Raw genomic sequence first — 115,343 nt, 5'->3', positions numbered from 1 at the left:
AATTGCATGTTCCGCATCTGCTGTTTGCTGCGTCTATCTTCTACTTGTTCTTTCATATCGCTTGCACTTTTTATGCGTTTGATTTTTTGCAAAATTAAAGGCGGGTGGAACGAAACCAACTATCATAATCAGACAAAAACCTATTCATATCGGACATTCTGTATTTTTCAGACGTATCATTATTGGACATTTTATTGCTATAATCTATTGGTGTACAATAATTTATTAGTGATATTTTTGCAGATTTTAACAAATAAATATTTTGAGCCATTGGGAAAAGGTCGTGTCAACCATTCTCGGAGAAAATCAGGAGGGGCAGTGAATCGATCGTAGGAGGAGCATTCAATGTTTATGAAAATTTTATTCGGATTCTATTGGCGGTTATAGAACTTTTTACGATCTTTTCAATTTTCAAAAGGAACAATGAACCCCATTTCGATGAACTATCCTAAATCATCAATTATGCAACACGATTCCCATGACGAAAAAGTCGGTTTATATCCCATGCCTATGTGCAAGCATTGGAATATCTGTGGCGGTGGATTGACTTTAAGCGTGATATGGGCGCTTATTTCGATCTTTTCCATGCTTGTTTCGTGCGGCGACGGCCGCACGAAACGTCCGTCCGACCGCATCGCCCACAGCAGCCATGCCGGACATGCGGATTCCGCCGCGCGGGTTGACACTTCGGAACCCGGACACGAGATGAACCGGCTGTTGGATGATTTCGATCACCAACACGGCAAGCGTCGCATGGCCGCCGCCCAACCCATCTTCGACCTGCTCTATCGCGAAGAGATGACCGACAGCCTGCTCCACGCCACGCCCGGCATGCCCGCAGATAGCCTCGAGATGCTCGTATGGTACTGGGCCGGTGAATATTTCTATGAAGTACAGGATTATAACGAGGGACTGCGCTGTGCCACACGTGCCTTGCCACTTACTTATCGAGCCGGTGACCTGATGCTGCAAAGCGACTGCGAACGGTTAGTGGGGTTGTTTCACTTCCGCATGTCGGATTATGCGCAGGCCATCAAGTACGCGCAAAAGAGCCTTGAAAGCAGTCGCAGGCATGGCGATTTGAGCCGCACCAGCAGCTCGCTCAATACGCTGGCGGGCATCTGCCTCGTGGCCAAACAGCTCGACGACGGTGAACGGTACATCTTAGAGGCCATCCGATACAGCACCGCAGCGGGCGACTCAAACCGCATGGCCATCCAATACGGCATGGCCTCGGAAATTTATCATGTCATGGGGAAGGCGCAGCAGGCGTTAGACTATGCTCGTCGGGCCTGCGAGATCGACGAGGCGCGGGGCAACACGGCCAAGGTGGGCATACGCCTCTCGCAGATGGCCACGGCACAGATGGATCTCGGGCTGGACGCCGAAGCGGAGCGCTCCCTCCTACACGCCATCCCCATCTTAGACGAGGTCGGCAACGAGTTGTCGCTCTCCATCTGCCGCAACCAGATGGGTGAGCTGCTCAACCGCCGCGGGGCACACGACGAAGCCGCTCACTACTTCAGACAGGCAGTCGACAAGTTTGCCGCACGCAAAGACATGTACAACGAAAGCCGCTCGCGCATAGGACTCTACGAGGCCTTAAAAGGCAATAACCCCACCGAGGCCAGCCGTCACCTCCTGCGCTATGCCGAGCTGAAAGACTCTATCTATCGCCACGACATGGAGCAGAACGTGAGCCACTACAACGTGAGGTATAAGACGGAAGAGCTGGCTCTGCAACAGGCTCGCGAGCGCACGGAAAAACGCGTCATCCTGATCGCTGGCATCGCCCTCGTCGCCGTGCTACTGCTCGTCATGGCCGTCATCATCTACATGGGTCGGGTACGCCGCCGAAATCACCGACTCCTCAAACAGGTCAGCCAGCTGCGCGAAGATTTTTTTACGAACATCACCCACGAATTCCGCACACCGCTCACGGTCATCCTCGGGCTCAGCCACGAGTTGCAAACACCGATTGACGATCCGGAGGAGACCGCAGACAAGGCCCGTACCATCGAGCGGCAAGGCAATAATCTGCTGACCCTCATCAACCAGCTCTTAGACATCTCCAAGATCAAGTCGGCCGTGGGCAACACCGACTGGCGCACGGGCGACATCACAGCTTATCTCTCTATGATCATAGAGAGCTATCGCGACTATGCCCTCAGCCGCAACATCAACCTGCAATTCTTCTCGAAAGGCGAGGTGGAGATGGACTTTGTGCCTGATTATGTGATCAAGATGATGAACAACCTGCTTTCTAACGCCTTCAAGTTCACGCCGGCCTATGGCAAGGTGAACGTGCTCACGTGGCGCGAGGGTGACCTGCTGTTTATCGATGTCTCGGATACAGGCCGGGGTATCGGGCGAGAGGAGTTCTCGAACATCTTCAAACCCTTCTATCAGGCCGGGAGTGAGGCGTGCAACATCGGCACGGGAGTGGGTCTGGCACTCGTTAAGCAAATCGTGGATGCCGTGGAAGGACGGATCACGGTGGAGAGCACGCTCGGCCGGGGCACCACCTTCCATATCAGCATGCCTATCCGCCATCGTGGCCTACAGCCGATCACTACCGCTACGGAACCGAACTGGCCGTTGCTTCCCGAAGTCACGCCCGATCCTCAAGACAGCGACAGCGAAGACAATGCCTGCCACCTGCTTATCATCGAAGATAATGCCGACGTGGCCGCCTACATCGGCTCACAATTTGCCGACCGCTACACCCTCTCTTACGCCACCGACGGCGGCGCAGGGTTGGAGAAAGCCCTCACACTTGTCCCCGACCTGATCATCACCGACCTGATGATGCCGGGCATGGACGGCTTGGAAGTATGCCGACAGATTCGCGGCAATGAGATTGTAAACCATATCCCCATTATCGTAGTCACGGCCAAGATTACGGAAAAGGAGCGGATCGAGGGCATAGAAGCCGGAGCGGATGCCTATCTTGCCAAGCCGTTCAACAGCGACGAACTGCGCACGAGGGTGGAGAAGTTGTTAGAAGGACGCCGACTCCTGCAGGAAAAGTTCGCAAAAATATCGATGGAAATCAAAGAGAATGAGAAGCAGGACCTCGATATGCCTCAAGAAGCGGATTTACGCTTCCTCGCCAAAGTGTCGGATTTCATTTACAGGCAACTCAGCCGGAACCAAGCCACCGATGTATTAACCGTCGCCTCAACCATGTGCATGAGTCCCCGGCAGTTCTACCGCAAGATCAACGCCTTGACAGGCTATGCGCCATCAGTCTATATCCAGCGACTCAAAATCAGAAAAGCTCGCAACCTGTTAGACAAGGATCCTACGATCCGTTTTATGGAAGTGGCAGACTTATGCGGCTTTGATGCCTATCCCAATTTCGTGCGGGCATTTAAGAATGTGTGTGGCGTAACCCCCACAGAGTACAGACGACGGGAGGACTGATCGCCCGAAATGTGGAGCTGGAGAGATTCGAACTCTCGTCCAAACGAGGAACTAATTTGCTTTCTACATGCTTATCTTCGCCTTCATTTTCGTGCTGCGGCAAGACCGAAGCCACCCACCGCAACCTTATTCCCTGAATTTTCACTTGCCGTACGGGACATCCGTCAAGCTATCTCCGACATTTCTGCACCACCGGTTCGGATTGCCTCGAAGCCACGGCTTCCGGGTGATGTCTCGTCCAAACACCTTGTGTAAGGATTAAGCTTCAATCTACTGTGCTTCGATTAAGCAGCGAGAGCGTAGTTATTTTCGCCAGTTAAAATTGGATCAACCGAGATTAAAGTGCCGGCCAACGACGCACTGCATGCTTACAAACCACTTCTGCCCGCTGTCAAAACCGGTCAGCCCCTTCTATAAAAAGTAAATGATTTGAAAATCACCTCTATGATTTAACCATATCCGACACTTCGGATCGTTTAGCAAATGCAAAGGTACATCATTTTCTCCGAAAAAGAAAAACCGCGTCCGAGATTTATCTTCTTTTCCATATTTAATCTCAGCTTTTTTATCTATGTTTGCACATAAAAACAAACTTATTCAAAAATACAATTGCAGATGAAGAATTTTTTCATGTTTCCACTTACTTTGACCATGACAGTGACCTCTTACGCTCAAGTAGCGTTTCGCCCCCCGGTGACTCTTCAAAAACCCGTAAAAGATACGTTGCATAACGTGGTGATCACCGATCCGTTCCGCTGGCTCGAAGATAAGGAAGATCCTAAAGTCGTTGCATGGACTAAAGCGCAGCACGATTACGGTATCGAATACCTCAAACAGACCCAGCAGGAGCATCCCGGACTGCGCGAAGCCATCGCCTCGTATATCGACATGGATTATGAAGGGCCCTTGAACAAGATTGGCAACCGCGTCTTCCAAAACGTTAAGAGAAAGGGAGACATGCAATCCAAAATCTATACCCTGATCAACGGGAAGAAAGTATTGATCTGGGACCCGGTCAAATTAGACCCGTCGGGAAAGACCTCGACCTCGGGTACGAGTTACACGTATGACGGCAACCGTGCGGCCATCAGTGTACAGAAGAGCGGCGCGGAGATTTCGACGACTTACATTATTGATACGCGAACGGGTAAGATACTGCACAAACCGATCGAAAACATCTTCGGATTTCAGTGGACAAAAGATCAGCAACATGCTTATTTCACGCTTCGTTCGAAAGAAGATATCGATGCGCAGCGTCCGCTTAAAACGTACCGATGGAAAGCAGGCGACCCGATAACAAAAGCACAGTTTATCGGCACAACCTCCGATGCACAGAACAATTATTTTATCTACGACAACCGTTACGGCGATGTAACATTCTTCGGCGAAGGCGATTTCTACTCCAACAAAGTGTATATGCGCAAGACGGGGACGAACGAGCCCGGACAGCTGATCTACGAAAGCAAAGAGTTCAACGCATATCCCGAAGCAATTGGCGATAAGCTCTATATCCTGACGAACGACAAAGCGCCGAATTTCCGTCTGATGACGGCCGATGTTTCAAATCCCGAATACAAAGACTGGAAAGTGCTGGTTCCCGAATCGGAAACGGTGATGCAAAGCTATGCCGTTATGAAAAACAACATCATCATACAGGATAAAAAAGACATTATGAGTCGTCTTACGCTCTACGATCTCGACGGAAAACGGTTGCGCGAAATCGAACTCCCCGAAGTGGGAAACGTCGGCGGGATGAGTTATAACCGGGAAGAAGACTCTCTTTACATCAGCTTGAATACGTTTACATCGACTCCGAAGACCTTCGTGGCTTCACCCTCCGACTTCAAATGGAGACTCTACTATCAGCGTGAACTGCCGATCGATATGAGCGGCATCGAAGGGAAAATCGTATTCTATCCCTCGAAAGACGGTACGAAGATTCCGGCATTTGTGATCCACAAAAAGGGTCTCGAACTGAATGGTAACAATCCGGTGCTGATTAACGGATACGGCGGCTTCAATTCGGGTATTGAGCCGGGATATCAAGGCTTCTATGCTCCGTTGCTGGAAAAAGGCATTGTGGTGGTACGTGCCGGTATCCGCGGAGGCGACGAATACGGCGAAGCGTGGCATCGGAACGGGATGCTGGGCAAAAAGCAAAATACATTCGACGATTTCAACAGTTGCGTAGAGTGGCTGATCAAGGAGAAATATACCAATCCGCAGAAAGTGGTTGCTATGGGCGGCAGTAACGGCGGGCTGTTGATGGGTGCCATCGCCACGCAGCGCCCCGATCTCTACAAGGCGATTGTTTGCCAAGTGCCGTTATTGGATATGCTTCGTTATCATAAGTTCCTGATCGCACGATACTGGATTCCGGAGTACGGATCGTCTGACGATCCCGAACAATTCGGATGGATTCTCCCCTACTCTCCTTATCATAACATCAAAGCGGGGGTAAGCCTCCCGACAATGCTTGTTACCACCGGTGCGAACGACAGTCGCGTTGATCCGCTGCATGCCAAAAAGTTCGTTGCGGCTGTGCAAAACAATCCCGGACAAGTCAACCCGGTTATCCTCCACATCGACTACGAAAGCGGACACGGAAGCGGTCAAAGTACGGAACAGAGTATTAAGAACTGGACCTTTACATTCGAGTTTATCATGAATCAGTTGGGACTCTAAACCAACAAAATCGATTCATGGTCTGTAAGGGCCGCAGGCAAAACGGATCAAGAACGATTTTGCTTGCGGCTTTTCTTTTTCTTGTGCAAAGAGCGCGTTCGCCTGCCGAAACCCGAGAAAGCAGTACAAAAATCGTATCTTTGCCGGCGGTTTATCCGTAACGTATGAATATTGCGATCGTATTTGTGGTCACCTTGGCGGTCAATCTTCTTTTGGGCCGGTATCGCATCAGATACCGCAAGATGAGTTTGATGTGGTGGATCATCATACACGCCTCTCTTCCGTTAGTCATACCTTTGCGTATCTGGCTCGATACGCCGGACATTACGATTCCGCTCTTCATCGCTCTGGCCGTTATCGGTCAAATTATCGGCTCGCGAATCCGGTGGGAAACGGATAAGAGGTAGTTGATTTCACTGCTTGGCTTTGAATTTCCTGAGCTGTACGTAAATCATCGCTATCGATACGAGAGCGGAGACCGTATCCGAGACAGGCATACTCATCCATATTCCCGCTATGCCGAAAAGTTTCGGCATGATCAGCAGGCAGGGAATTAAAACGATCACTTGTCGTATCAAGGATAAGAAGATGGCTTTCTTTGCCATACCGATACTCTGGAAAAAATGGGTTATCACCATCTGCGCCCCGATCAGCGGAAAAACCATGACGGAGATACGCATCCCGTAGACCGACAAGCGGATCAATTCTTCATCGGTCGTAAAGACGCGGGCAATCCATTCGGGTTTGAGTTGCGCCAGCAAAAACGCAAACGTTGTGACGAGGGTTGCAAAAAAGACCGTCAACCGAAAAGCTTTCTGCACACGGTTAATTTGACGCGCTCCGTAATTATATCCCACAATAGGCTGCATCCCCTGATTCAGCCCCATCACAATCATGAGAAACATAAATGCAAAACGATTGACGATGCCGTAGGCTCCGATAGCCAAATCGCCGCCGTATCGCTTCAGGCCGTTATTGATCAGAATCACAATCATACACGAAGCCAGATGCATCAGGAAAGGAGCCATACCGATAGCCAGTATGTCTTTGATGATGCCGATGCGTGGCTTGAGCATGCCTTTCCGAAAATGTAACAGACGTTTTTTGTCACTGAAAAGAATCAACAGCCACATCAGTGTTACACATTGTGAAAGTACGGTTGCGACGGCTGCTCCCTGAATGCCCCATCCGAAAACAAAGATAAAAAGCGGATCCAATGCCGTATTCAGCACCACAGTCGTTACCGTCATCATCATAGCCTGTATCGGGTGTCCTGACGAGCGCAGTACGCTGTTCAATCCCAGATAAAGATGCGTAATGATATTTCCGGAGAGAATAATCACGATGTAATCGCGAGCATATCCGATCGTCTGCTCGCCGGCGCCGAAAAAATACAGAATCGGATCGATAAAAATGAGCGATACAAGGGTAAACACTCCCCCGATGACGATATTCATGCACACTACATTCCCCAGCACCTGTTGTGCCGCACCGTAATTTTTTTGTCCCAGCCTGACGGAAACGATCGTGCTGGCGCCCACCCCCACCAAGGCTCCAAAAGCCGCAGCAATGTTCATGAACGGAAATGTGATGGCCAGTCCCGAAATGGCCATGGCTCCTACCCCCCGGCCGATAAAAATGCTGTCGACCATATTATATAGCGACACAGCCGTCATGGCAATAATCGCCGGAAGGGCATATTTTGTCAGTAACGAACCGACGGGTTCTGTTTCTAATGCAGAAAGAGGTTTTTGCACAGACATCTATTTTATTATTTTCACGTCAGGTCGCAAAAGTAATGAATTCGGTGTGCAAAACCTTGTCATCTCCGGTAAACATTTCTTTATAATTTATTTTTCAATCATTTGCAGATCATGATCCACAATCATAAATCGGGGCTTCGGTAAAATTTTCGTCTTGTAATATTTTGTCCGTAAAATCCGGAAAAATCTGGAAGAAGACGGTCGAAAGATAAATAAGTTGTGTATATTTGTCGGCAATTTGAAATAAAAAAAGAAAAAGATGAAACAATTTTTCAAAATGATGTTTGCTTCCACATTGGGCTTCTTCGTGGGGCTGATGTTGGCAGGAATGATCGCCATTGTTTTTATGATCGGCATGGTGGCCGGTCTGGGTTCAAATTCTCAGGCGGTTTATACACCCAAAGCGGAAAACAGTGTCTTTAAAATTGCATTTGAAGGAGATATTCGCGAGTCGGCGGAAGAAAATCCGTTTACTAATTTGTTAACGGGCAGGGAACCGGATTTGTCGTTGAGAGATTTATTGAAATCGATTCATCACGCCAAGGAACAGGAATCGGTCAGAGGGATTTATCTGGACATGGGAGTATTTTCCGGAGGGACAGCCAGCCTCGATGCCGTTCGCCGCGCGCTGATGGATTTTAAGGAAAGCGGGAAATTTATCGTCGCCTATGCCGATAACTACACTCAAGGAGGGTATTATCTGGCTTCGGTGGCTGATAAAATCTATCTTAACCCACAGGGAATTTTGGGACTGACCGGTCTATCTTCCCGGACGATGTTCTATAAAGGCCTGTTACAAAAGATCGGGGTAGAGATGATGGTTTTTAAGGTGGGCACGTACAAAGGAGCCGTCGAACCTTTTATCGCAGATAAATTGAGCGATGCGAATCGCGAACAGATTACCTCGTATCAAAACTCCATTTGGGGTAACATCACCAAAGGGATTGCAAAGTGCCGGAATATCACGGTAGAGGATGTAAACCGTTTTGCAGATGAAGGGGCGTTTTTTGCTTCTCCGGAGAAAGCGGTCGAGTATAAATTAATCGATGAGCTGAAGTACCGCAGCGAAGTGGAGAAATATTTGATCGAACAATCCGGTCAAACGGGCGACAAGCTGAAAACCGTCGGATTATCGAACATGAAGAATGTAAAGAAAACCGAGCGGGAATATCGTAACAAGATTGCGATCGTATATGCCGAAGGGGAGATCATGCAGCAGATTATTTCATCGCCTTACAGCGGTAATTTTCCCTGTATTTCGGAAAAGATCAATGACGACCTGAGGAAACTGGCCGATAACAAGGATGTGAAAGCGGTGGTGCTGCGCATCAATTCGCCGGGTGGCAGTGCTTATACGTCCGAACAGATCTGGAAGCAGGTGTATGAATTGAAAAAGAAAAAACCGGTGGTCGTTTCTATGGGAAGCGTGGCTGCTTCGGGAGGATATTATATTGCGAGCGGTGCGAGCAAGATCATTGCCGAGCCGAATACGCTGACAGGCTCGATCGGAATTTTCGGGATGTTTCCCAATACAGCCGGACTGTTTAATAAGCTGGCGTTAACGACCGATATAGTCAAGACCAACAGATACGCAGACTTTGGCGACCCCGCCCGCCCGATGACGGACGATGAAAAAGCGTTGATACAAGGTTATATCGAGCGTGGATATGATACGTTTCTGACGCGATGTGCCGAAGGGCGGGGCGTGAGCAAAGCCGATATCGACAGCATCGGGCAAGGGCGTGTGTGGACCGGAGAGCAGGCGCTTAAAATCGGCTTGGTCGACGAGTTGGGCGGTATTGAACGCGCTGTCGAGCTGGCGGGTGAATTAGCCGAGATATACAATTATAATATAATGGAAGTATCGACCGATCACGACTTTTTGAAGGAGCTTTTGGAGAAACAGATCGAAATTGTGAAGCAATCCGTCGTGAAAGACATGCTGGGCGACGAATACGAGCATTTCAGAACATTACGGAAAGTCAAAGCAACATACGGTATTCAGGCACGTATACCTTATGATCTGAAACCGTTGTAGGAAAAGAGCGAAGCGAAAATGGCAAAATCAAATCGCCTGCATTATATCGGGTTTCCTGTTGCACTGGTCTATGGGATAGTGGTATGGATACGTAACCTCTTCTTCCATATCAATTTGTTGCCTTCGCAGCAATATGCGATTCCGGTCATTTGTATCGGTAACTTATCGATGGGAGGAGCGGGAAAGACACCGATGGTCGAGTACCTGATACGTCTGTTGTCGAAAAAATACCGGGTGGCTGTGCTCAGTCGCGGGTATAAGCGCCGGACATCGGGGTATGTCTTGGCCGGCAACCATTGTACCGGTCAGGAGGTAGGCGATGAAGCCTGCCAGATAAAACGTAAATATCCTTCGATTATCGTGGCCGTCGACAAAAGTCGTCGCCGGGGGATGAAGCATTTGTTGGCCATGACCGAAAGCGAACGACCACAGGTCGTCCTGCTCGATGACGCCTTTCAGCATCGATATGTGCAACCGTCGTTATCGATTTTGGTCACGGATTATAATCACTTGTTTTACAAAGACAAATTATTTCCGGTGGGCATGCTGCGCGAACCGGCAAGCAGTGTCTACCGGGCTGATTTTGTTGTGGTCAGTAAATGTGATCCGACATTAAAACCTATCGATTGCCGGATCGTGGAAGACGATATGCACCTGCAATCCCATCAACAGGTGTTTTTTTCCGGCATCTCGTATTTGCGAATGGAAGGGGTCTGGCCGGAAGAATGTGGCCCGCGAGCCTTAAGCAGTCTTCGAAAAGACGATGAAGTGCTTCTGCTCACAGGCGTTGCCAATCCGTCGCCACTCATCGAAGAAATGAAGAAACACTCGCAGAACGTAAATGTAATGTCATTCGGCGATCATCATGACTTCAAGAAAAAGGATGTCAAAAAAATAAGCGCCTCATTCGTAAAAATGAATTCCGAAGCACTTATCGTATGTACGGAGAAAGACGCCGTGCGCATTCGGAACAATCCGTATTTCCCGCTCGAATGGCATTCGCACATGTATTATGTACCGATTGAGGTCTCTTTCCTGTTCGACAAGGGGAATTTATTCGACGAACCGATCTTGAAGCATATCTCCACGATGGAAAGCAGTCGTGTTTTAAGACAATAAAAAAGCGCATAATCATGCAACGAACGGAAATCGCCACATTGGGAGAATTCGGTCTGATCCGCCATCTGACAAACGCTGTCACGCTAAGGAACAAGAGCACACTGAAAGGTGTGGGCGACGATGCGGCCGTACTTGACTACCGAGACAAGCAGACGCTCATCACGACCGATTTGTTGCTGGAAGGTGTACATTTCGACCTTACTTATACTCCTTTGAAGCATTTAGGTTATAAAGCGGCCGTGGTGAATTTTTCCGATATTTATGCGATGAACGGACAGCCGAAACAAATGACCGTGTCGGTCGGCATATCCAAGCGCTTTGCGGTAGAAGACCTGGAAGAGTTATATGCCGGTATCATGCTTGCCTGCGACGTGTATGGCGTCGATCTGGTAGGAGGAGACACCTCCTCGTCATTGACCGGACTGGCATTAAGTCTTACTTGTATCGGCGAAGGAGAAGTGGGAAAAATCGTTTATCGCGACGGAGCAAAAGAGACCGATCTGATATGTGTCTCGGGCGATTTGGGGGCTGCCTATATGGGGTTGCAGTTGCTCGAACGCGAAAAAAACGTGTTCCAAGGTGAAAAAGATTTTCAACCCGATTTCAGTGGAAAGGAATATATCCTTGAGCGGCAACTCAAGCCGGAAGCGCGCAAAGACGTGATCGCGATATTGGCCGAAGCAGGCATCGTCCCCACTGCCATGATGGATATTTCCGACGGGCTATCGTCCGAGCTGCTTCACATCGCATCGCAAAGCGGAGTGGGATGCCGCATTTACGAAGACCGTATTCCAATCGATTATCAAACGGCAGTCATGGCTGAAGAATTTAATATGAATCTTGTTACGGCGGCATTGAACGGTGGCGAAGATTACGAATTGGTCTTCACCGTGCCGTTGTCTTACCATGATCAGGTGCAGGCTTTGAAAGGAATTAAAATCATCGGACATATTACGAAGGCCGCATTCGGAAATTGTCTTGTCGGGCGCGACGGCGGTGAGGTTGCGTTAAAAGCTCAGGGATGGCAGTCGTTTACCGAAGAGCGTCCGTGATTTTTTTTTTTTGCATGCCTTAAAGACGACTTCCTGCAACTTGTTTCCGACACCGGAACCTCAACACTCCATGATTGTTTGACTTCATGAAAGCAGATAAAAGGTTTTTCATCTGCAATAAACATGTTTCTCTGTTGATAACTTCATTCCAAAGACCATTGTACATTAGGCGCTAATCTTTATCTTTGCAGCGTAAAAGATATCAAAAATCAACAGCAATGGCAGAAAATACACCTTTGGAAGAAAATAAAAAAAGCCTGAATTTCATCGAACAAATCATCGAAAAAGACTTGTCCGAAAGAAAAAACAATGGACGGGTTCAAACGCGTTTTCCGCCCGAACCGAACGGTTACCTGCATATCGGACATGCCAAAGCCATCTGCCTTGATTTTGGCATCGCCGAAAAATATCGGGGCGTGTGCAACCTGCGCTTTGACGATACGAACCCCACGAAAGAAGATGTAGAGTACGTCGATTCGATTCAGGAAGATATCCGCTGGCTGGGCTTTCGGTGGGAAAACATCTTTTATGCTTCGGATTACTTTCAACAACTCTTCGACTTTGCTGTTTCACTGATTCAAAAAGGGAAAGCATACGTCGACGAGCAAAGTGCGGAGGCCATTGCCGCACAAAAAGGAACACCGACGCAGGCCGGTACGGACAGTCCTTATCGTAATCGTCCGACAGAAGAAAGTTTAGATATTTTTCTCCGCATGAATCGCGGAGATTTTGAGGAAGGTGCTATGACCTTACGGGCCAAGATCGATATGGCTTCGCCCAATATGCACTTCCGCGATCCCATCATCTATCGAATCATTAAGACGCCCCATCACCGGACAGGAAGAACATGGAATGTCTATCCGATGTACGACTTCGCCCACGGACAAAGCGACTATTTTGAAGGGGTAACCCATTCGCTCTGTACGCTCGAATTTGAAGTACACCGGCCGCTATACGATTATTTTATCGACTTGCTGATCGACAGTGAATGCGGAAAAGACGGCGATTACCGTCCGCGACAAACGGAGTTCAATCGTCTGAACCTGACTTATACCGTGATGAGCAAGCGCAAACTGCTTCAGTTGGTAAAAGAAAAGTTAGTAAACGGCTGGGATGACCCGCGCATGCCGACGATCTGCGGCTACCGTCGCCGAGGTTTCACTCCCTCCTCCATTCGCCGTTTCATCCATCTGATCGGTTATACGAAATACGACGGCATCATTGACGTAGCGTTGCTCGAACATGCTGTACGCGAAGACCTGAACGCTACGGCACGGCGTGTTGCCGCAGTACTCCGCCCCGTCAAGCTGATCATCACCAACTATCCCGAAGGACAGGTGGAGATGATGACTTCGGTCAACAATCCGGAGAACCCCGCAGACGGAACTCATGAGATTGCTTTCTCGCGCGAACTGTATATCGAGCGGGATGATTTTATGGAAGAAGCGCACAGAAAATACTATCGTCTGACCCCGGGGCAGGAAGTACGTCTGCGGTGTGCATACATCGTGAAATGTACGGGATGTAAGAAGAATGCGGACGGCGAAGTGGAAGAAGTTTACGCCGAATACGATCCGAAGACGAAAACCGGAATGCCCGACAGCAACAGAAAAGTAAAAGGTACGATACACTGGGTATCTGCCGCCCGTGCGTTACCTGCCGAGGTGCGTCTTTACGACCGTCTGTTTAACGTAGAAAATCCGGCCGAAGAAAAAGAAAAAGATTTTCATGAACTGCTCAATCCCGATTCGTTGCAAGTGTTGACCCACTGTTTCGTAGAGGAAGAGTTGGCACAGGCCAAACCTTATGATCACTTTCAGTTTCAGCGCATCGGATACTTCAATCTCGATCCGGACAGTCGTGATGGCAAACTGATCTTCAATCGCACGGTGTCGTTGAAAGATACATGGAGCAAAAAAGTAAACAGCTGATAAAAAAGACAATCTATCCATACTCATTTTTGGGGACGCATGACCTTATTGGAACGATATAAAGAGATGCACGAAAAAGGCACGGAAGCTTATTTCGATGCAGACGAAATCATTCAACTACTTGAATATTTCGAGGATGAGAATGATTTTGACGAATTTATTCGGGCGCTTGAGCTGGGATTAAAGCTGCATCCTGAAAATATTGGCATCAAAATCAAAGAATGTAAGGCTTATATTTATCGGGAAAAATATGCCGAAGCGTTGGAACGCATAAAAAGTATCGGTGATGATGACGATCCTGAACTTTTGCTGCTCAAAATGCAGTGTCTGTACGTCATGGATCTCCATCACGAGGCAGATGCACTCCTTGAGCAACATCCCGTAGATGAAGAGTTAAGAATGATCTACGAAGACCTTACTCCTCTCCTGAGTGAGGTCGGTAAAAATGAGGAGGCCTCCCGACTTGTCAAACATGCGATTCAGCTCTTCCCTGACAGTATCGTCCTTAAAGAGGAGCTTTGTTATCATGAAGAAATGACGGGGAATTTGCAACAAGCCCTGCAAATATGCAGGGAGTTGATCGATATAAACCCCTACAATGCAGATTATTGGTATATACAGGGACGCTTACTCTCCAATCTCGGACAATATGAAGAAGCCATCCATTCTTTCGATTTTGCACTTACTTGCAACGAAGATGATGTAGAAGTCAGATTATTACGCGCTTATTGCCTCTTCATGAATGAAAATTACGAGAAAGCAATCGAAGCCTACTTGGATTTGCTCTCGGACAAAAAAGATATCACCGACCATATCGAACCGATCCTGGCGGAATGCTACCTGAAAGCAGACGATTTCAAACGCGCCTATACTTTATTTAATAAGTTGCTTGGAAAGTCGGAAATACTCTCGCAAGTAGCACGGTATAAAACCAATCACCACATTTCCTCGCAAATGGATCAAAGGAGCGATAAGGTGGCTGAGTATATCTATAAAATGTTTTTTGCCGCCCAAAAAATGCAGGAAAACGAACAGCCTCCGGACACTTATTTTCTGCATGCACAAGATATACGTCTGCAAAAGCCTTTCCTTTTGCCTCCCGACGAATTGTCGGCGGAATTCGTAAAGAACAAACATCATCTGAATTAAAGATATGAATCGCACATTTAAAGATTATGCCCTGCTGACGCTCAAAGGCATCGGTATGGGGGCAGCCGATGTGGTACCGGGTGTTTCAGGAGGGACAATCGCCTTTATCGTCGGGATATACGAAGAACTTATTGATTCGATTAAGAGCATCAATTTAACTTCGTTGAAAATGCTTTGCTCCCTGAAATTCAGTCGCTTTTGGAAAGCCGTCAACGGAAACTTTCTGCTGGCCATCCTCTCCGGTATCGGACTCAGCGTTTTCTCTCTGGCTAAACTGATTACTTATTTGCTGGTACAGGAGCCGGTTCTGGTTTGGTCTTTCTTTTTCGGATTGGTGCTGGCGTCGATCTGGTTTGTTTCGCGGGAGGTCACTCAATGGAATGCAAAAACGGTGATCGCATTTGCAGCGGGCGCCGTAGCAGCATATGCAATAACCATCACTACACCTGCCGAAACTTCAAATGATCTATGGTTCATCTTTCTCTGTGGCGCCATCGCCATTTGTGCGATGATTCTTCCCGGCATATCGGGTAGCTTTATTTTGGTTTTGCTGGGAAAATATTTCTTTATCATGGATGCTGTCAAATCACTTAGGATAAGTGTTTTATTGGTTTTTGCCGGAGGATCCGTGATCGGAATTTCGTTGTTCTCACGTGCACTTTCTTATGCGTTGCATCGTTTTCACGATATCACCATCGCTATTCTGAGCGGCTTTATGTTAGGTTCATTGAATAAAGTGTGGCCGTGGAAAGAGACGATCGAGACGTACATCGATCGTCACGGGGTAGCCAAGCCATTAATCGAAACGAATATTTTACCCGACCGTCAGCTATGGGAAGCCATCGGACTCGCTTTCGCGGGATTTGCCATCGTATATCTGCTGGAACGACTTTCGCAAAAAAACAAAAAGGAAAAAACGGAGACACCGAAAACCTGATGTGTGTTTTTCCGAATTTCTTCAACGCATGTATAAAAAAAAGCTTTTTCTTTTTTTTTCGGAATAATTTTACAGGATTCTTGAACGATGCATGGGTAGTACGGTAAATTTCTGTATTTTTGTACGCTCAAAATCATCGTTGATTTTGGGAAACATATTACTTAACTATAAAAACAAAATTAAAAATGGACAAAGAGTACTACTATTTGAATGGGGACACCAAAACAGGTCCTTTCTCATTGGACGCTTTGAAAAGCGCTCCGATTAATCCGGACACCTTGGTTTGGAACAGTTCGTTACCGGATTGGGTGGCGGCACGTACATTGCCGGAATTACAAGACATGTTTGCCGTAGCAGAAGAGAGGTCGACTTCTTCGAATTATGATCAGAAAGAGCCGAAATATAACACGAACATTTCACAGAACGCAAATTATTCGACCACCAGCGGCACTTTCGGCAATTCGAACACGACTGCCCCTCCGATGCCGGAGAATTATTTGGTGTGGGCAATTCTCTCTACCGTTCTTTGCTGTATGCCGTTAGGTATTGTATCGATCATCTATTCCACGAAAGTAAACTCTGCTTATACGGCCGGAGACTATGCCGGTGCGGAAAAGGCCTCGAAAGATGCAAAAAAATGGGCGATCTGGAGTGCTATCGTTGCGGGAGTACTATGGGTCCTTTATCTTATATTCATTATTATCATCGGAGTAGGTGCTGCGATGAGTGGTGATCTGTAAATTATGGATGTGCGGAGTTCTTCAAAACGAAGGCTTCGCATCCATTGGCTTTATCATACATACACCATGTATCGTGTTCCTCGATATAAAATGATCTTCCGGATTTTCTTCTTTCTGGTTTTCCTGATCGCAATCTATGTCTATTCACACATTCATCCAAGCAGCTCCCCTCTTTTTCCCAAATGCCCGTTTTTGATGCTCACCGGAATGAAATGTCCGGGGTGCGGCTCGCAACGGGCTCTTCACGCTTTGCTTCATGCCGACATAAAAACCGCCTTTTCTTATAATCCCCTGCTTCTACTTTCAATACCGTATGTGATCCTGTTGGTGGGTGTTCGCATCTATCAACTCTTTAATCCGTATAGTACGCTGATTTTAAAAGTGCAGAAAAACCTTTATATCTGGATGTTTTTTGCCATCGCGATGATTTTTTTCGTCGCTCGCAATATTTTCAACTTCTAACTTGCTTTTTATTCTTTTTTTCGTAGTTTTGCATTCCAGTAGATAAAAATAAAGGATTTATGGCAAAAGTAAAAGGAATGGTAGTGGTCAACACAGAACGGTGTAAGGGCTGCAACTTATGTGTCGTAGCCTGTCCTTGCAATGTGCTGGAGTTGCATCCGCGGGAGGTCAATAACAAAGGCTATCACTATGTTTACATGAAAGAGTCGGACGCCTGCATCGGTTGTGCAAATTGCGGATGGGTTTGTCCGGACGGATGTTTAACTGTCTATCGAAAAAAACTGGATTAACACGATGGAAGAAGTAAGACTTATGAAAGGGAACGAAGCGTTGGCCCATGCAGCGATTCGTTATGGAACAGACGGATATTTTGGTTATCCAATTACTCCTCAGTCGGAAGTCATGGAAACACTGATGGAAGAAAGACCGTGGGAAACGACGGGTATGGTGGTACTCCAAGCCGAAAGTGAAGTTGCCTCAATTAATATGGTTTACGGAGGAGCCGCAACAGGTAAACGAGTCATGACCTCATCGTCCAGCCCGGGTATGAGCTTGATGCAGGAAGGTGTTTCCTACATTGCCGGATCGGATCTCCCTTGCCTGATTGTAAATGTAATGCGTGGAGGCCCCGGACTGGGAACGATCCAGCCGAGTCAGGCCGACTATTTTCAGACAGTGAAAGGTGGAGGCCACGGCGACTACCGGTTGATTGCTCTTGCCCCTTCGTCGGTACAGGAAACGGCCGATTTTGTCGGACTCGGTTTCGATCTTGCATTCAAATATCAAACGCCGGCGATTATCATTACCGACGGTATGATTGGCCAGTTGATGGAAAAAGTGGTGCTTCCCCCGTTCCGTCCGCGAAAAACGGAGGCAGAGATTGCGAAAGAATCACCTTGGGCAGCTACCGGAAAAACAGGCGGTCGCAAACCCAATATCATTACTTCTTTGGAGTTGGATCCGGTCATCATGGAAAAAAAGAACTTACACTTTCAGGAAAAATACAGCCGGATAGAGAAAAACGAAGTACGCTATGAAGAATATAAATGCGAAGATGCGGAGTATCTGTTGATAGCATTCGGCTCATCGGCACGAATCTGCCAGAAAGCGATTGAAATAGCACGTGGTCAAGGATTGAAACTCGGTCTGATCCGTCCGATTACTTTGTGGCCGTTCCCTACTCAGGTGATTGCCCGTTATGCCGATAAAGTGAAAGGGATGCTTTCCGTAGAGCTGAATGCCGGACAGATGGTCGAAGATGTACGTTTAGCGGTGAACGGACGTGTCAAAGTCGAGCATTTCGGCCGGTTGGGTGGCATCGTTTTCACTCCGGACGAAATTCTGAGAGCCGTTGAAGAGAAACTGATGTAATTTAGCAAGTAATGAAACGAGGAGACCGATTAGACGAACTGTTTACCCTGCTGTTTATGGTGTTGACGATTGTAGCCGGCTTCCTCTATTTTACCGTGAAAGATAGTCATTTGCCGTTCCTGATATGTGGAGGAATCGCTATTCTTTTACGCATAGTACAATATCTTATGAGATTTTTGGGTTAAAAAACTTACGGAATATTCAAAAATGGAAACAATAGAAATAATTAAACCTGAAAATTTGGTCTACAAAAAGCCCAAATTGATGAATGATAACTCCATGCATTATTGCCCGGGATGCAGTCATGGCGTTATCCATAAACTGATCGCCGAAGTATCCGAGGAGATGGGAATGGAAGAAAAGACGATCGGCATCTCACCTGTCGGATGTGCAGTATTTGCTTACAACTATATCGATATCGACTGGATTGAAGCAGCCCACGGACGTGCACCGGCGGTTGCTACGGCCGTAAAGCGAGTGAACCCCGATAAGATGGTCTTTACGTATCAAGGTGACGGCGACTTGGCAGCCATCGGAACAGCTGAGACAATTCATGCCGCTAATCGCGGGGAAAATATCGTGATTATTTTTGTAAATAATGCCATTTATGGTATGACGGGCGGACAGATGGCTCCGACAACTTTGGTTGGAATGCCTACGGCTACCTGTCCTCATGGCCGTGACGTGGAACTGAACGGATATCCTCTACGAATCGGCAATATACTGGCGCAATTGGATGGGACGTGTTTAGTTACCCGTCAAAGTGTACAGACCCCGGCAGCTGCCAAGAAAGCAAAAAAGATGCTGCGGTTAGCTTTTGAAAACTCCATGGCTCGCAAAGGTACATCGGTGGTAGAGTTTGTTTCCACCTGTTCTTCCGGATGGAAAAAGACACCGGTTGAGTCGAACAAATGGATGGAAGAACACATGCTCCCCTTCTATCCCTTGGGAGACTTGAAAAATGTATAACAATTAGTAGCAGACAAGATATGCAATACGAAATAATTATAGCAGGTTTTGGCGGACAAGGTGTGTTATCGATGGGAAAAATTCTCGCTTATTCGGGACTCATGGAAAATAAAGAAGTAACTTGGATGCCTTCCTATGGTCCGGAACAACGTGGCGGAACAGCCAATGTGACCGTGATCCTGAACGACGAACGAATCAGTTCCCCCATATTGAACGAATACGATATTGCCGTGATTCTGAACCAACCTTCGATGGATAAATTCCAATCGAAAGTGAAGAAAGGCGGCATTCTTATTTATGACGGATATGGAATTCATAAGCCGGTCACACGCACGGATATCAATGTGTACCGTATTGATGCGATGGATACGGCTACGGAACTAAATATGCAAAAGACGTTCAACATGATCGTGTTGGGCGGGCTCCTCAAAGTCGTTCCGATGGTAAAACTGGAAAGCGTGCTTCTCGGTCTGAAAAAGACGCTTCCCGAACGACATCATACTTTGATTCCGGCCAATGAAGCCGCCATCAAAAAAGGTATGGAACTCATCCAAAAGGTGTGAATCGAAGGCATTGTGTCTATTCCATCCTGTACCTGTGCCTCGATTTGAGACACGGGCTATATGGTTTATTGTTATGCCTGCTGTGTGTAACGACCATATTCGCACAAGAGCGATCGCGCAGCAGCGGCCGCAGGGGGGGATTCTCTCTTACGGCACGTAACGCGGCACAACTTCCGGACAGTTTACTCGTTCCCGATAGCGCCCATATCGGCATCAGACGCATCAATGGCTATCACTTGACCGAGAAACTGGGAGATCGGATTCTTGCTCCGATGGATACGAATCGTCTGAATACGGCAAACAGCACGTTAATGGAAGGGAGAGGAATAGCCGGCGCCTATACCGGAAATATCGGATCACCCTGGCAGAGTCGCATCTTCAGCGAGCGAAAAGAAGAACGCGATTTTATCTTTGCAGATGTTTTCGACGGAGATATAATTACTCCTTCCAACGGATATTTCTATGATGTTAAGGTACCATATACACATATCCTATATACACGTGCCGGTGGTTCTACCAAACGTGAAGAACAGCTGAAAGGCGTGTTAACAAGCAATTTCGGAAAAAAAATCAATGCCGGTGTAGATTTTAATTATATCTACAGTCGGGGACAATATACGTCGAATAATAACAAACTGCTCAGTTATAGATTGTTCGGAAACTACTTATCGGACCGTTATGAGGCACACATACATCTCCGTAATTTTAATTTCATCCAAAATGAAAATGGCGGATTGACAGATGACCGGTATATTACATCGCCGGATGATTTTGAAGACGGGCGTCGCGGGGTCGACAGCAAATCGTATCCGACACGGTTTACAAATACATGGAATCGTATCCGTGGTAAAAACGTTTTCCTTACGCACCGTTATAATTTGGGATTTTACCGTGAGATGACTGAGAGCGAAGCCAAACGAAAACAAGAGAAAGACGCTCAACGTGAAGCGTTGAAGAAACAGGAAGAGGAAGAGAAAAACTCAACCGGTCGTCCTGAAGAGCAGGAGGAAGCAGAAGATATTCATGCCAACGAAGTCTTCGTGCCTGTGGCCAGCGTTATTCATACCGTCGAATATGAAGATTTCCGCAGACGATTTATTTCCAAAGATATGGGGATTGATACGTGCTACGTGAACCACTACGATACGGTCGGACGTGTCCCCAATGATGTTTCGTCGGCATGGAATTTGAAAAATACGGTCGCTCTTTCGTTGCGTGAGGGATTTCAGGATTGGGCTAAATTTGGTCTGACGGCTTTTGTCAGTTTTGAGAAAAGAAACTTCAAAATGCCCGGAGACTCAGCTAAAGGAGCTATCCGCAACATGCAAAAGTACGATGAATATGCTACTTTTTTAGGTGCCGAACTCTCTAAACGACGTGGAAGTCTTCTCACCTATCAAGGACGCGGTGAACTCTGCGTGTTAGGTGATGATATCGGAGAGTTTCGCTTGACGGGACTTGTCAAAACACGGTTTCGACTCTTTAAAAAAGAGGCTTCTATTCAGGCAGACGGATACATCAAAAATTTGCGTCCTGCGTTTTTCCAACGTCATTACAGCAGTCGTTATTTCTTTTGGGACAAGGATCTGAAGAATACACAGCGTGTCTATGTAGGGGGAACTGTGGGTTGGGAACAAACACGCACACGTTTGTCGGCTGGAGTTGAAAGCATTCAGAATCATATTTTCTTCAACAAACAAGGTCTTCCTGAACAATTCGGGAGCAATCTGCAGGTGATTACTGCGCGTCTACGACAAGACTTTCGATTCAAGGCTTTTGGATGGGATAACGAACTCGTCTATCAGACCAGTAGTAATAAGCAGGTCTTGGCTTTGCCTCAACTTTCGCTTTATTCGAATATGTATGTAACGGTTCGGCTTGCGAAGGTTCTGATGGTACAGATGGGAGCCGATGTGCATTATTTTACCGAATATTACGCTCCATATTATGAGCCGGCTACGCAACAGTTCATCAATCAGGATAACATTAAAATCGGTAATTATCCGTTAGTGAATGCTTATGTTAATTTTCATCTCAAACAGGCAAGATTCTTTGTAACAGGATATAACATAAGCAAATTATTTGCGTCTCCGAATTATTTTTCAATGCCTCATTATCCGATCAATCCTATGGTTGTTAAGTTGGGGGTAGCCGTAAAGTTTAATAATTGACGTATGTTCTCACGCAAATTACTCATTATCTATATAATCCTGTTGCTTATCGTATTAGCGATTATGGGGAGTTTGATACTTCGCATGAAGTTCAATATTTCACCTCGCGATTACTATGAAATCAAACAGGACGGTGTGCTGCGTATTGTTACGGAATACAACCAATCCGGCTATTTCATGTCGGGCGATACCTTGCAGGGATTTCAGTATGAATTATGCAGGAAACTGGCCGAATATTCGGGATTGGAAGTCGAGATACATCTTGAAATGAGTCTTGATAAGAGCTTTGAAGGTTTGGAAAACAATCGGTATGATGTCATCGCCCGTAATATTCCTACGACAACCGAACTGAAGAAACATTATTTGTTTGTCGAACCGATCGTATTGAATAAACAGGTGTTGGTGCAACGTGAAGCCGGAAGCAATCAGGGAATAAAGCCGCTTCGCAACCAGTTGGAGCTGGCCAAAAAGATATTGTACGTACCCCAAAACTCACCCGCCATTTTGCGTCTGCAAAATCTTCAATACGAGATTGCCGATACGATTCATATCGTCGAAGAACCGCTTTATTCTTCCGAACAGTTGATCATTATGGTAGCCAAAGGAGATATCGATTATGCGGTTTGCGATCAACAGATTGCCCGTCTGTCGAAGAAACAATATCCCGAAATCGATATCGATACCGACATCAGTTTTACTCAGTTGCAATCATGGGCTGTTCGTAAGTATTCACCGGACTTATTGGACAGTCTGAACTACTGGTTTGCGCGGATGAAAAAAGACGGAACATTTGATAAGATCTATCGGAAGTATTATCATGTCATCTCGCCGGCGACAACGAAAATGCGCACTCCAGTACCCATTTCAACGACAGACAGCAGTCATGCGAAAGAATCTGTTGGAACAGTAGAAGGCATGCCTCATGAAACGCTCAAGCCGGTATCGGAAGAAGAGAGCACAACGTATCCCGCGACTCCGGTGTCTCCGGCAGAAGAAGAACAACCGAACAAACAATTATTTGATCAAACATATTCATATTGATTAACAGAACAAGATGAGATTTGACGAACTGAACCTTGGTGATGCCGTATTGGATGGTCTGGAGGCTATGAACTTCCAGGAAATGACTCCCATACAAGAACTTTCCATCCCTCCGATATTGGAAGGAAAAGACATTATCGGATGTGCCCAGACAGGTACCGGAAAAACAGCCGCTTATGTGCTGCCCATCATCAGTAAGCTGAATGATGGAAACTATCCGCAGGATGCCGTCAATGCGGTTATAATGGTACCTACCCGTGAGCTGGTACAGCAGATCGATCAGCAAATCGATGGTTTTACCTACTTTGTTCCTGTATCGGCTGTGGCCGTTTATGGGGGAACCGACGGTATTGTCTATGCCCAACAGGAGCGCGGTCTACAGATGGGAAGCGATATTGTGATTGCAACCCCCGGACGTCTTATCAGCCATTTGAATATGGGGAGTGTCGACTTGTCGCAGACGTCATTCTTTGTTCTCGATGAAGCAGACCGGATGCTCGATATGGGATTTTACGATGACATTATGCAGATTTATAAGAAACTTCCGCATGATTGTCAAATTATTATGTTTTCGGCTACGATGCCTCCTAAAATCCGGACCTTAGCTCAGAACATCCTCAAAGAACCGGAAGAGATCAAAATTGCCATTTCCAAGCCGCCCGCCTCCATCATGCAGACGGCATACATCTGCTACGAAGCACATAAGATGCCGATTATTAAGCAATTGTTCTCAAAAAAACAGCCTGAACGCGTCATTATCTTTTCATCGTCCAAGATGAAAGTCAAGGAGTTGACCACGGCGCTCAAACGGCTTCAATTCAACGTTGCGGCAATGCATTCCGACCTGGAGCAAAGCGAGCGTGAGCAGGTGATGAAAGAATTCAGGAACGGTCGTATCGGAGTACTTGTAGCTACGGATGTTGTTGCACGCGGTATCGATATCAATGACATTACACTTGTCATCAATTATGATATACCCAATGACCCTGAAGATTACGTACACCGTATCGGGCGTACGGCTCGGGGAACAGACGGTAAAGGGTTGGCGATCACGTTTGTATCACAGCAGGAGCAAGCGAAATTCAAAGAGATCGAGACATTTTTGGAGAAAGAAATTTATAAGATCCCACTTGATGCCGATTTAGGAGAAGCGCCTGCATACGAGCCTGAGAAATACAGCCGTTCACGTTCCCGTTCGCGTAGTCGAGGCGGACAGTCATCACAAGGCAATCGCCATCGGAAAAGCGGAGGGCAACAGCAAGGCAACTTGTCATCACGTCCGAAAGGTAATCGACGACGAAACAAACCTTCACAAAACCGACCGAACGGATAACACCATGATCTGCTTTCCAAATGCTAAGATAAACTTAGGATTGTCCATTGTCGGGAAAAGACCGGACGGATATCATGACCTCGAAACGATTTTTTATCCGGTTCCGCTTTGCGATGCCTTGGAGATTGTTGAGGCTGAAACCGATTCTCTCCGATGTTCCGGGATGACGTTGGATTCGGACTCGGAGAATAATTTAGTACTCAAAGCGCTCCGATCATTACGGAAAAAATATACGATTCCACCGTTAGCCGTTTATCTCAGAAAAGCGATTCCTTTCGGTGCAGGATTGGGTGGAGGATCGGCTGATGCTGCATTCATGCTGAAGCTGGTCAGCGAATATTACCGGCTGTCGGTCTCGGACGATGAATTGGAAGAAATAGCGTCCGGCATTGGAGCAGATTGCGCATTTTTCATCCGTAACCGTCCCGTGAAAGCATCGGGAATCGGAAATATTTTCGAACCCATCGATTTGTCTCTCGGCTCATACACATTATACATCGTTAAGCCGGATGTATTCGTATCGACCAAAGACGCATATTCTATGGTAAAACCGTCGCAACCGATGCATTCATTGGACGAAATTATTCGACTCCCCGTATCGGAGTGGAAAGATGTCTTAAAGAATGATTTTGAAACGAGTGTCTTTTCGCACTTCCCGATGATCGGAGAAATTAAAGATGAACTCTATGCTCAGGGAGCTGTTTATGCTTCTATGTCAGGTTCAGGATCAGCCGTTTTCGGATTGTTTGAACATGATATTTCGCTTTCCTTCCCCGGTTGTTTCGTATGGAAAGGAAAAACCAAATGAAGGCCTATCGACTCACCGACTGGCTGCCGACAACTAAAAAAGAAATGGAAATACGTGGCTGGGACTGTCTGGACGTGATTCTTTTCAGCGGCGATGCGTACGTTGATCATCCTTCGTTTGGAGCTGCGGTGATTGGGCGTATACTCGAAGCCGAAGAGCTGCGTGTGGGGATTGTTCCGCAACCCGATTGGCGAGGAGATTATCGGGATTTCAAGAAATTAGGTACCCCCCGGTTGTTCTTTGGAGTCTCTCCGGGGGCGATGGATTCGATGGTCAATCATTATACGGCGAACAAACGTTTGCGCAGTGATGATGCTTATTCTCCCAATCATCAGCCGGGATTACGTCCTGATTATCCAAGCATTGTTTATGCAAAAATCTTGAAAGAATTATTCCCGGAAGTACCTGTCGTCCTCGGTGGAATCGAGGCATCACTGCGCCGATTGGCTCATTATGACTATTGGCAAGACCGACTGAGACCGGGTATTCTGGCAGACAGTCCGGCCGATCTGCTTATCTACGGAATGGGAGAAAAACCTATCTGCGAACTGGCACGACGCCTTAAGCAAGGCATTCCGTTTCAAACGATCAGGGACATCCCACAGACAGCGTATATCACCCCTCATCATGAACCTGTAGGAACGGAAGATATCCGTCTGTTTTCATTCGAAGAATGTTTGAAGGATAAACGTAAGCAGGCACAGAATTTTCGCATCATTGAAGAAGAATCGAATAAACACGAAGCATCGCGGATGATTCAGCAGACGGGGAAACGGGCTATTATTGTCAATCCGCCGTATCCTCCAATGACGACTGCCGAAATCGATGCCTCGTTCGATCTGCCTTACACTCGTCTTCCGCACCCTAAATATAAAGATAAGATCATTCCCGCTTACGAAATGATCAAATTCTCCGTTAATATCCATCGCGGATGTTTCGGTGGATGCGCGTTCTGTACCATCTCTGCGCATCAGGGGAAATTTATTGCTTCGCGCAGTAAAGAATCTGTTTTGCGAGAGGTGAAGGCTGTCACAGAGATGCCCGGTTTCAAGGGGTATATCAGTGATCTAGGCGGGCCTTCGGCCAATATGTACCGGATGAAAGGCAAGGACGAACATATCTGCCGGAAATGCAAAAAGCCATCCTGTATTCATCCCGTCGTATGCAAAAATCTAAATGCCGATCATGCTCCTTTGCTCGAGTTGTACAGGGAGGCCGATAAAGTGCCCGGTATCAAGAAAACGTTTATCGGAAGTGGCGTACGGTACGATTTGCTGTTGCATCCGTATGATAACGAAACTTTACGTACAGCGGCGCGGGAGTACACCGAAGAACTGATCAAGCATCACGTATCAGGACGTCTGAAAGTGGCTCCCGAACATACCGAAGAAAATGTATTGAAGGTGATGCGAAAACCTTCATTCGCACAGTTCGAAACATTCCGTAAAATATTTGATCGCATCAACAAAGAGAATGGCTTGAAACAACAACTGATTCCATACTTTATTTCAAGTCATCCCGGATGTTCGGCTGTTCATATGGCAGAGTTAGCTATTAAAACGAAGCGGCATAACTTTCATCTCGAACAGGTTCAGGACTTCACTCCTACTCCCATGACGGTGGCAACGGAGATTTTTTACACCGGATTTCATCCTTACACGCTCGAGAAGCTCGAATGTGCCCGAACGAAAGAAGAAAAACTTGCACAGCGTCAGTTTTTTTTCTGGTATCAACCCAAATTTCGTTCCCGAATCATGCGCTATCTACGCAGTATAAAAAAAACGATCTGATACAGAAACTCTCGAAAGGTTGAATGGAATGGACAACAATTATTAACTTATTCTGGTCCCACTGTTTTTGCCCAGTGAGGTGGCTTTCGTAATAATCACTTCTTTCACTCCGGCATCGACGGCTTTGAAGGCGTTCTCCAGCTTGGGAATCATCCCCCCTTGAATGATTCCATTTTCTTTGTATGTGTTGAATAAGGTCCGATCCATCAACGGAATCACACTCTCTTCATCGTCCTGGTTGCGCAAGACGCCATCTTTCTCGAAACAGTAAATTAAGGTCACGTCGAATCGGTTGGCCAGGGCTTTAGCCAGTTCGGAAGCGATTGTGTCGGCATTTGTATTGAGCAGTTGACCGTTCATGTCGTGGGTAATCGGTGCAACGACGGGTACAATCTTCTGCATAAGCAACATGTGTAGCATGTCGAGGCGAACCTCTTTTACATCACCAACAAAACCGTAATCCATCTGCTCGACCGGTCGTTTGACTGAACGTACTATGTTCATGTCTGCTCCCGTGAGCCCGATAGCATCAATGCCTAAGGCCTGTAAGCGTGCCACCACGGTTTTATTGATCCATCCGGCGTACACCATAGTCACGATTTTGAGCATCGCAGCATCCGTAATACGCCTCCCTTCGACCATTCGGCTTTCTATCCCTAATTGTCCGGCTACTTCCGTCGCCATCCGACCACCGCCGTGAACAAGTAATTTCAAACCATCAATCTTCGAAAAATCAGCAAATAATCGGTTCAGCGAGGCCTCCTCTTCAACGATCTTCCCTCCTACCTTGACTAATATTAATTTCTGCATCCGATTTTTTTTTTCGCCAAAAATACAAAAAAACGAAAAGAATAATGTACTTTTGCGCCTGCAAGTTTAATCGTGCGGCAGTAGCTCAGTTGGTAGAGCATCAGCTTCCCAAGCTGAGGGTCGCGAGTTCGAGCCTCGTTTGCCGCTCTAAATATAAGCAAATGGAAGTCAAAGGTTTTGCGAGTAATCGTAGAACCTTTGTTCGTTTTCAGAGGGTAGCAAAAACAAACGAAAACCATGATATGTTTGAAAAATTACGCTTGCAGAAACATCCATAAAAGCCTTGAACCTTTCCATAAATGTTTTATGATCTGTTTTTATCTTGTTTACAGATACTCACATCACGGCTTTTGACAGAGTGTCTTTTATGAATGCATTCAGTGACAACCCTGCGCTTTGGGCAGTCGCCGCTATTTTGGCGTGCAAATCGGAGGGGATTCGGATATTGAAATTACCACTGTAAGATTTGTGCAGGGGTATATTATGCTCCTTACAATGGGCTATATAGTCATCTACCCCATTCTGAAAATCTTTTTTTAGTTCGGAGAGTGTGCTACCCTCATAAGTTATCATTGTTTTTGCATCAAGCCCCAAGACTTTGCCGTATAACGTATTGTCTTTAAGTTCGGCTTCTATACTTCCTACAAATCCTTTATAACGAAGTGTTTCCATTTTTTATATCAGTTTGTTATTTATTAAATATCCAAGTATGTCCTTTAGTGCTTTTTCTTTGATCACACTCGAGGGGTGTGGCTTATGGGCCAAATATTGCATTTATTGTTTTTTATTGTAGAATTTGATTCGCGATCCGGAGGTCTTCCCTTTACTCTCCACCTCAAATCCTAAGTAGGCGAATAGACTTCGTAGCTCGTCAAAAGTAAAATCTTTCGGGAGCTTGCGTATTCTTTTTACGAGTTTTTCTTTTTGGCTCATACAACGAGGAACTAATTTTCAGTTGCAAAGATACAAACTTTTTTGGAAAGCGCCTACTGTTTCCTGCTATATCCGTTTGGTTGAAAGGTTTTCCCCTCGTAAATCCCTGAACACGCTTGTTCTTCCATACCTTTGCTACAAAAAAACAGAACATCGTGATACAGTACATGAAGCAATACCTGGATTATGCGCATCACGCATTCCGGCTTCACCTTGCAATCCGCATGGCAGACATCAAACAGAAAGCATACAACAGGCAATACTTTGTCATGCCTATAGAAATCTCAAACGGCAAAGGAAAACTGGTCTCCGTCTCACGGAAAGAAGCTGTAAAGCTTCGCCGGATGAAACGGCTGCCCAAGAACTTCAACACCCTTGAGATGGAACAGGATGCGGTGAGTAGATAAATTGAATAAGTGAATTAATTTATCTTTTGATGGTTCGACAATCATTAAAATGGAATCAATAACAATCATGTCGGTCGGACGCAAAACATCGGAATCGAAGTTAAGTGTCATACCGGTAAATTTTAATTTTACTTTAATCTACCCTTATCTTCAGAAGTTTTCCAGGCTCACCAAAAAAAAGACAGCCGTCTTTCATGGAAACCAAAGTGCCTAAAGATTCCAATATATTCTTATCGACTTTAAACAATTTATGAGCTGACAAGTCATTATATCTAAATTTCATCTGTCCTGTCCTGAAAAAGGTTGACAGTTGTTTTGTTCTTATCGTTTCTTTTTTCTTTCATGATTTACGCCACTTTTGATGCATGTACTTGTTCTGAGGTAAGTAGATTCAAAGCCCAATGCGAAGCGTTGGGGAAAAGGCATCACATCCCGTCGGAAGGCTGTAAGCCTGAGGAAATAAATGTTGAGTTGTTTATTGTTTAGTTGTTGAGATGTTGAATTGTTGAGTTGGCTGAACGCTGACGGCTGAATACTAAACAAACATCTCAACAACTAAACGTCCGATTACACACGATAAAAATTCACAAAAGAGCCGATAAGTTCAGACAAAAAGAGAAAATCAAACAGCCAAAAATAGGGATAACAAGACAAAAAATACCAATTATTAGGGATTGTCCATAACCACATAACGACCGTCCTTTGCACTCACAAAAAGTTCATTTAACATACGAAATGGAATGGAAAGGATAAAGGTAATGAAAAGAACATGGAAAATCGGTATGACGGTGGGGGCTGTCGTATGTATGATGTTGTCGTCGTGTTATGATAAAATCGATGATTTCGATATTTTATCCGGTACGGAATATGTCATCGAAAGAGGAACTGATACCACCATTTATATCCAAACGAAGGGTTTTAATAGAATCAATGGCATTATTATTGATACGGACGAAATTTACTTTATATATCATAAAAAAAAATATCCGATACATAACTCATATGATTCATTGTTATATGTAACGTATTTTCCTGAACCTGACACAATTTTCGTAAAATCAATAAATTCAAGTTTCATGTATATTACGAATTTATCCGATAATCCGAAAGATAATCAGCCTGTATATAAAGCAGAAATCAAAAACAAACATACTTCCGGAGCACATCAAATAACTTTATTGTTAATGAGTAAAATGGCTGGCCATCGAATACATTTCAACATTAAATAAGTCCAAATTCCACAATACCCTTTGGTCATATAATGGTTATTTGTTGAATTATTCGCTGAGTGCTGAAAGCTAATTAAACTTTCATAATGACTCTTACCTCAGGCTTTCAGCCCTTGTGCCTTTTTGGGGTGTTGAGTTGTTGATTTGTTGGCTGAATACTGACCGCTGAATGCTTTAAAAGTCCTGAAAGGGCGTAATAATTCAGCCGGATCGAAAATTGCTGTTTCAATCCGGCCTCCATGTGTTCACCTTCCTTACGGGGCGGGCACTCCCCCGCCCCGTTGCTTGCGGTCGTCTTTTCTTACGGCTGCTCGTCTTTTTTCGCACCGGCGCGACGCGCGAGCAGATCGGCATAGCGTTTGCGTATGACGTTTATTCCGCTTCGGCAAGATATGGCTCTTCCTTTGTTTACTTGTTTTTTGTCGGTTGTATACTTGTTTTATATTGGTTTCCGAATCGGTCGGTGGCTACGATTTCGACGGTCGATTGCCGCGAGGCGGGCGTCGCCCGAAACATGTGCGCCGTTTTAATCGGTGCTATCCATTTAAACCTCAACCGCTCTTTGTCGGCACACATGGTTACGACTTCGGGATCGATGCCGTCGAAACGGGTCATCTCGCCCTGACGGCGTCCGTCCTCGTACCATTCGACCTTCCATCCGGCATCCCAGTTCCAGATGTTCACCGTCACGTCGTCGGGAAATTCCGTATTGGCTCCGACCGGAAAACCACGCATCTGATAGTCGCGCGGATGACCGGCGCTCTTGAAATACCACGTTACCCGGTCGCCGTCGACCTCGTACACCCCGTAACCGAGCGGCGTACCGTCGAGGCAATACGCTCCCTGCCACCACGTACCGCAGATGGCCGCCGTGTTATGTTCGTACAGTTGTGGCGAGTGTACGATATTCTTATTGTAGTGCATGTGTCCGGTCAGGATATGCGCCTGATAAGGCTTCAAGAGTTCGAACAATCCCTGCGCGTTGATCGTTTGTCCGCCCATTTGCTCGTTCGAATACGTGAAGGGTTCGAGGTTCTCGGCCAGTCGAGCCGGAATATGCATCGCCACGAAGACGGTACTTCCCGCAGGCACATGCGACAAATCCTGCTCCAACCAGCGAAACATTTTTTCGGTGATATAGCCCATGTAGAAATGATCGCGGCCGATGTAAAAAACATTGTCGAGTACGATGTAATGTACTTTGCCACGATTAAACGAATAGTATGCCGGCCCGAAATGACGGGTATAGGTGGCTGTCGACAGTTCGTCGGTGCGGCCTCCGTAGTGCATGTCGTGATTACCGAGCACGCGGTAGAACGGTACGCCCGTGCGGCTCAGCTCGTCGATGTATCGGTTATAAAGCTGCGGCTTGTCGCCCACGAGATCGCCGCAATCGATGCCGAACACATCACCTTGCCTGTACGCGTCGACGGTTTGCCGGCAATCGGCGACGATATCGACGTACGAGGCGAAATTCTCTTCGCTGAAAAACTGCGGATCGGCATGTACGACGAGCAAATGACGGTGATCATCCTTCGGATTCCGGCGGAGGGAAAAGTCATGCCGTTGCGGCTTCGCGCGGTCGATCGCCCGATAGAACCGTGGAATGCCCGCACTGTCGGGGGGCAGATACCCCGCCGGCGTCGATACATAGACGAACTCGGCCGTCGGATCGGTCACGGGCAAGACGTAACGCCCCTCGCGATCGGTCGTCACACACGTTTGTCCGTCGGTAACGACAACGCCCGACACTCCTTTTCCTTCACACGTCACACGGCCTTCGACGGCCGCCTGCGCCGAGACTTCCGGACAGTTCCATCCTCCGCCAAGCACGACGCACCCTAATACATACACAAAAAATCGTTTCATACGTTTCTTTTTTTCTTGAAAATAAATTCCGATCGTAATAAAAAATGTGTTCTGCTACTTACTGCTGTTTCCGGTAGCCAGCCGGATACCTTCTTTGGCATAGTTCCACTGATTGGCCAGTTTCAGATGGATCATATCGAAAAGGAAATATCCGTCGCAAGCGTCCATGCAAGCTTTGACGGACTTCACAATGGCCTCGTTTTCCTGCGCGGGCGTAGCTATATTTTTCAGGTCCCAGTTACCCACATCGGGACCACCGGCCACCATCGGACAATCCTTTCGGATTTTCTCTTTCGCCAAACGGCAGAATCCTTCCATCGTCCACTCCGTACTTCCGTACACCTTGAGCGGTGAGGCGTAAGCTCCGATCAGCATCTGATCCATCAAGTCGGCATACCCGTACTTGCAGTATTCGGCCGAAGCCCAACGGTAATCGGAAGCGGAATATTTCTTGCTCGCCCAGTTGACACCCACTTCGTAATAAATAGAGTACCATCCGCCGACATATACGCCGAACTTCACCTTCGGATTCGTGTCTTTAACCGCTTTACGGGCTTTCGCCATAAAATCGTGCATCACTTTAGCACGGAATTCAAGCCATTTCTTAAAATAAGGGGGATAAGACGTCATCTTGTTTATATCGACCATCGTAGCGCCTTTAGGCAATATATCGTCGGGGAAATTGTTTACTTGCTTTCCGATATAAGCCTCGAATTGTTTGCGCGTCAGATCGGAGAAATCGGACTGAATACCGTCGAAGCGTCCGCGGTCAAGAAAAATCCCGTCCAAATCGTATTGAGCAAGGTCTTTCAGCAAGGCGCACAAGTAGTCTTGCACTTCGGGGTTTACGGGATTAAAAAATTTGGTGTTTCGCTGACCGTTATTCAAAGTATTCGTAATACCGGAAGCAAGATTTTCGGAGGTTGCCCAGTTCTTTTTCGACGCATCGCGAAAGAGGATGCCTTCCGTTCCCAGCGAAGTGCTGTTGCCGCCGGTCATGGTATTGAATCCGGCATGCACTTTCAAGCCCAAGCGGTGTCCTTCGTCGATAAAAGCCTGAAGATAGTCCCACGTTGCCTTCCGTTCGATTTTCGTATACGTACCTTTCACCCAAGCTCCCAGCCAACTAACCGGTTTGGAACCGGGCACGGAAGAACGAAAGAGAAGGTCTCCGCTGGTCGGACGCACATCCACGACCACGTCGGTAAAACCGGCGTCTTTAGCAAGCGCCAGATCACGGGCAATGTTCTCCTTGCTGTCGGCAAAATCGGGGAAATTGGCGGCCGCATCGATCCAGATAAAGCGGGGTTTCTCCGAAGCCGGCGTGACATCGGGAGTGTCCGGTTTTTTCGGCCATTCCCAGGGCAATTCTTTCTTTTTTTCTCCACAGGCGGAAAGAAACGCAAAAATAAGCAGTAATAAATAAGCGTATGGATATTTCATCATAAAACATAAAAAAGGAAGGGACATTGAATCCCCTTCCCCGTAAAAACAATTTATAATTACATCAGTTTACTTACATCGATACAATCGAACTCATAAGCATCGACCCCTCCATTCGTGCCAAAGAGATACAACACCATTTTCAATCCGTCGGCAGAAACTTTCAGATGAATGTCTGCCGTTGAGTTTGCGTTGTTGTCGGTCGGCAACGAAGGTGATTTATATACGAGCGCATTATCTCCTCCGATGCTCGAAGGAACCGTCACATCGAAAATGAAACCGATTGCGTTCGCTGCATAGAATTGACTGCCTAAAGCAAGGTAAGCAGCTCCGTTAAATACCACTAAATCGAGTGCATGGTTCACATGCTTATCCAGACCCAGACCGGTTAAGTTTGCTCCGGTATTCAGCGTTCCGTCTGCATTGAAGAACCCGACGGCATTCACAGGACCGTAACCGGCAATAAACAAACCTTTGTTCAAATCTTTCTCTATAGCGGCCACATCGGCGACAAAGTTCCATTTAATCTTCGTCTCATCGGCCGTGTACACCTGCGGTTCCTGCGACTTCAATATGCCACCGGTTACCGTCCAGTAAAGGACATCGCTCGACTTATCGGAAGGAGCGAAAATGATCGCATCTCCATCCAGACTTCCGGTAACAGACATTCGGCGTCCCGATACAGGAGCATTTTTGAATTCAATGTACTTCTCCGGCCCGGCCGTATCCTTTATTCTGTAGATCGTCAACGTTCCTCCGGCTTTGTTGTTGTAATTCGAGATAAGCAAATTATCATGATCATCATTCGTAATAAAGAAGTTCCCCAAACTGGATTTGAAAGGCAACGAAATAGCACCTACCTTTTTGCCCGTGAAACGGTCGACATACGTCAAATCGGAATTCCGTGTATTGATAAACACATACTTGGAAGATACGGCGATACCGGTACTCCAGTGATTACCTTGATTAATCCCGATATCGGAAAGACGAATGCTGAACAGTTGTTTGGCACTTTCTTTACGCAATCCGTACGGAATCTTATCGGGAATAAGAATTTGCACCGTATATTTCTGTGTCGATCCATCATGAGCCATTACGGTATATTCCACCGGTTTACTGAAATCCTGCGGCAACGACGGATCGGGAGAAACCGTAGCATGTGCCGATACCTTGATGGTCGGTACCATGTTCGAAAGATCCAATCCTCCGGAAATAAGTCCGATCATTTTCTTATCTTCGAAAATAATCCCTTGTATTCCTTTAGAAAGCGAAAACTCGGTGATCATTTTCTTGGAACTCTTCCGACGTTCTCCTTTGACCGTCAGTCTGGCTTTCGATCCATTCGGCGAAATAACGGTAATCTGATGTTCCTTCGTCAAATCAAAGATACCGCCTAATCCCGGTTCTACGGTCACATTATTCGGTAAAGAAGCATACAGCTTCATCTTCGTCAGATCCGTCTCGTTGTTGCTGTCTTCGGGATAGAACCAGGGAACAACAAATGTCAACACATCTCCGTCGTTATAAGGAGCGGCTTTCTCGGGATAAAAGTCTCCCGACCCATCGGAGAATTTAACATTAAATCCGTGTGCTCCGGCCGAAGATTCATCCATCACCAACTCCTCGGGAGTTTGGCAGCCTGTTAATGATAAGGCTATGCTGCACAATATGCTAAAATAAATATTTTTCATCTTTCTTTCTGTTTTTATTTCCATTCATCTAATTGCTGAATAGCCGAATTGTTGGCAAGTTCGGCAGAAGGTATGGGAAACGACTTTTGAAGTCTTTCGGTATATTTTCTTACCTGATCGTCTACAACCACATACTGATAACTGAACGTATCTCCGGCCTTTTCTATTTTCAACCCATGAAAACGCTCGTTGTTAAGCTCCGCCATGGCTCTGTTCCACCGGCGAAGATCCCAATAATATTGTCCTTCGAAAGCCAGTTCTACTTTTCGTTCATGACGTACAGCCTGCATTAAAGCATCGCCGGTTTTGGCACTCCAGGGCAGACTTACACGTTTCCTTACGGCAGTAAGCGCTTGATTAGCCGTTGCCGCGTCTTTCAATTCGGCCGCAGCCTCCGCCAAATTCAAGTACACTTCGGCCAGACGAATTTCGATCCAGGGTTGTGTGCTGAGATTTTTTTCCACATCCGTATTCTTTTCATCCAGATTTTTTCTCAAGAAATACCCGGTAACAGTATGTCCGTTCGACGCCGAAGCAGAGCCATAGTCCTGAAAGCCGTCGGCACCTCCCACAAAAGCTTCAATTTTACGACCTTTCCAGGAAGCGCCATTGTAGAGTATGGAAGCTTTGAAACGAGGCTCCAACAGTTCGTATGGCGGTGTTTCGGTTGTTTTGGAACGCCATTTACTCCAATCGGGCTTTCCTCCGGTTGCCAGTTCATATTCTTCCACCATTTCCTGCGTAGGACCGGCCAAAGCTCCCAGTCCGGCATAATCGCCTCCGGGCACGTAGTTCTTGTCGAAGTTATGCGTTGGGGCAGGGGAAACATAGCGGAAATACAGGATCGCTTCCTTGTTTCCCTGCTCATAGCTCGCAAAAGCTTTTCGATATTCAGGATTGAGTTCGTACACAAGCCCCCCTTTATCATCTTTCAAATCGATACATTCCTGAGCGGCTGTTTTGGCCTTATCCCACCGCTGGGCATAAAGCATCACTCTTGATTTAAACGCCAAAGCCATTCCTTTCGTCAGGCGTCCCGATTCGGCAGCCGGACGAGTAACCGGCAGAGAAGCGATGGCTTCATTCAGATCCTTTTCGATGAAATCCCATCCTTCGGCTTCCGATGCTCTCGGATTGTCTTTGTGAGAAGTCGGCTTATCTAATAAAATGACGCTCTTATGGCGCTTCATCAATTGGAAATAAAGATAAGACCTGAAGAAACGCAACTGTCCTTCATAATCTTTTTTCTTCTCGTCGGGAAATTTAGCAAATTCATTTAATCCCAACAATGCCTCATTGACACGGCGCACTCTTTCGTAAGCATCGTTCCAAACACCGAGCGAGTTCTGGTCGGGCGTGATACGTTCGGGGTAGTACGCGTAGAGATTAGGCGTACCTACTCCCGCAACATTTCCGGCATATTTGAGTTGGTCGGTAAGACCATCGGTCAGCAGGGTTGCGCCGAACTGTCCGTTTCCAAAGTTTCCGTAAGTTCCTATATAAGTATAAAACCCATTTAAATAAAGGGTGGCATTTTTTTCACTTTCCCACGTGAACTTATTCGAATATTTATTGGTAGGCGTAGGATCTAAAAAGTCCTGACAGCCGACAAAAAGAATAAAGCCGAATAACAAGATCGTATGATAAAATTTATTTTTCATAATTTGCTTATTTTAGAAAGTAATGTTTAATCCGATACTGTACGTTTTCTGTTGAGGATAATACCCGTTGTTTACATCGGGAGCCTCCGGATCGATATACGGCATGTGACTTAATGTAAACAAGTTCGATCCTGAAACATAAAGGCGCAAATTATCGGCCCCTATCTTCTGTATCATTCTTTTAGGGATGCTGTATCCTAATTGAACACTTTTGAGACGCACATAGGAACCGTGGATAAGCCATAGCGTATTGGCGTATCCGTTGTTGTCGGGTTCGAGGGTCAGACGCGGATATTTGGCATTCGGGTTATCCGGCCGCCATGCGCCTTCCATCAGGTAAACGGGAGAGTTTCCGCCTCCGTAGAAAGGACGTGTAAACTGCGTGTTATCCCAACCTACTCCGTAGTAGGATCCCATCAACGCGACATCGGACATCGCTCCGCCCTGAAACAGTGCCGAGAAGTCGAATCCTCTCCAGTCGGCCCCCAGATTCAAACCGGCAATCAGTTCGGGATAGTTGCTTTTGCCGATAAACGTACGGTCTTGATCGTACGTAATTTTTCCATCCCCATTGAGGTCTTTATACTTGATGTCTCCCGGACGGGTCGGTTTACCTGCCACAACGGCCGAATTGGCAATCTCTTCTTCGCTTTGGAACAGACCCAACGCGATAAAACCTTCTTTTTGTCCGACGGTACGTCCGTTATTCTTCTGCCAATAAGGGATATTCGGGCTTTGGTCCCATTTGATTATTTTACTCCGAGCCCAGCTCACATTGGCTCTGATTCGGTAGTTGAAGTCATTGATGCGATTATTATGAGAGAGCGTCAATTCAAACCCGCGGCTATCTACAATCCCTTCATTCACGTAGATGGGGTAATACTTTCCGACAGAAGGCGGATAAGAAGAAGGTTTGCGCAGAATATTGGAAGTCACTTTATAAAACGCGTCGAATTCTACGCCAAGTTTGCCCCCCAAAAACATGGACTCGAGTCCGAAGTTATAGGTGGTAGCTACTTCCCAAAGCATATCGGGACTTGCTACGACATCGGTCATCAATGCCCTCTGAGGAGTTTCTCCGAAGATAACCGATGCGTTTTCCGAAATAAACTTCATGTAGCTCAGGTAAGAGAACGGATCCACCGCCGCATCATTCCCCAATTTACCGTATGAAGCCTTTATTTTCAGATCATCGACAAAAGAGAGGTTCGAATTGTTTTTGAAGAAATCTTCGTTCGAGATTCTCCATCCCAAAGAGAACGCGGGGAAAAAGTCCCAGCGTTTATTCTTCGCAAATTTATACGATCCGTCATAGCGACCCGACAGTTCGGCCAGATACTTCTGTTTGTAGGCATACGTAATACGTCCGACATAGCCAGCCCGAGGAGATGTTTTGCTTTCTCCGCCAAACCCTTTTCCGATATCGCTGATCTTATTCATCAGGTCGAGCTCTTCCAAACCGAGAATATCCAGATCAATCCCGGATACATGAAATTTATTGAATCTTCTGTCGGAATGTTCATAAAGGAACAATCCCGTCACATCGTGATCGCCGAACGTATTGGCATAGTTGATCGAATATTGGCCGGTAAACCGGGATGCTCTTCCCATCGACTCGGTCAAAGAAGGTCTTGAGATGGCCTGAAAATTATTTTTGGTGTAAAATTTATCCGTATGCAATTGCGTGATATCAGCCCCCATCAACTCATACGTATTCTTAAAATTCTTTCCGTACGTATAGTCATGGTCGTAGCTTAACATCGCCTTGATATGCAAGCCTCTTATATGGGGGATATTCCATTTTAAAGAGAGGTTGCTTTGCAAAACCGCCATGGTCGTATTGTTGTACCCCGATAAATCTCTTGCAGCAATCGGGTTCATTGGTATCGGATTCACTTTCGAACCGGTAGGAATGCCTTCGTATTCTTTCGGCAGAAAAGGTAAAGCTTTCACCGCTTGCCTGAGGATGCTGTAACTATAAGCGCTTCCTTTGATACCGCCCCCTTGTCCTGCATCTAAAGCCGGAGCTTTTCGTTCTTCCAAGCGGGCACCAATATCTAACGATAGAGACAGGTTTTTCGTGATATTGGCATCTACATTGCTACGAATGTTATAACGTTCGAAATCGAAGTTCTTGATATTTCCCTTCTGATTATAATATCCGGCCATAACGTAGTACTTCACATTTTCATTTCCTCCGTTTACGGCAATATTATGATGTTGGGTATGTCCTGTCTGGAAAATCTCATCCAGCCAATTCGTATTTCCCAGTTTACCGCTCGGATCTCCATTTCTCATTTTATTTACGTCATCTTCCGTAAACAGAGGATCTCTTCCATCCATTTCACGGGCTTTGTTATAGTAATACGCATATTGAGGCCCATCAAGGAATTTTGGGAAAGCGGTATTTTCGTTGGACGAAAAACTCGTCGAATACGTGATTTTAGTCTTCTGAGCAACACCTTTTCTTGTAGTAACCAAGATGACTCCATTAGCTGCCTGCATTCCATATACCGCTGCTGCCGAAGCATCTTTCAGAATGGTAACAGACTCAATTTCATACGGGTCAAGTTGATTATACGAACGCTGCACCCCGTCGACCAAAATAATCGGAGCATTGTTTCCGGTCGTTGAAAATCCTCTTACCAAGATGCTGGCATCGTCGCTACCCGGCTGCCCCGATACCTGCGTAGAAGTAATACCCGGCAAACGCCCGGTAAGCATCGAGGAGATGTTCGATACGGGATTCTTTAACAGCTCTTTTCCCTGAATCTGTACAACAGAGCCCGTAACGCTCACTTTCTTCTGCGTGCCGTAACCGACTACGACCACTTCGTCCAAGAGTTTGGTGTCGTCTTCGAGCACAATGGAAAAATCTTTCCGGTTTCTGACCGGAATCTCCTGTGTCACGTAGCCGATGTACGAGATCTGAAGAACGGCCTTCTCCGGCACCTCGAGCGAAAAACGCCCGTCGACATCGGTGATCACGCCGTGCCCTGTACCTTTCTCCACGACATTGGCTCCGATCACCGGCCGCCCTTCGGCATCAACCACTTTTCCGCTGATACGTCGCGAGGCCTGAGTAACCGATTGTTTAGCGGCCTCTTGTTTATCTTTCGAAAGGACGATATAAGAACCGTCGATCCGATACTTGATACCGGAATTGCCGAACAATTCCTGCAATGTCTCCCGAATTCCCTGCTGACGTACATTGAGGGAATACTCGCGCTTGATGTCTACATCGCCCGAGTAAATAAACAAATAGCCGGACTGAGATTCGATTTCATGAATAATCTGTTCGAGACGAACGTTGTTTTTCTCAAGCGAGACTTTGTTCTCCTGCTCCGACAATACGCCGGCATGTATACTACCGGAAGTCAGTAAAAACGATAGCACAAACATGTTCGTACATCGGAACAGGTTTCTGAATAAAGAATTCCGTTTATCCGGATTCTTTGATAAATGTTTTTTTGCCATATTGTTAAATGTTTTTTATGATGGAATTAGATATTTAGCATGAATTTTCAGTGAATGTAAATGACCGACTCGGATTCGTCACGTTCAAACACATAACGCTCTTCTTGTTGGAGCAGACGCAATATATTTTCCATTCCGTCCGATATGCGGAACTTACCGCTGAAAACCTTCCGCCTGATCCGGTCATTTTCGATCCGGACCGTAATGCCGTAACATTTTTCAAGGCGAGACATCAGTTCTTCAAAGGGAGTGTTCCGGAAGCAATGACAGCCGCAACAGCAGCAATTTTCAGCAGTTCTACTCCTATTCTGCGATAAACTCTCCGTTGTTTTTCAGCACGCAGGATAGATGTTTCCTCTTTGTTTTCTGACAAGATCAGCGCGTCGAAAAAAGCACGTTCGGATATCAGCTCCTTCATGTGTTCCTCCGATTCGGCCAGCCATTCCTTGACTGACCGTACCTCTTCACGTACCTCTTCAGATGTAGCCGTTCCGTCGAAAAAACTATGTAACGTTTCGCGTTTCATTCATTATCGTTTGTATATAAAGCAAACATTTAGGCATAAACCCTAAATAAAATCAAAAAAAAGTCGATTCATCTCTTCTCAACAATATACATCTGCGCTTCGGATAAGAAAAAAAACGTTGATTCAGAATGGAAAGCTTGATTTTTTTTATTGCTGTCCGATAAAACTATAAAAGCAATAAATATTGTCCCCTCAGTCCCTATAAATAGTACCTTCATATTTCCTTCTTAAAAAGTAAGCCCCTCTTATGGCTGATATAGCTTTTTTTAGTGAACAGCCGTTGCAGAGAACGAATATAAGCTCTATAAATGTACAGAATCTCTTCTTCTGTGGGGTTCCCAAGCCTTAGAAATGAAAATAGAGGTGCGCGTATATGCTTAATTCGGCTATTTTTAGCGGACAGCAATGAAAACCGGAATATCCTCAAATAGGATGTGCAAAAGAACGGTGAGTGAGAACTTAAGGGACTTTCGGAGAAGCGAGGGGCAGAGAAGGAGAAAAGAAAGGTGCGGTCAATTTTAATCAACCACACCTTCCATTATCAATCACACCGAATGAATATTTTCTTTTTCCGGTTTTTCCACAACTTGGTCATATCCTCCAATGTTTTGCCTTTCGTTTCGGGAACGAGCTTCCAGACAAAGATGGCGGCCATCACACAAATGATACCGTAGAGTGCATAGGCAAACATGTGTCCGAACTTGTCACCCATCTCTCCCAAACGCATATTATACATCGGCACGAATGTGGATGAAACGATGAAGTTGAAAATCCATTGGAATGCCACGGCAAGGGCCACAGCCGCACCGCGAATGGTATTCGGAAAGATTTCCGCAATCAATACCCAACAAATAGGCCCCCAACTGAACATGAATGAAGCACTGTATACCATGATGCTGACAACCGGAAAGACGGATGGAACGCCTGTGGCAAAGTTGCAAAGAGCTACACCACACGCCCCTATCGCCATACCGATGGAACCGGATATCAGCAACGGTTTTCGTCCCCATTTTTCTACCGTGAAGACAGCCAGCAAAGTGAAGAGGATATTGATGACACCCATAATCACTGTCTGTACCATCGGGTTGCCCATGCCCATCGTATGGAAGATGCGAGGTGCAAAATAAAGCACTGCATTGATGCCGACAGCTTGCTGGAATACGCTCAACATGATACCGATGAAAATAACCATCCATCCGTATGTAAATAGTTTTTCCGTCTTTTCTTCGGTGGTTGCCTTGATTTCGGACAAAATGACTTTTGCCTGCACAAGTCCATTGATGCGGCTCAGCACATGCAACGCCTTTTCGTCTTTACCGCATAGGGTAAGATAGCGGGGTGTTTCAGGTACAAACAGTACCAGCAAGACAAAAAGCCCTGCAGGAACTGCCTCGCTGACAAACATCAGACGCCATCCGGTTTCAATAGTCCACACAGCTACATCCGGATTCATGATTCGGTTTACTCCGTTCACCAAATCAATGACGGGATTGGCATGGCTGCCTAAAATCAAAAAATTCACGAAATAAACCACCAGCTGACCGAAGATTATGGCAAACTGATTCCACGACACTAATGTTCCACGAATATTGCTCGGAGCAATTTCCGCAATATACATCGGGCAAATGGCGGAAGCTAAACCAACACCGATACCGCCTAAGATGCGATAAAGATTGAATGCAATCAACAACGAATAAGAGGGTACTCCCTGCTCGAAGAGCGGAAACTCAGGATAATAAGAACCGAGTGCAGATAATAAGAACAGCACACCGGCTACGAGAAGAGACTGTTTGCGTCCCAATCTGGAAGCAAGAAAGCCCGAAATCGCACTACCCAGAATACACCCTATCAATGCACTGGAAGAGGTGATGCCGTGCATCGTGTCGGTATATTCGAAATTGGCTCCCATGAAGAAAGCCTGAATTCCTTTCTCCGCACCGGAGATAACTGCCGTGTCGTATCCGAACAGCAAGCCTCCGATGACAGCAACAAGCACAATAGAAAATAGATAGACTTTGCTGCCGTTTTCCGTATTACTCATGATATAATTTACAATACGATAAAGATTAGCAATACATATTTACTATTGCCTCATACAACTCTTGTTTGCCACTGATCTGTTTAGGTTCGCCGCTGTTGGCTTTAGCGTATGCCACCACATCTTCCAGCGTCAATCTGCCTTCCTCGAACTCCTTGCCCTTGCCGGCATCGAAAGAAGCATAGCGGTCGGCCAGCATCTTTTTGTAAGGAGATTCTTCAAGCAGTTTGGCTGCGTTTTCAAGGGCGCGTGCCATAGCGTCCATGCCTGCAATGTGCGCAATGAAGATGTCTTCCAAATCGGTCGAGTTACGGCGAGTCTTAGCGTCGAAGTTCGTACCACCGTTGCCCAGACCATCGTTACGAATGATTTGCATCATGGCCTGTATCAGTTCAAAGTTATCAATAGGGAATTGATCGGTATCCCATCCGTTCTGATAGTCACCACGGTTGGCGTCGATGGAACCCAACATACCGTTGTCGACGGCTACGGCTAATTCGTGTTCAAAAGTATGACCGGCCAACGTAGCATGATTCACCTCGATATTCACTTTGAAGTCCTTATCCAGATTATGAGCTTTCAAGAAGCCGATGACGGTTTCGGTGTCTACATCATATTGATGTTTGGAGGGTTCCATCGGTTTGGGCTCAATCAGGAATGTACCGGTGAAGCCTTTGCTGCGGGCATAGTCGCGGGCAAGGGTCAACATCCGTGCAAGGTGTTCCTTTTCACGTTTTTGGTCCGTGTTCAGCAATGACATATAGCCTTCACGTCCACCCCAAAATACATAGTTCATTCCACCTAGTTCGATGGTTGCGTCGATGGCGTTCTTGATTTGAACGGCAGCACGTGCCACTACGTCGAAATCCGGATTGGTTGCGGCACCGTTCATGTAGCGTGCATGGCTGAATACGTTGGCAGTACCCCACAGCAGTTTGATGCCTGTTTCCGTTTGTTTCTGTTTGGCGTATGCCACAACAGCTTTCAGGTTGGCTTCGTATTCTTCGATGCTATCGGCTTCTTCGCAAAGGTCTATGTCGTGGAAACAATAGTATTCGATGCCCATTTTCTGCATGAACTCAAAGCCAGCATCCATTTTGTTCTTGGCGGCCTGCACTTTGTCTGCACTACTGTTCCAAGGGAATTGCTTCGTACCACCGCCAAATTGGTCGCCACCTTCCGCACAGAGGGTATGCCACCATGCCATGGCAAATTTCAGCCAATCTTTCATCTTTTTTCCCATCACCACTTTTTCAGCATCGTAATAGCGGAATGCCATTGGGTTCATGCTCTCTTTTCCTTCGAACTTAATTTTTCCTATTCCGGGAAAATACTCTTTTGTTACCATAATCTTAATTTGTTTTTAGAATTTATTATTTTTTGTTTTCTATTTGTTTTATGAAAGCACGTTAAGCAGACATTGTTTCCAGCGTCCGTATGCTCCTGCATACGCTTCACGGTCGGCCAGTTTCGGCTCAATGACTTCCACCTTCTCTAATGTAGCAAAAGCCTCGTTATTATCTTTGTAGATGCCGGCACCAATGCCTGCCCCTTTGGCTGCTCCTACGGAACCGTCGGTATCGTACAGTTCAATTACTGCGCCTGTTACTCCTGCCAGCATTTCGCGGAACAGCGGGCTGAGGAACATATTGGCTTTTCCCGCATGGATTTTCCGGATGGAGATACCCATCTGTTCCATAATGTCGATGCCGTATTTAAAAGAGAACACGATACCCTCTTGTGCCGCACGGACGATGTGTGACTTCTCATGTAAATTGAAATTGATTCCTTGGACAGAACAACCGGTTTCTTTGTTTTCGAGCATGCGCTCCGCCCCATTGCCAAAGGGTAGAATACTCAATCCGGCGCTACCTATGGGAGCTTGCGCGGCCAATACATTCATGTCGTTGTACGAAATGCCTTCGGGAGCGACGGTGCGCTTCACCCATGAATTGAGAATGCCCGTTCCGTTGATGCACAACAAGACGCCCAAACGGGTCTGTTCGGCACTATGGTTGACGTGTGCAAAAGTGTTGACACGCGATTTTGGGTCATAGTTTACCTCTCCGTTCACACCATATACCACACCAGACGTACCTGCCGTGGAAGCTATCTCTCCGGGATTGAATACATTCAGTGATAGGGCGTTGTTGGGCTGGTCTCCGGCACGGTAAGTGATAGAGGTACCCTCTTTTAAACCCAATTCGCAGGCTGCAGCAGCATTGACACGTCCTTGTTCGGAGAAAGTGGATTTGATATCAGCTATCAATGAAGAGTCAAATCCATAGTGATTCATCAGGAAGTCGGCAATCCGACCATTCTTAAAGTCCCAAAACATGCCTTCGGATAAACCCGAAATGGTGGTGCAAATGGTACCGCTCAGTCTCATTGCGATATAATCTCCCGGCAACATAATCTTATCGATTCGCTCATATATGGCCGGTTCGTTTTCCTTAATCCATGCCAGCTTCGATGCGGTAAAGTTTCCCGGAGAATTCAGCAGATGAGAAAGGCACATTTCCTCTCCCAACATTTCAATTGCTTTTTGACCGTATGGGACAGCTCTTGAATCGCACCAGATGATAGCGGGACGCAACACTTGCCCGTTCTTGTCCACACATACCAAGCCATGCATCTGGTAAGAGATGCCGATGGCCTTGATATCTCTGGCATCCACTCCGGACTTTGTCAATACGGCTTGCGTGGCCAGCTTCAGGTTTTCCCACCAAGATTCGGGATTTTGTTCTGCCCATCCCGGTTTCACGGCAATGATTTCCGCCTCTGTCTTGGGAAAGAATGCAGACGACACGCATTTGCCGCTTTCCGCGTTTACCAAACTCGCTTTTACCGACGAGCTGCCAATGTCATAACCCAATAAATACATATACTATTTTTGTTTTTTTCTGATTGCTCATTCTTTAAATCCGCTAACATCTGTTATCGTCTAATTTTATTATATATTTTCTTGTCGAACCGGTAGTATCGTGCCGCCCGATGAGCCACTCCCTGTTGTTTCTCTTCCAGCGGGACGACGTATTCCATCATTGCTATTTTCTTATGGAAGTTACGCACATCGATTTGTTTTCCGTACACCAACCCATATAAAGTGCGCAATTGAGATGCCGTAAACTTTCGGGGCAACAGGTCAAACAAAGAAGACGGATTGAACTCGATGTATTGGCGGATGTAAGTCAAGGCCTCCTTGATTATCAGATTATGGTCGAAAGCTAATGTCTTTACATTCTGTATAGCCACCCAATCGGCCTGATAATTGTCTAAATCCCTATTCAACGCCCGGTCTATCTTCACCAGCGATAGGTAGGCTATGGTGACGATGCGTTCCACCTTCAATTGCATTGCCCGCTCCAGCCAATGAACGTCTTTAGGGTCTTTCGTACGGTTTTTCGATCCGAACGTTTTAAACTGCATCATGTTGACGTTTTTCAGCCCTGTAAGCTCTTTCAGCACTCTTTTTGCCGCCTCATCCAAATCCTCGTCCATGTAAATCAGGCTTCCCGGAAGTTTCATGTCGTGAAAGATTTCTCCTTTCTCTTCACCTACACGCTTTATCAGCAGCACTTTTAGCTGTTCTCCGTCGAACCCGATTACCACACAGTCTACGGAGATATGATTGTTTGCCAACGGCATGACATGTACTGTAGTATTTTGCATAACTTTCTGTCTTGAGCACTACAAATATAGATAAGTTTTTCCGAAAACAAAAAATAAATCTTTTATCTAACACCATAAAACACTATATCACAAATGAATACATATCACCTATATTACAATAACGATCCATATTGTTATCGTAATATATACAATATGATATAATTGTATAAAAGACAATAAGGTAGAAATACCTTAATTTTAAGTTTTTCGCATATCGGTTTCTTTAGGTATAATAAAGGGGATGCTTATGCCCTTGTGAGACAGAATCATGTTAAGGAAAAGGTACATCATAGAATGTATCAATGATATGCTGAAAAACACAGGCAAACTCGTACACTCAAGACATCGATCAATCAATAACTTCATCATGAATCCGGTCTCAGCTATAGCGGCATACTGTTTTTACGACAATAAACCTGAAGTGATTTATGGATACACCATACACAACAGACAAAACAGATGATCTTATTCTAATAAACATTATCCCGAACTCACGCAATTTTTTATTTCATATAAAAGGAATTAAACGAATGCGGCTTTAAAGTTGCAACTAAAAATTTAGCTCCTAATTGTATTGTCAACTTCCGTGGCTCATCATTAAAGTTACCTGCCACTACCAAATATTTATTATCTGAAGTTAGAAAAACCATAGCGGGTAATTTATCATCACCTTTTTCTTTGTACTGTAACACCTTTGTACCGGAAGTTACTTTATCACTAAAATGTCTCACGGCATAATATTCCGGAGTATAAGTTACCGCCTCGGTTTTAGAATCCACATGAATCAGAGCATTCTGTTTCCATCCCCATCCGCTTGTACCCTCGTCACACAATATCGCATTCCAAAATGTATACTCTTCACAACCATTTCCTAAATAATGATTTATCAAATTAAACGTATGCTCCGCCGCTTTCCAGTCAAAAGTCCCCGAACCGCATTCGTTTTCTGTCTGCATATATTTATAATGAGGATATTTTTTACGAATATCAGGCAAAATCTGCCCCCCCCACCATTGAAATCCTAAACCGTCCACCGTTTTATGCATGCGAGGGTCAGAGAGAATCTTGTCGACTATTTCAAAACGATTTGTGTTAAGCGTTCCCAGATAAAGAGAAACGTCGGGATGCCGTTTCTTTAATTCCGGAGCTAAATACTCAACATTAAAACGAATGATTCCTTCCGGAGTCCATGCACAACCCGGATATATGGTAAACGCCCATGGCTCATTCTGGAACATCACCTTTGTTACAGGAATATTTTCATCCTGATAAGCGGAAATGAATCTGCAAAAATAATCGGCATACGTTCTCAAATAACGTGTATCCTGAATAAAATAGTCATTCACGGCAAGTTGCTTGGGGTAGTAAGCATCATTTCTCTCCGTACTGTTCTCATGAAGAATAACATTGGATAAAGGAGACATCTTATTCACTTTATCATTACTGAGAATCGAATAATAATGATTTACTTTCATCCACGAGGGGGGCGACCATGGAGAAATCCAGAAAGTCATATTCGGATTATAATGCAGTGCTTTTCTTATGAAAGGTATAATCGTTTTTTTATCGCGATCGATATTAAAATATTTCAATTGAAAATCGCCGTCAACTTCATCGCAACTATACCAGTCGCGGGCATAGTCATTAGCATTCATCGGGATGCGCCCCATAGAGAAATGCAATTCTCCATCGGGTGAGAACAGTTTGCTTAAAATGGCGTCCTGTTGCTCAAGAGATAACAGGTTAAGTGCATCCCATCCCAATTCATTAAAACAGGTTCCCCATCTTTTAAATATTTGTATACTTTCTGCTCCTGTGACCTTCAATATCGGAGTCGTTTCACTCTTCGATTGTAACTTTATCTTCGTCTCTTTCCATACATCATTCTCTGTACTGCAAAACCATGTATAAGATTGAGCATACAAGTTAGACACACTCATTGCCAGGCAACTAAACATCAAGATTCTTTTTGAGAATCTTTTCATACTTCTTTTTTCCATTTCAAAATCAAATAAAATTGGACAATTTATTACTTAATTAATAGTAGGATAGCCGGGATTTTGTTTCAGGTTAGGGTTCGTTTGAAGAACAGTACGTGAAAGAGGAATCCACATGGTGTGTTTATCCGCGTCCGGTTCTTTATCCCACCAAGTCCCGGAATTATAAACTCCAAATCGGCACAAGACACGCCTTCGCTGTCCTTCACCTATAAATTCCCGTCCCCATTCATCCAGCAACTCTTGTTTGGTAATTTGGCTGCCGTCTTCATTATATAAACTCGGAGACCCTTCCGGATAATACCTCTTTCTAACGGTGTTAAGCAATTTGGCGGCAGATGCTCGTTCTCCTTTATTAAATTTTATTTCCGCCAGATAATAATAAATTTCTGCTAGGCGAATCACCGTGTAATCAGATTCTATTTTTGCAGGATCGTCCGACCTGTAGATAGGATACTTAACCAGACACCAGCCGGAATTCTGGTCACCGTAAGGCATTGCCGATTTGGGAGTCTCTTTGCCGCTGGAAGGTGCGGGCGAAACACTCAATGTATCCGTATCTTGGAAGATACCTACTTGGTCGCGGATATACAGTTGATAAGCATCATTATCCGAGCGCACATATTTTGTTTTTCCGTCCGGAGTAGAATAATCCAAAGTCCCGTACAAGAATAATCCTTCGCGTTTTCCTTTTCCCAGATTTCGATATTTCTTCAAACGTACATCATCCGGATAATTCATGAATTTACGTACAGGTTTTCCATTATCAAATGTATATTCCCTGCCTTCCAAATCCAGTCCCGGTTGCAAAGCATACTTCGGATTGCACCGTCCCCAATCTGTAAAGCCGAAATACGGTGCCGACATGAAAGGCGCCACATACCAATGCATATTTCCCGTATATGCCCAATGAGCCCCTCCGTAAGAGCTGGCAAAGGCATAAATCACCTCATCGCATTTATCATTATCCCAATCAAAAGGAGCGTCCCATCTGTCGGCTATTTGGTAGTAGCCATATTTTCCGTTGATGATGTCTTCACAAATCTTTTCACACTCGGCACTTTTATCTTCATCAATCCACCACGAAGCATTCATATAGAGCCGGGCCAACAATGCTGCCGCTCCGGCCTGATTCCATAATCCTTGATCAGGCCCGTTTCCTCCGCTTTTCGATTTGACACTCAAAGTAGGAAGAGCCTCCAAAAGTTCTTTCTCAAGGAAAGCAAAGGTCTCTTTGGGCGTAGATTGATGCGGCAGCTCGGAACTCGGATATTGGGTCACAAGCGGAATGTTATGCATTACGTCAAAAAGCGTCATATACATCCATGCCCGTAAAACCCGCTGTTGTGAAATGAAATCATTGAATTCTTGTTCCGAATAGCCTAGGCGAGTAGGGTTTAGTTTCGAAAAGTCGGATATCACCGAATTACACTGAATGATGCCCCGATAAGCGTCTTTCCACATGTTGTTGACAAACCAGTCGTCAATGGTCCAAGTATGATAATGAAGGCGGAAATAAGCTCCTCCGTCATACCAATGCTCTTCTCTCTGCACTATCATATATTGGTCTGCCGAAAGCTCGCCGAACAAGTATGAACTTCTGGAGCTCAACCAATATGCATGTCCGAAAGGCCGGACAAAGCTTTGAAGCACGTTCTCCTTCGTTTGGTAAAATTCATCTTGAGGAATAATGCTGTATGTGTTTTCAGACAAATCAGTACAGCCTGTTGTTGCCAAAAGGCCTAAACCGACCCATATTTGTTTTAAACTTATTCTTTTCATAATGCCATATATTAAAAGTCAATTTGAACACCTAATAAAAATTGTCTTGAAGAAGGATAATAACTTATTTTGTTGGCAGACACTCCCGGCTCCATTCCATTTACTGCGAATGTATCCATATCCAGCCCCTTATATCCACTGATGGTAAATAAATTACGTGCAGTGCAATAAACGCGTACTTTCTTCAGCCACTTCGAATTGACGTCATAATTATATCCTAATGTAGCGACATCCAGCTTTAAGAAATCACCATTATGCACAAAATAATCGCTATGTACATTTTTTCCGGTACTTACGGCACTGTTTTCTTTATATGCTGATTTTAAAACATTCGTGTTAGGTGCGGCCGATTGCAGCCCGTAGTACAAATTATGGGTATCATAAATCTGGAAACCGAAATTACCACGGAAAAACAAGCTCATATCAAAGTTCTTATATCTGAAAGAATGAGTCATCGACATTGTAAATTTAGGCAATCCGTTACCTACTACACGCTTGTCCTCATCGGTACCTTTATTGATAGGAATGACGTCACCGTTTTTGGAACGGATCAACCATTGGCCTTCATTATTGACACCTGCATATTCGAACGTGTAAAAATTACCTATACGTTCTCCTTCCTCAATGCGCTGAACTGGTCCCGGGTCTCCCGGATAAGTGGGGAATGAACTCATCCAATAAAAAGACTGTCCTTTATGCATCTGATTGGAAAAGGAGACAAAACGATTATTGGAGGTGGCGCCGACAAATCCGATGGTATAACCCGTTTTTTGTGTCTTGACCGCATTCCAAGTCAAATCAATCTCCAGACCGGAATTCTTCATCGTACCCACATTCACAAAAGTGGTAGGAGTGCCATTGGGAGGGAGAGACACATTATAACTGCCCAACAAGTCGGATTGTCTTCTCGAATAATAGTTCATGCTTCCCGTCAAGCGCTGATTGAAAAGGACGAAATCGACGCCTATGTTCCAGTTCTTGCCCTTCTCCCACTTTATATCAGGATTGGGATTAGAATTGAACGACCATCCCCGAATGTATTGTCCTTTATAAAAATTCAGGTCATAACTCCCCATGGTGGCCAGAGACTGGTAACTGTCAAATTCCTGATTGCCCGTCACGCCATAATCTCCCCTGATTTTCAAATCATCAATCCATGTCAGATTTTTCATAAATTTCTCTTCGCTGATTCTCCATCCCGCCGATACGGCCGGAAAAGAGCCCCACTTATTGTTTTTTCCGAATTTGGAAGATCCTTCGCGACGCAATGAAAAAGTCGCAAAATATTTGTCAGACAGGTTATAACTGATACGCCCGAAGAACGCTATCAACTTTGAGTCATTCTTATACGAGCCCATGCCTAAACGCCCGATTGCCGCGCTGTTATAAGAGCCTGCCCCCAAGTTGTTATACGACAGCAGATCGGAAGCAAAGTTCTTGTTTTCCGCATTGAAACCCGAGTTTTCGAAGTATTGATAAGAGTATCCTCCCATCAACTTCAAATGATGGTTGTTTTTGTCGAACATATAGTTCACCAACCACTCTAAAGACTCCTGTTTATGTTTATCATAACTTTTGCTGGCTTCTCCTTTGAAGCCTTTCTGCTCCGCACGGGTAGAAGTCGAGGGGCGGAAAAAGAAATTATCATAATCTATAATCTGTTGGGCCAAAGTAACCTGCGTGCTGAGATAATGAGCTTTATTCTGACACAATAAAGGGAGTAGATTCAATTTGAAAGTCCCGTCCCAGTTTAAGATTTTCCCCTTACCGCCATGTTCTTCCAACTTCAACGTTTCCACAGGATTGTAAGTATCCCACCCTGTCAGTTTATAATACTTATTGGGCTCTTTGGGATCCATCACGGGAATAGTCGGATTCACGGTCAGGGCTGTCCAAAAAGCGTTATAGTCCGAGTGCTCATAATCAATTGTTCGCGGAGCTACATTTAATACGATGTTATATAATTCAGACTTAGAGGTATGATTCAAACTGAGGCGTGCGCCTATTTCTTTTTTGGAAGAACGTAAATCGATACCCTCGGAGTTTTTCACATCCACCGTGCCTTTATAATTATTCTTTGAGTTTCCTCCGGTCACTTGCAAAGTATGACTATGCGATATGCCCACTTTTGTGATTTCGTCGAACCAATCCGTATTGGCCCCGTAATCATTTCCGCGATTATATTTTCTAAACTCATCTCCCCCCAGTACTTCCAATTCTCTAATCGGAGTGGCAACATTCACAAACCCCGAATAGTAGGTATGGATATTACCATCCATAGAGCCTTTCTTTGTGGTGATGACAATTACTCCATTGGAGCCGCGGGTGCCATAGATGGCCGAAGCCGCGCCGTCTTTCAGTACATCGATGGACTCGATATCGTTTTCATTCACATTGTCAAGACTTCCACCGGGGACACCGTCGATGACAATCAATGGGCCTAAACCGGCACTACGCGAGGAAACTCCGCGTATTTGTACGTTTGCGCTGCTGTTAGGATCCGCCGAAGCCGTATTATCGATATTCACACCTGCCACTTTTCCCTGAATCTTCATAGCAGGATTGCTGTTGCCAATCTGCAACATATCCTTGGCCGATACGTGCGAAATGGCACTGGTCAGTTCTTTCTTCGAAACGGAACCGTAACCTATCACCACCACTTCGTCCAAGAGTTTGGTGTCGTCTTCGAGCACTATGGAAAAATCTTTCCGGTTTCTGACCGGAATCTCCTGTGTCACGTAGCCGATGTACGAGATCTGAAGAACAGCCTTCTCCGGCATCTCGAGCGAAAAACGCCCGTCGACATCGGTGATCACGCCGTGGCCTGTGCCTTTCTCCACAACATTGGCGCCGATCACCGGCTGCCCTTCGGCATCAACCACTTTTCCGCTGATACGTCGCGAAGCCTGAGTAACCGATTGTTTAGCGGCCTCTTGTTTGTCTTTCGAAAGGACGATATAAGAACCGTCGATCCGATACTTGATACCGGAGTTACCGAACAATTCCTGCAATGTCTCCCGAATTCCCTGCTGACGTACATTGAGAGAATACTCGCGCTTGATGTCTACATCGCCCGAGTAAATGAACAAATAGCCGGACTGAGATTCGATTTCATGAATAATCTGTTCGAGACAAACGTTGCTTTTCTCAAGCGAGACTTTGTTCTCCTGCTCCGACAATACGCCGGCATGTATACTACCGGAAGCCAGTAAAAACGATAGCACAAACATGTTCGTACATCGGAACAGGTTTCTGAATAAAGGATTCCGTTTATCCGGATTCTTCGATAAATGTTTTTTTGCCATATTGTTAAATGTTTTTTATGATGGAATTAGATATTTAGCATGAATTTTCAGCGAATGTAAATGACCGACTCGGATTCGTCACGTTCAAACACATAACGCTCTTCTTGTTGAAGCAGACGCAATATATTTTCCATTCCGTCCGATATGCGGAACTTACCGCTGAAAACCTTCCGCCTGATCCGGTCATTTTCGATCCGGACAGTAATGCCGTAACATTTTTCAAGGCGAGACATCAGTTCTTCAAAGGGAGTGTTCCGGAAGCAAAGCAGCCCTTCGCGCCAGCGGTAACTTTCGTACTCATCGATCGCCGTCACTGACAGCCGCCCATTTGTTTCGACAGCTTTCTGATTCGGTGCCAGCCTGATGGAATGAAGCGGATCGTCCGCAACCGTAATTTCAACAGCTCCCTCCATCAAAGCCGTAGAGAATGATCTCGAGTCAGTATACGATTCGACATTAAACTTCGTACCCAGCACGTTGATATCGTAGCGTTCGGTATGCACGACAAAAGGATGACGGGCATCGTGGGCGACCTCGAAATAAGCTTCGCCATTCAGCTCTACCTCGCGAACGTCGTCCGAAAAATACGAAGGATAGGTAATAACCGAACGAGCATTGAGCCACACGTTCGTACCGTCCGGCAGACGAAGATTCGCACGTTGCCCAGCCGGAACGGTAAGCGTATGCCTTTCCGATCTGACTTCGTTCACCTTCGCCGAGTAAACCGAGAAAGCTATTCCGGCAACTACGGCCGCCACAGCGACAATTTTCAACAGCTCCACTCCTATTCTGCGATAAACTCTCCGTTGTTTTTCAACACGCAGGATAGATGTTTCCTCTTCGTTTTCTGACAAGATCAGCGCGTCGAAAAATGCACGTTCGGATATCAGTTCCTTCATGTGTTCCTCCGATTCGGCCAGCCATTCCTTGACTGACCGTACCTCTTCAGATGTAGCCGTTCCGTCGAAAAAACTATGTAACGTTTCGCGTTTCATTCATTATCGTTTGTGTATAAAGCAAACGTTTAGGCATAAACCCTAAATAAAATCAAAAAAAGTCGATTCATCTCTTCTCAACAATATACATCTGCGCTTCGGATAAGAAAGAAACGTTGATTCAGAATGGAAAGCTTGATTTTTTATCCATAACGCTTGAAAGCAGGCGGATTTTTATGTAAATTTGCAGAGCAAACCATAAAACGACAAAAGACACGAATCATATGAATTTTACGAAAGTAAAAGATATCGGCGATGTTCGTCAGGCTATAAAAGAAGCCTTGGAGCTTAAGAAGAACCGTTTCCAATATCAAGAAGTGGGCAAAAACAAGACGGCATTGCTTATTTTTTTCAATAATAGCCTGCGTACTCGACTAAGTACACAGAAGGCTGCTACTAATTTGGGTATGAACGTTATCGTGCTCGATGTCAATCAGGGAGCGTGGCGGCTGGAAACCGAACGGGGAGTAGTAATGGATGGTGACAAAAGCGAGCATTTGCTGGAAGCCATTCCCGTTATGGGGTGTTATTGCGACATCATCGGGGTACGCTCGTTTGCGCGTTTTGAAAATAAGGAAGACGACTACAGCGAAAAAATTCTTCAGCAGTTTATTCGCTACTCCGGCCGACCGGTCTTCAGCATGGAAGCCGCCACGCGCCATCCTTTACAAAGTTTTGCCGACCTGATCACGATTGAAGAATATAAACGTACAGAACGTCCGAAAATCGTGCTGACTTGGACGCCGCATCCGCGCGCATTACCGCAGGCCGTGCCCAATAGCTTTGCCGAATGGATAAATGCCGCCGGATACGAACTCGTCATTACGCATCCCGAAGGATACGAATTAGACCCGCAATTTGTCGGGACTGCCCGGGTAGAACATAACCAACGCAAAGCTTTTGAAGGAGCCGATTTTATCTACGCTAAAAACTGGGCGGCATACAAAGACCCGCATTACGGAGAAGTGCTCAGTACCGATCGTTCATGGACGGTCGATACCGAAAAAATGGCACTGACCAATCAGGCATTTTTCATGCACTGTCTGCCTGTGCGCCGTAATTTGATTGTAACCGACGAAGTGATTGAAAGTCCTCAGAGTCTTGTTATTGCACAAGCAGCCAACCGCGAGATTTCGGCACAAACCGTACTCAAACAGATGTTGGAAGACTTAAAATCAATCGCTTAGGCCTGTCCCGGCGTACCGATTGGCGGAATGAGGTTGCTGAATGCATCCGTGTTCGTGCCTCCCCCGCTTTGCTGCTGCTCTTCAAACTTGCGGATATTATCCTGCAAGGCATAAAGCAAACGCTGTGCATTGTCGGGGGTAAGAATAATACGGCTCTTAACCTTCGCTTTAGGAGCACCCGGCATAATCTGGATAAAGTCGAGAATAAACTCGGATGACGAATGTGCCACTATCGCCAGATTAGCATATGTGCCCTGTGCCATATCGTCCGTAATTTCTACTTGTATTTCATTCGGTGCAGGAGAATTTTCCATTATAAACGTTCATTTGATAACGGGACAAAAGTACATACAATTTTGCAGGAACGGAAAATATTGCATAGATTTGTGCGATTATTTTCAAAAAAAGAACAAAAAATGAGAACCAATATATTAGTTGTCAGCCTATTGCTCGGATCGTTTGTTGCAATATCGCAGACGCGGGTCGAGAAAAAAGTGGCCATGAAAAGCAACGGATACGGAGTGACTTACGCTCTCCCCAAAACGTCGCTTATCGTAACCGCTGAAGTGACGAAAGTAACTTGTAAGGCCGGACCCTACTATAAATACGCAGAAAAATATCTGGGGGTAAAAGACGCCGTGACGAACGACCATGTATATTATGAATTGGGAAAAATCTATTTAGAGAATAAAGGCGTACCCGACGAAGAAAATACCTATACGATCGAATTCAAATCGAGAACTGTTGCGCCATACGTCTATCTGACCGAAGACGGCCTGATGTGCTCGATTAACGCTGACTATACCCCAGCCGAATCGAATCTGAAAAATACGAAGCACGAAGCGCAAGCAGCAGAAACGACCGACGTAACCGCCGTAATGACCGAGGAACTGCTTATGGCCGGCTCCGTAACACGACAGGCCGAAGTAGCTGCCAAACAAATCTACCGGCTGCGCGAAAGCAAGATGGATATTGTTTCGGGAGAGGCCGATAACATGCCCCCCGATGGTGAAGCTATGAGACTTGTGCTGCAACAACTTACCGATCAGGAGCAGGCACTGACAACACTCTTTATCGGTCGCCGGCAGCGTAAAACGACTTTTCATGAAGTACGCATCGTCCCACAAGACGACCTCAATAAAGAGGTGTTATTCCGTTTCTCGGAAAAACTTGGCCTCTTAGATGCCGACGATTTGGGCGGACAACCCGTCTACCTGAGTCTGCATGCCACAGAACGTGCTCCGGAACTTGACCCAAAAGAAGCCGAGAAGAAAGAAAAAATGCTGAAAGGTATTGTATATAACGTGCCGGGCAAGGCACATGTCGAGATTGAAACGGGTACGAAGAAACTCTATCAGGGCGAGGTGCAGATCGTGCAGTTCGGTACTCGCGAAGGGCTGGCTCCGGTGATGTTTGATGACAAGAAAGCCCCTGTCAAAGTCTTTTTCTATCCCGAAACCGGAGCAATTAAACAGATTATTCAATAAAGTCAACTGAATTAAACAATATACAATGTATAACTATATTTAAAGTAATTAATTATGATTTTTAAAGATCACCCTAAAGGGCTTATCGGAGCTGCGCTGTCAAATATGGGAGAACGATTTGGTTTCTACATTATGATGGCCATTTTGACACTATTTATTTCTGCTAAATTTGGATTGTCAGAAACACAAACAGGTTATGTTTATTCTGCATTTTATGCCTCCATCTATCTTTTGGCATTGGTAGGAGGACTTATTGCAGACAGAACGAAAAATTATAAAGGCATTATTCTTATAGGCTTAATCTTAATGGCTATAGGTTACCTTATTATAGCCATTCCTACTCCTACTCCAGTACCCAACCTCACTCTTTATTTAATTATCACATGCCTGGGATTGTTAGTTATTGCTTTTGGTAATGGTTTATTCAAAGGGAATTTACAGGCGATTGTCGGACAAATGTATGATGATCCGAAATATGCCAGTCAAAGAGATGCTGGATTTCAAATTTTCTATATGTTCATAAATATCGGAGGCTTTTTTGCTCCTTTTATAGCTATTGGGGTCAGGAACTGGTGGTTAAAGGTTAACAACTTTGACTATAATGCTGAATTGCCTGAGCTTTGTCATGAATATTTAAGAAAGGGAGACTCAATGGCAACAGAATCATTAAGTCGTTTAACAGAATATGCCAATTCAACCTATCTTACAAAACCTGATACCCTAATTGACTTAACAAATTTCTCAAACAACTATTTGGAGGTGTTTAACAGAGGTTTTCAATATGCTTTTATGGCTGCTATTGTAGCAATGATTATTTCAATAATCATCTACCTATTCAATAAAGCCAAATTTCCGGATCCCGCTTTAAAAGCAAAAAATACTCAAGGAACTATAACCAAAGAGGAAATAAAAATGAGTGCAAATGAAATCAGACAACGCATATATGCCTTATTTGCTGTATTTGGTGTAGTCATATTCTTCTGGTTGTCCTTCCATCAGAATGGGTACTCTTTGACATATTTTGCCAGAGACTATGTAAATCTGGACATTATTAATATTGATCTGGGCTTTACGCGAATTAAAGGTGCAGAAATTTTTCAGTCTGTAAATCCGTTCTTTGTTGTAACATTAACTCCATTAGTGATGTGGCTTTTTGGTGCTTTGCGAAAAAGAGGAAAAGAGCCATCCACACCGATGAAAATTGCTATAGGTATGGGGATAGCATCAATCGCTTATATTTTTATTATGATTATTTCATTGGCTTTACCGGCAAAAGAATCTTTAGGAAATATGAGTTTGGAGGCCATTCAATCTATGCGAGTAACACCTTGGATATTAGTCGGAATGTACTTCATCTTAACTGTAGCCGAATTATTTATTTCTCCTCTCGGATTATCTTTTGTATCTAAAGTATCACCGCCTCATTTGCAGGGATTAATGCAAGGAGCATGGCTTGCAGCAACAGCAATAGGTAATGCGTTGTTATTCATTGGGGGGATATTATATTCTTCGGTTCCTTTGTGGATATGCTGGTTAGTTTTTGTGGCAGCAACAGGTCTGTCAATGATTGTTATGTTGAGTATGGTCAAATGGCTTGAACGGGTGGCGAAATAAAAAAAACAACCGCTCAAGAAACAACAAGAAACGCCAGTAAACTTTTGGGAAAGAAAAATGAATCTCTTCAATGTAAAAGACATGAAAAAAATGATGTACATCCTTGCGGCGTGCCTGATGGCATGGATTGCAATGCCGCAACAAACCAGTGCGCAGACGTTGCGTGGAAACAGTAATCAGCAGATTGGCAGCATCAGCTCCGACGGCGTGATTCGCAACAAAAGCAATTCGCAGGTGGGTAAGATCGAATCGAACGGAACCATCCGCGACCGTAACAATGCACAAATCGGTAAAATTGAATCGGATGGGACAATTCGTAATGCCAGCAATTCAAAGGTTGGGAAGGTCGAGTCCGACGGCACAGTACGTAACGAAAACAACACAAAAATCGGTAAGATCGAGTCTGATGGTACGGTGCGCAACAAGAACAATTCGAGCATCGGCCGGGCTTCGGGAGTAAAAAAAGAATGGGCAGCAGTCGCTTTCTTTTTCTTTGATTTTTAAAAAAGCAAAGAGAGTAAATCTTCGTAAGAGGGGGGTGTGTCAAAACGCAATGTTTGGGCACACCCTCTTTAGGTGTGTATGCATGGGTGAAATGCAAGACGCTAAGGATGAAAGCGAGGGAGCATACAAACGTATATGACCGAGTTTACATTCCGCAAGCAACGAAGCCGTTCACCCGTTATGTACGTACCTTTTATATTTTATCCTTAAAAAGAGGGACTCCCTGTCTGCGAAAAGCGATGGGTGAAAGCCCCTCATGTTTTTTGAAAAATTTTCCGAAGGTAGACTGATCAGGAAAATACAGTTCGTCCGCCACTTGCTGTACACTTGCACGGGGTGCTTTAAGCAAGATTTTCGCCTCGAGCATCAAGGCATCTTGAATCCACCGGCTGGCCGACTTGCCGCTCTGCTCCTTCAGCACTAACGAAAGATACTGTGAAGTGATACAAAGTTTATTCGCATAAAACGAAACCTCATGTTGTTCCTTACAATGCGTGGAGAGCAAATCCAAAAAATCGGCAAACAGTTCTTCTTTGCGGCTCAATGTGGGGGGATGCAACGTTTTTTGTTTATCCAGATAAATATCTCCCAAATCCATCAGGAACAGATGTAATGCCATATTGACCAAGCCTTGATAGAAAAAGTGCTCAGGTTGTCTGATTTTCTCACAAAGAAAGTCCAAACTCTTTCCAATCTGCTGAAATCTTTCAGAATCGAACTGTTTCAGCGGATGTTTTTTTAGCTGCATATACGAAATCAACGTCGACGGATGTTTTTCTTTCGATTGTGAGAGTGTATCCAAATACGACGTCGAAATCATCAGAAGCCATACTTTCAGATCTGGGCTGATGCGTTTCATTTGCGTAATATGTGTCGGGAGTATAACCATAAGCCCGTAATCCGATATGCTGTAATTCACATAATCGACCTGTAGCTCCATGCTACCGCTTGTAACCCCGATAAAAAGCAACGCATTCATGCGTGAAGGAGCTCTTAGATAATGCTGGTAAATTCGCCCCGCCCGATCGTTGCGAGTGGCATAATCGTGATCATAATGCATGACCAGAATATCATTTTGGAAAACATCGGACGAAACGACAATGTTCCCCAACCTTCTTACGGTATCTTCAAAGATACGAGGCATCCGCTCTTTTCTTAGTAAACGGAAGCGAAGATACTACTTTTTTTCCATATTTTCTTTTTTCACCCATATTTTTTCCACTTTTCCGTCATTCGCTTTCCCAAATATTCGATATTGACTAATTTTCTAACAGATTATCCCTTTTCCATCCATGACGGATCCACTACTTTTGTCATCAATATTTATGGAATCGTTCGTTATTACTAAACACGAAATATGATGATAAGAAATATGAAATATATTCTTCTGTGGTTGTGGCTCGGAGGGTCGGGACTTCCGGCAAACGCACAGAACAGTCTTTCGCAGCAGCATACCGATACCCTGAAGATCAAACTCGAGCAAGCGATAGAAATCGCACTGGCCGAAAATCCGACGGTCAGGGTTGCCGGACAGGAGATCGAAAAGAAACAATATGCTCGCAAGGAGATGATTGCGCAGTTATTTCCTCAGCTGTCCGGATCGGCAGGCTATACGCGCACTCTTAAGAAGCAGGTAATGTATATGGGCGGAGGCGATGACGATGGCGGAGGATTCGCTGCCATGCTGCTGGAACCGATCATTGGGCTGACCAAACCTCTCTACGAGAAATTAGGCATGGATATGCCGCAACTTCCCAAAGGCGGCAGCGGTGGAAGATCGAACGAAGGTATTGAAGTAGGATTGAGCAACAACTGGTCTGGTGGATTTAACCTTTCGCTGCCCCTGTTCGCCCCTACCCTGTATAAATCCATTCAACTTTCGGCCATTGATGTGGAGTTGGCCGCCGAAAAAGCACGAGCCTCCAAGCTGGACATGGTGAATCAAGTATCGAAAGCATACTTCCAGCTCCTGCTGGCGCAAGATTCGTATGAAGTATTAAAACAAAGCTACAGGCAGGCACAGGATAATCTGGAGAATGTGACAAATAAGTTCAGGCAGGGACTCGTGTCCGAATACGACAAGATACGTGCCGAGGTACAGGTACGCAACCTCAATCCCAACCTTATTCAGGCACGGAATGCCGTAACATTGACTAATCTCCAGTTAAAGGTATTGATGGGGGTCGATGCGGGTTTCAACATCGTCGTAATGGGCAAACTCTCGGATTACGAAGCGGATCTGTACGCCGACTATATGCATATCGATACCGCACAGTTGGCCTTCAATTCTTCGCTCAAACAAATGGATTTGCAAACCGAGATGCTGAAAAAAACCTGCGAGATGGACAAAGCGGCTTTCCTGCCGAACGTGTCGCTCTCGGCCATCTATCAATGGACGGCAATGAACGAAAATTTCAGGTTCCGTAATTACCGGTGGAATCCCTACAGTTCCGTCGGAATCACTGTTTCCGTTCCACTCTATACCGGCGGTCGGCGGCTCTACAAAATGAAACAGACAAAGATTCAACTGAATCAGATGAACTGGAACCGGACGAATCTTCGCAGAAACCTGAATATGCAGGCCAAAAGCTATCTGAACAACATGCAGCAGTCGGTCGAACAGCTCGCCTCAAACAGGGAGAATGTGAATCAGGCGATGAAAGGCCGCAGTATCGCTCAGAAGCGATACGATGTAGGTAAAGGCACGATCCTTGAATTGAACGATTCGGAAGTGGCGCTGATGCAATCGCAATTGACCTACACACAGTCGATCTACAACTATCTGGTAGCTAAAACAGACCTCGACCTGATATTGGGAAAAGAAACAGAAATCAAGTAAAAATATAAAACGATAGATGTCAATGAAAAAGAAGATATCAATGAGAAAGAGATACCAATTAGCAGCCCTTTGCCTTACAGGACTGCTGAGCGCCTGCTCCGGAGGCAGCAAAACACAGGAGATAAAAGACGAAAAGCCGAAAGTGAAACTCGCTTCGGTTACGACACGACCGGTCGATCAGGTTCAGGAATATACGGCAACGGTACAGGCATACGCAACCAACCATATCGCCCCTTCTTCGCCTGTGCGCATCGAGAAAATATACGTCGAAGTGGGCGACCGCGTCGGCAAAGGGCAGAAGCTGGTACAGATGGACGCTTCCGGTCTGAAGCAATTGAAACTGCAATTAGATAATCAGGCGACGGAATTCACGCGCATCGACGAATTGTATAAAATCGGCGGTGTCTCCAAATCGGAGTGGGAAGCCTCGAAAATGACATTGGAGATGCGTCAAACGTCATACAAGAATATGCTCGAAAATACGGCGCTCGTAAGTCCGATCAGCGGCGTGGTAACGGCTCGCAATTACGACAGTGGCGACATGTATGGCGGAGGAACGCCGGTGGTGACCGTCGAGCAGATCATGCCCGTCAAACTTCTGATCAACGTTTCGGAGAGTTATTTCACACGGATAGCCAAAAACTCGACTGTCAGCGTGAAATTCGATGTGTACGGAGAAGAAGAGTTTGAAGGAAAAGTAAATCTGCTCTATCCGACCATCGACCCGACCACTCGCACGTTTGTCGTTGAAATACGGCTCGACAACCGCGACATGCGCGTGCGTCCCGGGATGTTTGCCCGCGTAACGCTTAACTTCGGCACAGCCGATCATGTCATTATCCCCGACAAGGCGATCATCAAACAAGCCGGTTCGGGCGAGAGGTACGTCTATGTCTGTCAAGACAGCGTCGTTTACCGACGGGTCGTTCAGCTCGGACGACGCATGAACGACGAATATGAAATAGTATCAGGTATCGACCATGATGCCCGCGTCGTGATCAGCGGACAATATCAGTCGTCCATCAAAGACAGCGTCAGGGTAGAGGTCGTGCAGTAAACGATTAATTAATACGCCGGCGCAGGAAAAGACATCCTTCGGTCGGTACCCCAAAAAACAATTATTATGAGTCTATACGAAGGAGCGGTCAAAAGGCCGATAATGACTTTTCTTTGCTTTATAGCGATCGTGATTTTCGGATTATTCTCCCTGTCGCGATTGCCGGTCGATCTGTACCCCGACATTGAGACGAACACGATCATGGTGATGACGGCTTATCCCGGCGCCAGTGCGTCGGATATCGAGAATAACGTCTCGCGTCCGCTGGAAAGCGTGCTGAATACGATCGGCAACCTGAAGCATATCACCTCCCGATCGTCGGAGAATATGTCGCTTATCCAAATGCAGTTCGAATACGGTCACGATATTAACGAACTGACGAACGACGTGCGCGACAAGCTCGATCTGATCAGTTCGCGCCTGCCCGACAACGCGGAAACGCCCGTGATCTTCAAATTCAGTTCGGACATGATCCCGATTCTTATCCTGTCGGTACAAGCCGAGGAGAGTCAGCCGGCGCTTCATAAAATTCTCGACGACGGCGTTTCCAATCCGCTGGCGCGTATCCCGGGCGTCGGGACAGTCTCCGTTGCGGGTGCACCCAAGCGCGAGATACAGGTCTATTGCGACCCGAACAAGTTAGAGGCCTGTCATCTGACCATTGAAACGATCAGCGCAGCCATCGGAGCAGAAAACCGAAACATACCGGGAGGAAACTTCGATATCGGAAACGAAACGTATGCGTTGCGTGTCGAGGGCGAGTTCAAGGATGCCCGCCAGATGGAAAATATGGTAGTCGGATCGCGCAATGGCGCCAATGTTTACTTGCGCGATGTGGCGCGAGTTATCGACACGGTAGAGGAGCGCGCACAGGAATCGTTCGCCAACGACAAACGCGGAGGAATGATTGTCGTGCAGAAGCAGGCCGGCGCCAACACCGTCGACATTGCCCGTAAGATATTGAAGAAGCTGCCCGAACTGCAAAAGAACCTGCCTTCGGATGTGAAGTTAGGCATCATCTGGGACTCGTCCGAAAACATTCTCCAGACGATCCAAAGCCTTACGGAAACGGTATTGTTCGCGCTGCTCTTCGTGGTGCTCGTCATCTTCCTGTTCTTAGGACGCTGGCGCGCTACGCTGATCATCTCCGTAGCCATTCCGTTCTCGTTGATCGCATCGTTTATCTATCTCGCTATTACCGGTAACTCGATCAACATCATCTCGCTTTCGTCGCTCTCCATCGCCATCGGAATGGTGGTAGACGACGCCATCGTGGTGCTCGAAAACGTCACGACGCATATCGAGCGAGGCTCGGCGCCCAATCAGGCGGCTGTTCACGGAACGAACGAGGTAGCCATCTCCGTCGTTGCTTCTACGCTCACAATGATTGCCGTATTCTTCCCATTGACGATGATCACGGGTATGACCGGCGTATTGTTCAAACAGTTGGGTTGGATGATGTGTACGATCATGGTCGTATCGACCGTAGCGGCGTTAACGCTCACACCGATGCTCTGCTCGCGGTTATTACGTCTGCAAAAGAAACCGTCGAAACGGTTCCGTACGCTTTATCGCCCCATACGGCAGGTACTCGATAAGCTCGATGTGCAGTATGCCCGGATGCTGGGATGGGCGGTACGTCACCGCAAAACGATGGTTCTCTTGTGCGTCGCTTTTTTCGCACTCAGTATGATCTTCGCAGGGCAAATTCATTCGGAGTTTCTCCCCATGCAGGACAACGGCTACATCACTACCTCGTTCGAGCTGCCCGTAGGCACGCGTAAAGAGGTAGCCCGCGAGCTGGGAGCGAAACTGTCGGAAGAATGGCGAAAGAAATACCCCGAGATACAGGTATGCAGCTATTCCGTAGGGCAGGCCGACTCGGACAATATGTTCGCCTCGATGCGAGATAACGGATCGCATATCCTCTCGTTCAGTTTCAGCTTGTCGAATGCCGAAGACCGTGAGCGGTCGATGGTTGAAATCGCCGACGGCATGCGTGAAGACCTGAAGGCCTATCCCGAATTTACGAAAATAAGTATCGTTCCCGGCGGTCAAAAAGGAAGTATGGGCGGACAGTCGACGGCCGACTTCGAGATTTACGGCTACGATCTGGCTACGACCGACCGCATCGCCGCGGAGCTGAAAGAAAAACTGCTCAAAGTAAACGGAGTGTCCGAAGTTAACATCAGCCGTGGGGACTACTTACCCGAATATCAGGTAGACTTTGACCGCGAAAAGCTGGCCATGCACGGACTCAACCTCTCCACAGCCGGTACCATCCTGCGTAACCGCATCTACGGCTCCATCGCTTCGCGTTACCGCGAAGACGGCGATGAATCCAACATCGTGGTACGCTACGCTCCCGAATTTCGCACCAATCTGGACGACATTGAGAACATTCTTCTCTATAATAATCAGGGGCACGCCGTACGCGTTCGCGATGTCGGCACGGTGGTTGAACGTTTTGCACCGCCGGCCATCGAACGCAAAGACCGCGAGCGTATCGTCACCGTCTCGGCCATCCCTTCCGGAGCGGCGCTCGGTACCGTGGTAGCCGAAGGGAAAAAGATCATCAATGGCATGGAGATTCCGCCCAACATTAAAGTGCAAGCGGCCGGCACGTTCGAAGATCAGGCGGAAGCGTTTACCGATCTCGGAATTTTGGCTGTGATAATCATTCTGCTTGTGTTTATCGTAATGGCGGCGCAATTCGAATCGCTCACCTACCCGTTCATCATCATGTTTTCCGTACCTTTCGCGGTGAGCGGCGTACTGATGGCCTTATTCCTGACGCGTACCACGCTGAGCGTGATGAGCCTCCTGGGAGCGATTATGCTGATCGGGATCGTGGTGAAGAACGGGATCGTGCTCATCGATTACATTATCCTGTGCCGCGAGCGCGGGCTCTCGGTCATTACCTCGGTGATCACTTCGGGAAAAAGCCGCTTGCGCCCCGTACTGATGACGACCATGACGACGATTCTCGGGATGCTTCCGATGGCCATCGGCTCCGGACAAGGCTCCGAGATGTGGCGCCCGATGGGGGTCGCCGTAATCGGCGGATTAACGGTCTCTACCTTGCTTACGCTGTTGCTCGTGCCCGTCCTTTACTGCTCGTTTGCCGGTGTGGGAATAAAACGCCAACGGCGCAAATTACGCAAATCACGTGAGTTAGACGTATACTATCAGGAGCAAAAAGACCGGATTATTAAAACCAAGCAAACAAGATAACGTATGAAATCGGTATTGATAACATTCGATCAGGCGCATTTCGAGCAGATCATGGCCGTACTCAACCATCTCAACTGCCGGGGGTATACACGCATCGAACAAGTACAGGGGCGAGGATCGGACAAGGGCGAGCCGCACTTGGGATCGCACGCGTGGCCGGCCATGAATTCGGCCATCCTCTCGGTGGTCGACGACGACAGGGTCGCTCCGCTGCTTGAAGCGCTGAGGGCTATCGACGCCCGCTCGCCTCAGTTAGGCTTACGCGCCTTTGTCTGGCACGTGGAGCAAACGATCTGACGAACACACCCCTTCAAAGGGGGGGAAGAGCGGAGCGAAGGGGGGATGTTATCCCTTCAAAGGGAGGAATGCAGTGCGGTCAGCCGTCAGCAAACAGCGTGCGGTATGCCGTGTAGGGGCGAACCTCAGTGTTCGCCCTTTTTTTGTGTGGTGTCGGGGTTTCTCCGAACGCAAATGGCGCAAATGGACGCGAATAACCCCCTCTTGTCATTCCGAACACCGTGAGGAATCCCGCGGGGTAAAGGAAAGGAGATTCTTCGCTTCGCTCTGAATGACAAATTCAGTTGTTAATTGTCAATGGTTAATTGTTAATTGTTATGCGTGGTACACGCCGAATCATGTATTTAGAAAATAACCATTGACAATTAACCATTGACTATTCATTTCAACGTTCGTCTATGGGCCTCGGGCGGTGAGCCGACGGAGCAGCGAGCGGGGCGAAAGAAAATCAGGCTGTCCGAGCGAAGCGAGTTACCTGATTTTCCGACCTGCGAGCCTCGCGAAGTCGTGCGAAGCGCACGAAGCCTTGACCTTTTGGTTACTTTTGGGTCAAGCCAAAAGTGACAAAAAAAAGAGATTCTTCGCTTCGCTCTGAATGACAAGGTAATTGTTAATTGTTATGCGTGGTACACGCCGAATCATGTACCCAGCAAATAACCATTGACAATTAACAATTGGAAAACAGCCCTGAAAGGGCGTAATAATTCAGCCCAATGCGTAGCGAAGCGAAGCGTTGGGAAACAGGGCAACCCCCTCGGCGGAGGGCTGAAAGCCTGAATGAATATGGATTATGTACCCGGTATAACAATTGACAATTGAATTATGTTATGCCGGGTACACGGTGTCCCGAACGCAGAGGAACATCCCCCCATCCCCCCCTTCAAAGGGGGGAAGAGCGGAAGCAAAGCGTTGAGGAAAAAGGCATCGCATCTCGGCGGAGGGCTGAAAAGCCTGACGTAACCATTGTCGTACATTCGCACGTCCATTATTAATGGTAAACGCCGAACAATGTATCGCGTAATTTGGGATAAAGACGGCCTCTCTTCTTTATGTATAATCCGTCAGTACGGGATGATACGTGCGGCAGAAGTCTCGGACGGCCGCCTCTGTCACGGTAATGGGATGCGTCATAAGCAGCAGAGGGACGGGGCTGCCTCCTTCGGTATAGGGCGGCTGCATGTAATGATGGGCGTTTAGCGCAAACCCCAGCCTTTGGTAGAAACCGACGCGCCGGCGTTTCATCTCGTCGGTCGGAGGTTCTACTTCGAGCCATACGGGAATGTCGGACTCGGCAACGAACGTTTCGAGTACCTGTTTTCCGTATCCTTTCCCCCGCAGTCCGGGTAACGTGGCCAGATGCTCAACGTAGCGCACGTCGTCGAAATGCCACCACAGCAACAGTCCGACGAAGGCGTCGTTGTCGGTCACAACCTCGAAATGATAGGCCGCACGTTCCATCACCTTGCTTTGCGGGTGCAGCGTCCGCCGCTCGTCGGCCGGAAAAGCGCTTTCGTACAATTCCCACGTGCGACTGAAAAAGGGATGCCGCGTATCGGTTATACGAGTGCGTGTCATCATTGCGAAAGCCTCCCGTTCCTATACATTATATATATAGCTGTCAAATGATCCTTCGGCCGCGTTTCAGATAACTCTGCTCCACGTAGTGGATAAAGGCCTGATTAACGAGCCGCGTGCCGCCCGGCGTCGGGTAGTCGCCCGAAAAATACCAGTCGCCCGGGTGATCGGGACATGCTTCGTGCAGTCCGTCGAGGGTCTGGAAAACAATTTCGATGCCGGCATGGATATCTTTCCCGCTGAGCATCTGCGCCATCTTATCCGAGATGTCTTCGTCGGTAAAGGGCGCATAAATGTCTTTCACACAGTTGACGATCGAGTTTTCCGGTTGCCCCTGCTGCTGTTTAGCCTTGTTGTACGTGTCGATGATGACGTGTTCCATGCCCCGGCTGATGAGCAGCTCGATAGCCATGCGAAAAGCGATGAACTCGCCCATGCTCGACATGTCGATGCCGTAGTAATCGGGGTATCGGATTTGCGGCGAAGAGGAAACGACAACGATCTTTTTGGGATGCAGGCGGTCGAGGATGCTGACGATGCTCTGCTTGAGGGTCGTTCCGCGCACGATGCTGTCGTCGATGATCACGAGGTTATCGACGTGAGGCGTGATGCTGCCGTAGGTAATGTCATAAACGTGTGCAGCCAGATCGTTGCGGGTATTTCCCTCGGCGATAAAGGTGCGCAGTTTGATGTCTTTGAGGATCACTTTCTCGCTGCGGATGCGTTGCGCGAAGATTCTCCGTATTTCTTCCTCGCTCAGCGAAGCGCCTCTTCCGGAAAGCTGTTCGGAGATGAGCCGGTCGAGGTGTTTTTGCAGTCCTTCCATCATGCCATAGTAAGCCATCTCGGCCGTGTTGGGGATGTAAGAAAAGACCGTATGTTCGATGTCGCAGTCCACCTTTTTGAGGATGGAGTCGACGAGGTTTTCGCCCAGCCGTTTGCGCTCGCGGTAGATATCCCTGTCGCTGCCGCGCGAGAAGTAGATACGCTCGAACGAGCATGCGCTCAACGGCTTCCGGTCGAGGAGCTGCACAGTCCGCATCTCGCCTTTGCGGTTTACCATTAGCGCTTCGCCGCGTTGCAGTTCTTTGACGTCGTCGGCCTGTACATTCATCACGGTCTGTATGACGGGACGCTCTGAGGCGGTGACGATGATCTCGTCGTCGGCATAGTAGAAGGCGGTACGGATGCCCCACGGATCGCGAACGGTAAACGATTCGCCGCTTCCGGTTACGCCGCAGATCACGTAGCCGCCGTCCCATGTCGAAGCGGCTTTCCCAATCATCTGGGTCAGGTCAATATTTTCTTCGATGGCGCAGGTGATTTCTCTTCCCTGCATACCTTCCGCCTCATATTTGCGAAAGAGACGCTCGGCTTCGCGGTCGAGCAGATGGCCGAGTTGCTCAAGGATAAAGTAAGTGTCGGCGTATTGCCGGGGGTGCTGACCCGTAGCGGTGATTTCTTTGAAGATGGAGTGCACGTTCGTCATGTTGAAGTTTCCACACAGAGCGAGGTTACGTGCCCGCCAGTTATTGCGACGCAAAAACGGATGGATGTACGAAAGCCCCGACTTGCCCGTCGTGCTGTATCGGAGATGTCCCATATACAGTTCGGCAGCAAAAGGCAGGTTAGCCTGCGCGAACTGTGGATCGTTGAGCCGCTCGGCAGGTATTCCTTTGTAATGGCTATACACCGTGTCGAAAATCTCGGTGATCGCATCGGTGCCTACCGCCCGTTCGCGAAACATGTATTCTTCGCCGGGGGCAGCCTCGAACTTGACGCAGGCGAGACCCGCTCCGTCCTGTCCGCGGTTATGCTGTTTCTCCATGAGGAGATAAAGTTTGTTGAGCGCATACATCCATGTGCCGTATTTGCGGTGATAGTATTCGAGCGGCTTAAGCAGCCGTATCATTGCTACGCCGCACTCGTGTTTTAATGTTTCCATTCCGTTATTTGACTGCTTGTTGAAATTCGGCGCAAAGGTAGTGATTTGAATTGTTATTTGCTTATGGAATATCGTCTATTGTTATGTGACGGCACACGTTGGGTGTCACGTTCGGCTTTATGATCGATTTGTTTATTGAAGAAAAAATTCGTATCGTTCATGAAGAATGAGATGACTCCAACCGGTATGGAATGTTCCCATCCTCGTCAATCAACAGAATGGTAAGATGACCGTCAGGCAACAAAGGCATGCAATGATGAAGGCACAGTCGCAGAAGGGCAGGGAAAAGACGGTCTTTGTCGGAAGCGGAAAGCCGTGTCCATAGTTCGCGTGCAAGGGTCATTTCACAAATGGAGTCAGACGCCTGTGGCGTACATCCCGACTCTCCGGCAACCTGCTCCAGAAAATCTTTGTTCATCACCGTCTTTTTACTGTGCGTATCAAGGAAGCCTTCTGCCAGCTTAACAGTCTTCCCAATCATGATCCCCATCGTCACATTCGGAATATGCAGATCAGCCGCGATTTTCAGCGTCTCGCCGATAAAGTTCCCATAATGTACAAATGCCTGATCAGGCAGCTCAGGATATTCTTTTTTAATAAACCGCTCGCTCTTCCCCCCCGAATTGATGACCAGCCGATCGGGACTGAGCGCACGACAAACCTCAATTTCGCGACGGATCGCCTCAACAAAAGCCTCCGACGAAAAAGGCATCACCACGCCCGATGTTCCGATAATTGAAATCCCGCCGACAACTCCGAGCTTCGGATTAAACGTCCGTGCGGCAAGCGCTTCGCCACCGGGCACGGAGATCGTTACATCGAGACCGCCGTCATATAACGAAGATAACTCATGAATGATCATCTGTCGCGGAGTACGGTTGATGGCTGGTCCGCCCACTTCAAGTCCAAGGCCGGGAAGCGTTACCTTCCCCACGCCTTCGCCCTGCAAAAAGCGGATGCCCTGCTCTTTGCCTAACGCTACCGTCACGCAGATTTTGCAGCCGTTCGTCACGTCAGGGTCGTCGCCCGAATCTTTCACCACAGTTGCCATTGCCGCATCTTTTTCGATCAACGTTTCGGCTACAGGCAACGTCATCTCTTCGTCGTCGGGCAGCGTAAATGTGACGTTTTTCTGTGGCGATCCCGTGAGTAATGCGAGGAGTGCCGCTTTCGCGGCAGCCGTTGCACACGACCCGGTCGTATATCCGCTACGCAACGAAAAAAATCCCGGGACGAAACGCTCGATCTGTTTGCGCAACCCGAAATATCCTGTTACCACAATAAAAGTGGAAGGCAATACCGGGCGTTTGACGGCGTAAATCGGAATATTCATTTTCTTCGCTGCCGCAAACTTCTCCGAAAAGCCGCCTGATTCCCCGCTCTCTTTTGTCAGGACAGCTTGAGGCTTCACCCGATAAAGCAGTGCTTCTTCCTCTCCCGGACGATAAAATACGATATTTTTTCTATCCACTCCCTGTCGTTCGGCAAGCTCAAGCGAACTTTGCTGATCCAACACACGAAAGACGCAATGATATTTCTGCCAGTAAGTTTTCAGTTTCGTAATGGTTTGTACCCCCGTCAACGCCAACAGGAAAGTAATTCCATCGTCTTCAAGCCTTCGCACGGCATCGGCATAACTGTCACACCACACGACTTCGCTGTTACGCGGCGGATAAATCCGTTCATAACGTACCACCGGCAAGGATAAACGAGAGGCTACCTCCGCAACGGTCTGATGCAACAATTCGGCAAAAGGATGAGCGGCATCGACGATAAGCCGTATGCCTTTCTCACGACAGAACGACGTCATCGTGTCGATATCCATCGCTCCGGTGAGACGTATACCATTCTTGCAATCGATCTTTTGATTCGCTTCTTTCGTCGAATAATAATACGGCTGTCCCGTCTCATCGACCGTAGATACAGCTTTCCGTCCTTCGGTTGTACCGCCCAGTATCAGAATCATGATCGGAAGATATGCTTGAAATCGGACGAATAGAGATGTGACAATCCGCTACGGTTATCTATCGCCTCGCCGACAACGAGCAGTGTTGTGAGCGTAAGGTGATTTTCTTTTACGATTCGCGCAAGATCTTTGAGTTGTCCGCGATAAATCCGCTCGTCTTTCCATGTCAGTTTATAACAGGCAGCAACAGGCGTTTCAGGTGGATACGCACGGAGCAGTTCGGCCTGCACCTCATCGACGATGGCCGCACTGAGGTAGATGCACATGGTGCTTTGCGACTGGGCAAGGAGATGCAGCTTTTCTTTTTCGGGCATAGGCGTACGTCCCTGACCACGCGTCAGAATAATCGTCTGTACCTTCTCGGGAATCGTGAACTGCGATTGCAAGGCCGCAGCGGCAGCCTGAAACGACGAAATACCCGGTGTGATATGATAACGCATTCCGTAACGGTCGAAGAAAGCCATCTGCTCTTGAATAGCGCCATAGATACATGGGTCGCCTGTATGCAGACGCACGACGAAAAGCCCCCGGTCGTAAAATTCCTTCATCAGGGCAAACTGTTCCTCAAGGGTCATATCGGCCGAGCTGCGTACCGTCGTGCCGGGTTTGGCATAGAGTGTCAGTTCGCGGGGTACCAGGCTGCCCGCGTACAAAATCAGATCGGCCCTTTCGAGCATACGTTTGCCACGTACCGAGATCAGCTCGGGATCTCCGGGGCCTGCTCCTACGATTTCGATAAAACCGCCACGCAAACTGTCCGCATCCATCGCAACGGCAAACGTGAAATCGCTCTCCGCATTCAGTATTCCTTTCTGTTTCTCCAAGACAAGGGTAGTTCCCTTCGCCGCTTTCTGTGAGACAGCTTCCGAGACACCATAGACACCCGTCGTTTCAAACACTTTCTGCGAGGGGTTCGGCACTTCGATATCCTGCAAATCAACAGCATCATAGATATGTATCTCCGCCTTCCACGCCTCCGCCAGAGCGGCGAACAGCGGTTCGTCTTTCTTCAGCGTGATCGTCGACACGGAACGAATCGCAAGCGGAGAAAGTCCATGTTCTTCCATCACCTTCTCCATATAGGCCGCTACTCCATCGGGACGACTGTTCCTGCGACATCCCATCCCTACATGGAGCACACGCGGACGGAAATAAAGTACCGGTGTCTCGGCGTTATAAATAAACGGGCTGACCGCAATAATCAGCTCGTACTCCTGCGGACGTATATCATGATAGGTGTAGAAAACATCAACATGCTCCGGCAGCGTGCGCTCCAGATACTCCGTGCCGCGGTCTTTGATCTCGAGCAACAAAGCCGTGCGCCGTCCACCTACGAAAAGCGCGATCATACGGTTCATCTCAGCCGGCGACGCCGCCGTTCTCCATCCGTAAGTACGGCCAAGCGTATCGAGCGCCCAGAGATCAGCTCTATCGCTTTGCGTCGTGATCACGGCCTCACCTCCCGTAATCGCTGCGATACGCCGCGTCCAGTCGTTGGCGCCGCCGATATGTCCCGATAACACGGATACGACGAAACGGCCTGCACTGTCGGTACAGATCACGGCCGGATCGGTATATTTATTTTTCAGGCATGTCGCAATACTGCGGACACAAATACCCAGCGCACCGATAAACACAAACGCGCCGAAGTCATGGAAACGATCGGACATGAACCGGTTATAAGAGGAGATGTTCTCACATCCTTCCAACGTATGCGTGGTATAAATGGCGGAGGATGCTCCTAACTCGCGCCGGATCGTCTGAGCCAACGGAAGCCCGGCCTCCGAAACAAGGATAATAGCTATATTTTCTTTCATTCTGCTTTGATTATTTCTATGGGACTATGCGCATCGACCGTCATACAGACCGTTTCTTTCACGTTGCGGCCGATGGTGCGGATTCCTTCTTTAAACATTTCGCGACTGGCAGCGCTCACGGAGTTAAAAACGATGGGACAGCCCGGCGGCAGGCATGCATCAATCTTTCTCAAGATATCGACAAGTCGCCCTCCATGACCTCCGATGAAGACAGCGTCGGGAGTAGGATATTCATGCAATTCAACCTCCATAAAGTCACCGGTGACAGCCGTGATACCCGGCGTACCGAACTTACGACAGTTATCAGACAGTATCCCAACTCCTTCGGGACGTTTCTCGAAAGCCGTAATACGGAGGTGAGGAAATTGCAGTTTGGCCTCGACCGATACCGAGCCCGTACAAAACCCGATGTCCCAGAACGAGTTGCGATGACGCAGGTCGAGCATGCTCAATGTCAGCAACCGGACGGGCATCTTGGTAATCATATTTACCCGACCGTCGAGCAGAAAAAATGCCTTTTCCGACACGCCAAACGGACGTGAACGAACAGCCGTGCGCGACAAGATCAAACAGTTGGGAGCAGCAAATGTACCGTGTACAACATCGGCCGGTTGCATCGTACGGACACGTTCGTCGGCTTCGTTACCTAACCGCTCGCCGATGGCCATGCGGTAATTGTCGTAACCGTATTCGAGCATCCGCGCGGCAATGACCGGAGGCGTCTTCTCACGGTCGGTCAGCACGCCGATAAGCGGACGCCCTTCAATAAGTGCAGCGTCGAAATCATCCCACGGACGACCGGTCAACGACACGACCGACATCTCATTATACGGCATCTCCAACCGGTGTGCCAGCATCTGGAGCGAATTAAAAGAAGGAAAAGTCACTGTCTGTGCATCGGGGAATACGCGTTGCAGGGTATTGGCAAAGCCGAAAAACAGCGGATCGCCCGACGCAAAAACAACAATCTCCTGATGCTCTTCATACTGTAAGAAGACATCGTCGAGAGGTACGGTAATATCAATCCATGTCGCCTCATCGGGAAGCATCGTCCGTACGATTTCGCGATGACGTCGCCCACCCGAAAACACCCGCCCTGAAGCAATGATCCGTTCCACCTCGGCAGGAAAGCGCAGTCGGCGCTCGTCACTGATTCCGATCACATAAAATTTACGCATCGCACTCATTCTTTTCACACGTCGCGACCGGGACGAAGCTGCTCCGCATCGTTAAAGCAAAGCACCGCATTGACAAGCGTCGCCGCAACGTTGCTGCCTCCCTTTCTTCCTTCAATGATAATTTTCGGGATTCCGGCAAACGGCTTGACCATCTGCTTGCTTTCACAGACATGTACAAACCCTACCGGCGCGGCAACGATGCCGCACGGATGCGCCTTGTGCTTACGTATCAGCGAGCATAGCTCCATCAGTGCCGTCGGAGCATTGCCAAAGACAAACAGCGCGTCAGGATGCTCCTCTACAGCCAAACGTATGCCCGCCTGTGTACGGGTGATATGCTTATCGGCAGCAAGCGCCGCGGTACGTTCATCGTTCAAATAACACTTCACCTCGATGCCGAAACGCTGCAAAGCGCCTTTCCGGATGCCCGACGCCACCATCGTCACGTCTGTGACAATGGTTTTCACATGCCCCGAACTCAAGGTCTCATACAGTCTTGCGACAGCCCCCTCATCCATCCACAGGACACGCTCCATATCGAAATCGGCCGTCGTATGAATGGCATGCAGCAAAGCCCATTTGCGATCCAATGCAATATCTTTCCGTTTTAATTCTCCTTCGATGGTGCGGAAACTTTCCATCATAATCTCTTGACCGATACCGACACCTTCCTCATGCTCTTCTTCACGGTAATAACCGCGCGGCGTAATGAATGTCCCATCGCTGACGAACGACTGCGAGTTGCCGATAAGCACGACGGTAAACATATCCGTCTGCTCCGGATCAAAGGCCTGCAAGGTGGTAACGACCACCTCTTCGCCGTCGCGTCCGGCCTGATGTACGAACCCGACAGGTGTCTGTGGTGAACGACTTTGCAGGAATAATTCCTTCAGACGATAGAGTTGCCAGTAACGTCCCTCACTTTTAGGATTATAGACAGCCGTAACGAAATCGGCCTCTGCCGCCGCAACGATACGCCGTTCAATCAACGCCCAGGGCGTCATCAGGTCGGACAGCGAAATGACACAAAAGTCATGTCCTACAGGCGAACCGAGCAGCGCGGCCGCCTTTTGGAAAGCGCTCACGCCGGGTATCACTTCGACAATCACCGCACTACGTCGCTGATGCTTCATTTCGAGTACTAACGGTGCCATACCGTAAATGCCTGCATCGCCGGAACTGATGACACAAACGGTTTTGCCTTCTTCGGCAAGATCAAACGCCTTCTCTGCACGTTCTTTCTCACGTTTCATGCCGCTGTCCACACACGGAACCCCTTCCGATAAATACGGCTTGATATATTGAAAATAGCCATGATAGCCAACAACGACATCGCAACGACGAAGCGCATCGAGCGCCGCCGACGTTATATCACCGGCCGAGCCCGGCCCGATACCGATCACGATGATGCGAGAATGATTCTTTATTTCCATTATTTGTTTTGTAATTCGTAATTTGTAATATTCTTTATTGTTCAGCGCTTTTCCGCTTATACTTAAAGGCCTGCCAGCGCTCTTCGCCGCGTCCGCATGTATGCAATTCATAACGTGCCATTACAAAAAACAAGTCAGACAGCCGGTTGACAAAAGCCATCACCAAAGGAGGTAATGCGTCGGCTTTATGAAGCGTACAAAGACGACGTTCGGCACGTCGGGCAGCCGTACGCGCCAGATGACACAAGGAAGCCACCTCCGTACCGCCCGGCAGAATAAAAAAACTGTTTTCACCCATCGCCTCCGTCATCCGGTCGATCTGCTCTTCACACAACGTGACCATCGTGTCGGGCAAGACATTCGGATTCTGATCCCGTATCGCCGAGGGGGTCGCCACATGCGACATGACAACCATCAATATTCGCTGCACCTCGTAGAGTGTTGCCTGCCATTCATGCGCTTCCGGTAAACGTGTGCGTAACATCCCGATCCACACATTCAGTTCGTCAAGACAGCCGTTCGCTTCGATGCGGATATCATCCTTATCTACCCGCTGACCGCCGTGAATCCCCGTACGTCCTTTGTCGCCTCCCTTCGTATAAATTTTCATTGGTTCTATCTTTTCTTCAAATGAAATTCAGGACAAAGATACACGCTATTTTGTCACCGGACAAAAACGAAATGATCCAAGCCCCCAACAACACGCGACGAAAAAAAAACAATCACGCGACGCCTTTCGGTTTCCATATCATTGTTCAAGAAACAGAGGCTTGTGAAAATAGCCTTTTCGACAAAAATCCACAAGACTTTTGACATTCAGGCATAGCGTAAAACTACAAAAAAGTGCGTATATTTGCCCCACAAACATTATATAATACAATGAAACAGATTCGATATAATACGGTATTCTTTTCCCTCACGAGCGCGGCCATGGGCGTGTCGCTGATTGCATGTAAGGATAAAAAAAGTGCAAACACAGTAAGCGAGAAGCCCATGAATATTCTCTATATCATGTGCGACGACCATTCCTATCAGACCATCAGTGCGTACGACCGCCGTTTTATCGAGACGCCGAACATCGACCGGATTGCGACCGAAGGCGTGCGTTTCACCAACAGCTTTGTAGCCAACTCGCTGAGCGGACCGAGCCGGGCTTGTCTGCTGACAGGCAAGCACAGCCATAAAAACGGCTTCACAGACAATACGAAGACGTTTGACGGAAGCCAGCAGACCTTCCCCAAGCTGTTGCAGCAGGCAGGATACGAGACGGCCGTCGTAGGTAAATGGCATCTCAGCTCCGAGCCTTCGGGATTCGATTACTGGAATATTCTGACCGGACAGGGAGATTACTACAATCCATTCTTTATCGATAATGGTGAAAAGCGGCAAATTGAAGGATATGCCACCAATATCACGACCGATCTGGCCATCGACTGGCTCGACCGGAAAAGAGACAAGAACAGACCGTTTTGTCTGCTTTTACATCACAAGGCGCCACACCGCACCTGGATGCCCGATACGTGCGATCTCGACTGGAAAGAAGACTCCGTATTCCCGCTTCCCGAAACATTCTACGACAAATATGAAGGACGAAAAGCTGCCGAACTGCAAGAGATGAGCATCATCGAAGATATGGACCTCGTCTATGACCTGAAACTGGCCGACAAAGAAAATGAAATCCACTCCCAACCCGGTCTCGAAAAGGCCGGACGCGCAATGTATGAGCGGATGACACCTGCCCAGAAAGTAGCATGGGACAAGCATTACGACCCGATCATCCGGAAATTCAAAGACGATAAACTGACCGGCAAAGCCTTGGCAGAATGGAAATATCAACAATACATGAAAGATTATCTGCGGGTGATTCGTTCGATCGACCGGAACGTCGGTCGTGTCCTCGATTATCTGGAGAAGAACGACTTGCTCGATCGTACGATTATCGTCTATACCTCCGATCAGGGATTCTACATGGGCGAACACGGTTGGTTCGACAAGCGTTTCATGTACGAAGAGTCGTTCCGCACTCCCATGCTCGTACGCTATCCCGGAGGCATCAAAGGAGATATTCCGGAGATGGTGCAGAACATCGACCATGCGGCCACGTTCCTCGAATTGGCGGGTGTTTCCGTTCCAAACGATATTCAGGGCGATTCATACCTGCCGCTCCTCAAGGGAGAACATCCCGACAATTGGCGTACCTCGCTCTATTATCACTTCTACGAATATCCGGCCGAGCATGCCGTAAGACGACATTTTGGAGTGCGGACAGAGCGTTACAAACTGATTCGTTTCTATAACGACATCGACTGCTGGGAACTGTACGACCTGCAAAACGATCCGACAGAGATGCATAACCTCTACGGACAGGAAGGCACCGAAGAAATAACAAAGCAATTGAAAGAAGAACTTCTGCGTCTGCAAGTCAAATACGACGACCCGATACGCGAGTCGCTGAAATGAATGAGGTGGAAAAATGTCCATAAAATATAATATCTTCGCGGGCGGAATGGGAAAAAGAAAAATCATCTTACGGATATTGTTGGTGTTGATCGTTCTGATTGGCCTGGCAAGCGCGGTCGCTTACTTTGTATTGCGTCCGGAGAAGGAATGGATGGCGTTTTATGTGGTCTGTTGCGGAGGAGTATTGATCGTTAATTTGATTCTGATGATGATTTTTGTCGCTAAAAATATCCGGAAATAAAAAATGCTGGTATGACGAAACGTGTAATTTGCGCTTTGGCGTTTGTTTGTGTGACGACGCTTTGCTGCACATCCTGCTCTGACCAGAAACAAGATGCGTGGCAGTTGGTATGGGAAGAAAACTTCGACGGCGATACGTTCGACTCGTCGTGCTGGAGTAAAATTCCGCGCGGAAAATCGGACTGGAATAACTACATGAGCGATTTCGACTCGTGCTATCACGTGGGCAGCGGACTGCTTACGCTGCGGGGACTGAACAATTACAGCCTGCCCGAAGATACGGCTCGATTCCTCACTGGCGGACTGTATACGAAAGATAAGGTCGGCTTCTCTCACGGACGACTCGAAATCCATGCCAAGCTCGGAAACGCCACAGGCGCGTGGCCGGCTTTCTGGCTTCTTCCGTTCGACGGGACGCAATGGCCGGACGGTGGCGAAATCGATATCATGGAGCGACTCAATGATGAAAATATCGCCTATCAGACTGTCCATTCATACTATACGCACGTACTCAAGGAAAAAAATCCGCCACAAGGAGCAACCGGCACCATTCGCCCCGACGATTTCAATACGTACGCCGTCGAACTGTATCCCGACAGCGTTTCGTTCTATATCAATAACCGTCATACGTTTACCTATCCCCGCATCGAAACGGATAAACAGGGACAGTTTCCGTTCAACCGCGAGTTTTACCTGCTGCTCGATATGCAGCTGGGCGGACGATGGGTAGGGCGTGTCGAACCGGCTCATCTGCCGGTCGAGATGCAAATCGATTGGGTGCGCTTTTATCAAAAACAAAAATAAACAATGAAAACGATTATCAGACACGGGCTGCTGGGCGCAGCCCTTTTGCTTTGTGCCGCATTACATGCACAAAACGTGCAGTTTCATTACGATTTCGGACGCGCGGCATACGACCGGTTAGGCGACCGGCCGCTCTGGACGACGACCGTCGAGATGTTTAAACCCGATAAATGGGGTAGTACGTTTTTCTTTGTCGATATGGACTATAAATCGGACGGTGTGGCTTCGGCCTATTGGGAAATCAGCCGCGAACTGAAATTCTGGGAAGGCCCGCTCTCGGCTCATCTCGAATATAACGGCGGACTGCCGTACGTCAAAAACGCCTATTTGTCCGGCGTCACATACAGCCATGACAACGCAGGATTCACACGAGGATTTACGCTCTCGGCCCTGTATAAATACATCCAGAAAGCCAACAAGCCGAATAACTTCCAGCTGACGGCCACATGGTATCTCCATTTTGCCGACGGGAAATGCAGTTTTACGGGGTTTGCCGACTGGTGGCGCGAACCGAGTGCGGTGGGCGACTTCGTGTTCCTGAGCGAACCGCAGTTCTGGGTCAACCTGAACCGGTTTAAAGGAGTGGATGACAAGTTCAATCTCAGCCTTGGCAGTGAGGTGAAAGTGAACTATGATTTTGCCGGGCGCGACGGGCTCTACGTGATCCCGACATTGGCTATGAAATGGAGCTTCTGACCGTAACGAAATAATATTTTACAGCTATGAATTTATCCAAACTTTTCGGGTTCGATCCCCGGACCATGAACGTCAAAACAGAGATACTCGCGGGAATCACTACATTCCTGACCATGGCCTATATTCTGGCCGTGAATCCGAATATCCTCGGATCGGTAGGGATGGACAAAGGCGCTGTCTTTACCACAACCGCCATCGTGGCCGTGCTGGCTACGCTCGTCATGGCGCTTTATGCCAAAATGCCATTTGCGTTGGCGCCCGGCATGGGACTGAACGCTTTCTTCGCTTACACGGTCTGCATGACCATGGGCTACAGCTGGCAGTTTGCCCTCGCGGCTGTCTTTATCGAAGGATTGATTTTTATTCTTCTGACGGTAACGAACCTTCGCGATATCATCGTCAATGCCATCCCCGCCTCGCTCCGTAATGCCATCGGACCGGGAATCGGACTGTATATCGCTTTCATCGGATTGAAAAACGGCGGCGTGATTGTGCATAGCGACGCGACGTTCGTGACGTTGGGCACCATCACCCACGGAGCCGGTCTTCTCTCGGTCATCGGGATCGTGCTGACCAGCGTGCTGCTCATTCTCAATGTGCGCGGCGCCTTGCTGCTCGGTATCCTCGGTACCACCCTGATCGGCATCCCCATGGGGCTGACCACATACGGTGGCGTGACCGGCATTCCGCCCTCCATTGCTCCGATCGCCTTTCAGTTCGACTTTTCTCAGCTCTTTACGATCGATATGCTGATCGTCATCTTTACGTTCCTCTTTATTGACATGTTCGATACGATCGGTACACTGGTGGGCGTATCGACGAAGGCCGGTATGATTAAAGACGGTAAGGTGCCCCGCCTCCAGAAAGCTTTTATGGCCGATGCACTCGGTACTACTTTCGGTGCGGTGCTGGGTTCGAGCACGGTAACGACCTACGTCGAAAGCGCCTCGGGTGTGGCGCAGGGAGGACGTTCCGGACTGACGGCTTTCACTACGGCTATCTGCTTTGCCATGGCCTTGCTCTTCGCACCGATTTTTCTGGCTATCCCCGGAGCGGCAACTTGCCCCGTGCTCGTCATCGTTGGACTGTTTATGCTCAGCCCCATCAAAGACATCGATTTCGACGACTATTCCGAATCTATTCCCGCGTTTATCTGTCTTATCCTCATGCCGCTCACGTATAGCATCTCGGACGGAATCCTGATCGGTGTCATCAGCTACGTGCTGCTGAATCTGCTCGGCCGGAAATACCGGAAACTGACCCCGGCCATGTACGTGCTGGCAGTGCTGTTTGTGCTGAAGTATATTTTTATTTGAGTCGCTCTCCTGAGAAGCTAATCGGGCTTCAGATAACACCATACCGGGTAATGGTCTGAGAGCTTGACCCGATCGACGGTCGCCCGGTAAGCCGTCATATTGGGCGAATGTAAGATATGATCGATGCGGAACCAAAACATGTTTCCGTTATAGCTTATCCCCACGCCCTTCCCCGATTCGACGTAGGCATCCCGCAGCTGGCCTTGTATCCTCCTGCGGGCATACGAGATCGGCGTGTCGTTGAAATCGCCACACACGATGAGGTAATCGCCTTGCAACGCTTCGATTTCATCGGCGATGATATCGGCCTGCTCCGCCCGAATGCGGAAAGCCTCTCCCATCTTTTGCCGTAAAGATCCTCGGATATTGTCGAATGTACCCGTATTGGCGTTGCGGATAAATTCGGAATATTTCGAACGGTCTTCGACCGTAAACTTGAACGACTCTAAGTGATTGTTCACCACAATCACTTTCTTGCCTTTCACATTGAGTTCATGCACGGCCGACCCGTTGAACGAACTGTCATAACGTATCTTTCGCGAATTGCGTATCGGATATTTCGAATAAATGGCCAGCCCCGTTGTATAACGCGGATAATGAACGAGCGGTACATGAAAATGGTAAGGGTACATGCTCAGCACCCTGGCAATCTTGTTCTCAGTCAGAAGATCGGTATGTCCTTCTAAATATTCCTGCATACAGACAATATCCGCACCCGAATCGGCAATATACTGAATGATCGGATTAGGCTGTCCAGGGGTGTGGTCTTTATATCCGAAACACATGACATTATACGTTAAGACCTTGATCATCTCTTCACGAGGGGGTTGCTCCACCCGTAAATGAAACGGTAGGTATTGCCTGATCGGTTTCCAGCAGATCAGAAAAGAGCATAAGACAACGAAGGTATGGTTCCATTTGTGCATGATGGCCCAAAGAAGCAAAAAACCGACATTCAGAAACAGAAAAAGAGGAAAAGCCAGTCCCAGATAAGCAAAAAGCAGATGATCGGCAGGCGATACGATATCGGAAAAGGCCGATATGAGAAGCAGAAACATAACGACACCGTTGAGGACGGCAAGAATGCGATGTATCCATCGGAATGCTTTCATTATTACTTCTTGCTGGCGTCAAATAATGTTTTTTTCTCTTCGGACGAGAGACTTTCGTAACCGGAGCGTTTCAACTTGTCTAAGACCGCATCCAATGCCCGAGTCTCAGCCTGCTTGCGTGCACGGTATTCCCGGTCCGTCTCCGGCCGTCCTCCATAGGCTACTTTCATCCGCGGTTGCCGGCTCTTTTTCACATTGGCTATTCGATCGATCAAACGGTTCAGATAAACCGTCAAATCTTTTCCTTGCTTAAGCCGGAAAGCAAACAACGCTCCCCACAATGCTCCTCCGATATGGGCAATATGCCCGCCGGCATTGTCGGAGGTGATCGATAGAAAATCGATGATAAAAGCGAAGAAGGCAAGATACAGCAGCCGTATCCGTCCGATAAACATCAGCTGAAGTTCGTAATCTTTCCGGTATAACGAAACAGCGAAGACTATGGCCATGACCGAAGCCGAAGCCCCCATCAGAAAAGCTACCATCTCGCGATTACGGAAATACGGGAAGAGATTATATGCCAGCATATACATCAAGGCGCCGGCTACACCGCCCGAAATATAAATACCGGCTAACTGGCGCCCATTGAAAAATTCCATCGCCATACGGCCGAACCAGTATAACCAGAGCATGTTGAACAGCAAATGCAAAAAGTCGGCATGCAGAAACATGTAGGTCAGCAATGTCCATGGCCTGTGAAAAAATAAAACAAATGAAGAGGGTACTTGCAGATAGGAGAAAAAAGCCATCGGCTCAATTTCGAACAATTGAAAACAAACAATTGATAACCGGACAAGTAGAAATATTCCTACATTTATATATATAAGTTTCGTAAGAATATTTCCTTCCGCAAACGACTGCTTGATTCTAATAAAAAAATTGCCCATGGTCTCTATTTTTCTTCCTCCAATACAGAATCAGGAAAAATCCGAACAGCATCCCTCCCAAGTGGGCAAAGTGAGCCACATTGTCGTTACTGCAATTAGAGACTCCCATAAAGAACTCAATCAATCCGTATCCGATGACAAAATATTTGGCTTTGATAGGAATCGGTATAAACATGAAATACAAGGGAGCATTGGGGAAAAGCATGCCGAAAGCCAGCAAAATACCGAATACGGCTCCGGAAGCTCCGATGGTTACCAAGATACTTATTCCGGGATCCATTGCTATTTGTTGCGATATGCTGATACCGTTTAAAACGGCGAGTGAGTGAATCCGATAGAACCACGTCAATTCTTGTACAAGAGCGGCACCTATCCCTGTCACTATATAGAAAGTCAAAAAACGTTTCGGTCCCCAAGCGACTTCCAGAATCCGTCCGAACATAAAAACGGCAAACATATTGAAGAAAATATGTCCGAACGAGTGGGTATCATGCATAAACATGTATGTGATCAACTGATAGAACTTGAATCCCTTTGTCCCGGGAACATGGAGTCCCATCCATTCGATCAGGTCTATGCCGAATTTGGGTAATACCAAGCTTGCCAACCAGCACAGAGCGTTAATTATAATCAAATTCTGAGTTACCGGCGGAATGATTTGAGCCGATCCAAATCTGTTTTGCATTGTCTTCTGTTTTTGTTTTGAGGCAAAAATAATGCATATTTTCGGCTTTTACATCCGATTTCATAAGAAAATTGCACTATTGTCCTGAACCTTTCTGTGAATAAAGGAAAATATGCCGGGTACCAAGCTGATCATTGCCGCCCTATTTCCTCTACTTGCTCCCCGATAAGCGGCATCGGCAATGACCGTATGCGAAAAAACGGTTGGCATTTTGCCATCAGTATTCAGCGGTCAGCCAACAATTCAACAATTCAACACCTCACCGCCTCTGCGAGGCTTATAAGGGCTGAAGGCCTGAATTAAATTCATTCTTATTGGTTCTATTGCGGAATCTGGGATTAATCGTTCTAATATATAGAGCAATGGGACACATAGTTCTTTTTGTTTCCATACAAAAAACAGATATTTTTTCAAATATTTGTTATGCCATCACAAATATTATTCGTACCTTTATCCCCCGAAAAAGGCTCCCCCCATGAGTTTTTTATCAATATAACAAACAAATTATTAGTATTTTACCTGATGGAGGGCTGGTAAAATTGTAACATTAAAACTTATTTGCAATGAAAAAAGTGTTTATGTTAGTAGCAGCAGTAGGCTGTTTGGGATTAAGCAGTTGCGGTATTACACGCGCACCGGTGATGGGTAGCATTTACACCGATGTAACAAGCGGTACGGCTGTGACAAGTAACTCATTAGCATCCAAAGTAGGGAAAGCATCGGCAAGCAGTATCCTGAATGTTTTTGCCACCGGCGATGCCAGTTTCCAGACTGCGGCTAAGAACGGAGGGATCAAGAGGATTACCCATGTAGATGAACACAACAAGACCATTCTGGGTATCATCACCACTCACGAAATCATTGTTTACGGCGAATAATTATTTGCCCGAACGAAAAGAACAAGGATGTGTCAGAACTTTTGTTCTGATACATCCTTTTGGAATATAACGATGTAAAAATGGGCAACAACAAAAGAAAATAGCTGAAGAAAGACATAACGATTGAGGTCTGATAACATTGAAACCGTTTGCCCGTCAGAGAGGCATTCTCCTGTTTTTTCACCAATCAATTTATTTATACACAATGAGATTCGTAATACTATCGATTTTACTGATGGGAACCGTCAGTCTATCTGCACAAAAATTACATACACATTATTCTTTCCTGCCTCAGGAAGGCGGCAATCTGTATTTTATCATGCCTCAAAAAGGATTTCAGACACAAGACAAAAAAGCAAAGAAGAAGCTCATATATGACGTAGCCTATCTTTATCCGCAGGATTCAGCCACCGTCAATTACACCTATTTTCATCTCAATACTTTTGTAACAGATTCATTCTATGTATCGGACGAATCAGGAAAAGCTCTGTATGCTTCTCCAAGCGATTTGTTATACACGCACCCGAAAGGAAAATACTGGATTCATCGCGGAACGGTCAAAGTACCGTATCAAGTGTTGAAGAGTTTCTACCGGTCTCCGTCACCGATACGGATCACGATCATTGCACAAGATGGCGAACGCATCACCTATACGATGCCTTCCTCGAAATGGGCCAAACATTGTATGCTAATGCAAAACATCTTTACGATAGCTGACTTAAACCGATAAAATTATGAACCTCCGGCGCGATAGGGGTTACGCAATTCCGGAGAAGCCCATAAAAGCCATAGCCAACAGACCTGCCGTAATCAGTGCGATAGGAATGCCTTTCATGGCAGCCGGCACATTCGTACGGTCGAGTTGCTCGCGTATACCGGCAAAAATAATCAGAGCAAGTGCAAAGCCGATAGCCGTAGCAACGGCATATACGATAGACTGAGCGAGGTTATATTCTTTTTGTATGACGAGGATCGCTACACCGAGAATGGCACAGTTCGTCGTGATCAACGGCAGAAATACCCCCAATGCCTGATAGAGCGATGGAGAAACCTTTTTCAGAATGATCTCAACCATCTGCACCAACGAAGCGATAATCAGAATAAAAACAATTGTCTGCAGATAGGCAAGGCCAAATGCATCCAAGATATATTTCTGAATCAAAAAAGTCACGATCGTCGCGATCGTCATGACAAACGTGACGGCCATGCCCATGCCCAAAGCCGTATCGACTTTTTTAGATACCCCCAAAAACGGACAGATTCCGAGGAACTGTGACAACACGACGTTGTTCACGAAAATCGCTGCAATAAAAATAAGAATATATTCCATAATATCGTTTTGATGCGTTATTTTTTGAACCGATTGACTAATGCGATCAGATATCCCAAAGCAATAAATGCACCGGGTGCAAGCACAAAGAGCAACGCTCCGTATTGCTCAGGAAAGACAGACAAGGCAAATATCTTGCCCGTACCGAGTAACTCACGGCAAATCCCAAGCAATGTCAAGGCAATCGTAAATCCCAATCCGATCCCGATCCCGTCAAAACCGGAAGAGAGTATCCCGTTCTTCGAGGCGAAGGATTCGGCACGACCAAGCACAATGCAGTTCACTACAATAAGCGGGATAAATAATCCGAGACTCTTATACAAATCAGGCAAAAAAGCCTGCATGCACATCTGCAAAATCGTCACGAACGATGCGATGACCACAATATAAGCAGGTATACGTACCTCATCGGGGATTAACTTTTTGATTGCCGAGATAACGATGTTCGAGCAGATCAGCACAAAGGTTGTTGCCAAGCCCATACTCATGCCGTTGACGGCCGATGAGGTGGTCGCCAATGTCGGACACATTCCCAACAACAAAACGAATGTCGGATTTTCCGCGATGATACCATTCTTTATGATTTTCAAATATTTCATTGTTCGTTATATTTGATATTTAACATACTGCATTATTCTTCCGACTCTTTCGATGTAGCTCCGCTCGTTCCGTCTGCTTCATGACCGTTATATGCAGCATATGCACGAGCTACGGCTTCGAGAAAAGCGCGTGACGAAATCGTTGCCGCCGTAATCGCGTCTACATCGCCTCCATCTTTTGATACGGTGAGGGCAGCCCCCTTCATGTCACGTCCGATAATGTTCTGTTTGTTCTTTTCTACACGGAACCATTCCTCCATTTTCGAACCCAGTCCCGGGGTTTCGTTATGTTCGAGGATCGAATAATTGACAAGCTTATGCTCGGCATCAAACCCGACCATGATGCGAATCATCCCGCCAAAACCGTTCTTGGTATAACTCTCAATGGCCGCACCGACCGACTCTCCGCCTTTCTTAGCAGGATAAACAACAAGCGAATCGCCTTCGGCCAGTCCGACTTTGAATTGTTCTTCCGCCGGATGATTATCGAATTCCGGCGCTACTTTTTTAATCGCCGCCTGCAATGCCGCAGCATTCGATTCGGCAATCTTCTCTTTCGTAAATGTATTGGCTGCCGACAAAGCGAGGCCTGCCACAAGACAGATACACGTCAGTGACAACACAATCGTAAGGAATGTTGATTTCAGTTTTTCCATGCTTATTTACCTCCGAAATGTTTGGGTTTGAAGTATGTATTAATCAGTGGTGTTAACCCATTCATAATCAGAATGGAGAAAGACATCCCTTCGGGATAGGCGCCGAAGACGCGGATCAAGACGGTCAACACGCCGATACCGATACCGTAAACAACCGTTCCTTTTTTTGCCATCGGTGAAGTGACATAATCGGTAGCCATAAACACAGACCCGAGCATCAATCCCCCTGAAGTAAGATGAATCAATGGATTGTTCACCGGTGTAGGGTTAAAAATATACAAGATTCCGGTGAAAACGGCTACTGTTACAAGAATCGTCACCGGAATATGCCATGTGATGATCTTTCGAAACAGCATATAAGCGAACCCAATAAGCAATGCAATTTCACTCATCTCACCAAGGCTTCCGCCGGTCAGTCCGATGGCAGCCATCCCCGCATCGGCAAAATCTTTACTGTAATGAATCAGTGACAAGGTCGTAGCACCTGTTTGAGCATCCGTATACGTCATCGGCAAGATATCGGCAACAGGCCATGTGGTCATTTGCGCCGGAAACGAGATCAGAAGAAACACACGTCCCACCAATGCAGGATTGAAAATATTGTTACCCAATCCTCCGAACGACATTTTACCGACGCCGATTGCGAACAACGCCCCCAGAATAACGATCCATACAGGCAAGTTCGACGGCAGGTTGAACGCCAGCAATACACCTGTCAGAATGGCTGAGCCATCACCGACTGTCGGTTCTTTTTTATACAGGTATTTCTGAATAAGATACTCGGCAAGCACACACGACACGACAGACACGAGCGTTACAATCAAGGCTCCCAAACCAAAGCAATAGAGCGAAACGAGAAAAGCCGGCACAAGAGCAATTAGCACACCGTACATATTCTTGCCTATCGAATCGCCGCTGTGAACATGAGGCGACGGAGAAACGATCAATGTTGAGTTCATTTATATTTATCTTATTAATTTATACAATATTCGATCGAAAGGCTATTTCTTTCTCGACCGCATGATCCCCATCACGGTCGTCTTACCCATACGGATATAATCGAGCAGCGGACGATAAGCCGGACAGGTATAACTGCATGATCCGCATTCGATACAGTCGACTACATAGTTTTCTTCCGCCTCGTCCCATGCCTTGTGAAGGGTGAGATTCATCAGCAGGTTAGGAGCCAATCCCATCGGGCAAACATTGATACACTTGGCACAACGTATGCAGTCTCGCATCGGCTTTCGTACCGACTCGACTTTCGTCATCAAAAGCACGCCGGAGCTCCCTTTCATCACAGGAGTATCAGCACTGATCATCGTACGTCCCATCATCGGACCGCCGCCGATAATCTTGCCGGTATCTTCGGGCATGCCGCCAGCCGCTTCGATCAACGTACTGATCGGCGTACCGATACGCGCAAGGAAATTGGATGGTCGGGCAACGCTTTTTCCCGTAACCGTGATAACCCTTTCGATCAGCGGTTTATTCTTTTGAACGGCTTCGTACACGGCATAAACCGTTCCTACGTTCTGTACCACAGCACCTACGGAAATCGGTAATGCTCCGCTCTTAACCTGACGGCGTATCACCGCATCGATAAGCTGTTTCTCTCCCCCTTGCGGATATTTCATTTTCAACGGCATTATCTCAATTCCGTTTTGTGATTCAGCCAGTTGTTTCAGTAAACGAATAGCATCGGGCTTATTACTTTCGATGCCGATTACCGCACGGCGAACTTCAATGGCTTTCATCAGAATGCTCGTCCCAATGATAATCTGTTCGCCTTTTTCGAGCATCAGCGCATGGTCGGAGGTCAAATACGGCTCACACTCCACCGCATTGATGATCAGCAGCTCGGCCTTACTTCCCGGAGGTGGCGAGAGCTTGATCTGCGTGGGGAATGTAGCCCCGCCCATACCGACAATGCCAGCCTCGGCAATCTTGCCGACAATCTCTTTGGCCGAAAGCGTACACTCTCTAACAATCGTCTCATCGCAATCGATACCCTGCTCCCACTCGTCGCCTTCGACATTGATATAAACGGCGGGCTTAGGCAAACCTGCTCCGTCAATCATCGTATCGACTTTCGTCACCGTCCCCGAAACGGATGAATGAACGTTGGCCGAGACAAAACCCGATGCTTTTCCGATCAATGTGCCGACCTTCACTTTGTCGCCTTTGGCAACAACGGCTTCTGCCGGAGCGCCGATATGCTGCCCCAACGGTATAACCACCGTGGCCGTCGGTGCAATCGTTTCTATCGGACGTCCTGCCGACAGTTTGTTTCCTGATGGGTGAATCCCTCCAATTCGAAAGGTGTACATATAGAATCGTTAATTGTTAGTTGTCAATGATGTTTCCGGAACGCTCGCCTCGGGTTGAAGAACCGGTTTAGGTTCCGGAGCGGCCGTTTCTTTCTCTTTTTCCTTGCGTGGCGGGAAATTGAGCTCATGAATCGCACCTGTCGGACAGACAGCCACACATTTACGGCACAAGCGGCATTTCGTGTCGTCGATATAAGCTAAGTTATTCGTAACCGTAATCGCCTCGAACGGACACTCTTTTTTGCATTTTGAACAGCCGATGCAAGCATTCGTACAAGCTTTCCGTGCCACCCCACCTTTGTCTTTATTCATACAAGACACGAAGATACGCCGTGATTTCGGACCTTTCTTGCGCAATTCGATGATATGCTTCGGACATGCTTTCACACAGGCTCCACATGCCACACATTTATCTTCGACGACTTCGGGAAGAAGGGTCTCCGGATTGATGTGGATAGCATCGAAATCGCAAGCATCAACACAATCCCCCAATCCTAAACATCCGAAAGAACATCCTGTTTCGCCGCTGTATAGTGCGGCAGCAATGGCACAGCTCCGGGCACCGTCGTACGTGTTTGTACGCGGACGAGCTTCGCACGTACCGTTGCATCGCACGACAGCAATTTGAGGCACACTTTCACCCGCTTCTTTCCCCATAATGGCAGCCACCTGCTTCATCACATCCGCTCCTCCGACCGGGCAAAACAGCCCCTCGAGCGACTCGGCCTTGAAGCAGGCATTCGCAAATCCACCACATCCGGGAAAACCGCATCCGCCACAGTTGGCACCCGGTAATGCATTTTGTATCTGTCCGATGCGCGGATCTTCATGCACCTCGAACTTCTTTGATACCGCAAATAAAATGAGGGCTGCAACAGCACCTACTACTCCTAATAGAATAATTGCTATATACATTATATATAATTGATTACAGGATCACCAACAGAAGCGGCTTTCGAAACCGTAAATAAAAAACGCTTATTTATCTTATTACGGAATAAATAGATCAAAATATAGTAAGGGAAAAGAAAGGCCAGCCCGGCCAATCCGCCGATGCTTTCGTCACCTGTCAATCCAATACCGGCAAACACAACCGTAACAACGAGAATAAACGGAAGCACAAAAGCCAATACGACAGCTCGTATCCCCATCGATGACCGCACCGATACTACGACTTCCTCGCCCGGCTCGAACAGATTTCCGTCACCCGTCACCTCGATAATCTTCTCGGCCTTATCCGAAGCCAGACAAGCTGACCGTGCATGACATGCGCTGCATGCGCTCTGCTGCTCTATACGGACAAATACCGTATTGTTTTCGATATTCTTTACGATACCACGATGTTGAATAAATTTCACCATAAAGTCATCAGATTGCAATGTCGAGTTTGCAAATCGCGGCAAAAGTAATCAAAAAAAGATAAACATAACGTACTGAAGTGATATTTTTTGTTAAACATTACAGACAGATGGTTCGGCCCCCAAACAATGCCTTTTTTTTCGCCCCAACAAAAAGAGAGATTCGTAAGATTTACCAGATATATCGCAAGCCGAAACTCAGCGTTTCGTTCGTTTGAAGATACGAATCATACCCCTTCGTTTTCGTCACGCTGTCATCGAAACGTAAATGAACATTGATCATCGTTGAAAAATAACGGCTGATAGCCATATCCAACATATTTTCAAATTCAGCTAAAACATTCTTATACGTCGTATTGTAATAAAACCGCGACTTCCAAGTAACGTTCCGATTCGGTTTCAACACCATATCCATACGCACGGTCGAACCGAATCTGTTCAACGATTTCCGATATTTCCCTTCGCTATCTTTCTGAAAGCCATGTATACCGCGGTTGATACTGTCATCTACACTTGCCATATACGTATACGATATGGGAGCGACATTGACAGCCAACTTCAGCGAACGACCTTTTTTTGCGTATTTTTTGTTCAGATCATACTTCATACCCAGCCCCGTATTAATAATGTAAGGCGAAAGAAATGCCACTTGCTTTTTCATCGTATTCTTCTTGTAGTTGGTAAATAATGGAGCCTTAAATTCAAAGTCGATCGTATAATACCACTTGCTCCATGCCTGATAACCGAAGTTACTGTAGAATCGGAGCAGGTTGTCGCCAAACTTATGGTTTCGAAGCGTATCGTCCGATGCTGTATATACACTCATATCCACTTGCAACAGGTTCTTGAGTTGAAACCGGTTTCGAGCATAGTTGTATTGAAACAGATTTTTGCTCAGAATATTCAAATTGCTCGTACCGTCTTTATACCAGTTGGGCGAAACGTAGTTTTGAGAAAACTTGAGAGATGCTTCAAATGATGAAGTCCAATACCGCCGGTCGGGAATAAACTTAGTAGGAGCCGTATAGTCGTCCGGACTCGTTTCTACCTTATGAACAGGAACCTGCACATCTTCTTTCTGCCAAATATGCCTTGTCTTTTCTTTCGGCAGATGTTCGGCACTGTAACGGAAATAGTCGGGGTGATGACGCCGCACATAACGATAGGCATAATCTTCGATGATCCCTTTCCGTCGGAATGCTTCAAACATCCTGACAGGAACATACGGAGGTTGTGTCCATGATATCTCATTCAAATCTTTCGGTTCATAAAAACGAATTTCTTCAGGTTGAACCAGATTTTCTTTTTTAAAGAGGACAGGCATAAATAATCGGTTCACGATAATCGTATCGCGAAACGTATACCATTCCGGTATGGCATTGTGCGAATTATCCCAATGCCTCGACCAATAGATCGCCTCGTCCGACATGAGGAGGGTACGCTTGCGAATCGCACGATGAGGAACAGCTGTCGTATCTTTTTCTGCCGTGTGCGGATTGGCAACAGTCTCCGTCACTACCGAATCGACCGGAAATTCTATCGGTACCAGACGAGGTTTCGGTATAGGTATGGGAATCGTATCCGGCTGATTGCTTTTTTCAATCAGCTGACGAATCTTTTCATTGAAATTGAGATCTTGTGCTCTTACCGAAATCCCCGCATATAGACACGCTGTGATGGAAACATAAAAAAATGTCCGTTTTATTGTTGTCTTCATTATGATGTATCAATTGAGCGTACAAAATTAGACAAAAAGCAGGATATCCTGTGCCGGAAATATAAAAACCTGTCGTGTTTCCGTGTGTTTGCAGCGTATTATCATGTATCTGCGATCTGCAATCGTCCGGATCATTCGGTTTAAGAGCAGATACGCCGGAGCTGAATAAATCGATCCAAAAATTAAGGATAGTACTTCAGTTTTTTTTACCTTTGCCCCGTGATGATGGAAGAAGTGATTCGATTTTACGACGAGCAGATAACAAAATATACCGCTATACGTCAACGTTTGAAACGACGGATGTATCACGTCGGTACACTTCGGCTGTTTCTTTTTGTTACGGCCTTAATCATATTATGGTTTTTCCGGGAAACAGGCTGGATGACACTGACGGCATGGACAACCGCATTTGCATTGCCTTTTGTGGCACTATTGGTTTACCATACGAAGTTGTCGGAAAAGAAGGCGTATGCGGAAGGCATGATACGTCTCAATACGGACGAGAAAAAAGCATTAAATTATGATTTTAGCGCATTTGAAGGAGCGCCGGAACAAATCGACACGCAACATCCGTTTACGCTTGACTTGGATGTGTTCGGTACCCAGTCACTCTTTCAGAGCATCAACCGTACGGTCACTTCGATTGGCCAATCATGCCTGGCCGAATGGTTTATGTATCCGCTGGAAGAGAAGGGAGAAATTTTAATCCGTCAGCAGGCAGTACGCGAGTTGACCGGGAAAGTAGCGTTCAGACAGGATTTTTACGTCACGGGGATTACGTGCAAAGGGCATCATGACGATCTGACACAATTGAAAACCTTGACCGGACAGGCCGCAGAGGCCTCGTCGTTCGGTACCGTATGGCGTGCGATGCTTTGGCTGGTGCCGTCAGCGTGGCTGGCGATAATCGTCGGAATCGGTTTCGGGTGGCTGCCCGTCTGGACAGCCGGAGCGATGGTAGCCCTCGGTTTTCTGATTGCGAACCTTCCGGGACGCAAGATTCATCAGCTATGCCGGTCGATCGACAAGATGGAGCAGTTGCTAAGGGCTTACTCGCAACTGATCGGAAAGATAGAGCGGGAGACGTTCGATGCGCCCCTCCTCACATCGCTGCAACAGCACTTTGTCTCGGAGAAAACAAGCGCGTCGCGTGCCATCCGCCGTATGTCGCGCATCATCGGTGCGCTGGATCAACGATACAGCACGATCGGTATCATTTTAAACCTGCTTTATCTGCGTGATATGCGTCAGGTGATGCTGATGGAGCAATGGCTTCGCACTCATTCCACTCATTTCGGTCTTTGGTTCGAGGCGCTGGCGCAGACCGATGCCTTATGCTCGCTGGGAGGATTTGCCTTCAATCACCCCGACTACCCTTACCCTGCTATCGCAGAGACCTATTTCGTGATGGAAGGAGAAGCATTGGGACATCCTCTGCTGCATCGCGAAAAGTGCGTACGTAACGATGTACACATCTCGAAACATCCGTATTTTATGGTTGTTACGGGAGCAAACATGGCAGGTAAAAGCACTTATCTGCGTACGATCGGTGTCAATTTCCTGTTGGCCTGCATGGGGATGCCCGTATGCGCCCGTTGCCTGACCGTCTATCCCGCCCGACCGGTAACAAGCCTGCGGACGGCCGATTCGCTCGTCGCCAACGAATCGTATTTCTTTGCCGAACTCAAACGATTGAAAATGATTATTGACCGATTGAACGCGGGAGAACAACTTTTTATCATCCTCGACGAAATCCTGAAAGGAACGAATTCGAAAGACAAACAGAAAGGGTCGCTGGCGTTGATGAAGCAATTGATTTCCAAAGAAGCCTGCGGTATCATTGCCACCCACGACCTGCTGCTCGGCACACTCGAAGACGAATTTCCGCACGATATTAAAAACTACCGTTTCGAAGCCGATATTACGGACAATACGCTTACGTTTTCGTATCGGATGCGTGAAGGCGTAGCCCGCAATATGAATGCCAGCTTCCTGATGAAGAAAATGGGGATTACGCTCTCCGAATAAGGGTCGTCAGTCGGCTTATCCCCCTTAAAAGACGACCGGAAGCAGCACCAGAAAAAAGTGGGTTACGCTCAAAAGCGCATTTGAGAAAGCAGACTATATGGAAAAAACTCTGTAATGTCGACTGTGCGGATGATTACGTGTTTTGAAAACATTCTGGTCGAATAATTCTCACAAAAATTACGCAAAACAGCCAAAAATCCCTATCTTTGCCACTTCTAAAATAAAACAATCGTGGCAAATACAAAGTATATTTTCGTGACAGGCGGTGTCGTTTCCTCGTTAGGAAAGGGGATTGTCTCGGCCTCGCTCGGTAAACTGCTACAGGCGAGAGGCTACAAAGTAACCATTCAGAAGTTCGACCCGTACATCAACGTCGATCCGGGAACACTCAATCCCTACGAGCACGGCGAATGTTTCGTAACCATCGACGGACATGAGACCGACCTCGATCTTGGTCATTACGAGCGTTTCCTGAACATTCCCACTACGCGTGCCAACAGCATCACCACGGGACGTATCTATCAAAGCGTAATCGAGAAGGAGCGACGCGGAGAATATCTGGGAAAGACAGTACAGGTGATCCCGCACATCACGGACGAGATTAAACGCAACGTCAAGCTGTTGGGGTCGAAGAACAAGTTCGATGTGGTGATTACCGAAATCGGCGGAACGGTGGGTGACATCGAGTCGTTGCCGTTTATCGAGAGTATGCGTCAGTTGAAATGGGAGCTCGGACGCGACTGCCTTTGCGTACATCTGACGTATGTGCCGTTTATCGCGGCCGCCAAAGAATATAAGACGAAGCCGACGCAACACTCCGTCAAGCAACTTCAGGAGCTGGGCGTGCAGCCAGACATTCTGGTGTTGCGCACCGAGCACGAGCTGAACGCGACGATTCTGCACAAAGTGGCGCTGTTTTGCAACGTCTCGAAAGAAGCCGTGATCCAGTCGGTCGACGTACCGACCATTTACGAGGTACCGCTGAAGCTGCAGGAACAGCAGATGGACTCGATCGTGCTCAACAAATTCGGTCTCGAAGCCGGAGAAACGCCCGAGATGAAACCGTGGAAGAAATTCCTCGAACGCAAGAAAAACGCGATGAAAGAAGTACGGATCGGGCTGGTAGGCAAATACGTGGAATTGCAGGATGCCTATAAATCGATCGACGAATCGCTGCTGATTGCCTCGATCTATAACGACCGAAAATTGAATCTTCGTCTGATACATTCGGAAAAACTCAACGAATTGAACGTAGAAAGCATGCTGGCTGATCTCGATGGCGTAGTGATTGCTCCGGGTTTCGGACAGCGCGGCGTAGAAGGCAAACTTACGGCTATCCGCTACGTGCGCGAGCACGACATACCCTGCCTCGGCATATGTCTGGGCATGCAGTGCATGGTTATCGAGTTTGCACGCAATGTGCTGGGCATGGAGGGTGCCAACTCGACGGAGATGGAGCCGCAGACCCCGTTCAAGGTCATCGACCTGATGGAAAACCAGAAGAACGTAGTCAACATGGGCGGTACGATGCGTTTGGGAGCATACGACTGTGTACTCAAGAAAGGCTCGAAACTGTATCAGGCTTTCGGCAAGGAGCTGGTGCAGCAACGCCATCGCCACCGGTTTGAGTTCAACAGTGAATATAAGGAGGCCTTCGAAGCGGCAGGGATGAAGTGCGTAGGCGAAAACCCCGACACGGGACTTGTCGAAGCCGTCGAGCTGCCCGGCCTGCAATGGTTCGTCGGCGTACAGTTCCATCCCGAATACGACAGTACGGTTGTGAGCCCGAATGCTCTGTTCGTAAGCTTCATCCAAGCGGCCATCGCAAGAAAGTAAAAATAATAGTACAGTAGTAAGGAAGTAAAGAAAAAAATGTCATTGGATAAAAATACGATTATCGGTTTTATACTGATCGGGGTGATTTTGTTCCTATTCACGTGGCTGAACCGCCCGACTCAGGAAGCAATAGAAGCTCAACAACATTACAGAGATTCGCTGGTTCGCGTAGAACAGGCGCGCCTCGAAGCACTGAATCAATCCGCGAAGGAGACGCAACAGACCGCAACGGAAATGCCCGAAGATTTACCCGATTCGGTGCGTACCGAAAGGTTCCGTCAGAATCTCAGCGATTTTGCCGTAGCCGCCGAAGGAACGGAAGAATTCGTGACGCTCGAAAACGATAAGATCGAGGTAAAAATCAGCAGTAAAGGCGGCAAACTCTCTTACGCGCGATTGAAAGAATATACGACCTGGGATAAACAGCCGCTCGTCCTCTTCGACGGTGCCGATGAGTCCGACTTCGGCATCACGATGATATCGGCCAATCAACGCGTCATCAACACGTCCGATCTTTACTTCACTCCCATCCCGAGCGCCGACGGTCAATCGGTCGTGATGCGATTGGCCATTGACGATGGACGGCACATGGATTTTACCTATACGCTCGAACCCGACAATTACATGATCCGTTACACGATCGAGAGTGCCGGGCTGAACGACATTCTAACGCCGAACACTCACTCGCTCGATTTTACGTGGAGGCAGAAAGCCCGCAAGCTCGAGCACGGACGAAAATACGAAGACCAGTACACCGGCTTGTACTACAAATATGCGGCAGATGACGTAGACAAGCTGAGCGAATCGAAAGAAGACAGCAAACAAATTGCCAACCGACTGAAATGGATCGGCTATAAAAACAAATACTTTGCGACAGTGATCATTGCCGATGAAGCGTTCACCGCTACCACGCTCGAATCGCGTCTGCTCACCGACACTGCGCACCTGAAGGAATTCAAGACGACGACTTCGGTCAATTTCGACCTGACCTCTCACAAACGCATTGGCTTCCGCTATTTCATCGGTCCCAACAAATACCATCTGCTCAGCGAATACGACAACGGCGCAACGAAAGAGCACGAACTGTCGCTCGATGAGTTGGTGCCGATGGGGTACAAATGGGTACGCCCCATCAACAAATACTTTGTCATGCCGATCTTTGACTTCCTAAGCCGGTATATCGCCAGCTACGGACTGATTATTTTCCTGCTGACACTGATCGTCAAATTCGTACTGTTCCCGCTGACATACAAATCGTATCTCTCAACGGCGAAGATGCGCGTCTTGCGTCCGCAAGTCGAGGAACTGAAAGCGAAATACCCGAAGAAAGAACAAGCAATGGAGCTGCAAAGAGCGACGATGGAACTGTATAACCGCGCCGGCGCCAGTCCCATGAGCGGCTGCCTGCCCATGCTATTGCAGTTTCCGATCCTGATTGCGCTCTACGGACTTTTCCCCACGTCGATCGAATTACGCCAGCAATCGTTCTTGTGGGCCAAAGACCTCTCTACGTTCGACGCCGTGTTCTCGTGGAATACGAATATCCCGCTCATCACGTCATTTATGGGAAATCATATCAGCCTTTTCTGCTTGCTTATGACCATCGTGCAGATTGTTTATTCCAAGATTAACATGAACATGAGCAATACCGGTCAGCAGCAGATGCCCGGAATGGCAATGATGACGTATATGATGCCGGTCATGTTTTTCTTCATGTTCAATCAAGCCTCGGCCGGATTGAGTTACTACTTCCTGATCTCAACGCTGATCACAATTCTGCAGACCCTCTCGATCCGTTTCATGGTGAACGAAGAGAAACTGCTGGCGAAATTAGAAGAGAACAAAAAGAAACCGCGCAAACGTGCCGGCTGGATGGAACGGATGGCCGAGATGCAGCGCAAGCAGCAGGCCGAACTGGAGCGTCAGCAGAAGCAACGCGCCAAACAGAAGCAGGCGCAGAATTATAAACGTCAGGAAAGGAAAAAATAAACAGCGCCCCTGCCTTTTTATGACGAGACAAAGAAAAAAAGATTACGACAAATAAAGAAGCAAAGGCATGAAATTTTTGGGCATTATACCGGCACGCTACGCCTCGACACGGTTTCCGGGCAAGCCGCTGGCTGACATGGACGGACGGCCGATGATCCGCCGTGTCTACGAACAAGTGATAGAAACGGTCGACCGCCTGTATGTCGCGACCGACGACGCGCGCATCGAAGCCGCCGTCAAAGCCTTTGGCGGAGAAGTGGTGATGACCTCCGAGGCGCACCGTAGCGGTACCGACCGTTGCCACGAAGCATGTACGAAGGTGGGCGAAGGATTCGACGTCGTCATCAATATTCAGGGCGACGAGCCGTTTATCCGTCCGCAACAGATCGAGCGGCTCAAGGAATGCTTCTCTTCGCCCGAAGTACAAATCGCCACACTCGCGAAAGCCTTTGCGAAAGACGGCGATTTCGAGGCCACGCTCTTCAACCCCAACACCCCGAAGGTGGTCATGAACAAAAACGGAGACGCGCTTTATTTCAGCCGCTCCATCATCCCCTACATCCGCGGAAAGGTACATACCGAGTGGCTGGCGCAACACGTTTTCTACAAACACATCGGGCTGTACGCGTACCGTACCGGCGTGTTGAGCGAAATCGCGCGCCTCCCGCAATCGTCGCTCGAGCAGGCCGAGAGCCTCGAGCAGCTGCGCTGGTTGGAGAACGGCTACCGCATCCGCGTAGGCATCACCGAACAGGAAACTATCGGCATCGATACACCCGACGATATGGAACGCGCCATTGCCTTTTTGAGAAGCAGGGCAAAGTAAGCGGAAAATTCATCTACGAGAAAACAAAAACAACTTCCGACATATAAAAAATCGACGATACGTTTTATACCGACGGCAAAATATCGCTGTCCTTCACCGGCTCAAACATCAACGACGAATTTACCAAGGGGGATGAAGTGGAGATTATTCTCTATCGTGTCTCGAACGCTTACCGGCAATTCATCGATCTGCTGACGACCAACTCGCTTGACAATGCCCAACGAGGGCGTCCGATGTTTACCTATCCTCCGCGTGTATACGGTAATGTGGTCTACGAGCCGGATCTGAGGCAGAACCCGTTCGGGGCTTTTCGGGTGGCGCAGTATGCAAAGATTGTCTACGTCGTGAAGTAATGCGGCGATCAACGCCTGTGTACATTACGAGGCGGAGGCTTCCGACAGCGCTTCGGAGGCTTCCGTCCAGCGATCCATTGCTTCGGAAAGCGCCGTTTTCAGTTGGCCGTGCTCGGTGTAGAGCGTAGGTTCCGCCGCTCCTTCGGGGGTGGCCATACGTGCTTCGAGCGTGGCGATTTTGTCTTCTAACGTCATAATCTCCTGTTCGGCATCGGCTACGGCCTTTTCCAGCTTACGCAAACGCCGCGCCCGCTCCTTCTGCTCTTCGTACGAGCGCACGGCTTGCGGCTTCGCGTCGGGCATTCCGGCGTTCACGCTCTCCGGCTGCTTCGTCGTCACAGCCGGAGCAGCCACGGTCTGCGCTTTGCGTTCCAGCTCCTGCAACGTCTCGATTTTCCGGCGCTCCAGAAATTCATAGATGCCACCCAGATGCTCACGCACGCGTTTGTTCCCGAACTCATAGACTTTATCGACCAGTCCGTCCAGAAATTCCCTGTCGTGCGAGACGACGATCAACGTGCCGTCAAACTCGCGCAACGCTTCTTTAAGCACATCCTTCGAGCGCATGTCGAGGTGGTTCGTCGGCTCGTCGAGAATCAGCAGATTGACCGGTTCGAGCAGCAGACGAATCATGGCCAACCGGCTGCGCTCGCCGCCGGAAAGCACGCCTACCTTCTTGTCCGACGCTTCACCGCCGAACATGAACGCGCCCAGTATATCGCGTATCCTTGTGCGGATATCGCCTTGCGCCACATCGTCGATAGTCTCGAAGACTGTCTTCCGCTCGTTCAGTAACTGCGCCTGATTCTGCGCGAAATATCCCGTACGGACGTTGTGCCCGAGCTGCAACGTTCCCCCGTAATCGGTAATCTCTCCCATGATGCACTTCACGAGCGTCGATTTTCCCTCGCCATTCTTACCCACGAAAGCAACCTTGTCGCCACGATGAATGGTAAACGTGGCGTCGGCAAACACCAAGTGATCGCCGTAGCGCTTGCTCAGACTTTCTACGGTTATCGGGTACGAACCGGATCGCGGCGCCGGGGGAAACTTAAGATGAAGCATCGCGTGGTCTTCCTCGTCCACTTCGATGCGTTCCACCTTGGCGAGTTGCTTGATGCGGGACTGTACCTGCACGGCCTTCGTCGCTTTATAGCGGAACCGTTCGATAAAAGCCTCGGTGTCGGCCAGCATTTTCTGCTGGTTCTCGTAAGCGCGCAATTGCTGTTCGCGACGCTCACGGCGAAGCGCCACATATTCGTCGTACTTCACCTTGTAATCGTAAATATGTCCGAGTTCGATCTCAAGGGTGCGGTGTGTGGTGTTGTTGATAAACGCGCGGTCGTGCGAGACGAGGATCACCGCGTTGGCTGAGGCGGCCATAAACGTTTCGAGCCACTGAATAGACTCTATATCGAGGTGGTTGGTCGGTTCGTCGAGCAGGAGCACGTCGGGGCGTTGCAGGAGCAGCTTGGCCAGTTCGATACGCATGCGCCATCCTCCGCTGAACTCTGCCGTCGGGCGCTCGAGGTCGTCGCGCGTAAAGCCCAGTCCGAACAGTGTGCGCTCCAGCTCGGCATGGTAATTCGTACCTCCCATCATCTGGAACTGCTCGGTGAGCCACGTCATCCGGTCGATCAGTTTCCGGAATCCTTCCGACTCATAATCCGTTCGTTTCGACAGCTCCCGGTTGATGCGCTCAATCTCCGTTTCCGTCGCATGGATATGCGCGAAGGCCTGCTCTGTTTCTTCGCGCACCGAGCGGGTGTCGGAGAGTTGCATCTGCTGCGGCAAATAGCCCACTGTCGTGTCGCGCGGGATACTCACCGTTCCGCGTGTGGGTTGCTGCATGCCGGCCAGAATTTTCAACAGGGTCGATTTTCCCGCTCCATTCTTCCCCACCAAAGCAATACGATCTTTGCGATTGACGACAAACGACAAACCGTCTAATAATGTAAAACCGCCGAATTCGACGGTCAGTCCTTCGATTGAAACCATCTTCTTCTTTTTTTCAAACGGCAAAGATAACTTTTTTTACCTTTTTCCGGTTGTTTGCAACGAGGACTCTTTGATAGCTGATACACGAACGGTTGCTACGCAGAAGACCCCTCCTCATTGATCGTAGTACTCAGGCAGAAAAAAAGAGGCCGCCTCTCTCACGAGAGACAACCTCCAACAATACTAATTTTAAATAATATGAAAAAAAAATCCTTTTTTTACTCGGAAAGAAGTATTTCCAATATCTGACATGCGGCTTTGGCCACCGATGTTCCCGGACCGTAAATTGCAGCTACACCGGCTTTGTAGAGGAAGTCGTAATCCTGTGCGGGGATAACGCCTCCGGCAATAACCAGAATATCCGGACGGCCAAGTTTCTTCAACTCTTCGATTACCTGCGGCACAAGCGTCTTATGTCCGGCAGCAAGCGACGATACGCCCAGCACGTGCACGTCGTTCTCTACCGCGTCGCGGGCAGCCTCTTCGGGTGTCTGGAACAACGGTCCCATATCTACGTCGAATCCGCAATCGGCATAACCTGTTGCAACGACTTTGGCGCCCCGATCGTGTCCGTCCTGCCCCATCTTGGCAATCATGATACGCGGCTGACGCCCCTGTTTCTTGGCAAATGCCTCGGCCAACTCGCACGCCTTGCGGAAGTCGCCGTCTTCTTTTGTCTCTGATGAATACACGCCCGATATCGTTCTGATAATTGCTTTATAACGCCCTACAACGGCTTCGCAAGCGTCGGAAATCTCGCCCAACGAAGCGCGTAAACCGGCCGCTTTGACGGCCAGATCGAGCAGGTTACCCTGCTTTGTCTTCACGCACTCCGTGATATCGGCCAGCGCTTTCTGTACCGCTACTTCGTCGCGTTTTCCGCGCAAATCCTGCAAACGGGCTACCTGCTCTTCACGTACAGCTGTATTGTCGATCTCCAAGATATCGATCGGCGCCTCTTTGGCCAAACGATATTTATTCACTCCCACAATGGTCTGAACGCCGGAGTCGATACGTGCCTGCGTGCGCGCGGCGGCTTCTTCAATACGCATCTTCGGCAGGCCGGTCTCAATGGCCTTAGCCATTCCGCCCATGCCGTCGATTTCCCGAATCAATGCCCATCCTTTGTGGATCAATTCGTTCGTCAATGCTTCGACGTAATACGAACCGGCCCACGGATCGATCTCCTTGCATACCTGCGTTTCTTCCTGAATATAGATCTGCGTGTTACGCGCGATACGTGCCGAGAAGTCGGTCGGCAAAGCAATAGCCTCGTCGAGCGCGTTCGTGTGCAATGATTGCGTATGTCCGAGCGAAGCGGCCATGGCTTCGATACACGTGCGACCGACGTTGTTGAACGGGTCCTGTTCGGTCAACGACCACCCCGACGTCTGACTGTGTGTACGCAACGCCAGCGACTTGGGGTTCTTTGCACCGAAGCTCTTGACAATCTTGGCCCACAGCATGCGCGCGGCACGCATCTTGGCGATCTCCATAAAATGGTTCATGCCGATAGCCCAAAAGAACGACAGTCGCGGAGCAAAAGCATCCACATCGATCCCGGCATTGATGCCTGCACGCAGATATTCCATTCCGTCGGCAAGCGTATAAGCCATCTCAATGTCGGCCGTTGCGCCAGCTTCCTGCATGTGGTAACCTGAAATCGAAATCGAGTTGAACTTCGGCATATTCTGCGAAGTGTACTCGAAAATGTCGGCAATGATGCGCATCGAAAATTCGGGCGGATAAATATACGTGTTACGCACCATAAATTCCTTCAGAATATCGTTCTGAATCGTTCCCTGCATCTCTTCGAGTTTGGCTCCCTGCTCCAGACCCGCATTGATATAAAACGCGAGCACCGGTAGCACGGCTCCATTCATCGTCATCGAAACAGACATCTTGTTTAACGGAATCCCGTCGAACAGGACTTTCATGTCTTCGAGCGAGCAGATAGACACGCCGGCTTTTCCTACGTCACCCACCACGCGGTTGTTGTCGGCATTGTATCCGCGGTGCGTCGGCAAGTCGAACGCTACGGACAATCCCTTCTGGCCTGAAGCGAGGTTACGGCGATAAAAGGCATTCGACTCTTCGGCCGTTGAGAATCCGGCATACTGCCGGATCGTCCACGGGCGCATGGCATACATACCGCTGTAAGGCCCGCGCAGATAAGGTGGCAACCCCGAGGCATAATGCAGATGCTCCATCCCGTCGAGGTCTTCTTTCGTATAGACTGTCTTTACCTGAATCTGCTCAGGGGTCTTCCAATTGGCCTCAATGCCGTTGGACTTCGCCCATTCCGCTGCGTTCGTGGCAGCAAAACCAGCTTTCTGAATATCGATATTTTTAAAATTCGGTCTCATCGTCTTTGTTTTTTCTTTTAAAGAAGGCTTCGGTTAAACATCTGCAACGTCTCCAGCACATTCGATCTCACATGAATGAAATGTTCGATGCCGGCCGCTTTCAAGTCGTCCATGCATGCGGGAGCGCCGGCTACCACAAACAGTTCTTTGCCTCCGGTCAGCTTGAACGCTTCGGGAGCGAAGGTCGCATATTCGTCATCGCTCGAACAGAGTACGATGATATCGGCATTCTTCTCACGGGCTGCCTTCACTCCGGCCTCCACGGTTTCGAAGCCGAGGTTATCGAAAATCTCGTAGCCCGCACAAGCGAAGAAGTTCGAAGAGAACTGCGAACGTGCCAGACGCATGGCCAGATTACCGATGGTAAGCATAAACACCTTGGGGCGTTTACCGCTCTTCTCTGTTTCCAGACGCAAGGCTTCAAACTCTGAGGCTCCGCGCGAGAAATCGAGTTTTGCGATTTCCGAATCTTTATGGCAATGACAGCCACATTCGCTATCGGCTTCGATCTTGTTGCCGGCAATCTCGGTGAAGTTCGGGAAGATGTTCGTTCCGAGCAGGCTGATCCGTCGTGTGGCAATCTGTTTCTTACGCGCCGAATTCGACTCGTTGACGGCTTGCTGCACCTCGCCGGCATTCGCCACGACGGCGAAACCGCCTTTGTCTTCGACTTCGAGGAACAACTTCCAGGCCGCCTCGGCTACGGATCGCGTCAATACTTCGATGTAATACGATCCGCCTCCCGGATCGACAACGCGGTCGAAGTGGCATTCTTCTTTCAAGAGCAACTGCTGATTGCGTGCGATGCGTTCCGAGAACTCGTCCGGTGTTTTGAACACATCGTCGTAAGGCGATACGGTAATCGAGTCGACCCCCGCAATGGCGGCAGACATCGTTTCGGTCTGGGTACGGAGCATATTCACATAGGCATCGAACACGGTCATGTTCCAAGCCGATGTATGTGCATGTATTTTTATCTTGCAGGCGCAACGGCAGAATGCGCTGTCGTCTGCCGTCTTATCGCAGCAGTCCGGCGGACAGGTACATGCCGGGTCATCATAAGCCTTCACAATTTCGGCCCATAACCAGCGCGCCGCACGGAACTTTGCGATTTCCATGAAATAGTTGGACGAGATACCGAAGTTAAATTTGATCCTGTTAGCTGCTTTGTCTACCGGTATCCCTGCTTCCGCCAGTTTAGCGAGCAGTTCATTCCCCCAAGCCATGGCATAGCCCAGCTCCTGTGTGATATACGAACCGGCGTCGCTCAAGTTGGAGGCCTGTACGGCCAAAACACGGTAATGCGGCAATGCTTCGCCGGCCTTGAGCACGTCAACCACATCTTCTACCCAGTCGCTCTCAAGTGCAATGCCTTTGACAAGCGGCACCTTGAAGGCATCGTAGGCCACAGAGCCTTGCACCTTGTTCAAGTCAACTCCTTTTTCTTTGTAATACCCGGTAAGAATGCCGAGTAATTCTACCGCCCTGCGATTGCAGGTCATAAAATTCAGTTCCGTTTCTACGGGACAAATACCTTCAAGCAATGTCCGGATATTATCCGCGCTGACGCGTTCGCCCTTTATCCGGAATCCGAGAGAGGTCACTCCGCACTCGGCCACGAGACGTCTGGCTTTCTCGTTGGCCGACGCGCAGTCGGTCACTTCAATGTCCTGACGAACAAGCCATGCGTTAGAAACGTTTGTTCCGCGAACATACGGAAACTCACCGGGCAGCGACGTAACAGTCGCCATTCCCTCAATGTCTTCGGCACGATAAAAAGGATTCACATTAAATCCCTCGCCGGTTTTCCAAACCAGCTTCTTCTCGAACGGCACTCCTTTGAGATCGGCAGTGATCTTGTCCATCCATTCCTGTGTGGATACGGGAGGAAATTCGGGAAAAAGCTTCTCTTTTGCTTCTGCCATAAAACTTTTCTTTATTTATTTGTTAAACAGACTGTGTGTTCCTCAATAGTCACAATAATATATGGATGTATCAGCTTTCCCGGTAGCCGATATAGAGCCACGATGTTTTGAACTTTTCCGTTTTCCGCAACTGAGTTACGTATGCTTCGGCTTCTGCCCGGTTGTCATACTTTGCGGCATAAACACGTATCCGCTGACCGCTCCGGACCATCCCGATCTGACGACATTCCGCCGGATCGACTTCCGAAACGAACTTCCGGGCGCGACTGCGGGAATCGAAACTCGCGATAATCACATAATACGATCGGTTGACTACATCTTCTATTTCTATGGCTATCTCGGCCGATGCTTGGGTTGTTTTCTGCACTGCTCCGGCAGTTGCCTCAATAGACGCCTCCGGATGAGACGACATGGCGGCAATCGGCTTGTTCGCCTCTGTTATATCTTGTACCGGAGATGCTTTTTCTTTTTCTTCTTCTCCTTCACCAGCTGAAAATGTAGAAGTCAGTATTTCCGGAGGTGCAAATCCGGCTGTGTAGAAGTTCCGATTCACCTCCTTGACAGGAGGAGTAATCAAAAAGAACAGCACGATAGCCGCCGCGGCTATACCGGCGATGCGCCCCATCATACGTAACGGCAGAGAGGCTTTACGCACCGCTTCCGTACGAACCGCCTGTTTGCTCCGGCGATCTTGCGGAAGAACAGGAAAATCACCCGGTTGCCTGTGATTCCGCTCCGCTCCGACAGGCGTCATATAAAACGATGTCAACCCATATACGTCAATGGTATAATAAGCGGTCTTCGGCTCGAAGATAAGTGTCCCATCTTCGTTCCGGCGGAACGATCCGAGTCGACCGGATGAAACCGTTCCGTGATCATCAAGTATTCTCTTCCATTCGTCCAGGTCTTGTCTGAGGGTTTGCTGTGCTTCACAGAAGTTCATCCCATACATTTGCATATACGACTCGGTCAGAAGGCCGTCGTCATGATTGAGAGCAGGGTTAAACACTATTTCGTTATGCGCCGGAGAGAAGGCATTTTTTTCGGCCGTAAAGAGAGCCGGACGTCGCCGGAGCACAAAACCTCCGAAGTCCGGAACAATTACGCAGTCGCTGACCATCAATACACGTTCTATATGTGTAATAATCCGTAGCATCACGCAAAGGTATATCATTTTCCGGAATAGGCCACAGAAAAAAGAAAAAAAGTTACGCCCCCGGCATCAAGCACGGAGGCGTAAGAGATACAAGCGTCATTAATAGCCGGGATTCTGCTTGAGGTTACGATTGGCGTCAAGCGCCGTCTGCGGAATCGGGAAGATTTTCAAGTGCTCCTTGCCTTTTGTATCAGGTTTGAGGTAACGAGCGTTCTGGAAAGTACCGAAGCGAATACAGTCCTGACGGGAAAAACACTCCCAAGCCAGCTCCAATTTACGTTCCAGGGCAACCTGTTCGAGAGTGACGGACGTATAGTTGTGCGACGCATTACCGAATCCTCGCTCACGAATAGCATTAACCAGTTTCGTGGCGACACCGTTATCACCGCCCATGCGAACCAGCGCCTCAGCCTTCATCAGATAGACATCGGCCAGACGGAAAATAATGAAATCATTCTCCATCGCCCCCAGAGTAGCCTTATCATACGACCATTTATAACAGCGATAACCGTCTTCCTGATTGACTTGTCCCCATACGGAACCTTCGTATTGCGAGCCTTCGATCTGAACCACGTCGATGTAGTGTACCAGCGGACGATCGTGTGCAGTCATCAATACTTGACCGGTAGCCGGGTCTTTCATCTCGCCCATCAGGAATGAGCCTTTCAGTCGCTGATCATCTTCATCAAAGAGTTTGGCATAGTCCGTCGCTGCACAAATTCCGTTCCATGCACTCCACGTGCCTCCCAAAGCGAGGTTGTCTTTATAATGCAAAGTACGAAGGTGCAACGTGTTTTTGTCTTCCGTATCATTAGCGCTATAGCAGGCCGACAAGATGGCTTCGCGTGAGGTCTCATTCTTGATCTGGAAGTTCGTCTTCCAGCTCGGCTCAAGCACATAGGCCAACCCCATGACTGCATCGCAGGCATTTACGACCTCTTGCCAGTTATTCGCCTTTTTCGTACGTACGCCCCACGCTTCGGCATTCAAATACATTTTGGCCAGCAAGGTATATGCGGCACCTTTCGTGAATTTGCCGTAACTTGCGCTCGACACATCGGAGCGAAGAAGGTCTTTGATCTCGTCCAGCTCACGCACAATATAATCGAACACCTCCTGACGAGTCTTCGTTTCCGGCAGGCTGGTATCCTTAAAGTCGACAGCCAGCGGCACATTGCCGAAAGCGTCCATCAGACAATAGAGCCAGAAAGCACGCACACCGCGTATTTCAGCCAAAGCCGCCTTTTTATCCCCGTCCGATATGCTTTGAGAAGATTCGATAGTTGCATAAATCAAGTTACAGGAGGAGATGGATTGCGTCGCTGCATCCCAGCATCCGCGCAATGTTCCCGTCTGAGGAGTCCATGTATGCATGTGCAGATCACGATATCTTCCGCCGTCGAACCAGTCGCCGCCCTTACGGGTCGGATTAATAGCCATATCTCCCGTACATTCGCTCAGATAGAGCCAATTTGAGGGGAAATATTTTTTCAATGTATTATAGACCGGCCCGATAATGGCTTCGACTTCGGCCTTGTTCTTCCCGAAAGTATCGGAAGGGATTTTGTCATAGACCGTCTCCTCCAGATCGAAACACGAGGAGAGGGAGAAGAGCATGGCAACGCTGGCCAGCATGGATATGATTGATTTGATCTTCATATTATCATTCTTTATACGGATTATTAAAATGTTACATTAAGTCCCACTGTAAAAGTCTTCGATTTGGGATAGAAATCGCGATACTCGATACCGGGATACAGTCCGCTACCGGCCATGATACCGGTGCTTGTTCTCGAGCTGTTGGCACGGTCGGTCTCGTTACGTCCTCCTAACTGTACCTCCGGATCAAGTCCCTTGTATCCGGTGATAACAAAGAGATTTTGGGCAGCCACATAAATACGTGCCTTGCTGAGCCAATCGATTTTTTTCGTATTGAACGTGAAACCGAGTGCGATGTTATCGAGACGAATAAACGATGCGTCTTCCACATAGTACGAACATATCTGCGAGTTCTGTCCTTTCAATTTATAGATCAACTCATCGTTCAATGCGTTGGTTCCGAGCAGATACGTATTATTACCATAAGCGGCGCGGGGGCCATTAAAGACTTCGTTACCGATCATGCCTCGGAAGAAAACCGAAAAATCCCAGCTTTTATAGTTCACGGTGTTCTGCCATCCGAAAATCACGTCCGGCAATGCCGTACCGCAATACGTACGATCCGCGTCGTCGATGTTTCCGTCATGATTGATGTCTTCAAAGATATATTTTCCTTCATCGCTGATACCTTTACATTTCCACATATAGAACTGTCCTACCGGACGTCCCGTTTCGACGATATGAGACGTCACTCCCGATCCTCCGCGAATCCACGGACTGCCTACATAGACCTTGTCCGTCTCATAATGGTTGTTTGACAAGCGCGTGATTTTATTTTTGTTATACGATCCGTTGAGTGTCATTGTCCAGTCCAGCTCCTTGTTTCGGATCACACCGATGTTGAACATCATCTCAACACCTGTATTTTCCATATCGCCGACATTGGCCATCATGCGGTCATAAACAAATGGAGGTGTGGGAACGGCATACGTATACAACATATCCGATGTTTTCTTTTTGTACAACTCGACACTTCCTCCGAACCGTCCGTTAAACAACGAAAAATCGAGACCAAGATTCATTGTAGCAGTCGACTCCCACTTCAGGTCGGGATTGGCATTTTGGCTGATTGCATAAGCCGTTTTCCATGAACCATCGTTGTAATAGATGCCTTTCATGCCGTATAACTCGAGAGTCCGGTACGGATCGAGTCCCGTCTGATTACCGGTGACACCGTATCCTACACGTAGCTTCAGATCGTTCACCCAATTGATATCCTTCATGAACGCTTCTTCGGAGATGCCCCAAGCTGCAGAAACAGAGGGAAAAATACCCCATTTGTTATTCTTACCGAACTTGGACGATCCGTCCCGACGCAGCATGGCCGTGATCATGTAGCGATTGTAATAGCCGTAAAAAGCACGGGCATACAGAGAAACGAGCTTATAGGCGCTCTTGCCGGATTCCACATCGCCCGTTTTAAGGCCGTTTCCTGATTGCAGTGAGTTGTAAGACAAATCGTTTGAGAGGAAATTTCGGTTCTGGGCAAAAAAGTAAGCATACGCATTTTCTTCCCACGAATAACCGGCCAAGGCCTGTATCTTATGTTCTTCGTCGGCTCCAAATGCCCGCTCGTAGTCAATTGTCCATTCGAGCAGGTTACGGTTCCACACACGGTTCCGTTTATACGCATTTCCCTGATCGCTTTGTCCGTCTTCGGTCGTCGAATTGTTAAATTCGCTTCGCGTATCGGAAAAACGACTTTTGTAAAGGTTCAATTTGGTATTCAGCCCATTGGCCAGTTCAAATTGAATATCACCCGAACCATAGAAATAAAGCATCTCGTTATCTTTGCGGTTCAAGTCCTGATTCTGTACAGGGTTTCCCTGATCAAACTCTGCATTGACCTTTGTAAAATAAGTGCCGTCGGCATTATAGACCGGATAAACGGGCAACATGCTATACGCCAAAATGTAGTTCCCTGCCTCCGGTAATTGCTGATCGGTAATCGTTCCCGATCCGGTCAGTCCTACACGCAGACGATCGTTGATAGCCCGTTGCTGCACTTGGAAGCGGAAACTGTGACGCTCCTGCTTGTTGTCACGCATCACTCCGTTTCGATCTTGATACGTATACGAAATACGGTAGTTGCCCTTCGACGTACCACCGGACAGCGACAAGCTATGATTTTGTGACAATCCTGTACGTGTCAGTTCGCTGAACCAGTCCGTATCAGCTCCGTACTGGTCGTAAACCGACGGGTCTTGCTTGGAATAAGCGGCATAGGCACGCCATTGATCCGCATTGAGCAAATTCGGCTTATTCGCCAGCACATCGACCGACATATATCCGTCGTAGTTGACAGTCGTTTGATTACCAACACCCTTTTTCGTTGTGATAAGAATCACGCCGCCTGCTGCACGTGAGCCGTAAATCGCAGCCGAAGTTGCATCTTTCAACACGGAAATTGACTCAATATCGGTGGGTGCCACCGTGCTCAAATCGCCGCCGGGTATCCCATCAATCACGACAAGCGGCCCCATGTCTTCCTGCAAAGTAGTAACACCACGTAGCCGCATCCGTGATGTACTTGTCACATCGCCCGAGCCCGAATTAATCATCAACCCGGCCACTTTACCCTGCAACAAATCGGTCGCATCGCGTGTCAGCCCTTTGTTAAAGTTATCTTCCGTCACATTCGCCACCGAACCGGTAATCTGGCGGCGTGTCTGCGTGCCGTATCCGATAGCCACAACTTCACCCAGATTCACAACAGACGGTTGCATTGTTACGTCAATCGTACTACGCCCCTTTACAGCTTCTTCCTTCGTATTATAACCGATGTAAGAAAACTGCAAAACGGCATGTTCCACATTGGACACCGACAAGGTATAATGTCCATCCAAGTCCGTCACCATACCGTTTATCGTTCCTTTCTCTACTACATTGGCACCGATAATCGGTTCTCCGTTCTCGTCCAATACCGTTCCCTTGACTTGTTGGGCATAAGCCACAGTCACACCTACACACATCAACGCCGCAAGCAGCCCTGCTTTCCAGCGCCCGATCTTTGCATTCTTTTCTTGTTTCATACAAGTCACTCCTTAAAAATTCAATTTATCATTCATTCACACGGTAAAATTTCAGAGCGTATTTCCGGAAACAGGAGTTGTAACTGGCTATCGTAATTTTCATGATATTTCCCGACACGAAGCTCATCGCAATACATGACATTGTTTCCCTGTATAGATTTTTCAGAACCAATACGAGCGCAAGATATACATTCTTTTCATATCTGCAAAAAAATTAACATACAAAGTTACACCTCCGTGCTTTATGCCGGAGGCGTAAGCGATACAGGCGTCAATTAATAGCCGGGATTCTGCTTGAGGTTACGATTGGCGTCAAGCGCCTTCTGCGGAACCGTTCCGTTTCTTCCAAAAGAAAAGTTTGCTCAAAAAGAAAAACGTCTTAATCTTCTTTGATTAAGACGTTTTTCTTTTCTCTGATATCTTTCAGACTAACTGAAAAATTTTTCGGCGGAAGGAGGGGGATTCGAACCCCCGGTACGGTTACCCGCACGACAGTTTAGCAAACTGTTGGTTTCAGCCACTCACCCATCCTTCCTTCAGATATGCTTTTAAACGGCACTTTCTGAAAAAGCGTTGCAAAGATAGACCATTTTTTTGAATCTGCAAATTTTTATGTTGGCTTAAAAACGTCTCACGCCAAAATTTCAATCAATGTTTGATCCGGAATAATCACTAAATTGTTTAGCAGAATTTGGGAATTATAATAACCGTATAACTCTTAAATATTTATAAGAACCATTTCCTTTTTATTCGGCGTTGCAAAGTCGAATGGCTCATACGGTTTACAATATCAAAGACAGGAAACGGATCTTACCCCACTATTATAACGCGCTTATGTTGCTATGCCAATTTCTTCAAACATTTTCTTATATACGACCGCTTTTTCTTCCAAAGGTTTGGGGTAGGCTCTTGATGACGAAGGCATTCGGTATATTCGCAGTTGGCGAGAGCAAAAGACAGTGCCGGTCGACGAACCGACTTTCGGTTCTTTTGCTCCTGTCAGCATCAATAAGATATCTAATGCTTTCTGACCGGTTGCCACGATCGTTCGGCAGTCCGGTAATTGGGATAAGACTTGTTCCAGATCAATCGGACGAAGTACCTCGAGGTATTTATCCGACGCATTTCCTTTTTGTCGATTTACCTCCATTGCCGTATCCCAGAGAGCAATGCCTTTTTCAGTCAGAAATTTACGAATTTTCGCTTCATGGAAAGATTTTTGATCTTCCGTCAGGAAATAATATTTGTCTTTAAAAAAGACGACCCCGAAAATCCGCCACATATCATTCTGAAAATTCGGGTAGAAAAAATCCATTTTCCAACGTGCTCTGGGTGGAGGAAAACTGCCAAGCATCAACATCTTTGCACCTTCCGGAGCAAAAGGAGGTAAAGGATGAACTTCTATCAATTGCTCCATCTTACTTCTTGTTACGACGTTTCATTTCGAGACGAAGCATGTTCAATTCACGTGTGGTTTGACCGACAACGGAAGTGTTCTCTTCGGCACGGCGAATAAGGTAAGGGATTACGTCTCTGACGCTTGCATAAGGCACATATTTAGTAACCCGATAGCCTTTGTGAGCAAGATTAAATGAGATATTGTCACTCATGCCTAATAATTGTGCGAAAAAGATTCGTTGATCGTCATGCTTTAAGCCTTTCTCCTCAATCAGTTTAGCTAGCCGATAGTTACTTTTTTCGTTATGTGTTCCCATAAAAAGCTCAAAATGTTCGAGATTATCCATAACATACTTTACGCCTGCATCAAAATTGTCGTCTGTTTCCTGCTTC

89 protein-coding genes, 2 tRNA genes, 1 other RNA gene and 2 pseudogenes (2 of these 94 cut by a window edge) are annotated in these 115,343 nt (G+C 47.5%); 45 read left to right on the top strand and 49 right to left on the bottom strand.

Translation table 11 applies throughout. The annotated features are described in order from the left end of the window. A protein-coding gene (locus Tanf_RS07210; RefSeq protein ID WP_014225972.1) for a hypothetical protein crosses the window boundary here: on the bottom strand, positions 1-56 show its 5' end (the start). The gene continues 211 nt to the left of window position 1, outside the view; only the first 56 of its 267 coding nucleotides appear in the window; it begins with the start codon at positions 54-56; its stop codon lies off the left edge, out of view. Between the two features lie 406 nt (positions 57-462). On the opposite strand from Tanf_RS07210, the gene Tanf_RS07205 reads away from it, so the two are divergent. Further along, positions 463-3,426: a response regulator gene (locus tag Tanf_RS07205; protein WP_236684400.1), complete on the top strand. Its 2,964-nt coding sequence runs from the start codon at positions 463-465 to the stop codon at positions 3,424-3,426. 9 nt (positions 3,427-3,435) lie between these two features. On the opposite strand, the gene ssrA is transcribed toward Tanf_RS07205, so the two are convergent. Further along, positions 3,436-3,835: a transfer-messenger RNA gene (gene ssrA, locus Tanf_RS14275) on the bottom strand. A gap of 206 nt (positions 3,836-4,041) precedes the next feature. Here ssrA and Tanf_RS07200 point away from each other — a divergent pair. Further along, positions 4,042-6,111 carry a prolyl oligopeptidase family serine peptidase gene (locus Tanf_RS07200; protein ID WP_140230634.1) on the top strand — a complete coding sequence of 690 codons (2,070 nt, stop codon included), beginning with the start codon at positions 4,042-4,044 and terminating at the stop codon, positions 6,109-6,111. A 164-nt stretch (positions 6,112-6,275) separates the two neighbouring features. Further along, positions 6,276-6,518, top strand: coding sequence for a hypothetical protein (locus Tanf_RS07195; protein ID WP_046825385.1), 243 nt, complete (start codon positions 6,276-6,278; stop codon positions 6,516-6,518). Positions 6,519-6,524: 6 nt separating this feature from the next. On the opposite strand, the gene Tanf_RS07190 is transcribed toward Tanf_RS07195, so the two are convergent. After that, on the bottom strand, positions 6,525-7,874 hold the full coding sequence (locus tag Tanf_RS07190) for an MATE family efflux transporter (RefSeq protein WP_046825384.1): 1,350 nt from the start codon (positions 7,872-7,874) through the stop codon (positions 6,525-6,527). Positions 7,875-8,133: 259 nt separating this feature from the next. On the opposite strand from Tanf_RS07190, the gene sppA reads away from it, so the two are divergent. From sppA to Tanf_RS07105, 18 genes and pseudogenes are all read left to right on the top strand, one after another. After that, positions 8,134-9,912, top strand: coding sequence for a signal peptide peptidase SppA (gene sppA / locus Tanf_RS07185; protein ID WP_046825383.1), 1,779 nt, complete (start codon positions 8,134-8,136; stop codon positions 9,910-9,912). An 18-nt stretch (positions 9,913-9,930) separates the two neighbouring features. After that, positions 9,931-11,031, top strand: a complete 1,101-nt coding sequence (gene lpxK / locus Tanf_RS07180) for a tetraacyldisaccharide 4'-kinase (RefSeq protein ID WP_014225961.1) — start codon at positions 9,931-9,933, stop codon at positions 11,029-11,031. An 11-nt stretch (positions 11,032-11,042) separates the two neighbouring features. Continuing rightward, complete coding sequence (gene thiL / locus Tanf_RS07175; RefSeq protein ID WP_087879740.1) at positions 11,043-12,083, top strand: thiamine-phosphate kinase; 1,041 nt, start codon at positions 11,043-11,045, stop codon at positions 12,081-12,083. Between the two features lie 218 nt (positions 12,084-12,301). Further along, positions 12,302-14,014, top strand: a complete 1,713-nt coding sequence (locus Tanf_RS07170; RefSeq protein WP_046825381.1) for a glutamine--tRNA ligase/YqeY domain fusion protein — start codon at positions 12,302-12,304, stop codon at positions 14,012-14,014. 66 nt (positions 14,015-14,080) lie between these two features. Further along, positions 14,081-15,163 (top strand): tetratricopeptide repeat protein, encoded by a 1,083-nt coding sequence (locus tag Tanf_RS07165; RefSeq protein ID WP_157755320.1) that lies wholly within the window; start codon positions 14,081-14,083, stop codon positions 15,161-15,163. Between the two features lie 4 nt (positions 15,164-15,167). Next, entirely contained in the window at positions 15,168-16,100 is a 933-nt protein-coding gene (locus Tanf_RS07160; protein ID WP_046825380.1) for a DUF368 domain-containing protein, read from the top strand. 185 nt (positions 16,101-16,285) lie between these two features. Further along, the gene (locus tag Tanf_RS14270) at positions 16,286-16,840 is read left to right on the top strand and encodes a CD225/dispanin family protein (RefSeq protein WP_014225955.1); all 555 of its coding nucleotides are present in this window, start codon (positions 16,286-16,288) and stop codon (positions 16,838-16,840) included. Positions 16,841-16,930: 90 nt separating this feature from the next. Then, positions 16,931-17,302 (top strand): DUF2752 domain-containing protein, encoded by a 372-nt coding sequence (locus tag Tanf_RS15080; protein ID WP_157755319.1) that lies wholly within the window; start codon positions 16,931-16,933, stop codon positions 17,300-17,302. 59 nt (positions 17,303-17,361) lie between these two features. Next, positions 17,362-17,592 (top strand): 4Fe-4S dicluster domain-containing protein, encoded by a 231-nt coding sequence (locus Tanf_RS07145; RefSeq protein ID WP_014225953.1) that lies wholly within the window; start codon positions 17,362-17,364, stop codon positions 17,590-17,592. Between the two features lie 4 nt (positions 17,593-17,596). Beyond that, complete coding sequence (locus Tanf_RS07140) at positions 17,597-18,673, top strand: 3-methyl-2-oxobutanoate dehydrogenase subunit VorB (protein ID WP_046825379.1); 1,077 nt, start codon at positions 17,597-17,599, stop codon at positions 18,671-18,673. 11 nt (positions 18,674-18,684) lie between these two features. After that, positions 18,685-18,858 carry a hypothetical protein gene (locus Tanf_RS15270; protein ID WP_169746457.1) on the top strand — a complete coding sequence of 58 codons (174 nt, stop codon included), beginning with the start codon at positions 18,685-18,687 and terminating at the stop codon, positions 18,856-18,858. A 22-nt stretch (positions 18,859-18,880) separates the two neighbouring features. Next, the gene (locus Tanf_RS07135; RefSeq protein WP_046825378.1) at positions 18,881-19,642 is read left to right on the top strand and encodes a thiamine pyrophosphate-dependent enzyme; all 762 of its coding nucleotides are present in this window, start codon (positions 18,881-18,883) and stop codon (positions 19,640-19,642) included. Positions 19,643-19,662: 20 nt separating this feature from the next. Next, on the top strand, positions 19,663-20,205 hold the full coding sequence (locus Tanf_RS07130; protein ID WP_014225949.1) for a 2-oxoacid:ferredoxin oxidoreductase subunit gamma family protein: 543 nt from the start codon (positions 19,663-19,665) through the stop codon (positions 20,203-20,205). Continuing rightward, the gene (locus tag Tanf_RS07125) at positions 20,202-22,376 is read left to right on the top strand and encodes a putative porin (protein WP_306766685.1); all 2,175 of its coding nucleotides are present in this window, start codon (positions 20,202-20,204) and stop codon (positions 22,374-22,376) included. Before Tanf_RS07130 ends, Tanf_RS07125 begins: the two co-directional genes overlap by 4 nt. 3 nt (positions 22,377-22,379) lie before the next feature. After that, a pseudogene (locus Tanf_RS07120) lies at positions 22,380-23,192 on the top strand (transporter substrate-binding domain-containing protein); the annotation flags it as partial. A gap of 238 nt (positions 23,193-23,430) precedes the next feature. Then, the gene (locus tag Tanf_RS07115) at positions 23,431-24,750 is read left to right on the top strand and encodes a DEAD/DEAH box helicase (RefSeq protein WP_046825375.1); all 1,320 of its coding nucleotides are present in this window, start codon (positions 23,431-23,433) and stop codon (positions 24,748-24,750) included. A gap of 4 nt (positions 24,751-24,754) precedes the next feature. Then, a complete protein-coding gene (gene ispE, locus Tanf_RS07110; RefSeq protein ID WP_046825374.1) occupies positions 24,755-25,558 on the top strand; it encodes a 4-(cytidine 5'-diphospho)-2-C-methyl-D-erythritol kinase in 804 nt (267 codons plus the stop codon). Next, complete coding sequence (locus Tanf_RS07105) at positions 25,555-27,348, top strand: YgiQ family radical SAM protein (protein ID WP_046825373.1); 1,794 nt, start codon at positions 25,555-25,557, stop codon at positions 27,346-27,348. Before ispE ends, Tanf_RS07105 begins: the two co-directional genes overlap by 4 nt. 42 nt (positions 27,349-27,390) lie before the next feature. Here Tanf_RS07105 and argB read toward each other — a convergent pair whose 3' ends face one another. Then, positions 27,391-28,158: an acetylglutamate kinase gene (argB, locus tag Tanf_RS07100; protein WP_046825372.1), complete on the bottom strand. Its 768-nt coding sequence runs from the start codon at positions 28,156-28,158 to the stop codon at positions 27,391-27,393. Positions 28,159-28,232: 74 nt separating this feature from the next. On the opposite strand from argB, the gene Tanf_RS07095 reads away from it, so the two are divergent. After that, positions 28,233-28,305, top strand: a tRNA-Gly gene (locus Tanf_RS07095). A gap of 189 nt (positions 28,306-28,494) precedes the next feature. Here Tanf_RS07095 and Tanf_RS07090 read toward each other — a convergent pair. Beyond that, the gene (locus Tanf_RS07090; protein ID WP_014225942.1) at positions 28,495-28,830 is read right to left on the bottom strand and encodes a type II toxin-antitoxin system HicB family antitoxin; all 336 of its coding nucleotides are present in this window, start codon (positions 28,828-28,830) and stop codon (positions 28,495-28,497) included. A gap of 416 nt (positions 28,831-29,246) precedes the next feature. On the opposite strand from Tanf_RS07090, the gene Tanf_RS07080 reads away from it, so the two are divergent. Continuing rightward, positions 29,247-29,498 (top strand): hypothetical protein, encoded by a 252-nt coding sequence (locus Tanf_RS07080; protein ID WP_140230633.1) that lies wholly within the window; start codon positions 29,247-29,249, stop codon positions 29,496-29,498. Positions 29,499-30,256: 758 nt separating this feature from the next. Then, positions 30,257-30,727: a hypothetical protein gene (locus Tanf_RS07075; RefSeq protein ID WP_140230632.1), complete on the top strand. Its 471-nt coding sequence runs from the start codon at positions 30,257-30,259 to the stop codon at positions 30,725-30,727. A 408-nt stretch (positions 30,728-31,135) separates the two neighbouring features. On the opposite strand, the gene Tanf_RS07070 is transcribed toward Tanf_RS07075, so the two are convergent. From Tanf_RS07070 to Tanf_RS07015, 11 genes are all read right to left on the bottom strand, one after another. Beyond that, positions 31,136-32,596: a calcineurin-like phosphoesterase C-terminal domain-containing protein gene (locus Tanf_RS07070; RefSeq protein ID WP_046825370.1), complete on the bottom strand. Its 1,461-nt coding sequence runs from the start codon at positions 32,594-32,596 to the stop codon at positions 31,136-31,138. Positions 32,597-32,650: 54 nt separating this feature from the next. Then, positions 32,651-34,042: an alpha amylase family protein gene (locus Tanf_RS07065; protein ID WP_046825369.1), complete on the bottom strand. Its 1,392-nt coding sequence runs from the start codon at positions 34,040-34,042 to the stop codon at positions 32,651-32,653. 56 nt (positions 34,043-34,098) lie between these two features. After that, positions 34,099-35,730, bottom strand: coding sequence for a DUF8499 domain-containing protein (locus tag Tanf_RS07060; protein ID WP_161794945.1), 1,632 nt, complete (start codon positions 35,728-35,730; stop codon positions 34,099-34,101). Between the two features lie 14 nt (positions 35,731-35,744). Further along, positions 35,745-37,391: a RagB/SusD family nutrient uptake outer membrane protein gene (locus Tanf_RS07055; protein ID WP_046825367.1), complete on the bottom strand. Its 1,647-nt coding sequence runs from the start codon at positions 37,389-37,391 to the stop codon at positions 35,745-35,747. 12 nt (positions 37,392-37,403) lie between these two features. Next, on the bottom strand, positions 37,404-40,868 hold the full coding sequence (locus tag Tanf_RS07050; RefSeq protein WP_080948581.1) for a TonB-dependent receptor: 3,465 nt from the start codon (positions 40,866-40,868) through the stop codon (positions 37,404-37,406). 47 nt (positions 40,869-40,915) lie between these two features. After that, positions 40,916-41,101, bottom strand: coding sequence for a DUF4974 domain-containing protein (locus Tanf_RS15520; protein WP_046825366.1), 186 nt, complete (start codon positions 41,099-41,101; stop codon positions 40,916-40,918). Further along, positions 41,101-41,394, bottom strand: coding sequence for a hypothetical protein (locus tag Tanf_RS15515; RefSeq protein WP_046825365.1), 294 nt, complete (start codon positions 41,392-41,394; stop codon positions 41,101-41,103). The genes Tanf_RS15520 and Tanf_RS15515 overlap by 1 nt, the downstream gene beginning before the upstream one ends. Positions 41,395-41,935: 541 nt before the next feature. Next, entirely contained in the window at positions 41,936-43,435 is a 1,500-nt protein-coding gene (gene xylE / locus Tanf_RS07030) for a D-xylose transporter XylE (RefSeq protein ID WP_046825363.1), read from the bottom strand. A 25-nt stretch (positions 43,436-43,460) separates the two neighbouring features. After that, positions 43,461-44,780: a xylose isomerase gene (gene xylA, locus Tanf_RS07025; RefSeq protein WP_046825362.1), complete on the bottom strand. Its 1,320-nt coding sequence runs from the start codon at positions 44,778-44,780 to the stop codon at positions 43,461-43,463. 48 nt (positions 44,781-44,828) lie between these two features. Next, the gene (locus Tanf_RS07020; protein ID WP_046825361.1) at positions 44,829-46,316 is read right to left on the bottom strand and encodes a xylulokinase; all 1,488 of its coding nucleotides are present in this window, start codon (positions 46,314-46,316) and stop codon (positions 44,829-44,831) included. A gap of 53 nt (positions 46,317-46,369) precedes the next feature. Beyond that, positions 46,370-47,104: an NUDIX hydrolase gene (locus tag Tanf_RS07015; RefSeq protein WP_046825360.1), complete on the bottom strand. Its 735-nt coding sequence runs from the start codon at positions 47,102-47,104 to the stop codon at positions 46,370-46,372. 259 nt (positions 47,105-47,363) lie between these two features. On the opposite strand from Tanf_RS07015, the pseudogene Tanf_RS14255 reads away from it, so the two are divergent. Continuing rightward, positions 47,364-47,578 (top strand): annotated as a pseudogene (locus Tanf_RS14255) (transposase); the annotation flags it as partial. A 29-nt stretch (positions 47,579-47,607) separates the two neighbouring features. On the opposite strand, the gene Tanf_RS07010 reads toward Tanf_RS14255, so the two are convergent. From Tanf_RS07010 to Tanf_RS06995, 4 genes are all read right to left on the bottom strand, one after another. Beyond that, positions 47,608-49,089: a glycoside hydrolase family 30 protein gene (locus tag Tanf_RS07010; RefSeq protein WP_080948587.1), complete on the bottom strand. Its 1,482-nt coding sequence runs from the start codon at positions 49,087-49,089 to the stop codon at positions 47,608-47,610. 48 nt (positions 49,090-49,137) lie between these two features. Continuing rightward, positions 49,138-50,883 (bottom strand): RagB/SusD family nutrient uptake outer membrane protein, encoded by a 1,746-nt coding sequence (locus Tanf_RS07005; protein ID WP_041590902.1) that lies wholly within the window; start codon positions 50,881-50,883, stop codon positions 49,138-49,140. An 11-nt stretch (positions 50,884-50,894) separates the two neighbouring features. Beyond that, positions 50,895-54,113: a SusC/RagA family TonB-linked outer membrane protein gene (locus tag Tanf_RS07000; protein WP_052449042.1), complete on the bottom strand. Its 3,219-nt coding sequence runs from the start codon at positions 54,111-54,113 to the stop codon at positions 50,895-50,897. A 122-nt stretch (positions 54,114-54,235) separates the two neighbouring features. Further along, positions 54,236-55,183, bottom strand: a complete 948-nt coding sequence (locus Tanf_RS06995) for a FecR family protein (protein WP_046825358.1) — start codon at positions 55,181-55,183, stop codon at positions 54,236-54,238. Positions 55,184-55,407: 224 nt separating this feature from the next. Here Tanf_RS06995 and Tanf_RS06990 point away from each other — a divergent pair, with 224 nt between their 5' ends. Then, positions 55,408-56,370, top strand: coding sequence for an N-acetylornithine carbamoyltransferase (locus Tanf_RS06990; RefSeq protein WP_046825357.1), 963 nt, complete (start codon positions 55,408-55,410; stop codon positions 56,368-56,370). Here Tanf_RS06990 and Tanf_RS06985 read toward each other — a convergent pair. Further along, positions 56,367-56,684, bottom strand: coding sequence for a DUF3467 domain-containing protein (locus Tanf_RS06985; protein WP_046825356.1), 318 nt, complete (start codon positions 56,682-56,684; stop codon positions 56,367-56,369). The two genes, Tanf_RS06990 and Tanf_RS06985, sit on opposite strands and share 4 nt — an antisense overlap. 102 nt (positions 56,685-56,786) lie before the next feature. Between Tanf_RS06985 and Tanf_RS06980 the strand changes: the two genes are divergently transcribed. The 3 genes from Tanf_RS06980 to Tanf_RS06970 all read left to right on the top strand — a co-directional run bounded on the left by Tanf_RS06980 (position 56,787) and on the right by Tanf_RS06970 (position 59,975). Next, a complete protein-coding gene (locus Tanf_RS06980) occupies positions 56,787-57,857 on the top strand; it encodes a DUF4831 family protein (protein WP_046825355.1) in 1,071 nt (356 codons plus the stop codon). Positions 57,858-57,914: 57 nt separating this feature from the next. Then, entirely contained in the window at positions 57,915-59,471 is a 1,557-nt protein-coding gene (locus tag Tanf_RS06975) for a peptide MFS transporter (RefSeq protein WP_046825418.1), read from the top strand. Between the two features lie 81 nt (positions 59,472-59,552). Next, positions 59,553-59,975, top strand: a complete 423-nt coding sequence (locus Tanf_RS06970; protein ID WP_046825417.1) for a 5-fold beta-flower protein — start codon at positions 59,553-59,555, stop codon at positions 59,973-59,975. A gap of 193 nt (positions 59,976-60,168) precedes the next feature. Here the strand turns inward: Tanf_RS06970 and Tanf_RS06965 are convergent, their stop codons facing one another. Continuing rightward, on the bottom strand, positions 60,169-61,119 hold the full coding sequence (locus tag Tanf_RS06965) for a helix-turn-helix domain-containing protein (RefSeq protein WP_046825354.1): 951 nt from the start codon (positions 61,117-61,119) through the stop codon (positions 60,169-60,171). 228 nt (positions 61,120-61,347) lie between these two features. On the opposite strand from Tanf_RS06965, the gene Tanf_RS06960 reads away from it, so the two are divergent. From Tanf_RS06960 to Tanf_RS06945, 4 genes are all read left to right on the top strand, one after another. Then, on the top strand, positions 61,348-62,814 hold the full coding sequence (locus tag Tanf_RS06960; RefSeq protein WP_046825416.1) for a TolC family protein: 1,467 nt from the start codon (positions 61,348-61,350) through the stop codon (positions 62,812-62,814). Positions 62,815-62,854: 40 nt separating this feature from the next. Next, on the top strand, positions 62,855-63,871 hold the full coding sequence (locus Tanf_RS06955) for an efflux RND transporter periplasmic adaptor subunit (RefSeq protein WP_046825353.1): 1,017 nt from the start codon (positions 62,855-62,857) through the stop codon (positions 63,869-63,871). A gap of 66 nt (positions 63,872-63,937) precedes the next feature. Further along, on the top strand, positions 63,938-67,105 hold the full coding sequence (locus tag Tanf_RS06950) for an efflux RND transporter permease subunit (protein WP_046825352.1): 3,168 nt from the start codon (positions 63,938-63,940) through the stop codon (positions 67,103-67,105). A gap of 3 nt (positions 67,106-67,108) precedes the next feature. Next, entirely contained in the window at positions 67,109-67,402 is a 294-nt protein-coding gene (locus Tanf_RS06945) for a PG0541 family transporter-associated protein (RefSeq protein ID WP_014225912.1), read from the top strand. Between the two features lie 1,047 nt (positions 67,403-68,449). Here Tanf_RS06945 and Tanf_RS06940 read toward each other — a convergent pair. From Tanf_RS06940 to Tanf_RS06910, 7 genes are all read right to left on the bottom strand, one after another. Next, the gene (locus Tanf_RS06940; protein WP_046825351.1) at positions 68,450-68,980 is read right to left on the bottom strand and encodes a GNAT family N-acetyltransferase; all 531 of its coding nucleotides are present in this window, start codon (positions 68,978-68,980) and stop codon (positions 68,450-68,452) included. 40 nt (positions 68,981-69,020) lie between these two features. Continuing rightward, complete coding sequence (locus Tanf_RS06935; protein WP_046825350.1) at positions 69,021-70,922, bottom strand: amidophosphoribosyltransferase; 1,902 nt, start codon at positions 70,920-70,922, stop codon at positions 69,021-69,023. A gap of 157 nt (positions 70,923-71,079) precedes the next feature. Then, positions 71,080-72,888, bottom strand: coding sequence for a cobalt-precorrin-5B (C(1))-methyltransferase CbiD (gene cbiD / locus Tanf_RS06930; RefSeq protein ID WP_046825349.1), 1,809 nt, complete (start codon positions 72,886-72,888; stop codon positions 71,080-71,082). Then, positions 72,885-74,705, bottom strand: a complete 1,821-nt coding sequence (cobM, locus tag Tanf_RS06925) for a precorrin-4 C(11)-methyltransferase (RefSeq protein WP_046825348.1) — start codon at positions 74,703-74,705, stop codon at positions 72,885-72,887. Before cobM ends, cbiD begins: the two co-directional genes overlap by 4 nt. After that, entirely contained in the window at positions 74,702-75,883 is a 1,182-nt protein-coding gene (locus tag Tanf_RS06920; protein ID WP_046825415.1) for a bifunctional cobalt-precorrin-7 (C(5))-methyltransferase/cobalt-precorrin-6B (C(15))-methyltransferase, read from the bottom strand. Before Tanf_RS06920 ends, cobM begins: the two co-directional genes overlap by 4 nt. Before the next feature lie 14 nt (positions 75,884-75,897). Continuing rightward, complete coding sequence (gene cobJ, locus Tanf_RS06915; RefSeq protein ID WP_014225903.1) at positions 75,898-77,316, bottom strand: precorrin-3B C(17)-methyltransferase; 1,419 nt, start codon at positions 77,314-77,316, stop codon at positions 75,898-75,900. 34 nt (positions 77,317-77,350) lie between these two features. Next, positions 77,351-77,926, bottom strand: a complete 576-nt coding sequence (locus tag Tanf_RS06910) for a cob(I)yrinic acid a,c-diamide adenosyltransferase (RefSeq protein WP_046825347.1) — start codon at positions 77,924-77,926, stop codon at positions 77,351-77,353. Positions 77,927-78,195: 269 nt separating this feature from the next. Here Tanf_RS06910 and Tanf_RS06900 point away from each other — a divergent pair, with 269 nt between their 5' ends. From Tanf_RS06900 to Tanf_RS06880, 5 genes are read left to right on the top strand one after another with little or no spacing between them, the layout of a single operon-like run. Next, positions 78,196-79,776: a sulfatase family protein gene (locus Tanf_RS06900; protein ID WP_046825345.1), complete on the top strand. Its 1,581-nt coding sequence runs from the start codon at positions 78,196-78,198 to the stop codon at positions 79,774-79,776. 13 nt (positions 79,777-79,789) lie between these two features. Beyond that, positions 79,790-80,017 (top strand): hypothetical protein, encoded by a 228-nt coding sequence (locus tag Tanf_RS06895; RefSeq protein ID WP_052449038.1) that lies wholly within the window; start codon positions 79,790-79,792, stop codon positions 80,015-80,017. An 11-nt stretch (positions 80,018-80,028) separates the two neighbouring features. Further along, complete coding sequence (locus tag Tanf_RS06890; protein ID WP_046825343.1) at positions 80,029-80,820, top strand: glycoside hydrolase family 16 protein; 792 nt, start codon at positions 80,029-80,031, stop codon at positions 80,818-80,820. A gap of 3 nt (positions 80,821-80,823) precedes the next feature. Further along, positions 80,824-81,516: a nucleoside-specific channel-forming Tsx family protein gene (locus Tanf_RS06885; protein ID WP_014225897.1), complete on the top strand. Its 693-nt coding sequence runs from the start codon at positions 80,824-80,826 to the stop codon at positions 81,514-81,516. Between the two features lie 26 nt (positions 81,517-81,542). After that, positions 81,543-82,832: an NCS2 family permease gene (locus tag Tanf_RS06880; RefSeq protein ID WP_014225896.1), complete on the top strand. Its 1,290-nt coding sequence runs from the start codon at positions 81,543-81,545 to the stop codon at positions 82,830-82,832. Positions 82,833-82,849: 17 nt separating this feature from the next. Here the strand turns inward: Tanf_RS06880 and Tanf_RS06875 are convergent, their stop codons facing one another. From Tanf_RS06875 to Tanf_RS06865, 3 genes are read right to left on the bottom strand one after another with little or no spacing between them, the layout of a single operon-like run. Further along, the gene (locus tag Tanf_RS06875; RefSeq protein WP_014225895.1) at positions 82,850-83,944 is read right to left on the bottom strand and encodes an endonuclease/exonuclease/phosphatase family protein; all 1,095 of its coding nucleotides are present in this window, start codon (positions 83,942-83,944) and stop codon (positions 82,850-82,852) included. A 2-nt stretch (positions 83,945-83,946) separates the two neighbouring features. Further along, entirely contained in the window at positions 83,947-84,831 is an 885-nt protein-coding gene (locus tag Tanf_RS06870) for a rhomboid family protein (protein ID WP_046825342.1), read from the bottom strand. Beyond that, positions 84,812-85,516 carry a rhomboid family intramembrane serine protease gene (locus tag Tanf_RS06865; protein ID WP_014225893.1) on the bottom strand — a complete coding sequence of 235 codons (705 nt, stop codon included), beginning with the start codon at positions 85,514-85,516 and terminating at the stop codon, positions 84,812-84,814. Before Tanf_RS06865 ends, Tanf_RS06870 begins: the two co-directional genes overlap by 20 nt. Positions 85,517-86,094: 578 nt before the next feature. Here Tanf_RS06865 and Tanf_RS06860 point away from each other — a divergent pair. Beyond that, positions 86,095-86,394, top strand: a complete 300-nt coding sequence (locus tag Tanf_RS06860; RefSeq protein WP_014225890.1) for a TRL-like family protein — start codon at positions 86,095-86,097, stop codon at positions 86,392-86,394. Positions 86,395-86,599: 205 nt separating this feature from the next. Continuing rightward, a complete protein-coding gene (locus Tanf_RS06855; protein WP_140230631.1) occupies positions 86,600-87,124 on the top strand; it encodes a hypothetical protein in 525 nt (174 codons plus the stop codon). A 27-nt stretch (positions 87,125-87,151) separates the two neighbouring features. On the opposite strand, the gene rsxA is transcribed toward Tanf_RS06855, so the two are convergent. The 8 genes from rsxA to Tanf_RS06815 form a co-directional block, all read right to left on the bottom strand. Next, positions 87,152-87,724: an electron transport complex subunit RsxA gene (gene rsxA, locus Tanf_RS06850; protein WP_014225887.1), complete on the bottom strand. Its 573-nt coding sequence runs from the start codon at positions 87,722-87,724 to the stop codon at positions 87,152-87,154. 17 nt (positions 87,725-87,741) lie between these two features. Next, positions 87,742-88,323: an RnfABCDGE type electron transport complex subunit E gene (locus Tanf_RS06845; RefSeq protein ID WP_014225886.1), complete on the bottom strand. Its 582-nt coding sequence runs from the start codon at positions 88,321-88,323 to the stop codon at positions 87,742-87,744. Positions 88,324-88,355: 32 nt separating this feature from the next. Continuing rightward, on the bottom strand, positions 88,356-88,979 hold the full coding sequence (locus Tanf_RS06840) for an RnfABCDGE type electron transport complex subunit G (protein ID WP_014225885.1): 624 nt from the start codon (positions 88,977-88,979) through the stop codon (positions 88,356-88,358). Between the two features lie 2 nt (positions 88,980-88,981). Continuing rightward, positions 88,982-89,938, bottom strand: coding sequence for an RnfABCDGE type electron transport complex subunit D (locus tag Tanf_RS06835; protein WP_014225884.1), 957 nt, complete (start codon positions 89,936-89,938; stop codon positions 88,982-88,984). Positions 89,939-89,980: 42 nt separating this feature from the next. Beyond that, positions 89,981-91,309, bottom strand: coding sequence for an electron transport complex subunit RsxC (gene rsxC, locus Tanf_RS06830; RefSeq protein ID WP_046825340.1), 1,329 nt, complete (start codon positions 91,307-91,309; stop codon positions 89,981-89,983). A 9-nt stretch (positions 91,310-91,318) separates the two neighbouring features. Next, a complete protein-coding gene (locus Tanf_RS06825) occupies positions 91,319-92,224 on the bottom strand; it encodes a Fe-S cluster domain-containing protein (protein ID WP_087879738.1) in 906 nt (301 codons plus the stop codon). Then, the gene (locus tag Tanf_RS06820) at positions 92,224-92,670 is read right to left on the bottom strand and encodes a SoxR reducing system RseC family protein (RefSeq protein ID WP_046825338.1); all 447 of its coding nucleotides are present in this window, start codon (positions 92,668-92,670) and stop codon (positions 92,224-92,226) included. The genes Tanf_RS06825 and Tanf_RS06820 overlap by 1 nt, the downstream gene beginning before the upstream one ends. 169 nt (positions 92,671-92,839) lie before the next feature. Further along, positions 92,840-94,384 (bottom strand): DUF3078 domain-containing protein, encoded by a 1,545-nt coding sequence (locus tag Tanf_RS06815; protein WP_014225879.1) that lies wholly within the window; start codon positions 94,382-94,384, stop codon positions 92,840-92,842. Between the two features lie 225 nt (positions 94,385-94,609). Here Tanf_RS06815 and Tanf_RS06810 point away from each other — a divergent pair, with 225 nt between their 5' ends. From Tanf_RS06810 to Tanf_RS06790, 5 genes are all read left to right on the top strand, one after another. Beyond that, on the top strand, positions 94,610-96,412 hold the full coding sequence (locus Tanf_RS06810; RefSeq protein WP_046825414.1) for a MutS family DNA mismatch repair protein: 1,803 nt from the start codon (positions 94,610-94,612) through the stop codon (positions 96,410-96,412). Between the two features lie 231 nt (positions 96,413-96,643). Next, positions 96,644-98,248 (top strand): CTP synthase, encoded by a 1,605-nt coding sequence (gene pyrG / locus Tanf_RS06805; RefSeq protein ID WP_014225877.1) that lies wholly within the window; start codon positions 96,644-96,646, stop codon positions 98,246-98,248. A 42-nt stretch (positions 98,249-98,290) separates the two neighbouring features. Next, complete coding sequence (yidC, locus tag Tanf_RS06800; protein ID WP_046825413.1) at positions 98,291-100,237, top strand: membrane protein insertase YidC; 1,947 nt, start codon at positions 98,291-98,293, stop codon at positions 100,235-100,237. Positions 100,238-100,304: 67 nt separating this feature from the next. Further along, positions 100,305-101,063 carry a 3-deoxy-manno-octulosonate cytidylyltransferase gene (gene kdsB / locus Tanf_RS06795; RefSeq protein ID WP_046825337.1) on the top strand — a complete coding sequence of 253 codons (759 nt, stop codon included), beginning with the start codon at positions 100,305-100,307 and terminating at the stop codon, positions 101,061-101,063. A 137-nt stretch (positions 101,064-101,200) separates the two neighbouring features. Beyond that, on the top strand, positions 101,201-101,416 hold the full coding sequence (locus Tanf_RS06790; protein WP_046825336.1) for a hypothetical protein: 216 nt from the start codon (positions 101,201-101,203) through the stop codon (positions 101,414-101,416). 24 nt (positions 101,417-101,440) lie between these two features. On the opposite strand, the gene Tanf_RS06785 is transcribed toward Tanf_RS06790, so the two are convergent. From Tanf_RS06785 to Tanf_RS06745, 9 genes are all read right to left on the bottom strand, one after another. Next, positions 101,441-103,414 carry an ABC-F family ATP-binding cassette domain-containing protein gene (locus Tanf_RS06785; RefSeq protein WP_046825412.1) on the bottom strand — a complete coding sequence of 658 codons (1,974 nt, stop codon included), beginning with the start codon at positions 103,412-103,414 and terminating at the stop codon, positions 101,441-101,443. A gap of 218 nt (positions 103,415-103,632) precedes the next feature. Further along, complete coding sequence (gene scpA / locus Tanf_RS06780) at positions 103,633-105,780, bottom strand: methylmalonyl-CoA mutase (RefSeq protein WP_014225871.1); 2,148 nt, start codon at positions 105,778-105,780, stop codon at positions 103,633-103,635. Between the two features lie 17 nt (positions 105,781-105,797). Next, positions 105,798-107,705 carry a methylmalonyl-CoA mutase small subunit gene (gene mutA / locus Tanf_RS06775; RefSeq protein ID WP_046825335.1) on the bottom strand — a complete coding sequence of 636 codons (1,908 nt, stop codon included), beginning with the start codon at positions 107,703-107,705 and terminating at the stop codon, positions 105,798-105,800. A 70-nt stretch (positions 107,706-107,775) separates the two neighbouring features. Further along, on the bottom strand, positions 107,776-108,861 hold the full coding sequence (locus Tanf_RS06770) for an HU domain-containing protein (protein ID WP_046825334.1): 1,086 nt from the start codon (positions 108,859-108,861) through the stop codon (positions 107,776-107,778). 99 nt (positions 108,862-108,960) lie between these two features. Then, positions 108,961-110,520, bottom strand: coding sequence for a RagB/SusD family nutrient uptake outer membrane protein (locus Tanf_RS06765; RefSeq protein WP_046825333.1), 1,560 nt, complete (start codon positions 110,518-110,520; stop codon positions 108,961-108,963). A 23-nt stretch (positions 110,521-110,543) separates the two neighbouring features. Beyond that, positions 110,544-113,552, bottom strand: coding sequence for a SusC/RagA family TonB-linked outer membrane protein (locus Tanf_RS06760; protein WP_046825332.1), 3,009 nt, complete (start codon positions 113,550-113,552; stop codon positions 110,544-110,546). A 448-nt stretch (positions 113,553-114,000) separates the two neighbouring features. Next, positions 114,001-114,087: transfer RNA gene (locus tag Tanf_RS06755), tRNA-Ser, on the bottom strand. 297 nt (positions 114,088-114,384) lie between these two features. After that, a complete protein-coding gene (locus Tanf_RS06750) occupies positions 114,385-114,969 on the bottom strand; it encodes a uracil-DNA glycosylase family protein (RefSeq protein ID WP_046825331.1) in 585 nt (194 codons plus the stop codon). Between the two features lies 1 nt (position 114,970). After that, positions 114,971-115,343, bottom strand: partial view of a proline dehydrogenase family protein gene (locus Tanf_RS06745; RefSeq protein WP_046825330.1) — the final stretch only. 797 nt of this gene lie beyond the right edge of the window; 373 of the gene's 1,170 nt are visible here — the last part of the coding sequence; its start codon lies beyond the right edge, outside the window; its stop codon occupies positions 114,971-114,973.

Source organism: Tannerella forsythia (genome assembly GCF_001006485.1).
GTDB classification, from domain to species: domain Bacteria; phylum Bacteroidota; class Bacteroidia; order Bacteroidales; family Tannerellaceae; genus Tannerella; species Tannerella forsythia.
Note: the sequence above shows the minus strand (reverse complement) of the source record. Positions and strands in the feature narration are given on the sequence as shown.

What these genes read in the sequence shown, in the direction of transcription:
- Tanf_RS07060 (WP_161794945.1), bottom strand. Translation starts at nt 35,730, where the DNA reads ATGAAAAATATTTATTTTAGCATATTGTGCAGCATAGCCTTATCATTA.
- Tanf_RS06945 (WP_014225912.1), top strand. Translation starts at nt 67,109, where the DNA reads ATGAAATCGGTATTGATAACATTCGATCAGGCGCATTTCGAGCAGATC.
- Tanf_RS07115 (WP_046825375.1), top strand. Translation starts at nt 23,431, where the DNA reads ATGAGATTTGACGAACTGAACCTTGGTGATGCCGTATTGGATGGTCTG.
- Tanf_RS07010 (WP_080948587.1), bottom strand. Translation starts at nt 49,089, where the DNA reads ATGAAAAGATTCTCAAAAAGAATCTTGATGTTTAGTTGCCTGGCAATG.
- scpA (WP_014225871.1), bottom strand. Translation starts at nt 105,780, where the DNA reads ATGAGACCGAATTTTAAAAATATCGATATTCAGAAAGCTGGTTTTGCT.
- rsxA (WP_014225887.1), bottom strand. Translation starts at nt 87,724, where the DNA reads ATGGAATATATTCTTATTTTTATTGCAGCGATTTTCGTGAACAACGTC.
- Tanf_RS06785 (WP_046825412.1), bottom strand. Translation starts at nt 103,414, where the DNA reads ATGGTTTCAATCGAAGGACTGACCGTCGAATTCGGCGGTTTTACATTA.
- Tanf_RS07170 (WP_046825381.1), top strand. Translation starts at nt 12,302, where the DNA reads ATGGCAGAAAATACACCTTTGGAAGAAAATAAAAAAAGCCTGAATTTC.
- Tanf_RS07135 (WP_046825378.1), top strand. Translation starts at nt 18,881, where the DNA reads ATGGAAACAATAGAAATAATTAAACCTGAAAATTTGGTCTACAAAAAG.
- Tanf_RS07020 (WP_046825361.1), bottom strand. Translation starts at nt 46,316, where the DNA reads ATGTATTTATTGGGTTATGACATTGGCAGCTCGTCGGTAAAAGCGAGT.
- Tanf_RS06960 (WP_046825416.1), top strand. Translation starts at nt 61,348, where the DNA reads ATGAAATATATTCTTCTGTGGTTGTGGCTCGGAGGGTCGGGACTTCCG.
- Tanf_RS06820 (WP_046825338.1), bottom strand. Translation starts at nt 92,670, where the DNA reads ATGGTGAAATTTATTCAACATCGTGGTATCGTAAAGAATATCGAAAAC.
- Tanf_RS06855 (WP_140230631.1), top strand. Translation starts at nt 86,600, where the DNA reads ATGAGATTCGTAATACTATCGATTTTACTGATGGGAACCGTCAGTCTA.
- sppA (WP_046825383.1), top strand. Translation starts at nt 8,134, where the DNA reads ATGAAACAATTTTTCAAAATGATGTTTGCTTCCACATTGGGCTTCTTC.
- Tanf_RS07145 (WP_014225953.1), top strand. Translation starts at nt 17,362, where the DNA reads ATGGCAAAAGTAAAAGGAATGGTAGTGGTCAACACAGAACGGTGTAAG.
- Tanf_RS06990 (WP_046825357.1), top strand. Translation starts at nt 55,408, where the DNA reads ATGAATTTTACGAAAGTAAAAGATATCGGCGATGTTCGTCAGGCTATA.
- Tanf_RS06750 (WP_046825331.1), bottom strand. Translation starts at nt 114,969, where the DNA reads ATGGAGCAATTGATAGAAGTTCATCCTTTACCTCCTTTTGCTCCGGAA.
- Tanf_RS06865 (WP_014225893.1), bottom strand. Translation starts at nt 85,516, where the DNA reads ATGCAAAACAGATTTGGATCGGCTCAAATCATTCCGCCGGTAACTCAG.
- Tanf_RS06900 (WP_046825345.1), top strand. Translation starts at nt 78,196, where the DNA reads ATGAAACAGATTCGATATAATACGGTATTCTTTTCCCTCACGAGCGCG.
- Tanf_RS07050 (WP_080948581.1), bottom strand. Translation starts at nt 40,868, where the DNA reads ATGGCAAAAAAACATTTATCAAAGAATCCGGATAAACGGAATTCTTTA.
- Tanf_RS07000 (WP_052449042.1), bottom strand. Translation starts at nt 54,113, where the DNA reads ATGTTTGTGCTATCGTTTTTACTGGCTTCCGGTAGTATACATGCCGGC.
- Tanf_RS06955 (WP_046825353.1), top strand. Translation starts at nt 62,855, where the DNA reads ATGAGAAAGAGATACCAATTAGCAGCCCTTTGCCTTACAGGACTGCTG.
- cobJ (WP_014225903.1), bottom strand. Translation starts at nt 77,316, where the DNA reads ATGGAAATAAAGAATCATTCTCGCATCATCGTGATCGGTATCGGGCCG.
- Tanf_RS06870 (WP_046825342.1), bottom strand. Translation starts at nt 84,831, where the DNA reads ATGGGCAATTTTTTTATTAGAATCAAGCAGTCGTTTGCGGAAGGAAAT.
- cbiD (WP_046825349.1), bottom strand. Translation starts at nt 72,888, where the DNA reads ATGATTCTGATACTGGGCGGTACAACCGAAGGACGGAAAGCTGTATCT.
- Tanf_RS07195 (WP_046825385.1), top strand. Translation starts at nt 6,276, where the DNA reads ATGAATATTGCGATCGTATTTGTGGTCACCTTGGCGGTCAATCTTCTT.
- Tanf_RS06815 (WP_014225879.1), bottom strand. Translation starts at nt 94,384, where the DNA reads ATGAAGACAACAATAAAACGGACATTTTTTTATGTTTCCATCACAGCG.
- Tanf_RS06845 (WP_014225886.1), bottom strand. Translation starts at nt 88,323, where the DNA reads ATGAAATATTTGAAAATCATAAAGAATGGTATCATCGCGGAAAATCCG.
- Tanf_RS06770 (WP_046825334.1), bottom strand. Translation starts at nt 108,861, where the DNA reads ATGCTACGGATTATTACACATATAGAACGTGTATTGATGGTCAGCGAC.
- Tanf_RS06895 (WP_052449038.1), top strand. Translation starts at nt 79,790, where the DNA reads ATGTCCATAAAATATAATATCTTCGCGGGCGGAATGGGAAAAAGAAAA.
- Tanf_RS06910 (WP_046825347.1), bottom strand. Translation starts at nt 77,926, where the DNA reads ATGAAAATTTATACGAAGGGAGGCGACAAAGGACGTACGGGGATTCAC.
- Tanf_RS06965 (WP_046825354.1), bottom strand. Translation starts at nt 61,119, where the DNA reads ATGCCTCGTATCTTTGAAGATACCGTAAGAAGGTTGGGGAACATTGTC.
- Tanf_RS06765 (WP_046825333.1), bottom strand. Translation starts at nt 110,520, where the DNA reads ATGAAGATCAAATCAATCATATCCATGCTGGCCAGCGTTGCCATGCTC.
- Tanf_RS15515 (WP_046825365.1), bottom strand. Translation starts at nt 41,394, where the DNA reads ATGAAACGCGAAACGTTACATAGTTTTTTCGACGGAACGGCTACATCT.
- Tanf_RS06835 (WP_014225884.1), bottom strand. Translation starts at nt 89,938, where the DNA reads ATGAACTCAACATTGATCGTTTCTCCGTCGCCTCATGTTCACAGCGGC.
- Tanf_RS06950 (WP_046825352.1), top strand. Translation starts at nt 63,938, where the DNA reads ATGAGTCTATACGAAGGAGCGGTCAAAAGGCCGATAATGACTTTTCTT.
- Tanf_RS06810 (WP_046825414.1), top strand. Translation starts at nt 94,610, where the DNA reads ATGGAAGAAGTGATTCGATTTTACGACGAGCAGATAACAAAATATACC.
- Tanf_RS07015 (WP_046825360.1), bottom strand. Translation starts at nt 47,104, where the DNA reads ATGCAAAATACTACAGTACATGTCATGCCGTTGGCAAACAATCATATC.
- Tanf_RS06940 (WP_046825351.1), bottom strand. Translation starts at nt 68,980, where the DNA reads ATGATGACACGCACTCGTATAACCGATACGCGGCATCCCTTTTTCAGT.
- Tanf_RS07165 (WP_157755320.1), top strand. Translation starts at nt 14,081, where the DNA reads ATGCACGAAAAAGGCACGGAAGCTTATTTCGATGCAGACGAAATCATT.
- Tanf_RS06920 (WP_046825415.1), bottom strand. Translation starts at nt 75,883, where the DNA reads ATGCGTAAATTTTATGTGATCGGAATCAGTGACGAGCGCCGACTGCGC.
- Tanf_RS06970 (WP_046825417.1), top strand. Translation starts at nt 59,553, where the DNA reads ATGAAAAAAATGATGTACATCCTTGCGGCGTGCCTGATGGCATGGATT.
- Tanf_RS07075 (WP_140230632.1), top strand. Translation starts at nt 30,257, where the DNA reads ATGAAAAGAACATGGAAAATCGGTATGACGGTGGGGGCTGTCGTATGT.
- Tanf_RS06935 (WP_046825350.1), bottom strand. Translation starts at nt 70,922, where the DNA reads ATGGAAACATTAAAACACGAGTGCGGCGTAGCAATGATACGGCTGCTT.
- Tanf_RS07005 (WP_041590902.1), bottom strand. Translation starts at nt 50,883, where the DNA reads ATGAAAAGAATAAGTTTAAAACAAATATGGGTCGGTTTAGGCCTTTTG.
- Tanf_RS07055 (WP_046825367.1), bottom strand. Translation starts at nt 37,391, where the DNA reads ATGAAAAATAAATTTTATCATACGATCTTGTTATTCGGCTTTATTCTT.
- rsxC (WP_046825340.1), bottom strand. Translation starts at nt 91,309, where the DNA reads ATGTACACCTTTCGAATTGGAGGGATTCACCCATCAGGAAACAAACTG.
- cobM (WP_046825348.1), bottom strand. Translation starts at nt 74,705, where the DNA reads ATGAAAGAAAATATAGCTATTATCCTTGTTTCGGAGGCCGGGCTTCCG.
- Tanf_RS07065 (WP_046825369.1), bottom strand. Translation starts at nt 34,042, where the DNA reads ATGATGAAATATCCATACGCTTATTTATTACTGCTTATTTTTGCGTTT.
- ispE (WP_046825374.1), top strand. Translation starts at nt 24,755, where the DNA reads ATGATCTGCTTTCCAAATGCTAAGATAAACTTAGGATTGTCCATTGTC.
- Tanf_RS06885 (WP_014225897.1), top strand. Translation starts at nt 80,824, where the DNA reads ATGAAAACGATTATCAGACACGGGCTGCTGGGCGCAGCCCTTTTGCTT.
- Tanf_RS07105 (WP_046825373.1), top strand. Translation starts at nt 25,555, where the DNA reads ATGAAGGCCTATCGACTCACCGACTGGCTGCCGACAACTAAAAAAGAA.
- lpxK (WP_014225961.1), top strand. Translation starts at nt 9,931, where the DNA reads ATGGCAAAATCAAATCGCCTGCATTATATCGGGTTTCCTGTTGCACTG.
- Tanf_RS06875 (WP_014225895.1), bottom strand. Translation starts at nt 83,944, where the DNA reads ATGAAAGCATTCCGATGGATACATCGCATTCTTGCCGTCCTCAACGGT.
- Tanf_RS06840 (WP_014225885.1), bottom strand. Translation starts at nt 88,979, where the DNA reads ATGGAAAAACTGAAATCAACATTCCTTACGATTGTGTTGTCACTGACG.
- Tanf_RS07205 (WP_236684400.1), top strand. Translation starts at nt 463, where the DNA reads ATGCAACACGATTCCCATGACGAAAAAGTCGGTTTATATCCCATGCCT.
- Tanf_RS06825 (WP_087879738.1), bottom strand. Translation starts at nt 92,224, where the DNA reads ATGTATATAGCAATTATTCTATTAGGAGTAGTAGGTGCTGTTGCAGCC.
- Tanf_RS06995 (WP_046825358.1), bottom strand. Translation starts at nt 55,183, where the DNA reads ATGAAACGCGAAACGTTACATAGTTTTTTCGACGGAACGGCTACATCT.
- argB (WP_046825372.1), bottom strand. Translation starts at nt 28,158, where the DNA reads ATGCAGAAATTAATATTAGTCAAGGTAGGAGGGAAGATCGTTGAAGAG.
- Tanf_RS15270 (WP_169746457.1), top strand. Translation starts at nt 18,685, where the DNA reads ATGAAACGAGGAGACCGATTAGACGAACTGTTTACCCTGCTGTTTATG.
- Tanf_RS07090 (WP_014225942.1), bottom strand. Translation starts at nt 28,830, where the DNA reads ATGGAAACACTTCGTTATAAAGGATTTGTAGGAAGTATAGAAGCCGAA.
- Tanf_RS07130 (WP_014225949.1), top strand. Translation starts at nt 19,663, where the DNA reads ATGCAATACGAAATAATTATAGCAGGTTTTGGCGGACAAGGTGTGTTA.
- Tanf_RS07140 (WP_046825379.1), top strand. Translation starts at nt 17,597, where the DNA reads ATGGAAGAAGTAAGACTTATGAAAGGGAACGAAGCGTTGGCCCATGCA.
- Tanf_RS07160 (WP_046825380.1), top strand. Translation starts at nt 15,168, where the DNA reads ATGAATCGCACATTTAAAGATTATGCCCTGCTGACGCTCAAAGGCATC.
- Tanf_RS15080 (WP_157755319.1), top strand. Translation starts at nt 16,931, where the DNA reads ATGATCTTCCGGATTTTCTTCTTTCTGGTTTTCCTGATCGCAATCTAT.
- Tanf_RS06985 (WP_046825356.1), bottom strand. Translation starts at nt 56,684, where the DNA reads ATGGAAAATTCTCCTGCACCGAATGAAATACAAGTAGAAATTACGGAC.
- kdsB (WP_046825337.1), top strand. Translation starts at nt 100,305, where the DNA reads ATGAAATTTTTGGGCATTATACCGGCACGCTACGCCTCGACACGGTTT.
- Tanf_RS07200 (WP_140230634.1), top strand. Translation starts at nt 4,042, where the DNA reads ATGAAGAATTTTTTCATGTTTCCACTTACTTTGACCATGACAGTGACC.
- Tanf_RS06760 (WP_046825332.1), bottom strand. Translation starts at nt 113,552, where the DNA reads ATGAAACAAGAAAAGAATGCAAAGATCGGGCGCTGGAAAGCAGGGCTG.
- Tanf_RS07070 (WP_046825370.1), bottom strand. Translation starts at nt 32,596, where the DNA reads ATGAAACGATTTTTTGTGTATGTATTAGGGTGCGTCGTGCTTGGCGGA.
- xylA (WP_046825362.1), bottom strand. Translation starts at nt 44,780, where the DNA reads ATGGTAACAAAAGAGTATTTTCCCGGAATAGGAAAAATTAAGTTCGAA.
- xylE (WP_046825363.1), bottom strand. Translation starts at nt 43,435, where the DNA reads ATGAGTAATACGGAAAACGGCAGCAAAGTCTATCTATTTTCTATTGTG.
- Tanf_RS06890 (WP_046825343.1), top strand. Translation starts at nt 80,029, where the DNA reads ATGACGAAACGTGTAATTTGCGCTTTGGCGTTTGTTTGTGTGACGACG.
- Tanf_RS06860 (WP_014225890.1), top strand. Translation starts at nt 86,095, where the DNA reads ATGTTAGTAGCAGCAGTAGGCTGTTTGGGATTAAGCAGTTGCGGTATT.
- mutA (WP_046825335.1), bottom strand. Translation starts at nt 107,705, where the DNA reads ATGGCAGAAGCAAAAGAGAAGCTTTTTCCCGAATTTCCTCCCGTATCC.
- Tanf_RS07190 (WP_046825384.1), bottom strand. Translation starts at nt 7,874, where the DNA reads ATGTCTGTGCAAAAACCTCTTTCTGCATTAGAAACAGAACCCGTCGGT.
- Tanf_RS06880 (WP_014225896.1), top strand. Translation starts at nt 81,543, where the DNA reads ATGAATTTATCCAAACTTTTCGGGTTCGATCCCCGGACCATGAACGTC.
- Tanf_RS14270 (WP_014225955.1), top strand. Translation starts at nt 16,286, where the DNA reads ATGGACAAAGAGTACTACTATTTGAATGGGGACACCAAAACAGGTCCT.
- Tanf_RS06980 (WP_046825355.1), top strand. Translation starts at nt 56,787, where the DNA reads ATGAGAACCAATATATTAGTTGTCAGCCTATTGCTCGGATCGTTTGTT.
- Tanf_RS15520 (WP_046825366.1), bottom strand. Translation starts at nt 41,101, where the DNA reads ATGTCTCGCCTTGAAAAATGTTACGGCATTACGGTCCGGATCGAAAAT.